The organism is Mucilaginibacter sp. OK268, from assembly GCF_900103125.1.
In the GTDB taxonomy this organism is placed as follows: Bacteria; Bacteroidota; Bacteroidia; order Sphingobacteriales; family Sphingobacteriaceae; genus Mucilaginibacter.
On sequence record NZ_FNJV01000001.1, the window covers coordinates 114,506 to 229,848 of the forward strand.

At 41.8% G+C, this 115,343-nt stretch carries 99 protein-coding genes (2 of these 99 running past the window's edge); 54 read left to right on the plus strand and 45 right to left on the minus strand.

Annotated elements, in window-relative coordinates; translation table 11 throughout:
• Positions 1-599, plus strand: the 3' portion of a protein-coding gene (locus tag BLR84_RS00540) for a DUF6340 family protein (protein ID WP_090462828.1). Its footprint begins 328 nt before the window's first position; the window shows 599 of its 927 coding nt (coding positions 329-927); its start codon lies beyond the left edge, outside the window; the stop codon is at positions 597-599.
• Here BLR84_RS00540 and BLR84_RS00545 read toward each other — a convergent pair.
• Complete coding sequence (locus BLR84_RS00545) at positions 589-1,002, minus strand: GNAT family N-acetyltransferase (protein WP_090462831.1); 414 nt, start codon at positions 1,000-1,002, stop codon at positions 589-591. The genes BLR84_RS00540 and BLR84_RS00545 overlap by 11 nt on opposite strands.
• 45 nt (positions 1,003-1,047) lie before the next feature.
• Positions 1,048-1,983, minus strand: a complete 936-nt coding sequence (locus tag BLR84_RS00550) for a hypothetical protein (protein WP_090462834.1) — start codon at positions 1,981-1,983, stop codon at positions 1,048-1,050.
• 202 nt (positions 1,984-2,185) lie between these two features.
• Between BLR84_RS00550 and pruA the strand changes: the two genes are divergently transcribed.
• A complete protein-coding gene (gene pruA / locus BLR84_RS00555; protein ID WP_090462837.1) occupies positions 2,186-3,823 on the plus strand; it encodes an L-glutamate gamma-semialdehyde dehydrogenase in 1,638 nt (545 codons plus the stop codon).
• A gap of 122 nt (positions 3,824-3,945) precedes the next feature.
• Here pruA and can (BLR84_RS00560) read toward each other — a convergent pair whose 3' ends face one another.
• The 6 genes from can (BLR84_RS00560) to BLR84_RS00585 all read right to left on the minus strand — a co-directional run bounded on the left by can (BLR84_RS00560) (position 3,946) and on the right by BLR84_RS00585 (position 9,149).
• Entirely contained in the window at positions 3,946-4,608 is a 663-nt protein-coding gene (gene can / locus BLR84_RS00560) for a carbonate dehydratase (RefSeq protein ID WP_090462840.1), read from the minus strand.
• 27 nt (positions 4,609-4,635) lie between these two features.
• A complete protein-coding gene (locus BLR84_RS00565) occupies positions 4,636-5,382 on the minus strand; it encodes a YoaK family protein (protein ID WP_090462843.1) in 747 nt (248 codons plus the stop codon).
• Positions 5,383-5,780: 398 nt separating this feature from the next.
• Complete coding sequence (locus BLR84_RS00570) at positions 5,781-6,203, minus strand: energy transducer TonB (RefSeq protein WP_176851898.1); 423 nt, start codon at positions 6,201-6,203, stop codon at positions 5,781-5,783.
• Between the two features lie 169 nt (positions 6,204-6,372).
• The gene (can, locus tag BLR84_RS00575) at positions 6,373-7,062 is read right to left on the minus strand and encodes a carbonate dehydratase (protein WP_090462849.1); all 690 of its coding nucleotides are present in this window, start codon (positions 7,060-7,062) and stop codon (positions 6,373-6,375) included.
• Between the two features lie 7 nt (positions 7,063-7,069).
• A complete protein-coding gene (locus tag BLR84_RS00580) occupies positions 7,070-8,677 on the minus strand; it encodes a SulP family inorganic anion transporter (protein ID WP_090462852.1) in 1,608 nt (535 codons plus the stop codon).
• Positions 8,678-8,816: 139 nt separating this feature from the next.
• Positions 8,817-9,149: a hypothetical protein gene (locus BLR84_RS00585; protein WP_090462855.1), complete on the minus strand. Its 333-nt coding sequence runs from the start codon at positions 9,147-9,149 to the stop codon at positions 8,817-8,819.
• Between the two features lie 248 nt (positions 9,150-9,397).
• On the opposite strand from BLR84_RS00585, the gene BLR84_RS00590 reads away from it, so the two are divergent.
• The 5 genes from BLR84_RS00590 (at position 9,398) to BLR84_RS00610 (ending at position 15,713) form a co-directional block, all read left to right on the plus strand.
• Entirely contained in the window at positions 9,398-10,939 is a 1,542-nt protein-coding gene (locus BLR84_RS00590; protein ID WP_090462859.1) for an acyl-CoA carboxylase subunit beta, read from the plus strand.
• Positions 10,940-11,143: 204 nt separating this feature from the next.
• Positions 11,144-11,881, plus strand: a complete 738-nt coding sequence (locus BLR84_RS00595; RefSeq protein WP_090462862.1) for a hypothetical protein — start codon at positions 11,144-11,146, stop codon at positions 11,879-11,881.
• A 97-nt stretch (positions 11,882-11,978) separates the two neighbouring features.
• Entirely contained in the window at positions 11,979-12,389 is a 411-nt protein-coding gene (locus tag BLR84_RS00600; RefSeq protein ID WP_090462865.1) for a VOC family protein, read from the plus strand.
• Between the two features lie 245 nt (positions 12,390-12,634).
• A complete protein-coding gene (locus tag BLR84_RS00605; RefSeq protein WP_090462867.1) occupies positions 12,635-14,179 on the plus strand; it encodes an MAC/perforin domain-containing protein in 1,545 nt (514 codons plus the stop codon).
• A 76-nt stretch (positions 14,180-14,255) separates the two neighbouring features.
• Entirely contained in the window at positions 14,256-15,713 is a 1,458-nt protein-coding gene (locus BLR84_RS00610) for an MAC/perforin domain-containing protein (protein WP_090462870.1), read from the plus strand.
• Between the two features lie 212 nt (positions 15,714-15,925).
• Here BLR84_RS00610 and rpsJ read toward each other — a convergent pair whose 3' ends face one another.
• The 6 genes from rpsJ to BLR84_RS00640 all read right to left on the minus strand — a co-directional run bounded on the left by rpsJ (position 15,926) and on the right by BLR84_RS00640 (position 24,544).
• Complete coding sequence (gene rpsJ, locus BLR84_RS00615) at positions 15,926-16,231, minus strand: 30S ribosomal protein S10 (protein WP_022830652.1); 306 nt, start codon at positions 16,229-16,231, stop codon at positions 15,926-15,928.
• 134 nt (positions 16,232-16,365) lie between these two features.
• Complete coding sequence (gene fusA, locus BLR84_RS00620) at positions 16,366-18,477, minus strand: elongation factor G (RefSeq protein ID WP_090462873.1); 2,112 nt, start codon at positions 18,475-18,477, stop codon at positions 16,366-16,368.
• A gap of 149 nt (positions 18,478-18,626) precedes the next feature.
• Positions 18,627-19,094: a 30S ribosomal protein S7 gene (rpsG, locus tag BLR84_RS00625; protein ID WP_090462876.1), complete on the minus strand. Its 468-nt coding sequence runs from the start codon at positions 19,092-19,094 to the stop codon at positions 18,627-18,629.
• A 19-nt stretch (positions 19,095-19,113) separates the two neighbouring features.
• Complete coding sequence (gene rpsL, locus BLR84_RS00630; RefSeq protein ID WP_002993550.1) at positions 19,114-19,527, minus strand: 30S ribosomal protein S12; 414 nt, start codon at positions 19,525-19,527, stop codon at positions 19,114-19,116.
• Between the two features lie 474 nt (positions 19,528-20,001).
• Complete coding sequence (locus BLR84_RS00635; RefSeq protein ID WP_090462878.1) at positions 20,002-22,914, minus strand: TonB-dependent receptor; 2,913 nt, start codon at positions 22,912-22,914, stop codon at positions 20,002-20,004.
• Positions 22,915-23,554: 640 nt separating this feature from the next.
• Positions 23,555-24,544, minus strand: a complete 990-nt coding sequence (locus BLR84_RS00640; protein WP_090462881.1) for a TolB-like translocation protein — start codon at positions 24,542-24,544, stop codon at positions 23,555-23,557.
• Positions 24,545-24,773: 229 nt separating this feature from the next.
• On the opposite strand from BLR84_RS00640, the gene BLR84_RS00645 reads away from it, so the two are divergent.
• Positions 24,774-25,973 carry a carboxypeptidase-like regulatory domain-containing protein gene (locus BLR84_RS00645; RefSeq protein ID WP_090462884.1) on the plus strand — a complete coding sequence of 400 codons (1,200 nt, stop codon included), beginning with the start codon at positions 24,774-24,776 and terminating at the stop codon, positions 25,971-25,973.
• Positions 25,974-25,993: 20 nt separating this feature from the next.
• Here the strand turns inward: BLR84_RS00645 and BLR84_RS00650 are convergent, their stop codons facing one another.
• The gene (locus tag BLR84_RS00650; protein ID WP_090462886.1) at positions 25,994-27,271 is read right to left on the minus strand and encodes a hypothetical protein; all 1,278 of its coding nucleotides are present in this window, start codon (positions 27,269-27,271) and stop codon (positions 25,994-25,996) included.
• Positions 27,272-27,357: 86 nt separating this feature from the next.
• On the opposite strand from BLR84_RS00650, the gene BLR84_RS00655 reads away from it, so the two are divergent.
• Entirely contained in the window at positions 27,358-28,563 is a 1,206-nt protein-coding gene (locus BLR84_RS00655; protein WP_143013787.1) for a LamG domain-containing protein, read from the plus strand.
• Positions 28,564-28,637: 74 nt separating this feature from the next.
• Here BLR84_RS00655 and BLR84_RS00660 read toward each other — a convergent pair whose 3' ends face one another.
• The 11 genes from BLR84_RS00660 to sucD all read right to left on the minus strand — a co-directional run bounded on the left by BLR84_RS00660 (position 28,638) and on the right by sucD (position 39,571).
• Complete coding sequence (locus BLR84_RS00660; RefSeq protein ID WP_090462892.1) at positions 28,638-28,826, minus strand: hypothetical protein; 189 nt, start codon at positions 28,824-28,826, stop codon at positions 28,638-28,640.
• 433 nt (positions 28,827-29,259) lie between these two features.
• Positions 29,260-29,400 carry a hypothetical protein gene (locus BLR84_RS29840; protein WP_176851899.1) on the minus strand — a complete coding sequence of 47 codons (141 nt, stop codon included), beginning with the start codon at positions 29,398-29,400 and terminating at the stop codon, positions 29,260-29,262.
• Positions 29,401-29,493: 93 nt separating this feature from the next.
• Complete coding sequence (locus BLR84_RS00670; RefSeq protein ID WP_090462898.1) at positions 29,494-30,453, minus strand: acyltransferase family protein; 960 nt, start codon at positions 30,451-30,453, stop codon at positions 29,494-29,496.
• 175 nt (positions 30,454-30,628) lie between these two features.
• Entirely contained in the window at positions 30,629-30,865 is a 237-nt protein-coding gene (locus BLR84_RS00675; RefSeq protein ID WP_255366828.1) for a cysteine-rich CWC family protein, read from the minus strand.
• Between the two features lie 150 nt (positions 30,866-31,015).
• Entirely contained in the window at positions 31,016-33,388 is a 2,373-nt protein-coding gene (locus BLR84_RS00680; protein WP_090462901.1) for a ribonucleoside-diphosphate reductase subunit alpha, read from the minus strand.
• Positions 33,389-33,594: 206 nt separating this feature from the next.
• On the minus strand, positions 33,595-34,566 hold the full coding sequence (locus BLR84_RS00685) for a ribonucleoside-diphosphate reductase small subunit (RefSeq protein WP_090462904.1): 972 nt from the start codon (positions 34,564-34,566) through the stop codon (positions 33,595-33,597).
• Positions 34,567-35,120: 554 nt separating this feature from the next.
• The gene (locus BLR84_RS00690) at positions 35,121-35,498 is read right to left on the minus strand and encodes a methionine-R-sulfoxide reductase (protein WP_090462907.1); all 378 of its coding nucleotides are present in this window, start codon (positions 35,496-35,498) and stop codon (positions 35,121-35,123) included.
• A 384-nt stretch (positions 35,499-35,882) separates the two neighbouring features.
• Positions 35,883-36,866, minus strand: a complete 984-nt coding sequence (locus tag BLR84_RS00700) for an aldo/keto reductase (RefSeq protein ID WP_090462913.1) — start codon at positions 36,864-36,866, stop codon at positions 35,883-35,885.
• 125 nt (positions 36,867-36,991) lie between these two features.
• The gene (locus tag BLR84_RS00705; protein WP_090462916.1) at positions 36,992-37,390 is read right to left on the minus strand and encodes a (R)-mandelonitrile lyase; all 399 of its coding nucleotides are present in this window, start codon (positions 37,388-37,390) and stop codon (positions 36,992-36,994) included.
• A gap of 119 nt (positions 37,391-37,509) precedes the next feature.
• Entirely contained in the window at positions 37,510-38,391 is an 882-nt protein-coding gene (locus BLR84_RS00710; RefSeq protein WP_090462919.1) for a helix-turn-helix domain-containing protein, read from the minus strand.
• Positions 38,392-38,692: 301 nt separating this feature from the next.
• Positions 38,693-39,571 carry a succinate--CoA ligase subunit alpha gene (gene sucD, locus BLR84_RS00715; RefSeq protein ID WP_090462922.1) on the minus strand — a complete coding sequence of 293 codons (879 nt, stop codon included), beginning with the start codon at positions 39,569-39,571 and terminating at the stop codon, positions 38,693-38,695.
• A gap of 390 nt (positions 39,572-39,961) precedes the next feature.
• On the opposite strand from sucD, the gene BLR84_RS00720 reads away from it, so the two are divergent.
• A complete protein-coding gene (locus tag BLR84_RS00720; protein ID WP_090462925.1) occupies positions 39,962-40,966 on the plus strand; it encodes a hypothetical protein in 1,005 nt (334 codons plus the stop codon).
• A gap of 313 nt (positions 40,967-41,279) precedes the next feature.
• Here the strand turns inward: BLR84_RS00720 and dctA are convergent, their stop codons facing one another.
• Complete coding sequence (gene dctA, locus BLR84_RS00725; protein ID WP_090462928.1) at positions 41,280-42,587, minus strand: C4-dicarboxylate transporter DctA; 1,308 nt, start codon at positions 42,585-42,587, stop codon at positions 41,280-41,282.
• 105 nt (positions 42,588-42,692) lie between these two features.
• On the opposite strand from dctA, the gene BLR84_RS00730 reads away from it, so the two are divergent.
• From BLR84_RS00730 to lspA, 9 genes are all read left to right on the plus strand, one after another.
• On the plus strand, positions 42,693-43,013 hold the full coding sequence (locus tag BLR84_RS00730) for a hypothetical protein (protein WP_143013788.1): 321 nt from the start codon (positions 42,693-42,695) through the stop codon (positions 43,011-43,013).
• A 75-nt stretch (positions 43,014-43,088) separates the two neighbouring features.
• Positions 43,089-43,289, plus strand: coding sequence for a hypothetical protein (locus BLR84_RS29580; protein WP_143013789.1), 201 nt, complete (start codon positions 43,089-43,091; stop codon positions 43,287-43,289).
• Between the two features lie 625 nt (positions 43,290-43,914).
• Positions 43,915-44,679: an ABC transporter ATP-binding protein gene (locus BLR84_RS00740; protein WP_090462937.1), complete on the plus strand. Its 765-nt coding sequence runs from the start codon at positions 43,915-43,917 to the stop codon at positions 44,677-44,679.
• 135 nt (positions 44,680-44,814) lie between these two features.
• Entirely contained in the window at positions 44,815-45,912 is a 1,098-nt protein-coding gene (locus BLR84_RS00745) for an ABC transporter permease (RefSeq protein WP_090462940.1), read from the plus strand.
• Positions 45,913-46,131: 219 nt separating this feature from the next.
• A complete protein-coding gene (locus BLR84_RS00750; protein ID WP_090462943.1) occupies positions 46,132-47,625 on the plus strand; it encodes a nicotinate-nucleotide adenylyltransferase in 1,494 nt (497 codons plus the stop codon).
• A gap of 82 nt (positions 47,626-47,707) precedes the next feature.
• On the plus strand, positions 47,708-48,442 hold the full coding sequence (locus BLR84_RS00755) for a DUF2490 domain-containing protein (protein ID WP_090462946.1): 735 nt from the start codon (positions 47,708-47,710) through the stop codon (positions 48,440-48,442).
• A 204-nt stretch (positions 48,443-48,646) separates the two neighbouring features.
• Positions 48,647-49,942 (plus strand): phosphopyruvate hydratase, encoded by a 1,296-nt coding sequence (gene eno / locus BLR84_RS00760; protein ID WP_090462949.1) that lies wholly within the window; start codon positions 48,647-48,649, stop codon positions 49,940-49,942.
• Positions 49,943-50,000: 58 nt separating this feature from the next.
• Positions 50,001-50,321: a DUF7683 domain-containing protein gene (locus tag BLR84_RS00765; protein ID WP_090462952.1), complete on the plus strand. Its 321-nt coding sequence runs from the start codon at positions 50,001-50,003 to the stop codon at positions 50,319-50,321.
• A 62-nt stretch (positions 50,322-50,383) separates the two neighbouring features.
• Positions 50,384-50,920, plus strand: a complete 537-nt coding sequence (gene lspA, locus BLR84_RS00770; RefSeq protein ID WP_090462955.1) for a signal peptidase II — start codon at positions 50,384-50,386, stop codon at positions 50,918-50,920.
• A gap of 3 nt (positions 50,921-50,923) precedes the next feature.
• Here the strand turns inward: lspA and BLR84_RS00775 are convergent, their stop codons facing one another.
• Complete coding sequence (locus tag BLR84_RS00775) at positions 50,924-52,408, minus strand: PKD domain-containing protein (protein WP_090462958.1); 1,485 nt, start codon at positions 52,406-52,408, stop codon at positions 50,924-50,926.
• A 4-nt stretch (positions 52,409-52,412) separates the two neighbouring features.
• Complete coding sequence (locus tag BLR84_RS00780; RefSeq protein ID WP_090462961.1) at positions 52,413-53,744, minus strand: YncE family protein; 1,332 nt, start codon at positions 53,742-53,744, stop codon at positions 52,413-52,415.
• A gap of 567 nt (positions 53,745-54,311) precedes the next feature.
• Here BLR84_RS00780 and BLR84_RS00790 point away from each other — a divergent pair.
• Both BLR84_RS00790 and BLR84_RS00795 read left to right on the plus strand, forming a co-directional pair.
• The gene (locus tag BLR84_RS00790; protein WP_090462966.1) at positions 54,312-55,676 is read left to right on the plus strand and encodes a DEAD/DEAH box helicase; all 1,365 of its coding nucleotides are present in this window, start codon (positions 54,312-54,314) and stop codon (positions 55,674-55,676) included.
• Between the two features lie 154 nt (positions 55,677-55,830).
• Positions 55,831-56,154 (plus strand): FtsB family cell division protein, encoded by a 324-nt coding sequence (locus BLR84_RS00795; protein WP_369829165.1) that lies wholly within the window; start codon positions 55,831-55,833, stop codon positions 56,152-56,154.
• Between the two features lie 277 nt (positions 56,155-56,431).
• On the opposite strand, the gene BLR84_RS00800 is transcribed toward BLR84_RS00795, so the two are convergent.
• From BLR84_RS00800 to fabG, 3 genes are all read right to left on the minus strand, one after another.
• Complete coding sequence (locus BLR84_RS00800; RefSeq protein ID WP_176851900.1) at positions 56,432-57,598, minus strand: acyltransferase family protein; 1,167 nt, start codon at positions 57,596-57,598, stop codon at positions 56,432-56,434.
• A gap of 298 nt (positions 57,599-57,896) precedes the next feature.
• Positions 57,897-59,978: a vWA domain-containing protein gene (locus BLR84_RS00805; RefSeq protein WP_090462973.1), complete on the minus strand. Its 2,082-nt coding sequence runs from the start codon at positions 59,976-59,978 to the stop codon at positions 57,897-57,899.
• 223 nt (positions 59,979-60,201) lie between these two features.
• The gene (gene fabG, locus BLR84_RS00810; protein WP_090462977.1) at positions 60,202-60,945 is read right to left on the minus strand and encodes a 3-oxoacyl-[acyl-carrier-protein] reductase; all 744 of its coding nucleotides are present in this window, start codon (positions 60,943-60,945) and stop codon (positions 60,202-60,204) included.
• Positions 60,946-61,175: 230 nt separating this feature from the next.
• Here fabG and purH point away from each other — a divergent pair, with 230 nt between their 5' ends.
• The 14 genes from purH to BLR84_RS00865 all read left to right on the plus strand — a co-directional run bounded on the left by purH (position 61,176) and on the right by BLR84_RS00865 (position 74,397).
• The gene (purH, locus tag BLR84_RS00815; protein WP_090462980.1) at positions 61,176-62,702 is read left to right on the plus strand and encodes a bifunctional phosphoribosylaminoimidazolecarboxamide formyltransferase/IMP cyclohydrolase; all 1,527 of its coding nucleotides are present in this window, start codon (positions 61,176-61,178) and stop codon (positions 62,700-62,702) included.
• 213 nt (positions 62,703-62,915) lie between these two features.
• A complete protein-coding gene (locus BLR84_RS00820) occupies positions 62,916-63,938 on the plus strand; it encodes a rod shape-determining protein (RefSeq protein ID WP_076378059.1) in 1,023 nt (340 codons plus the stop codon).
• Between the two features lie 91 nt (positions 63,939-64,029).
• Entirely contained in the window at positions 64,030-64,863 is an 834-nt protein-coding gene (gene mreC / locus BLR84_RS00825) for a rod shape-determining protein MreC (RefSeq protein WP_090462983.1), read from the plus strand.
• The gene (locus BLR84_RS00830) at positions 64,856-65,374 is read left to right on the plus strand and encodes a rod shape-determining protein MreD (RefSeq protein WP_090462986.1); all 519 of its coding nucleotides are present in this window, start codon (positions 64,856-64,858) and stop codon (positions 65,372-65,374) included. Before mreC ends, BLR84_RS00830 begins: the two co-directional genes overlap by 8 nt.
• Positions 65,371-67,389 carry a penicillin-binding protein 2 gene (gene mrdA / locus BLR84_RS00835; RefSeq protein ID WP_090462989.1) on the plus strand — a complete coding sequence of 673 codons (2,019 nt, stop codon included), beginning with the start codon at positions 65,371-65,373 and terminating at the stop codon, positions 67,387-67,389. Before BLR84_RS00830 ends, mrdA begins: the two co-directional genes overlap by 4 nt.
• A gap of 1 nt (position 67,390) precedes the next feature.
• The gene (gene rodA, locus BLR84_RS00840) at positions 67,391-68,662 is read left to right on the plus strand and encodes a rod shape-determining protein RodA (RefSeq protein WP_090462992.1); all 1,272 of its coding nucleotides are present in this window, start codon (positions 67,391-67,393) and stop codon (positions 68,660-68,662) included.
• A gap of 539 nt (positions 68,663-69,201) precedes the next feature.
• On the plus strand, positions 69,202-69,405 hold the full coding sequence (locus BLR84_RS29585) for a hypothetical protein (RefSeq protein WP_143013790.1): 204 nt from the start codon (positions 69,202-69,204) through the stop codon (positions 69,403-69,405).
• 186 nt (positions 69,406-69,591) lie between these two features.
• Complete coding sequence (locus BLR84_RS00845; RefSeq protein ID WP_076378047.1) at positions 69,592-69,789, plus strand: hypothetical protein; 198 nt, start codon at positions 69,592-69,594, stop codon at positions 69,787-69,789.
• A 149-nt stretch (positions 69,790-69,938) separates the two neighbouring features.
• Complete coding sequence (locus BLR84_RS00850) at positions 69,939-70,145, plus strand: hypothetical protein (RefSeq protein WP_090462996.1); 207 nt, start codon at positions 69,939-69,941, stop codon at positions 70,143-70,145.
• Between the two features lie 134 nt (positions 70,146-70,279).
• A complete protein-coding gene (locus BLR84_RS00855) occupies positions 70,280-70,489 on the plus strand; it encodes a hypothetical protein (protein WP_090465648.1) in 210 nt (69 codons plus the stop codon).
• Between the two features lie 114 nt (positions 70,490-70,603).
• Entirely contained in the window at positions 70,604-70,777 is a 174-nt protein-coding gene (locus BLR84_RS29845) for a hypothetical protein (RefSeq protein WP_176851901.1), read from the plus strand.
• Between the two features lie 103 nt (positions 70,778-70,880).
• The gene (locus BLR84_RS29850) at positions 70,881-71,042 is read left to right on the plus strand and encodes a hypothetical protein (protein WP_166095710.1); all 162 of its coding nucleotides are present in this window, start codon (positions 70,881-70,883) and stop codon (positions 71,040-71,042) included.
• Between the two features lie 65 nt (positions 71,043-71,107).
• Entirely contained in the window at positions 71,108-72,274 is a 1,167-nt protein-coding gene (locus BLR84_RS00860) for an HlyD family secretion protein (RefSeq protein ID WP_090463000.1), read from the plus strand.
• Positions 72,275-72,285: 11 nt separating this feature from the next.
• Entirely contained in the window at positions 72,286-74,397 is a 2,112-nt protein-coding gene (locus tag BLR84_RS00865; protein WP_090463003.1) for a peptidase domain-containing ABC transporter, read from the plus strand.
• Positions 74,398-74,576: 179 nt separating this feature from the next.
• Here the strand turns inward: BLR84_RS00865 and BLR84_RS00870 are convergent, their stop codons facing one another.
• On the minus strand, positions 74,577-75,593 hold the full coding sequence (locus tag BLR84_RS00870) for a hypothetical protein (RefSeq protein WP_090463006.1): 1,017 nt from the start codon (positions 75,591-75,593) through the stop codon (positions 74,577-74,579).
• 73 nt (positions 75,594-75,666) lie between these two features.
• Between BLR84_RS00870 and BLR84_RS00875 the strand changes: the two genes are divergently transcribed.
• The 3 genes from BLR84_RS00875 to BLR84_RS00885 all read left to right on the plus strand — a co-directional run bounded on the left by BLR84_RS00875 (position 75,667) and on the right by BLR84_RS00885 (position 77,377).
• Positions 75,667-76,239 carry a thymidine kinase gene (locus BLR84_RS00875; protein ID WP_090463009.1) on the plus strand — a complete coding sequence of 191 codons (573 nt, stop codon included), beginning with the start codon at positions 75,667-75,669 and terminating at the stop codon, positions 76,237-76,239.
• Positions 76,240-76,394: 155 nt separating this feature from the next.
• Positions 76,395-76,772 carry a response regulator gene (locus tag BLR84_RS00880; protein ID WP_090463012.1) on the plus strand — a complete coding sequence of 126 codons (378 nt, stop codon included), beginning with the start codon at positions 76,395-76,397 and terminating at the stop codon, positions 76,770-76,772.
• A gap of 413 nt (positions 76,773-77,185) precedes the next feature.
• Positions 77,186-77,377: a cold-shock protein gene (locus BLR84_RS00885; RefSeq protein WP_076378023.1), complete on the plus strand. Its 192-nt coding sequence runs from the start codon at positions 77,186-77,188 to the stop codon at positions 77,375-77,377.
• Positions 77,378-77,517: 140 nt separating this feature from the next.
• Here BLR84_RS00885 and BLR84_RS00890 read toward each other — a convergent pair whose 3' ends face one another.
• Together BLR84_RS00890 and BLR84_RS00895 are read right to left on the minus strand one after the other, a co-directional pair.
• On the minus strand, positions 77,518-78,378 hold the full coding sequence (locus BLR84_RS00890; protein ID WP_076378021.1) for a sigma-70 family RNA polymerase sigma factor: 861 nt from the start codon (positions 78,376-78,378) through the stop codon (positions 77,518-77,520).
• 314 nt (positions 78,379-78,692) lie between these two features.
• On the minus strand, positions 78,693-81,149 hold the full coding sequence (locus BLR84_RS00895; protein ID WP_090463015.1) for an AsmA family protein: 2,457 nt from the start codon (positions 81,147-81,149) through the stop codon (positions 78,693-78,695).
• Between the two features lie 149 nt (positions 81,150-81,298).
• On the opposite strand from BLR84_RS00895, the gene BLR84_RS00900 reads away from it, so the two are divergent.
• Complete coding sequence (locus BLR84_RS00900) at positions 81,299-82,594, plus strand: pepsin/retropepsin-like aspartic protease family protein (RefSeq protein ID WP_090463018.1); 1,296 nt, start codon at positions 81,299-81,301, stop codon at positions 82,592-82,594.
• Here the strand turns inward: BLR84_RS00900 and BLR84_RS00905 are convergent, their stop codons facing one another.
• The 3 genes from BLR84_RS00905 to BLR84_RS00915 form a co-directional block, all read right to left on the minus strand.
• Entirely contained in the window at positions 82,595-83,188 is a 594-nt protein-coding gene (locus BLR84_RS00905; protein ID WP_090463021.1) for a DUF4202 domain-containing protein, read from the minus strand.
• A 13-nt stretch (positions 83,189-83,201) separates the two neighbouring features.
• Positions 83,202-85,049 (minus strand): chloride channel protein, encoded by a 1,848-nt coding sequence (locus tag BLR84_RS00910; protein ID WP_090463025.1) that lies wholly within the window; start codon positions 85,047-85,049, stop codon positions 83,202-83,204.
• Between the two features lie 493 nt (positions 85,050-85,542).
• Positions 85,543-86,238, minus strand: coding sequence for a Crp/Fnr family transcriptional regulator (locus BLR84_RS00915; RefSeq protein ID WP_090463027.1), 696 nt, complete (start codon positions 86,236-86,238; stop codon positions 85,543-85,545).
• Positions 86,239-86,557: 319 nt separating this feature from the next.
• Between BLR84_RS00915 and BLR84_RS00920 the strand changes: the two genes are divergently transcribed.
• Complete coding sequence (locus BLR84_RS00920; protein WP_090463030.1) at positions 86,558-88,453, plus strand: chloride channel protein; 1,896 nt, start codon at positions 86,558-86,560, stop codon at positions 88,451-88,453.
• Positions 88,454-88,487: 34 nt separating this feature from the next.
• Here the strand turns inward: BLR84_RS00920 and BLR84_RS00925 are convergent, their stop codons facing one another.
• The 3 genes from BLR84_RS00925 to BLR84_RS00935 all read right to left on the minus strand — a co-directional run bounded on the left by BLR84_RS00925 (position 88,488) and on the right by BLR84_RS00935 (position 90,140).
• Positions 88,488-88,847 carry a DUF488 domain-containing protein gene (locus tag BLR84_RS00925; protein WP_218128189.1) on the minus strand — a complete coding sequence of 120 codons (360 nt, stop codon included), beginning with the start codon at positions 88,845-88,847 and terminating at the stop codon, positions 88,488-88,490.
• Positions 88,848-88,987: 140 nt separating this feature from the next.
• Complete coding sequence (locus BLR84_RS00930) at positions 88,988-89,632, minus strand: hypothetical protein (RefSeq protein WP_143013791.1); 645 nt, start codon at positions 89,630-89,632, stop codon at positions 88,988-88,990.
• Positions 89,633-89,636: 4 nt separating this feature from the next.
• Positions 89,637-90,140, minus strand: coding sequence for an RNA polymerase sigma factor (locus BLR84_RS00935; protein WP_090463034.1), 504 nt, complete (start codon positions 90,138-90,140; stop codon positions 89,637-89,639).
• A 482-nt stretch (positions 90,141-90,622) separates the two neighbouring features.
• Between BLR84_RS00935 and BLR84_RS00940 the strand changes: the two genes are divergently transcribed.
• The 4 genes from BLR84_RS00940 to BLR84_RS00955 all read left to right on the plus strand — a co-directional run bounded on the left by BLR84_RS00940 (position 90,623) and on the right by BLR84_RS00955 (position 94,151).
• On the plus strand, positions 90,623-91,687 hold the full coding sequence (locus BLR84_RS00940; RefSeq protein WP_090463036.1) for a hypothetical protein: 1,065 nt from the start codon (positions 90,623-90,625) through the stop codon (positions 91,685-91,687).
• Positions 91,688-91,902: 215 nt separating this feature from the next.
• Positions 91,903-92,478 carry a porin family protein gene (locus BLR84_RS00945; protein WP_176851902.1) on the plus strand — a complete coding sequence of 192 codons (576 nt, stop codon included), beginning with the start codon at positions 91,903-91,905 and terminating at the stop codon, positions 92,476-92,478.
• Between the two features lie 114 nt (positions 92,479-92,592).
• Positions 92,593-93,168 carry an RNA polymerase sigma-70 factor gene (locus tag BLR84_RS00950; protein ID WP_255366829.1) on the plus strand — a complete coding sequence of 192 codons (576 nt, stop codon included), beginning with the start codon at positions 92,593-92,595 and terminating at the stop codon, positions 93,166-93,168.
• A complete protein-coding gene (locus BLR84_RS00955) occupies positions 93,165-94,151 on the plus strand; it encodes a FecR family protein (RefSeq protein WP_090463041.1) in 987 nt (328 codons plus the stop codon). Before BLR84_RS00950 ends, BLR84_RS00955 begins: the two co-directional genes overlap by 4 nt.
• Before the next feature lie 888 nt (positions 94,152-95,039).
• Here BLR84_RS00955 and BLR84_RS00965 read toward each other — a convergent pair.
• The gene (locus tag BLR84_RS00965; protein WP_143013792.1) at positions 95,040-96,878 is read right to left on the minus strand and encodes a peptidase associated/transthyretin-like domain-containing protein; all 1,839 of its coding nucleotides are present in this window, start codon (positions 96,876-96,878) and stop codon (positions 95,040-95,042) included.
• Positions 96,879-97,296: 418 nt separating this feature from the next.
• Between BLR84_RS00965 and BLR84_RS00970 the strand changes: the two genes are divergently transcribed.
• The 10 genes from BLR84_RS00970 (at position 97,297) to BLR84_RS01010 (ending at position 111,934) form a co-directional block, all read left to right on the plus strand.
• Positions 97,297-98,052, plus strand: a complete 756-nt coding sequence (locus BLR84_RS00970) for a glucose 1-dehydrogenase (RefSeq protein WP_090465657.1) — start codon at positions 97,297-97,299, stop codon at positions 98,050-98,052.
• 294 nt (positions 98,053-98,346) lie between these two features.
• Entirely contained in the window at positions 98,347-98,931 is a 585-nt protein-coding gene (locus BLR84_RS00975; RefSeq protein WP_090463048.1) for a TetR/AcrR family transcriptional regulator, read from the plus strand.
• A gap of 183 nt (positions 98,932-99,114) precedes the next feature.
• Positions 99,115-99,273 (plus strand): hypothetical protein, encoded by a 159-nt coding sequence (locus tag BLR84_RS29855; RefSeq protein WP_176851903.1) that lies wholly within the window; start codon positions 99,115-99,117, stop codon positions 99,271-99,273.
• 283 nt (positions 99,274-99,556) lie between these two features.
• Positions 99,557-101,206, plus strand: a complete 1,650-nt coding sequence (locus BLR84_RS00980; RefSeq protein ID WP_090463051.1) for a tetratricopeptide repeat protein — start codon at positions 99,557-99,559, stop codon at positions 101,204-101,206.
• A gap of 329 nt (positions 101,207-101,535) precedes the next feature.
• Complete coding sequence (locus BLR84_RS00985) at positions 101,536-104,304, plus strand: TonB-dependent receptor (protein ID WP_090463054.1); 2,769 nt, start codon at positions 101,536-101,538, stop codon at positions 104,302-104,304.
• A 30-nt stretch (positions 104,305-104,334) separates the two neighbouring features.
• Entirely contained in the window at positions 104,335-105,588 is a 1,254-nt protein-coding gene (locus BLR84_RS00990) for a hypothetical protein (protein ID WP_090465660.1), read from the plus strand.
• 54 nt (positions 105,589-105,642) lie between these two features.
• Positions 105,643-106,755 (plus strand): phytase, encoded by a 1,113-nt coding sequence (locus tag BLR84_RS00995; RefSeq protein ID WP_090463057.1) that lies wholly within the window; start codon positions 105,643-105,645, stop codon positions 106,753-106,755.
• A 204-nt stretch (positions 106,756-106,959) separates the two neighbouring features.
• Positions 106,960-107,814, plus strand: coding sequence for an HD domain-containing protein (locus BLR84_RS01000; RefSeq protein WP_090463061.1), 855 nt, complete (start codon positions 106,960-106,962; stop codon positions 107,812-107,814).
• Between the two features lie 872 nt (positions 107,815-108,686).
• A complete protein-coding gene (locus tag BLR84_RS01005) occupies positions 108,687-109,643 on the plus strand; it encodes a PAS domain-containing protein (RefSeq protein ID WP_143013793.1) in 957 nt (318 codons plus the stop codon).
• 134 nt (positions 109,644-109,777) lie between these two features.
• The gene (locus BLR84_RS01010; protein WP_090463067.1) at positions 109,778-111,934 is read left to right on the plus strand and encodes a GH92 family glycosyl hydrolase; all 2,157 of its coding nucleotides are present in this window, start codon (positions 109,778-109,780) and stop codon (positions 111,932-111,934) included.
• A gap of 164 nt (positions 111,935-112,098) precedes the next feature.
• Here BLR84_RS01010 and BLR84_RS01015 read toward each other — a convergent pair whose 3' ends face one another.
• The 3 genes in view from BLR84_RS01015 to BLR84_RS01025 are tightly spaced (at most 45 nt apart) and all read right to left on the minus strand, a layout consistent with a single transcriptional unit that may run on beyond the window.
• Positions 112,099-113,013, minus strand: a complete 915-nt coding sequence (locus BLR84_RS01015) for a glycerophosphodiester phosphodiesterase family protein (RefSeq protein ID WP_090463070.1) — start codon at positions 113,011-113,013, stop codon at positions 112,099-112,101.
• Positions 113,014-113,015: 2 nt separating this feature from the next.
• On the minus strand, positions 113,016-114,314 hold the full coding sequence (locus BLR84_RS01020; RefSeq protein ID WP_090463073.1) for an MBL fold metallo-hydrolase: 1,299 nt from the start codon (positions 114,312-114,314) through the stop codon (positions 113,016-113,018).
• A gap of 45 nt (positions 114,315-114,359) precedes the next feature.
• On the minus strand, positions 114,360-115,343 hold the 3' portion of the coding sequence (locus BLR84_RS01025; protein WP_090463076.1) for a RagB/SusD family nutrient uptake outer membrane protein. 423 nt of this gene lie beyond the right edge of the window; only the last 984 of its 1,407 coding nucleotides appear in the window; its start codon lies beyond the right edge, outside the window; its stop codon occupies positions 114,360-114,362.

Consider the following 115,343-nt stretch of genomic DNA (forward strand, 5'->3'; position numbering starts at 1 on the left):
CCGCCAGCCATCATGCAGCCTATATACTGGCGCTTGATAATTTTACAGCTGATATCGTCTTGGATCAGATAGATGGCTCTAGTGATGAGCGTACTGCCTATTACAATACCAAGGCTGAGGTTAATTTTACTTTGTACGAAAGCAATGGCCTGTATTTTAAAAAGCTGAAAGGTCTGGCTAACGACCCGCAATCTGAAGGGGCGTACGGAGGCTTTCTGGGCGAACTGCTTTTTGCCCCAGGTATAAAGGGGAATAAATTTGCCGTGAACGGCGCTGCCCACAATGCCGTTTTAGACGCACTGAAAGATTACCTCCCATACGCTGTTACCAATAACAGGCCACTATACAATGAGGGTGATGAACTGCAATCGGCGGTTAAGCAAATACAAGCCGAACGGTTTGATATGGCGTATAAAATACTCAACCCGCTTATTGATAGTACCGATGTTCAGCTGGCCAGCAAGGCGGCTTATAACCTGGCTGTTGTGTATGAGGCGCAGGGCGACATTGAGGCAGCGCTTGAACTCGCACGACAATCCAATCAAAAGCAAGACAATGTGTTTGCCAGTAACCTCATTGCAGCGCTGATCAAAGAGTAAGATCTTTTTCGAGTATCTCGTAGTCAAAGCCATGGCGGCTAAACAGCTGCCAGGTATGTTCAAAACCCGCTTTAAGGTAAAACCCGATGGCCGAAACCCGGGCATTGCACCATAACCTTTTAGCGCCGTTTGTTTTAGCGAATTGGGTAATATGCTCCAGCATTTGCCTGCCGATCCCCATATTTTGCAAACTATCATCCACCGCGAACTTGCGGAACTGGTAATCATCGCCTTTGGCAAACAGAGATACCACCGATACAATGTCGTTATCCTTAAAAGCGGCAAAATGAAGCCCGTTATTATCCTCTTCCATCTCCATCTCATACAGCTTTTGTTCGGGATATAAAATTCTTTGTCGTAGGCGCCATGTTAGTTCAGGGCGTATTTGTTCTATGTGGATCATTAGCGCAAAAGTAAAAAATAACCGGTATCAGGTGCCAATGGCAAATTATTCTTCCATGCTGTTAAGCATCTCCAAAAAGTTTTCGGTTGGATAAAACTCTATTGTATTATCAATAATTTTATAGGGTTGGTTTTCAAATTTACCATCCCTGTACCAAAGTAGTTTATTGCTGATGGAACCCGGGCCTTCCCTGTCCATACCATAAATAGTAGGGATAAGGCTATTAATAGCTGTGGTAACCTCCAGACTGTCTATCATATAAAAAATGGCACACTCTCTATGCGGTATGCCAATGAGTGCACCTTTAGATCCCATTAGTTGGGGATAATGTGGTAATTCAAATAAAATGTTGGGCACAAAATTATGTCCGCCCCCTATAAACCAGATATCGGTATTTCCTAATTTTTCTTTGGAGAGATGAAATTGGTAGTTATTTCGGGAGTTTTCTTTGGCTTTCTCAAACAGCTCCTCGTTTGTTTTATTCCAATGAGCGGCCTGTTCTGGTTTAATGTTTACTACGGTATCGGGCAGATCAAACATCAATAAGGCAAACAGATCATCAACTATATTTTGGCTAATGGTAAATTTCTTTCCGATTGGGGCAAAGTATTCATACGGATAAATTTTGACGCAGATATATTGTTCAACCTTTTCATAATCAGTAACTATTTTTTGAAATTCTTTTTCAAAAGCAAAGGTTTTACTAATAGCATCAAAATAGCTGCTAACTATCTCGTGATAATGGGATAGCTCATCCTGTTTGCATGTTTGAGCCGCATTCATCAGTCCTAAGGTTTTGAAACCAAAATCGTTTGGGCCGGTTTGCAGGGTACCATCACTCCCAAGTTCGTAGGTTATATTCTTTTCGGAAAAATAGCTTTGGATGGATTTGATAAATGCATCATACTCTTCCGGGGTGAAAAACGAAGCCCATTCCGGCACTTCAGGTTTATTGCTTTTTCGTTTAAAAATTGAAAACATCGGGATAAAGTGTTGAGATAAAGTTAGAATATTATAGGCGATTTTTATAAGTACGGGAGTGGTTCTTTCTAAAAAAGGGGTCACTACATACTCAGTTTAATTTTCTCAAACGTTTGTGTTGTATCTATGGCTTTTTGACATTGCCTCAATTCACCCATCACTTCAAAATTCTTATCTTTGCGGCAACATAAATAACCCATCTATGCTTAAAGGATTTTTTAATGTTCCACCACCGCAAAACGAGCCTGTTTTAAACTACGGCCCGCGCAGTTTGGAACGTGTAGCGCTTAAAGCCGCCTTAGAGGAGGCCCGCGCTCAACAACTGGATATACCTATGTACATCGGCGACAAAGAAGTACGTACGGGCACTAAGCTCGAGATCCGTCCGCCGCATGATCATAAACACTTACTGGCCACTTTTTCTGAAGGTGATGCCAGTCACGTTACCGCTGCTATTAACGCTGCCCTGGCAGCCAAAGCCAACTGGGAAAATTTAGCCTGGGAGCAGCGCGCCGCCACATTTTTAAAAGCTGCCGAACTGTTAGCCGGTCCTTACCGTGCCGAAATTAACGCGGCCACTATGCTTGGTCAATCCAAAAATGCATACCAGGCCGAAATTGACTCTGCCTGTGAGCTGATCGATTTTCTGCGTTTTAACGTAGAGTATATGACCGAGATCTATAAACAACAACCCCCGGTATCGGGCAAAGGTGTTTGGAACCGTGTGGAGCAACGTCCGCTGGAAGGTTTTGTGTTTGCCTTAACGCCATTCAACTTTACGGCTATTGCGGGTAATTTACCTGCATCGGCAGCCATGATGGGTAATGTGGTGGTATGGAAACCGGCCTATACTCAGATATATGCTGCCAACGTGATCATGAAGGTGTTTAAAGAAGCAGGCGTACCAGCCGGTGTTATTAACCTTATTTATGTTGATGGCCCGGTTGCAGGCGAGGTGATATTTAACCATCCTGATTTTGCCGGTATCCACTTTACCGGATCAACCAAGGTGTTCCAGAACATTTGGCAAACTATTGGTACCAACATTCATAAATACAAAACCTACCCGCGCATTGTGGGCGAAACCGGTGGTAAGGATTTTGTGCTGGCCCACCCGAGCGCCAATGCCGATGTGGTAAGTACAGCATTGGTTCGCGGTGCTTTTGAGTACCAGGGACAAAAATGTTCTGCCGCTTCCAGAGCTTATATCCCGGCCTCGTTATGGCCTGCGGTAAAAGCTAATATGCAGCGCGATATCACTTCGTTTAAAATAGGCCCGGTTGAGGATTTTGAAAACTTCATTAATGCTGTGATCTCCGAAGTATCATTTGATAAGCTGGCTAAATATATTGATGCGGCTAAAGCTGATAAAGGTGTTGAAGTAATTGCCGGTGGTAACTATGATAAAACCAAAGGCTGGTTTATAGAGCCTACCGTATTAAAAGTAGATGATCCGTACTACGTAACCATGTGCGAGGAGTTATTTGGCCCTGTATTGACCATTTACGTGTACGAGGACGCCAAATTTGATGAGGTGCTTAACATTGTCGACAAAACATCTATCTACGCGCTAACAGGCTCTATTATATCGCAGGACAGGTATGCTATTGAAAAGGCTACCTATCATTTGCGCAACGCTGCAGGTAATTTCTATATCAATGACAAACCTACAGGAGCCGTTGTTGGTCAGCAGCCATTTGGCGGTGCCAGAGGTTCCGGCACTAACGATAAGGCTGGTTCTATGATCAACCTTTTGCGTTGGGTATCGCCACGTACAATCAAAGAAACCTTTGACCCACCAAAGGATTACAGGTATCCGTTTTTGAGTAAAGAAGTATAGACCTCACCCAAACCCTCTCCAAAGGAGAGGGCTTTAATAAAAAAAGCGATGACTCGAATCATCGCTTTTTTTTATTACATATGTTTTTCAAGTCTCCTCCTTTGGAGGAGATTTAGAGGAGGCTATTTAAACCTAAAAACATCCTCCATATTATCGTTGTTGTAGGTACTCACGTTCATGTCGCCGATTTTGCCGGTGCTCAGGCTGTAAACCCAGCCGTGTACGCCCAGTTCCTGACCATTTTTCCAGGCATTCTGCACAATAGTGGTTTTGCAAAGATTGTATACGTTTTCAATCACGTTAAATTCTACCAGGCGATTTCCGCGCTCGGTATCATCGGTAATGGCATCAAGCTCATCAGCATGCAGGCGGTATACGTCTTTAATATGACGTAACCAATTATCAATAAGTCCGAATGCCTTGTTGCTCATGGCGGCAAGCACACCGCCGCAACCGTAATGACCGGTTACAATCACATGCTTTACTTTTAAAACGTTCACGGCATAATCCAGCACGCTCAACATGTTCATATCGGAGTGGATAACCATGTTAGCGATATTGCGGTGTACAAATATTTCGCCGGGCGCGGTATTGGTGATCTGGTTGGCCGGCACGCGGCTATCAGCACAGCCTATCCACAGCACCGGTGGATTTTGGCCGCTGGCCAGTTTGTTAAAAAAATCCGGATCGGAATCTAAGGCGTTTGCAATAAACTGTTTGTTACCTTCCAGCAAACCTTCGTAAGTAATATGGCTGGTGTCGTGAATGCTTGTTTGGGCGCACATAGGTGTAAATGTTAAAAAGTTAATGATCTAAGCCGGCCTGCTTTTATCTGTCCGGAATATCCGGCTTATTTTATGCAAGGCCACCGGCGAAAGATCGTAATATAAAATGGTAAGCAAAATTAGCGGAATGAAATAAAATATCGCAAAATCATACAAATTAAAAAAGAAGCCGCCCATGATGCCGCCGAAAAAATAAAAGCTCAACACGGTAAGCCGTACATAGATCTTGTTCCGGGTGGTTTCGGTTTTAGCGGTGTTGGGATGCAGCCATTCGGATACATCGCCGCCCAGGTCGGTAAACAAACCGGTTAAATGGGTTGATTTGATGAGCCCTCCGGATATGGTGGATACCAGGCTGTTTTGTAAACCCATGCAAAAAATGATCACCCCAATCACTACTTCGCGTTCGGTTTGGGTTTCGCGGTAAAAATTGTGACCGTAAATGGCCACAAATAACAACAGTATAATTTCGATAACGATAGGAATAGAGTGCGCACGGTAGCGGCTCTTATGCTCCAGCGAGTGTACAATAAAGTTGGATATAAAGGCGCCTGCAAAAAACATCAGCAACCAAACAACAAATACCACGATCTCGCTCCAGTTTTGCTCCACAATATGTTTGGCCAGGTTAGCCACATGCCCGGTGATATTGGAAGTGAAAGCCAGAAAGGCAATCATACCAGCCACATTGGTTACACCCGATACAAAAGCGGTTGACGATGCCAGCAATAAATTCTGTTTTAAAGTACGCGTTTCTTTTGATTGCCTCAGCATAAATATCCTTGCTTGTTGCTTCAGGATAAAAATAGGATAAAATTAATGAGGATGTGTATGAAGTTTGAAATTTGATGAGGAGAAAAAATAATAGTGAGATCTAAGTCATCCCGAATTTATTTCGGGATCCCACATGTAGGTAAGTAAAGATGGGTTTAAGCATAATCCTTGAACAGACGGCCATTTTGTTACAAAAGTGGGTTTATATGGTTTACACAATTCATGGTTAATGTTGATTTATTTAATTGATAATCAATTTATTAAGTATATTCTATCGTCGTATAGTGGGTTTACATGTAAACCCACTCGGGGTTACCTGAAATTTACCCGGAGGTTGCATATGGCCAATCTATAACTCAGGGGGCTCTGCGAGAGACCTGAGTGGACAAAAAGGCGAGCTAAGGTTTTGGTAACTTAAATTTAACGGCTACAGGAAAATGCACTCTTACATTTCGACCGTTTTGACTTGCGGGTTCCCATTTGGGAGATAACTTTATTAGGCGTAAAGTCTCTTTAGCCATTTCGGGTGTCGGACTTTTAGCTATAATGATATTGGTAAGGCTACCATCCCGCTCAACAACAAAAGTTACAACTACCGTACCTTCAAGTCCTGCTTTCCTATCTTTTTCAGGATATTTCAGGTTTTTGTCTATAAATTTAAAAAACTCAAGTATTCCGCCTGGAAATTGAGCCATCTTCTCTACGGAAGAATAAATGGTATTAGCAGAAGTATCAACAGGTACTTGTTTAACGTCGCTACTTTGTGCGCTACAAAATAATGCCGGAGTAATAAGAAATATCAATGGTATAAATATTTTCATGCTATAAATATATCTACAAAACTGCATAACCTTATTAAAAAGTGCCAATCATTATTTACCCCAAAAAAGAACCCCGGCCATTTCCATGAACCGGGGCAAACCAAACATAAACCTCTCCCTTAGCAGGTAGCGGGGAGAATTCTTGAAGGCTTAAGGGCAGCAGCCTTAATTAATGCTGAGCAACAGCAAGCGTGCTGTCAAACTCGTACACATAACCCAGGTTATGCGGACTGCTACTAGAGACTTTAAGATCCTTGATGAGGCCTGTACCCAGGTCAATCACCCAGCCATGAACTTCCAGGTCATGACGTTCCTGCCATGCATTTTGTATAATGGTGGTTTTGCACACGTTGTATACCTGTTCGCTTACGTTAAGCTCAACCAGGCGATTGGTGCGTTCCTGCTGATCTTCAATGGCATCCAATTCTTTGGCATGTAAACGGTAAACGTCTTTTATATGGCGTAACCAGTTGTCAATAACACCAAATTGTTTGTTGCTCATGGCTGCGGCTACACCACCACAACCGTAATGGCCTGCTACAATAACATGTTTTACTTTAAGCACGTTAACAGCGTAATCCAATACACTTAGCATATTCATATCGGTATGTACTACCACGTTGGCAATGTTGCGGTGCACAAATACTTCACCGGGCTTGGTGCCAGTTACTTCATTGGCAGGTACGCGACTGTCGGCGCAACCTATCCATAACACTTCCGGACTTTGGCCTTTGGCCAGTTTTTTAAAATAGTCAGAGTCTTCCTGCAGTTTCAGGTCAACCCATTTACTGTTGCCGTGTATTAGCGCATTATAACTTTCGTCGTTAACCAGTTTGAAATTATTATCTATTGGGGTCATGATTTTTTTAGTTAGTGGGGTTATACATTAATTCTTTTAAAGGCGGTACATCGTACTTGTCCTTTATTTCATGTAATTGCACAATAATGCCTTTAGTGTAAGCATTGTGCTTGTAATTGAGGATGATCTCGATAACATCAGGGTCGATATACCTGGAGTTGGAGCCATCGATAATCACATCAGTGCCTTTGGGTAAACTGGTTAAGGTTACCTGTATGGCAGCTTTGTTTAAAAAGGATACTTCCTCGGCAAGCTTTATCCTGATTATTTTCTTATCGCCGTTACGATCGATCTGGTAGAAGTAGGGGTTGCGTAAATTGGTACGCAGGATGTAGAATATACCCACCAGCATGCCTATACCTACACCTATCAGCAGGTCGGTTAATACTACCGCTACAATGGTGACCACAAAGGGTATAAACTGGTTCAGCCCTAAATGCCACATATGCTTAAACAGGCTGATGCGGGTTAGTTTATAACCGGTCATGAGCAGTATTGCTGCCAGGCACGATAGCGGGATCAAGTTGATCAGGAACGGGATACAAAGCAGTGCTATCAATAGCATTACGCCATGTATTACACTGCTCATTTTGGTACGTGCACCTGCATTTACGTTGGCCGATGATCGTACAATTACGGCTGTCATAGGCAAACCGCCTAATAAACCGCTGGTTATGTTACCAATTCCCTGGGCCACCAACTCGCGGTTGGTGGGTGATATACGCTTTATCGGGTCGATCTTATCAACGGCTTCCAGGCTAAGCAAGGTTTCCAGACTGGCTACCACGGCTATGGTAAATGCCGTTATCCAAACCTGTTTGTTACCGATGTCGCTAAAGTTTGGCGATTTGAACAAGCCGAAAAATTCCGCGCTGCTGTTCACAATAGGTATGCGTACAAACTGCTTGTCCAACAAGGCTAACCCTGTATTGGCGAACACCGCGCTCAGGCCAATACCAGCCAATACCACCAGCAAAGGAGCAGGTACTACGGCTAGTTTTTTGAACTTTGGCCAATAGATAAGCAATAGTAAGGAAACTCCCGTGATGATCACCGCTCCGTAATTGATCCTGGACACCGCTCGCAATATACCCGAGAAGGTATTATGTTCATCGGTTTGGCTAAACCCTTCGTCACCTTCGTAATCGGCATCGTAACCTACGGCATGAGGAAATTGCTTCATGATAAGGATGATACCAATAGCGGCAAGCATACCTTCAATTACCGATGAGGGAAAATAGTTGGCTATAGTACCTGCTTTTAATATACCCAACAACATCTGGAAAACACCCGCTAATACCAGGGCCAATAAAAATGTTTCGTATGATCCAAGTCCTGTTATGGCGTTTAACACAATAACGGTTAAACCGGCGGCAGGTCCGGCCACGCTCAGTTGCGACCCACTTAATGTACCTACTACAATACCGCCGATAATACCTGTTAATACACCGGCGAACAAAGGGGCGCCGGATGCCAGCGCTATGCCTAAACATAAGGGCAGCGCTACCAGGAATACAACAATACTAGACGGAAGGTCTTTTTTTAAGTTTTTGGGTAAGAAATATTTTTTCAGGTTAAGATTGCCCACAGCAAAGCCACCTTGCTTATCTTGCATAAGATCGATAATTTGAATGAAATCCTCGTCCTGACATGATCAGGATGATAGCTTCATCACCGTTAATAAATTATTTTGATAAAATTTAAATGAATTGTAAAGCGGTAACATCCGGATAGGGAAGTATCCGGTTAATCATTTAAACGTTGGGTGGGGGTGTGGGGACAACAGGGTGATATGCCTGTTTATACAAATGATCTTCCTGGTTGTGGAGTATCTTGTTTTCCGCAACAAATGTAATATAGGCTACACTGTGCAGATAGTACTCATCAAAAACCTTTTTCTCCTTAAAAGCATCCTTATCCGGATTTTCCTTTTCGGTTTTGGATTCCTGTTCAAGCTGTAGTATAACCGCTCTTACAGTTTTATTATCAAGATATAAAAACGCAGGAGCTAATGATATGGCCATCTTTATCATAAAGACACCCATAAACATTACCACTATCAGCGTTTTAAAATTCCTGATCTTCATTATTACAAATATACAAAAATACAGCTGTTAAAACGTGGGGAATATGGTTTTAGTCTAATCTTACAATTTAATTACTATTTTTAACCTATTGGATCGTGAATCAAGATATTAGAATCAAGAGTCAAGACAACAACAATTACTTTACTTTAATAAAGATAAGGTTACTCGCCCGAAGTGCTTATGGGTAGCCGCTGTTTTGTCTTAATTCTTGACTCTCACTTCTTGATTCTTTTTAATCAACCTGAATTGTGAATAAAAAGCTCGGATTATTAAGGGATAAACGCCAAAAAGCGTTTGAAGGCGGCGGCGCGTTACGTATTGAAAGTCAGCATAAAAAAGGAAAACTAACAGCGCGGGAACGCCTGCATTTTTTAATGGACGAAGGCTCATTCCAGGAGATCGGGATGCTGGTGGCACATCGCTCTACCGACTTCGGAATGGAGAAAGAAAAGTATCCAGGCGATGGTGTAGTAACCGGATATGGTACGATAAACGGGCGATTGGTTTATGTTTTTTCGCAGGATTTTACCGTTTTCGGCGGATCACTGTCTGAAACCCATGCCGAAAAGATCTGTAAGATCATGGATCTGGCCGTCAAAAACGGTGCGCCGGTTGTAGGGCTTAATGATTCGGGTGGCGCACGTATACAGGAAGGTGTTGTATCCCTGGGCGGCTATGCCGATATCTTTTATCGCAATACGCTTGCATCGGGAGTAATTCCACAAATATCGGCCATTATGGGCCCCTGCGCGGGCGGAGCGGTATACTCACCGGCCATAACCGATTTTATTTTAATGGTTGAGAATACCTCTTATATGTTTGTGACCGGGCCCAACGTGGTAAAAACGGTTACGCACGAGGTGGTAACCTCCGAAGAATTGGGCGGCGCTACTACCCACGCCACGAAGTCGGGTGTTACTCATTTTGCCTGCGCCAATGAAATAGCCGCTATTCAAAATATCAAAGCATTGTTAAGTTACATGCCACAGAACTGTGAAGACAAAGCGCCTGCATTACCCTACGAAACACAGAACGAATTGCGGCCGGAACTTAATACCCTGCTCCCCGAAAATAATTCGACACCTTATGATATCAGGGAGATCATTGATCATGTTATAGACGAAGGTTCGTTCCTGGAGGTGCATAAAGACTTTGCCGAAAATATTGTAGTTGGCTTTGCCCGGCTTGCTGGCAGAAGCATAGGTATTGTGGCCAATCAGCCTGCTTTTTTGGCCGGGGTGCTTGATATACATTCTTCTATTAAGGCTGCGCGCTTCGTTCGTTTCTGTGATAGCTTTAATATACCGTTGCTGGTGTTTGAGGATGTTCCCGGATTTTTACCAGGTACGGATCAGGAATGGAACGCTATTATCACCAATGGCGCTAAATTACTGTATGCCTTTTGCGAGGCCACTGTGCCACGCATCACCGTGATCACCCGCAAGGCCTATGGTGGCGCTTACGATGTGATGAACTCCAAACATATTGGTGCCGATATGAATTTTGCATGGCCATCGGCAGAGATCGCTGTGATGGGCGCCAAAGGTGCAGCCGAAATTATTTTTAAGCGGGAGATTAGTACCGCAGAAGATAAAGAAGTTAAATGGCGGGAGATGGAACAACTGTACTCAGATACCTTTGCCAACCCTTACCGGGCCGCTGAACGTGGCTTTATTGACGAAGTGATAGAACCTGCCGAAACTCGCTTTAAGCTGATACAGGCCTTTAAAATGCTCGAAAATAAAGTGGTGAACAATCCCCGGAAAAAACATGGAAATATGCCCTTGTAAGAGGGGAATTTGAGGACAAAGGATGGAAGGACAAAAGATAAAGGATCAGTTAGATGTTAAAAAAGACGTCATTGCGAGGTACGAAGCAATCTCTATGCTGTACAAAGCAAGCACGGACAGCTGACCCCAACAACTCATTGAATCATCAACATTGGAAGGAAGATTGGTTTTTTAAGTATTGATGTTTATAAATAGTTTAATATCATGAGTGGTTATAAGGGAGCCGACAATGTATACTGGTTATTTAGTTCTTCGGCTCAGGCAATTGCGGCTTTCATTGGGTTTCTGGCGGCCGGTTTCTTCTTTGCTTATGATTTGATGGATAAACAGGTTGAAAAGGACGAAACTCTTGAAGTAATTTATGTTGATATAAAAAACCAATACTTTAAAAGATTAAAAGCATTATTTATTCTTACCGGCCTTTCCATCATATTAAGCTTGATTGTGGTTTTTATGAATGGCTATGATTTTGGCACGTACAATATCATCATAGCAGTAATTGTAGGGGTGGTAAATGTAATAACCGTTATATGGGCAATTACTTTTGTTATTTTTATTATTGATCCTGATAAGGTTAAAAAGACTGTCGAAAAATTGATCAAAGAAGACGAAAGTGTTTTTGAACCCACCCAGGGAGTTTCTTTAACCCGGGCGAATTTTTTGGAGAGTTTTAGCGAGTTGGAGAAGCTATTAAGAGATTTAGGGAAGAAATATCGATTAGAGTCATTTGGCCGTTTCCGGGACTTTATGCCGCTTGGGCAAATTATTCGGTCTTTATACGAAAGAGGGGCCATCAACATGGAATCATTACGCGAGCTTAGTGAGATGAACAAAATCCGTAATCTGGTTGCCCATGGTGAAATAAATAATATCGAGCAACGGATAGGGGATACCTTAAATAAGGTAAGGGATGAGATTAAAGCGAAAATACAGGGTAATTAATCTGTTGTCATAATTTACCCTTAATTTGTCGTTTTCGCCCCCGTTTCGATTATGCTAATGCCCGTATGTTTGTATTATAAATCAAAACAAAAACATCATGGCAACTCAAATTTTTGTAAATCTACCTGTTAAAGACCTTAACAAATCAATCGAGTTTTTTACCAGCTTAGGCTATAGCTTTAATCCGCAGTTCACCAATGAACAAGGTGCATCATTAGTTATCAGCGATAATATATTTTTTATGCTGCTAACCGAGCCTTTCTTTAAATCGTTCATTAAAAAAGATATCGCTGATGCTACCAAAGTAGCCGAAACCATCAATTGTATTTCGGTAGATAGCCGCGAAGCGGTTGATGAGATGGTGCGTAAAGCTGTAGCAGGCGGCGCCACAGTACCCAACGAAAAGCAGGATTACGGTTGGATGTATGGTCACGGTTTCCAGGACCTTGACGGCCACCTGTGGGAATTTGCCTATATGGATATGAGCAGTATCCCGGAGCAAATGTAAGATGATAAAAAAGTACGAAAAGCCATTCTTTAAAGGATGGCTTTTTTTATATCCTGTAAATAAAATATATTATTTATATTTTTTATTTTATACTTCTAATAATCAGGTATTTGTAATATTTATTAATGGATTTATTTATTAATTGCATCTTTTTTAAGGTATGTTAAAATTCTATAGAATATTTAATAACTTATTAATAGTATATTTCGAGAATAAATCTTATTCAAAAATATTATTAGTAAATTATGTTAAAAAATCTAAACCTTAAAGTTTTAGCCACAGGGACCGTTATTGTATTAACGTCCATTGTTTCGAGTTGTAAAAAAGATATTACCCGTGCACCCGGAACAGGCGATCCATCTTCAAAACTAAACACACAATCTGCCGGGGATAATAAGTATGACCTGCTGGGTTTTGGTTACGATGTAACCGGCGAATACGCCAGTTCAAATTCATCTACCTACAAAGTGATCGATATTGATAAGTTGGTGCTGGATGCACCGGACAGGTATGTAACAGATGTAAATGTTAGCCAGTATGCGGAGTATAACGCAGGCGGAAACGCTGAGGATTATTCAAGCGCTTTATCTCAAAATTATAGTGCGACTATTGGACTAAAAGTTTTTGGTGCAACTCTTTCAGGATCATTTAAGGAAACCAGCGCTATATCATCAAAATACTCTTATGCAAGCGCTTCACAGATCATCAGGCAGAAACGGTTAAAGTTTAGCGCCCCTCTTGATCTGATCAAGTCCGGTTATCTAACCGCCTTATTTAAATCAGACGTTAATAGCCTTACAGCACAACAGTTAGTGGCCAAATATGGCACGCATGTACTAACTGATATTGTTTTAGGGGCCAAGCTGAATGTTTTTTACAGGTCTGAAACTAGTAGCTCAAATAAAACTCAGGCAGTAACAGCGGGCATGAAAGCCAATGGTTTATTTAAAATATTTAGTCTTTCTGCTGATATTAATTATACAACCTCTGATGTCAATTCAAACTATAATCAAAATTTATACTATAGCACAGTAGGTGGTGATGGTTCAAAAGGATTATTTGGGGAAATTAGCCTGGATAACACGGCACCTAAAATAAATATAGGCAACTGGCAAAGTAGCTGTACCCGCGATAATGCCGCGTTTATTCAAATAGGTAGCAAAGATGGATTAATTGCACTATATGACCTGATAGACGATGCTGCTAAAAAACAAGCTGTTCAGGCTTATATAACCCAATATTTGATTGATCACCAGGTGAAAGTAGTACAAGAGCCTATACATGGCAGCGGATTGCCGGCCGACTGGGTTTCCAGGGCTAAATTCATATCATCAGGTATGCCAGCCGATGCTATACATACAGGCGCCATTCCCATCTTATCATCAGATGGAGCTAATACTTTATACTCTCAAAACCATGCCTATAAATTTGTTTTACAGGGTGATGGTAACCTGGTTTTATATAATTCGGCAGGCACAGGTTTATGGAACAGCAAAACTAATACTACCGCTACCGGATGGACATACAGATTATACTATGCAGCTGATGGAAATATAATACTGAAGAAAGTTTCCAGTACAGGTGCTGAAGCAGATATCTGGGCTTCATATACCGAAGCCCGTGCCGGAACTGCTGGATTAGAAAATGCACGCAGAGCCTACATGTTAGTGCAAAATGATGGTAACGTAGCCTTATACTACAATGGATTAGATGGTGGTCAGTACTCGCTGGAATATTCAACCGCTACAGATGGGGGTAGAATGAGCCCAAGACAAGGAAGTTTTAAATAATAAAAAAATATTCTTTTTAAATTTTATATAGCAACAAAGGCTGGTATAAAAGCCAGCCTTTGTCAAATAAATTATAATGAAAAATCTAAACCTGAAAACTTTCACTACAGGGACTGTTATTATACTAGCGTCCATTGTTTCGAGTTGTAAAAAGGACATTGTTCGCACATCCGGAGTGGATAATACACCTTCAAAATTGAATACACAATCCGCCGGGGATAATAAGTATGATCTGCTTGGTTTTGGTTATGACGTAACTGGCGAGTATGCCAGCTCAAGTTCTGCAACCTATCCGGTGATCGATATTGACAAGCTGGTACAAAACGAACCCGGACGTTTTGTGCCGGACAATAATGTTACCCAATATGGAGAATATGCCGCCGGTGGAAATGCTTCGGATTATTTGCATAGTTTAACAACAAATACTACTGCCACATTAGCCCCGGCAGGAGTCAGTGCTTTTTGGGGGGCAACACTTACCGTAAACTTTGATGAAACAAGTAAAGTTTCATCAAAATACTCGTATGCGAGTGCCTCGATTATCATCAAACAAAAGAGGTTAAAATTTAATGCGCCGATTGATCTGATCAAAAGCACCTACTTAACCTCGGTGTTTAAATCGGATGTTAGCAGCATGTCGGCTCAGCAATTGGTGACCAAATATGGTACTCATGTTTTAACAGATGTCATTTTAGGTGCTAAGCTAAATGTTTTTTATCGCTCACAAACCTCAAGCTCTAACAAGGGCGAATCTGTAAGAGCTGGTTTAGACGTTCACGGACTGTTCCATACATTTGGATTTAAATCAGACGTGACTCATGCAGATTCCTCTGTAAATTCAAACTATGATCAAACCATGTACTACAGCACCGTGGGCGGCGACGGAACTAAAGGCATATTTGGTCAGCTAAGTTTAGATAATACAAGTCCTAAAATAGATATAGCGCCATGGCAAAGCAGTTGTACACGTGACAATGCCGCTTTCATACAAATAGGTAACGCAGCCGGTACTCTTATCCAGCTTTCAGATCTGATTGATGATGCTGCAAAAAAACAAGCAGTAACAAATTATATTACCCAATATTTGGCAAGTCATAATATCATCACACTATTTCATGAAACTGCAGCTCTTTACAGGTGTCTTAATAGCAAGAATTTTGATCGTTTAATGACTACTACTACTGACGAATTAGCTGGGATGTCTGACTGGCATGTCGAATCGAAGCTTGGTTCCATATATACAGATTCATCAATGCCAGGAACAAAACCGTTGTACAGATACTTGTTAGATGGTCATGAACACTTCTTTACCACCAATTTTAATGAATTGGGAAATGGCTCAAGTCATGCTGTCCTTGAAGGTATTAAAGGCTACCTTAACACCACCCAGGTAACAGGAACTATACCTATTTACCGTTATAATTCTACTAAAGGTGGCGCACACTTTTATACCATCAACTTTAATGAATTGGGCAATGCCGGAGGTAACAGTGGGTTTATTTACGAAGGTATAATAGGATATATCAATCAATAATAGTTATTAACAGAATTAAATTTCAATAGAGGAAAGGCCATGCATCGGTTTGCATGGCTTTTTCTTTTTAAGGCTATAATGATAATGTTTGTCTTGGGGCTTTCTTTAGTGATATATAAGTAGGTCAAGAAGATCCAAACAAAAAAACACCATCCGGTTATGGATGGTGTTTTTTTATGTTGTCCCACACCTTTCAGTGGGCCGGTCGTCTATCAAACTTTGATCTCAACTTCAACACCGCTTGGCAATTCAAGCTTCATCAAAGCATCTACAGTTTTTGAATTAGAGCTGTAAATGTCTAATAAGCGCTTGTATGAGCATAATTGAAATTGCTCACGTGCTTTTTTGTTTACGTGTGGTGAACGTAATACGGTGAAAATTTTCTTTTCGGTTGGTAACGGAAGTGGTCCGCTAACTACAGCGCCTGTTGGCTTTACTGTTTTTACGATCTTCTCGGCAGATTTGTCTACCAGGTTGTAATCGTAAGATTTTAATTTGATCCTGATTCTTTGGCTCATGTTAATTAAATTTTAACCACTTATAAGAGCTATTAATTATAAGTGATTGGTTGATTATGTTTATTAGGTTGATTGAGTTAAATAAGTAAGAGTAAAACCACTCACTTAATCCAACCCAATCAACCAAATACTATTTACGCGTTTGCAGCAGCTTTTTTGCCTTTTACTTTGGCAACTACTTCTTCCTGTACGTTACGTGGCGCTTCAGCATAGTGATCAAACTCCATGGTTGAAGTAGCACGGCCTGAAGTGATGGTACGTAATTGAGTTACATAACCAAACATTTCAGAAAGTGGTACAGTAGCTTTAATTACCTGTGCACCTGCACGTGAATCCATACCCAAAAGCTGGCCACGACGACGGTTCATGTCACCGATAACATCACCCATGTTTTCTTCAGGGGTAAGGATCTCGATTTTCATGATCGGCTCAAGCAATACTGGTTTACATTTTGGCAATGCCTCACGGTAAGCCATTTTAGCAGCTAATTCAAATGATAAAGCATCTGAATCGACCGCGTGGAACGAACCATCAATTAACCTTACTTTTAAGCTGGTTAATGGGAAGCCGGCCAATACACCGTTATCCATCGAAGCTTTAAAGCCTTTTTCAACAGATGGGATAAACTCACGAGGGATTGAACCACCGCTAATTTCGTTCACAAACTGTAAACCTTCTTTACCTTCGTCATTTGGAGAAAGGATAACCTGTATATCGGCAAATTTACCACGACCACCGGTTTGTTTCTTGTATGTTTCGCGGTGTTGGATAGTACCTGTGATTGATTCTTTATAGGCTACTTGTGGCGCACCCTGGTTAACCTCTACTTTAAACTCACGTTTTAAGCGGTCCATGATGATATCCAGGTGAAGCTCGCCCATGCCTGAAATTACAGTTTGACCGGTTTCTTCGTCTGATTTTACGTGGAAGGTAGGATCTTCTTCAGATAATTTACCTAAAGCTATACCTAATTTATCTACATCGGCCTGTGTTTTAGGCTCAATAGCTAAACCGATAACCGGCTCAGGGAAATTCATCGACTCCAGAATGATCGGGTGTTTCTCATCACAAAGGGTATCACCTGTTTTAATATCCTTAAAGCCTACTACCGCGGCAATATCACCAGCACCTACGTTAGGGATTGGGTTTTGCTTGTTAGCATGCATCTGGAATATACGGGAGATACGCTCTTTGTTGTCAGAGCGCATATTGTGTACATATGAACCAGCCTCTAAATTACCTGAGTATACGCGGATAAAGCACAAACGACCTACGAAAGGATCGGTTGCAATTTTAAACGCTAATGCTGCGAACGGCTCTTTTTCTGATGGTTTACGTAAAATTTCTACACCTGTATCAGGATGATGACCTATAATACCTTCAACATCCATTGGCGATGGCAATAATTCCATCACGTAATCAAGCATGGTTTGTACACCCTTGTTTTTGAATGATGAACCGCAAACCATAGGAACAATTTTGGCATCTAAAACCGCTTTACGTAAAGCGTCAAGCACTTCGCGTTCAGTGATGGTTTCAGGAGCATCAAAAAATTTCTCCATCAGGCTTTCGTCATACTCAGCTACTGATTCCAATAATTTCTCTCTCCACTCAGTTGCTTCCTCAATCATATCCTCAGGGATAGGCACTTCAGTAAAGGTCATACCTTTATCATGCTCATTCCAAACAATACCTCTCCAGTTAATTAAGTCAACAACACCTGTAAATTTCTCTTCAGCACCAATTGGTAACTGCAAAGGAACAGCGTTGCTGCCTAACATGCTTTTTACCTGTTTTACAACATTTAAAAAGTCGGCACCAGAGCGGTCCATTTTATTAACGAACCCTATACGGGCAACATTATAGTTGTTGGCCAATCTCCAGTTAGTTTCTGATTGTGGCTCAACACCATCAACCGCACTAAAAAGGAATACTAAACCATCTAATACACGCAGGGAGCGGTTTACCTCAACGGTAAAATCCACGTGACCCGGAGTGTCAATAATGTTGATATGATATTTGTGGCCTCTGTAATTCCAATCTACAGTTGTAGCTGCAGATGTGATAGTAATACCGCGTTCCTGCTCTTGCGCCATCCAGTCCATGGTTGCAGCACCTTCGTGCACTTCACCAATTTTGTGGCTTACGCCCGAGTAATAAAGGATACGCTCGGTAGTAGTAGTTTTACCGGCATCAATGTGAGCGGCAATACCTATATTTCTTGTATATCTTAGATCTCTTGACATTTTATTTACTTTGTGATTTCACTGATTTTTTTTAATAATTACACCGATTTGTTTTGATTTTACTTATATAAAGTGCAATCATACAAAACCGGTGTAATCTCAATATATAATCGGTGTAATCCTTTCTATATCGGTGTAATCTTTTATAATTAGAATCTGAAGTGTGAGAACGCTTTGTTAGCCTCAGCCATTTTATGCGTATCTTCTTTTTTCTTCACTGCTGCACCTTCACCTTTAGCTGCTGAGATGATCTCACCGGCTAATTTCTCCATCATGGTTTTTTCACCACGACGACGGGCATAGCTGATCAGCCATTTCATACCTAAAGCTATTTTACGCTCAGGACGAACCTCTGTAGGAACCTGGAAGTTAGCACCACCTACACGGCGGCTTTTTACTTCAACAGCAGGCATTACATTGTTTAAAGCCTTTTTCCAGGTCTCTAAACCGTTTTCGCTGGTTTTTTTCTCAACAATATCAACTGCGTTGTAGAATATAGAGTATGCGGTAGATTTTTTACCATCATACATCATGTTATTTACAAACCTTGTTACCAGGGTATCATTGAACCTTGGATCAGGAAGGATAATTCTCTTTTTTGGTTTTGACTTTCTCATTGCTATCTATCCTCCTTAATTATTTCTTTTTACCTTTTGCAGGGGCAGCAGCAGCTTGTCCTGGTTTAGGGCGTTTAGTACCATATTTAGAACGACGTTGGTTACGACCGGCTACACCTGATGTATCTAATGCACCACGGATGATGTGGTAACGTACACCTGGTAAATCCTTAACACGACCACCGCGGATCAACACGATTGAGTGCTCCTGCAAGTTGTGACCTTCACCTGGGATGTAAGCATTTACTTCTTTTCCGTTGGTTAAGCGCACACGGGCAACTTTACGCATTGCTGAGTTTGGTTTCTTAGGGGTAGTGGTATACACACGGGTGCATACGCCTCTTCGCTGTGGACAGCTGTCCAACGCTGGTGACTTACTCTTGTCAACCAGAGCTACTCTACCTTTTCTAACTAATTGCTGAATAGTAGGCATTTTTCCTTTTTTGTATTTACAGTTTTATCCTTATTTTAAGGACTGCAAAGGTAGCTACTATTTTTTGATTTTCAAGGGCTTGAGTAAAAAAGTTTTTGTAATGGACTGATACCCCAACTTATAAGAGGGTTTTGCTGGAGGATAAAGGGCTAAATTATTTATTACCAGTATGCTGCGGTAAGTGAATAGGGATCATTAAAATATTGCCCTGGCTATTAAAAAGGCTGTTGTTTTCTTTGATCAGTTCATCATAATTAAGAGGTAGGTTTTGTATATATCACACGTGCATTTTACGCTATTGATTGAAGCCCTTAACAACCAATAAATTTTTTGCTGCACTGTAGAAAAGCCCGATACTCAAATGAAATATCGGGCTTTCTTGTTTGTATGCTGCTGCTAAATAAAGTTAGCTAACGGCTTTTTTGCAAAGGATACTTTCAAAATAATATCCTTTTGTCTGATAATGAAATGCTATTAAAAATGAAACGCCAGTTTGGTAAATATTCTCATCCCATTAAAGCCCATTTGTACGGCCTCAAAAGGTCCGCCAGATTCGCTGTCACCAAAAGAGCTGTTCGTGGTTGGGTTAATTGAACCCTGTACAATAGCTTTATCCGGATGTACATTAAACAAGTTGTCTACGCCGGCTGTCCATGATACGGTGCTATTGATTTTATAAGATACATACAGGTCTGTGGTTATTTTAGGTTTGAATTCAAATATTTCGGGTACCACACCGCTTCCGTTATCTAAAGCTACGTATGGAAAAAACTTGTCGGGAGCATTGGCAGGAGCATCGGCTTCGCCAAATCCTAATTCCTTAACGTCGCCAAAATAGGTAAGGTGGGTGCCAAAAGCAAATCTGTTTGCACCATACTCAAGATTTAAAGAAAATTTTGCTTTTGGGGCGCTTGCTTTCAGAAAGTATTGCTCTCTGTCATTGAAGAAAGTAGCGCTATCTGAAGGTGAGTTCTTGAAGGTAAAAGGTATATTGATCTTATTAATGGTTAAGTTTTGAATGTTACCAGCTAATAAAGCGGTGAAATGGTTTTTACCCCAGCGTTTTTTGTAATCAACAACAATATCTATACCCCTGTTGGTTGTATTAACGGCATTGGCAAAAAACTGCGCCAGGCCAACACCCTGACTTGCTAACAAGTTATTTAAAGGAGCGCCGAGTGTTGGATCGCCTTGCGCATACAGGCCTGATATAACTATCCTGTTTTTGATAGCTATTTGGTAGCCATCAACGGTTAAGGTTAGGTTATGTACAGGTTGCCAGGTAAATCCTAAACTGTAATTATGAGATGTTTCCTGGGTTAATTTAGGTATTCCTGCAGTTTTGGCGATGGCCGAATAGTTGGGAACCAATTTTGTATACACCAGGTTGCCGCCAATTATTGACGTGTTGGTATTGCTGAAATTTATTTGTTGAAGGGTTGGGGCACGAAAGCCTGTACTTGCAGAACCACGCAGATTAAAGTTATCGGTAAGTTTATAACGTGTTGCAAACTTAAAGGTACTTACAGATCCAAAGTCTGAGTAATGTTCAAAACGGGCAGCTCCATCTATCAACCACGCTTTGGTTATATCTAAAGTAGCTTCGGCATAAGCAGCTTCGGCGGTTCTATGAGCTGTTGTTGCATCGCTTGGCTGATAGCCTGGGTAGCCCTGTGATCCTGATGCTTTGGTATAGGAAGTATCCTTGCCGGTAGTGGGGCTCACCCCGGGTAATGTAGCGGTACCCTGTAAATACGAATTAACTTCGCCGGGGTAAAGCTGGTATCTTTCGTACCTGAATTCGCCACCAAAAGAGAGCTGTAATCCTTGTGCCACATTACTAAAATGCTTTGTTATATCGGCATTCGCTGTGTTTTGCAAAAAGTTAAAGCCGCCATCATCAAACCGGGTTTGTATAGGTTGGCCCGGAATATAAGGTAATGAAGCATTAAAAGTTTTTTCGCCCCAATAATGGAAATCATTTCTGCCCAAATTATTGCTGATATCCCAATCCCAATCGCCGGGGGTAGTGCCTTTGAAACCAAAAGCAGCCGACGCGTCTTTGATGTAAACATCCTCCTGGGGATTGTAGTACACGTTATTTGGCCCGATTGATCCATCAGGATAACCATGCACTTTCATAATACCTGGTACAAAAATCAGATTGCCGTTTGCATCTGTCGGGAATTTTGTAGGGTTTTGACGAAGCCCATTATTGTAGTTCCAGCTTCTGGTATAGGCGTAAACATTGGAGTGCTTATAATTATACCCACCAAAAGAGTAGAAGGTTGTTTTGGTGCCATTTAATGGTATTTCCAGGTTGTACATTCCACCACCAGATATTACAGATCCATCTCCAAAAGCCCGGCGTGCCCGGCTAATTCCCAATGCCTCCGGGTTTGTTCGCCAGTTAGTATCTTGTACTGCTCTAAAGGTTTTACCCTGGTTTTGGTAATTAGCGCCAATATTAATAAAGCCACCATTTTTTCCTATTGCCAAGCCATAGTTGGCGTTCAGTGTAAATGTTTGGCCATCGAATTTTTTACCTGTATAATAAGCAGATGGATCTACATTGTTTAATGTATTGTATTTCTGGTCATTGTAGCCGCTAAATCCGGCATTGATGTTAAGGTGATTAATATCTTTTTTCAAAACGATATTGATAACACCTGCAATGGCATCAGAGCCATATTGTGCCGAAGCGCCATCACGTAATATTTCTACATGGTCAATGGCTGCTTCGGGTATAGCGTTTAAATCGGTACCGCTATTGCCACGCCCACGGGTACCTACTTCGTTTACAAAGGCCGACAGGTGACGGCGTTTGCCGTTAACCAGCACCAGTGTTTGATCGAATCCTAAGCCACGCAAGCTGGCAAAATCAATGGCATCTGATCCGTCGCCACCACTCTGCTTGTTGTAGTTAAAGGAAGGTACGGCCTGGTTTAACTGGCTCATCAGGTCGGGTTTTGCGGTAGTTTGGCCAACTTGATTAACATTGATCACATCTACCGGTACAGGGGACTCAATTTTTGTACGACCGGCACCGCGGCTACCTACTACTACAACTTCTTTCAAAGCTTCGGCAGAAGGTGTCAACTCGGCATTTAATACTTTGCTTTCGCCTGCATTAAGCTGTATGCTTAATGTTTTCTTTTCAAAACCAATAGCCGAAAAACTAATCTTGTAAATACCGGGTTTTAGGGTAAGGCGATAGTTGCCATCAATGTCGGTTGAGGCGCCTGTGCCCGATGGCGAAGCTGATACGCTGCTGCCCTGTATGGGTTTGCCCGCGCTGGTTACAGTACCTGTTAGGTTTTGTGCGAAAAGAGGAGAGCAAAATAAAATAAATAGTGCCAGCAAAAATAAATGTAGACGTACATTCATGGGTTTTTCGTTAATAGTTAATAATTATGTTAATTAATTGTTTAAAATACAATTATATTTTTATTTATTACTATTATTTTAATAATGTGGCTTTATTTTTGCTTTTTAGTCAAAATTTTAGATATTTTTATTGTTTTATTTGTAAAATATTGGTCGTTATTTTATTTAACTATAATTTTATGAAATTATAATTGAATAATTATTGCTATTATTTAAAATTTTTGACCAGATTTTATAAATTGAATGTTATTTTGAAGGATATTAATTATTAATAATTTAAAAATTAATAATTATATAAATTTCTCTGATTTTTTTGGCATTTATTTATGTGCTAAATAATTTCTGTGTATAAAATACACTAATGAAAATTTTATTGATGATACAAAAGCCCCATCCCTAACTTCTTTAAAGAAGTTAGGGATGGGGCTTTTGTAATGATGGGGATTAAGGTGTTTGTTGAGGCTAAATATTTTGATGCATATAAAAAACTTATTTTTTTCTTGCCTCTGGTTCGGCTTAATTAATAGCCGCGACCGTATAAATGGTATAATCATATTGAACACACTGCTTTTGTAGCCTTTAGCGATGCGTGTTTTTAATGGGAATGGCGTGGTGTATACGAAAATGGCTTAAATGAAGGCTATTGGGGTGGTAAGTGGATAGGGATCATTAAAATATTGCCCTGACTATTAAAAAGACTGTTGTTTTCTTTGATCAGTTCATCATAATTAAGGGCCGGTTTTTTTAGGTCGCGCTTATAAAATCCCTGTATACGATTGGAGCTATAATACAAGGTTTTTCCATCAGCCGAAACATAGGGCGAGGAATTACCATCGCCGTTATTAACAGCCGCGCCTAACTTTTGAGCCTGGCCCCAATTGTTGTTTTGTTTAAAACTGATGTAAATATCGTTACCGCTTAAAAAAACAAGATAGCTTTCATCCGGAGCAATAAAGGGGTCTTGTATCTCACTCACGCCCGGAATAATAAGCTGCTGGGGTTTATCATAATGATTGCCCAGCCATTTGGTATAAAAACTTTGCATGCCGGTGAGCTCTTTACGGCGCGAGCAATAAAAAAGCGTGCCCTTTGCGCTTACCGAAGGGGCGTAGTTGCCAACCCCGCTTAAGTTTATGGTCGAATCGAGCCATTGCGGTGCACTCCAATCATCACCTGTTAAGTGGTCTGCATACCAGATATGTTCTACTCCCTGTGATTTGTCCTGTGGCTTACCTTTGAGCGGACGGTTTGAGATAAAAAAGATCTTTTTCCCATCAGGTGTTACAAAGGGGTCGGTATCCCTGAATTTACCCGAAAATGAAGCGACCTGCGGTTTCATCCATTTCCCGTTCTGCTGTTTCGAAAAGATGATGGTCCAGTAAATGCTCCCCTGGCTGGAGTAAACAGTCTGGCCGTCGGGGGTAAAGGATGTTGACCATTCTGAATAAGGGGTTGATATTATCCCGGGCGCAAAAACCTGGGGCATGATGCCTGTATCTATCAAATTAGTTTGCCCATAACTGGAAGAGTATATAACACATAAGGAAATCAGGAATAAATAACGAGTGACTGCGATTTGGGAAAAAGGGTTGGCAATAGAGCCGTCTTTAACAGGTAAAATTCTTTTCATAAAAGGAATAGCTTGTTATCATAAAGCTTGCTATTAATTTTTTATAAAAGAATCTTTTTCAATACATAGGCAGCTGTTTTTAATAGCTGTGGTTTATTATTCAATAACTTGGAATGTTATGCTAAAACTGTTGCCGGCTGCTACTAAAATAAAAAATAGCGATGATGAGGTATATATAAGGTTGACTTAATTAAAAGAAAATATATAGAGTATTGTAATAACCACTACTATGATATATTTTAGAGTTGATATGTACAAAATCGTGTTATTGTTGTTTTTAATTCCGGTTTCGCTGTCTGCACAGGTTACCATCACAGGTAGGGTAGTAAATACAGCCGATAAAAATCCGGTTGCAGATGCCAGCGTGTTTTTGAACAATTCGGTAATAGGCAACAAAACATTAAATGATGGGTCATTCAGGCTTTTTAATGTAAAAAACGGGAAGTATGATTTGGTTGTTTCCTGCGTAGGTTACAAAACCTATCACCAGGACGTCACGGTTAGCAATAATAATATCGTGATGTCTGAGATAGCACTCGTTACAAATGTCAATGAGTTGAGCGAAGTAAAAATAAAGGTGACGAAACCCGAACCTGCCCACAGGCGCAACCGGTTCCTCCGTATTTTTACAAGTGAATTTTTTGGCCATACTAAAAATGCTTCTGAATGCACCATACTAAACCCTGAGCAGCTTGATTTTGATTATGATGAGAAGAGTGATAAACTCAAGGCAACATCATCTGATTTTTTGATCATTGAGAACAAGGCATTAGGGTATCGTATTAAATATCTGCTGGTGTCTTTTTTAGCCGATCCGAGAAATGGGATTGTTGCTTTTACCGGTTCATCTTTATTTGAAGTGATGACAGGCACGTCAGAACAGGAAATCACGTGGCAAAAAAAACGCGTTGCTGCTTATAAGGGTTCAGAAATGCACTTCTTGCGTGCCTGTATGGCCTATCAGGTGCCAGAAGAGGGATTTACCGTACGTAAAGTGGTTAGGACGCCAACTGTTGGCCGCCCCCCGGATAGTTTGATCAATGTAAAGCTTAAGACTTTTGCCATTACATCTGGGGTAGCATCTATGGCAAACGATTCGATAAAATACTGGTCAAAAATGGCTAAGCAGCCAAGATATGACCAAACTGTAGCCGATAGGGTGTTAAAAATTGATGAATATATCACATTAACCAAGCAAAAAGGTATTTACGGATTTGGATATACTGATTGGCTGATGATCAATTACCAGCATAGGAGTAATGGCTCAAATGAACATACTACTTTTATAACCTTTAACGAGCCATATGCCTATTTTGATAGTAATGGCGTGGTGTTTACACCAGAAAGTTGCTTAATTGAGGGTTATTGGGGTGTTAAGCGGATAGCTGAGCTCCTGCCTGTAGATTATGAATTACCAGCGGATTTGTGACATTAAACTTAAATCGCACATCACCTCCCAAACCTATCATCCAATACTACTTTATCTTGATTACCCAGTTTCACATCCTTTATTTCGCCTGCCCCCTCAAAGGCGATACAGATACCCGCAATTTGGGTAATGGTTTGGGTGATGGGCTTAGTAAATATGAGATTGTTGTTTAAATACACGCTTAACTTCATACCCTTTACCTCGCATTTGAGCTTCTGAAAATTGCTGAAATCGCAACCAAAAGCGCTCAGGTCGTTGTCTTTACCCGATACCCAGTCAGATGAGGTAAATATGCTCAAGTCCGAAATACAACCTTTATCGGCCAGGGGGATAATGATGGCGTCGCGTTTACCTAAAATATACAGGATGGTTTTACGGCAGGATGATTCGTCAGATCGGGATGTATTGCGCAGCGTGGTCTCCAAAGTAAAGTTACCACCCTCCAGGCCGTCAAATTCCCGTACGTTATAAAAGCTGAGCCATTGACCATTAAATACCCGTGATGATAGTTTTAAGGCCAATGTTTTATTATCGAGGCCCATACCACCGAGCAGGTGAATATCCTTATCGGCCAGGTAAACCGGGTTGTTATTCCGTCTGATAATGCCCATCCATCCCTTAGTTTTAATATATACCGCGTTCTCTTTTTTTACCTGGCCGTTGGCTATCAGCTTTGCGGTAAAATAACCAGGGTAGTAATATATAGAGGTATGCTGCCGTCCGCTGGTAGCCAGCCTTTCTACCCGCGATGGATCCCAGGTTTGCTGTAGGGTTACGCTATCTATATTTAAGGCCGATGCGTCATAATCAAACACAACAGAATTGGGCAGACCATCGGTTACCTTTCTGCTCGAGAATTTAACCACACTATTTAAAGTTGCTTTGTCTGCCTTTTTAGGGTTGGCATTCCAGGCTGCCAGCACACCCAATACCACAATTACCAAAGCCGCGGCAAGCGTAGCTATGATATACTTTTTTTGTTTGGCGCCAATTGGGGTAAGGGGCTGGCTATCGCATTTTTGATCGGTTTTTGTAGTCTTTTTATAGGTACGCCAGTCCTCAGATCCGGCAAAGCGGGCCATGGTATTTAAGGTGGCTGTGGTGGGTGAGCTGTTGTATTTAACCCGTCCCCAGATACGTTTAAGGGTGGTGATGCTCAAGAGGGTGCCGGTTTTCTGAAATATAAGCTCAACCAGTTTTTCAAAATCATGGTCGCTCCAGGACGAGCTTTCGCCCCAATCCAGTGATTTTTCTACCGTTTTGCACCAGGTATTGATATAGGGAGCCTCTTCCTGCATGGTTTATGACCGTGAACGTGATTGAATGTAGTTGAATATGGCTTTACGCCAATACAATTTCACCTTTAGCTAAAATACTCATAAAGATGAAAAATAGACTTAACCAACACAAAATTAAACCATTAATTACAAGTATGCTATGCCTGTTCCTTTTCAGTACCGCAGGTATGGCCCAGGTAAAAACAGGTAAGGGCAAAGCCATATCCATTCCCTTTGAAGCAAGCCGTTGGGATACCTCTAAGCAACATGCGGAATTTATCACCTATAAAAATGTAAAAGCCATGAAAATAGTGCGGGGCAAAAACGGTAATAACCAGGTGATATTAAAGGACTTCAATTTTACTAATGGCACAATCGAGTTTGATACGCAGCCCGTGGATGGTAGTAAACCTTCGTTTATGAGCGTATACTTCCGGCAACAAAATCCTACTGAAAGCGAAATTGTTTATTTGCGTACCCGGCCCGATGAAAGCCAGCAACGTAATGATGCTATTCAATATGCACCCATATTGCACGGTATAAATATGTGGGACATATATGGCCAGTTCCAGGCATCCGCGCCTATTCATAACGACGACTGGAACCATTTTAAACTGGTGATATCGGGCCTGCAAATGAAAGTATATCTCAATAACATGGAACGACCAGTGCTGCAAATTCCGCGCCTGGAAGGGGAAAGTCATGCCGGTACCATCGCTTTTGACGGGCCAGCCTACTTTGCCAACCTCACCGTAAAGCCTAATGAAACAGAAGGATTATCGCCAGAAGAAGGCGTTGATCTGACCAATCATGATATCAATTATATCCGCCGCTGGGATGTATCGGCCTCTCAATTCCTGGAAAACGGGAGGGAGCTCATCATTAAAGATCTGCCAACAGATACCACCAAATGGAAACCTATTTTAGCCGAGCGGAGGGGACTGATCAATCTTACCCGCATGTTTGGTGGGGTAGAAAACCGCTATGGCGGCGTGCAGGAAAAAAATCGTTACGTATGGCTTAAAACCACCATACACTCTACCAAAGAGCAGATCGCCAAAATTCAGCTGGGCTTTAGCGACGAAGTATATGTGTTTATAAACCGTGGATTGCTTTATGTAGATAAGAACCAATATCCACAACCCATTCGCAAATATCCCGATGGCCGGTTGGATATTGCCAATTCCGCCTTTGATATCCCGCTTAAAGCCGGCGATAATGAATTGATTATTGGGGTATCCAACTATTTTTATGGCTGGGGTATTGTTGCCCGTATGCAAAACATGGATGGCATTACGGTGTTGCAGCAGTAATTAAAACAAAAAAGAGCGGTGAATCAACACCGCCCTTTTTCATCATTTATCAAAAACTCAACAAAACTTAATTCTTAATAACCACGGTCGTGGGTACTGTCATGATAGTGGTCGCCGCGGTTATAACCATTGTTATAACCGTTGTTATGGTACCGGTCATGATGGTTCCTGCGGTTTCCGTATCCTTCACGTACCATGCAACCCGAGGTTACTGATACTATGGCTGTTAATAATAACATATATGCAAACAATTTCTTTTTCATGATGATAATCATTAATGTGGCCGTCTAACTAACAGGCGTTGTACAGGTTTGACTTGATTAAAATGAAAAGGATTAATAGGTAAGGGTTTATGGTTTGGAAGGAATGGTATTGGTATGACATATTAAGGCTGTTGCAGTATTGGAGTTGCGGCAACGGTTGTTTACTATAGCTATTCAAAGAAGTTTGGCTAAAGCCATAGATATTTTATTTATAATCCGTTGGTTAAAACCAACGGCAATGAAGGAGAGAATTATTATTCTTTTCATTGCCGTCCCATTTATGGGACGGATAATGAAAACATTTGCAGGCTTTAGCCAAAACAACAATCTTTCAGGTAGCTGCCACAGCCAACTACCAACAAAAAAAGAGCGGAACACTCACGTACCGCTCTTTCATCATTTATCAAAACTAACTCACTTAAACTCTACTCAATTAATAACCACGGTCATGGTTATAATAGCCGTTATGATATCTGTGATGATATCCATATCCTCCTTCACGTACCACGCAACCTGATGTTACTGATACAACTGCTGCTAATAAAAACATATATGCAAAAAATCTCTTTTTCATGATGATTGTATTTAAAGTTTTGCCCATCTAATTAAAGATGTATAACTATATGACTGGATAAAAATGAAAAGGATTAATGGAGGATGAAAAGGGCTAACTGACCTTGATTTTTTTGGAGAATTTCAATGCCGGTTTTTCTATCACGATATAAAAGACGTATGCGAAAGCAATGCTGATCAGTATAGCGGTTACGCATAAAAATGCCTGGTTGGATACATAAGTTTTTATAAACCTCAAATAAAAAGGCATCACGATGGTATGGGTTAAATACAGCGAATACGATATGTTACCTAAGAATAAAAATAAAGAGGGTACTTTTTTATTCAGCAAAAGGATAGTTAAACCTGTAACAGCAGGAATGAAACCCGTTAATATCGATACCTTAAAAGCGACGACGATACAAAATGCGATTAAGCAGATCATCGCAGTTTTCAGACTTATCTTTTTAATAAAGTATTGGAATACGATATAACCGACCGCAAAATCATATAAATAGGTAAATATCAGTTCGCGTATGTTTACTTTGAGTAGCATGCATACTAAACTTATCAATAGAAATACCATGATGGATACGATGGGCTTAAGTCGCATCAGCAGCGGGAGGAATAATCCTAACAAGATGTAATATTGAAACTCGATGCATAACGTCCAGAAGATACCGGTGTACCAGTCGTAACCTTTGAATAAAGGGATCAGGTAAAAAATATGTAAAACCAAACGGCTGAGATCAAAGTGTTGGGAATATACCCGTCCAAGCAAAAATAATAGCGCTATGGTTGCCCAATAAGGCGGATCTATCCGGATGCTTCTTTTTAAAAGAAAATTTGGGAATGCCTTTATGGTATAATTCTTTTGACTTAGCGAGTAGGGCAGAACAAAGCCGGAAATAACAAAAAACATAGCGACTCCCAATTGTCCGCTGAAAAACAGTTGCGTCATGAACTGACCATACTGAACCTGGTTTGTTAAATAAAAATGTACAAAACATACTCCCAAAGCCGCTACACCCCTTAACAGTACAATGCTTTCAATTTGGTTTTCCTTTTTGAACATGACCAAATATCATATAATTCTGTATGGTAATGAAATGGGGTGAGTAAGAGATGTAAGGGGGCGGTCATCCTGAACTTGTTTCAGGATCTCAGATTTAGTTCAAAATGGAATCCGATGTATATCTGTCCTGTGGGATCCCGAAATAAATTCGGGATGACGGCGGGAGGTGGGTAACCTACACCAAGCCCATGCTCACCCGGTATTCTTGCTGAATAACGAGCAGGCAGCTGGCGCACAGGCATCCATCATACAGCTCACTTACGTACTGCACCTCGTTGAGGCTAAGCTGCACGGTACTGCACTGGCACTTGCTGAATGAATTGGCTTTACATTCAAAAGGTGCTTCACAGCGTTCGCAACGGATGATCTCGTGTTTGGTCATTTGTTTTTTAGTCCATAGTCGATGGTCCATAGACCATGGTTATGTTCAACGAAAGTAAATAAAGTAGAGATAAATAATAAAATATCAATGTCATTAAATAAAAACGTCCATGAACTTTAGTTCACGGACGTTTGATTATAGTCCTTTATCTTTTGTCTATAAATCCTTTATCCAAAAGAATTATGCAGAACAGGTAACGCAACCTTCTTCCATAGAGCAGCTTGGGCCTTCTGGTACGTTGTCGGCTAATTGTTCAACCACTTCTGGTATTACAGGCTCCATGTTTGAACCGCCTTGGTTTTCAACGGTGAACTTAACAGCTTGTGATGCCGCTTGAGTACGCAGGTAGTACATACCGGTTTTTAAGCCTTTTTTCCATGCGTAGAAGTGCATTGAAGTTAATTTCGAAGCGTTTGGCGAGTTGATGAACAGGTTTAATGATTGCGATTGACAAACATAAGCACCCCTATCGGCAGCCATATCAATGATGTTACGCATCTTGATCTCCCAAACAGTTTTGTATAGTTCTTTAACATCGGCAGGTATTTCGGCAATATCCTGTATAGATCCGTTGGCGCTGATGATCTTATCTTTCATAGCCGGGGTCCATAAGCCAAGGTTAACCAGATCACGCAGTAAGTATTTGTTCACCACAATGAACTCTCCGCTTAATACTCTGCGGGTGTAAATGTTTGAGGTATATGGCTCAAAACACTCGTTGTTACCTAATATTTGTGAAGTAGACGCGGTTGGCATAGGTGCAACTAACAAAGAGTTACGAACACCATGCTTCATCACATCCTTGCGCAGGGTTTTCCAATCCCAACGGGTGCTGGCAGGTGATACATTCCACAGATCAAACTGGAATTTACCTTTTGACAATGGCGAACCCTGGAAAGTTTGATACGGACCTTCGGCAATGGCCAGATCTTTTGAAGCTGTCATAGCTGCATAGTAAATGGTTTCGAAGATCTCTTTATTCAGTTGTTTTGCTTCGTCGCTTTCAAACGGCATGCGCAGCTGTATAAAAGTATCGGCCAAACCTTGCACACCTAAGCCAATAGGGCGGTGACGCAGGTTTGAGTATTCTGCTTCGGCAACAGGGTAGTAGTTACCATCAATAATACGGTTAAGGTTGATGGTTGCCTGGTAAGTTACATCATATAATTTCTGATGATCAAAAGCGCCCTCAATAACGTACCGTGGCAATGCTAATGAAGCCAGGTTACAAACGGCTATCTCATTGGCATCAGTGTATTCCATAATTTCGGTACAAAGGTTTGAGCTTTTGATAGTACCTAAATTTTGCTGGTTTGATTTTGAATTGGCAGCATCTTTATATAACAGGTACGGTGTACCGGTTTCAACCTGGGCATCCAGTACGGCAAACCACAGATCCTGCGCTTTGATCACTTTACGGGCACGGCCTTCTTTTTCGTATTTGGTATACAGTGCAACAAATTCAGCACCAAAGCAATCGGCCAAACCTGGTGCTTCATGCGGGCAGAACAAGCTCCAATCCTCATTGGCTTCTACACGCTCCATGAACAGGTCAGATACCCAAAGGGCGTAGAACAAATCGCGGGCACGCATTTCTTCTTTACCATGGTTTTTACGCAGGTCAAGGAATTCAAATATATCGGCATGCCAAGGCTCTAAATAAATAGCGAAGGCGCCTTTACGTTTGCCACCACCCTGGTCAACATAACGGGCGGTATCATTAAACACACGTAGCATCGGGATGATACCGTTGCTGGTACCGTTGGTGCCGCTGATGTATGAGCCTGTAGCCCTTACATTGTGGATGCTTAAACCGATACCACCGGCGCTTTGCGAAATTTTGGCGGTTTGTTTTAAAGTATCATATATACCATCAATGCTGTCATCTTTCATGGTTAACAGGAAGCATGACGACATTTGTGGTTTTGGTGTACCTGCGTTGAAAAGAGTAGGGGTAGCGTGGGTAAACCAGCGCTCGCTCATTAAGTGATAAGTTTTAATGGCGCTTTCAATATCGGCTTTGTGGATACCAACCGATACACGCATAAACAGGTGCTGCGGACGCTCGGCTATTTTACCGTTGATCTTTAACAGGTATGATTTCTCCAGGGTTTTAAAACCGAAGTAGTCAAAACCAAAGTCGCGGTCGTAAATAATGGTACTGTCCAGCAATTCGGCGTTAGCTTCAATTACTTCCCAAACGTCATCAGCAATAAGAGACGCGTCTTTGCCGGTTTTTGGATCAATATATTCATGCAGTAAACGCATGGTTTCAGAGAACGACTTGATGGTGTTTTTATGCAGGTTGGATACCGCTATACGCGATGCCAGCAAAGCATAATCGGGATGCTTGGTGGTTAACGATGCCGCCGTTTCTGCAGCCAGGTTATCCAGCTCGGAGGTAGTAACCCCGTCAAACAAACCTTCAATTACTTTTTTGGCCACATCAATGGGGTCAACCAGGTTAAACCCATAGCACAGTTTTTCTATACGTGCTGTGATCTTGTCGAATTTTACCGACTCTTTTCTACCGTCTCTTTTTACTACAAGCATGTTTTCGAGTATTTAGAAGCTGGTGTCAGGTAGCAAGCCCTATACCAACTTGTGTATATAGTGTGTTAATTAATTTTAGTATCGAGTAGTTAGTATCAAGTATCAAGACTTTGTACCAACTGTTGTTATTTAGTATCTGGTAATTAGTAGGAGGTGTCAGGATTGCTTTTGTCATGATACTTGATACTAACTACTTGATACTGCCTCTAAAAATCCTCGTCCAATGAAAATGCCTTGCTTTCGGCATTGTTCATTACGCCGCTTTTCTGATAGTCGCCTACGCGTTTTTCAAAGAAATTGGTTTTTCCTTGCAGGGAAATCATTTCCATGAAATCAAACGGATTGGTAGCGCCGTAATGTTTTTCGTAACCCAGTTCGCCCAACCATCTGTCGGCCACAAACTCGATATACTGGCTCATCATTTTGGCGTTCATGCCAATCAGGTTAACCGGCAGGGCATCGGTCACAAATTCTTTTTCTATCTCTACCGCGTCGGTAATGATTTTGATAACCTGCTCGGCAGGTAACCTGTTTTGCAACATTTTGTATAACAGGCAGGCAAATTCACAATGCGAACCTTCATCGCGCGATATCAGTTCGTTGCTGAAGGTTAGTCCCGGCATCAGGCCACGTTTTTTAAGCCAGAATATAGAGCAAAAGCTGCCCGAAAAGAAAATACCTTCTACCGCGGCAAAGGCTACCAGGCGTTCAGCAAAATTGCCGTCGTTTATCCAACGCAGCGCCCATTCGGCTTTTTTACCTACACATGGCACGGTATCAATGGCATGAAACAGGCGGTCTTTTTCGGCCGGGTCTTTTATATAAGTATCAATAAGCAGGGCATAGGTTTCGGAGTGGATGTTCTCCATCATGATCTGGAAACCGTAGAAACAACGGGCTTCGGGCAATTGCACCTCGCTCATAAAGTTTACAGCCAGGTTCTCGTTCACGATGCCATCACTTGCCGCGAAGAAAGCCAGGATGTGTGAAATAAAATGTCGCTCACCATCGTTCAGGTTTTCCCAGTGTTTCATATCGTCCGAAAGGTCGATCTCCTCGGCCGTCCAAAAACTGGCTTCGGCCTTTTTGTACATTTCCCAAATAGCAGGATATTTAATCGGCAGAATTACAAACCTGTCCTTGTTTTCTTTGAGTAATATTTCATCTTCCTGTTTCATATGATACCTTTTTTATTGTTCCTTTTTATTACTTCAAGCAATCAGACACGAAAGCCACCCCAGTTTTTCAATTAGGGAGTTTGGATATTTGCGTTGGGTCTGACCAATCACAGGTTTTATTATGTAACGTACTGGCAGCTAAGTTCTTGTGTTTTGGATGGGGAATACATCCGGCTGTCTTTTGAATACTTTTTGCGAACCTTGTTCAACAAAGTTAATGTTTGAAACCCCAAGTTTTTAATGATAGTTTTACACAAACCCCCGAGTTATTAACACTTTAATGCCCTTATCTGATAAAAGAAAAAATTAATGAACTTGATTACAGTCGGTTAAAAAATGTAGGCTGATTTTGCCCTCAAAATATTTGCTAAAAACGATAATTTAACATTAAGAATTAGTTGACTTAACACCGACAATTATTGCGAATTGTATAACGGCTTTGCTAAGCACCAATTACAACTTTGAAATTGACCGAAAAAATGGGCTGATTTTGCAATTGTGGAAAACGAAATATCCCAACAGGCTAATCACCCGCCGGGATATTCCTAAAAGTTTTAATTATTTTTTATATCGTCGGCCGATACAAATTTCATCGATACCGAATTAACACAATGGCGGATATTTTTTGGTGTAAGGTATTCCCCCTCAAACACATGACCCAAATGGGCTCCGCAATTGGCACATACAATCTCTACACGGCGTCCGTCGGCATCTGGTACCCGTTTTACAGCTCCGGGTATTTCATCGTCAAAACTTGGCCAGCCGCAGTGCGACTCGAATTTTGATGCGGATGTGTATAGCGGCGTATCGCAGCGTTTGCAAACATACAGGCCCTCGGCCTTATTGTCCAGCAAAGCCCCGGTAAACGGTCTTTCGGTTCCTTTATGCAATATCACCCATTCTTCATCGGGTGTTAACTGATTATATTCCATGTTATTTAATTAGTGAATTATTGAGTTAGCGAATTAGTGATTACGATATTTCACCTTTTTTACTTACTTAAAGATACGGAATTTTGCCCGGATGGATGGCTTCTAAGAGGAGTGTTTACACTGATTTGACATGGGGTTTTAGATGTGTAGATGAGGGATGCACTAATATAAAAGTTGTCATCCTGAGCGTAGCGAAGGATCTTCTTCAGTATGCCTGTCGGATAACAGATACTTCAAACGTTCAGCTTGACAAAATAGAAATAAACAAAAATGTCATCTCGAACGAGGTACGAGGAGAGATCTTTTACGCCGGGACTTATCGCTTGCAAAAGACCGCTCACTATCGTTCGAGATGACAGGAGGGAGAGTTTTTATAACAGTCTATCAGCGGTCAACCCGTTGCTGCAAATGCTGCGGATACCGGGCGCCTTCAATGGTAATACTGTCCGCGGCTGCTGCAATTTCGCGTAAGTCATCAGCGGTAAGCGTTATTTTTGTCGCACCAAGGTTTTCTTCCAGGCGATGCAGTTTAGTTGTTCCGGGTATCGGTACTATCCAGGGCTTTTGGGCCAGCAGCCAGGCCAGGGCTATTTGGGCCGGTGTAGCTTCCTTTTGCGTGGCTATCTTGCCCAGCAGATCAACCAATGCCTGGTTGGCTTTACGGGCTTCGGGTGTAAAACGGGGTACAATGTTGCGGAAATCGGTACTGTCAAACGTAGTGTTCTCATTGATAGCGCCGGTCAGAAAACCTTTACCCAACGGACTGAATGGCACAAAGCCAATGCCCAGTTCTTCCAGCGCAGGCAGAATTTCCTGCTCCGGCTCGCGCCACCATAGTGAGTATTCGCTTTGCAAGGCGGCAACCGGCTGCACAGCATGGGCTTTACGGATGTTTTGCACACCAGCTTCTGACATGCCAAAGTGTTTTACTTTACCTTCGGCAATAAGCTCTTTCACCGTACCTGCCACATCTTCCATAGGTACATTGGGGTCAACGCGGTGCTGGTAAAGCAGATCTATACGGTCTGTTTTTAAGCGCTTGAGCGAGGCTTCTGTAACCTGCCTGATATTTTCCGGACGGCTATTAACACCTTCCTGAACGTTTCCATTCTTAAAGCCAAATTTGGTAGCGATCACCACCTCATCCCGGAAAGGGGCCAGGGCTTCGCCCAATAATTCCTCATTTTTAAAAGGGCCATAAGCTTCGGCGCTATCAAAAAAGGTAACACCGCTCTCAAAGGCGGTGCGGATGAGTTTAATAGCATCCTGTATATCAGTAGCCGGGCCATAACCAAAGCTCAGGCCCATGCAGCCCAGTCCCAATGCAGAGACTTCGAGGCCGCTATTTCCTAATTTTCGTTTTTCCATTTTGTTTAGTTTTTAATTACTATGTCCGAACGGGTGTCATGCTGAGCGCCGTCGAAGCATGGTGAATTGGCCTCTGCGCTTTACCCTTCGACGGAGCTCAGGGTGACAGCCCCTTTCAGACACTATTATTGATTATTGTATTGCTCGTCTGTAACGTGCTCCAGCCAGTCAACGGGCGAGCCATTGTGTTTTTCCTGGATAGCGATATGGCTCAGGGCCGTAGTAGTTGTAGCGCCATGCCAATGTTTTTCGCTAGGGGCAAACCACACCACATCTCCCGGGTGAACATTTTCTATCGGCCCACCTTCACGTTGCACCCAGCCGCTGCCGGCGGTAATAATAAGGGTTTGACCAAGCGGATGGGTATGCCATGCCGTACGGGCGCCCGGCTCAAAAGTAACCAGCGCCATAGCCACGCGCGATGGGTCTGGCGGGTTAAAAAGCGGGTCGATACGTACTGTTCCGGTAAAATATTCTGCGGGACCTTTACCCGAAGGCTGCGACCCGATGCGTTTAATTTCCATAAGATGATCTGTTTGATACTTTTACTACACTAATTTATCCATTAGTGTTTTAGGTAGCACAAAGATACCACAGCAAACAGGTAGGCGGTTAATGAATATCAAATAGAAGAGTAAGAAAATCAAACAGCTTTAGCCCTTAACGCTTTGGGGATGGTTCCGGTAATTCTTTTAAAATAGTTGTTAAAATAGGTGGGGTATTCAAACCCTAAAGCATAAGCAATTTCGGCCGTACTCCAGTCGGTATGCTGCAACAGAGCTTTGGCTTCGCTGATGATACGGTCGGCGATATGGGCGGTGGTAGGCTTGCCCGTAATTTCCCTTACCGAGCGATTGAGGTGATTAACGTGTACCGACAGGTTTTGTGCAAAGTCCTGCGCAGTTTTTAACTTCAGCGGCCGGTCGGCGCTTTCAATAGGAAATTGCCTTTCCAATAGTTCCAAAAACAAAGAGGTGGTACGGGACGACGCGTTTTTGTGCTTGATAAAATTATCGGCAGGCTGCATCTTCATCGCCTCGTGGATAAGCAGATTGATGTAATTGCGGATCAGGTCGTTCTTGTACAGATAGTCCGTGCTTTGTTCCTCCAGCATCTTTTTAAAGATGGTATTGGCAAATGCAGCCTGCTCCGTATTTAATGAAAATGCAGGGTTACCGCCAATTTTAAACAAGGGCGATTCCTGCAGACTTTGCGAGCGCTCATTGGCTTTCAGAAACGTTTCTGTAAATAAACAGGCATACCCGGTTTGTTTTTCGGAGTGCAGTTCGGCAGCATAAGGGATGTGCGGATTGGCAAAGAATAAGGAGGAGCCTTCCAGGTTAATGCTCCTGTCGGCATAATGTATAGTACTTTTAGCATTCAGGATACATACCTTATAAAAATCTTTGCGCCGGTAAGCCGGCACACGGCTTGCGCCGGTTTCTATTTCGTATACCTTAAAACCTTTAAGCTTTAAATCAACCGCGTGGGCATCGCAAAGCGCAGCCATTCCTTTATCATCCATAAAGTAAAAATAAGAAAAACAAATAGTAAAATGTAAGTGGACTCACCCGATCTGCGCTTCGCTGGATCACCCTCTCCGGCTTCGCCGGAAAGAGGGGAAAAGAAGGTATAAAAAATAACGTCATTGCGAGCGTAGCGTGGCAATCCCCGATATACAGAGGCGCTCTGTATATCGGGGATTGCCACGTCGTTCCTCCTCGCAATGACGCGTGGGTAATTTCACCCACAAAAAAAATCCCGGCCAAACCTGACCGGGATTTTAAATATGATTTTCCAGTTCCCCCTTCAGGGGGGTAGGGGGCTTAAGCTAATTTAGCCAGTTCCTCTGCCATGGCAGCGCCAATTTCGGCGGGAGATGCCACTACGCGGATACCGCACTCGGCCATGATCTTCATTTTAGCGGCAGCAGTATCATCTGCACCACCAACAATAGCACCGGCGTGACCCATACGGCGTCCCGGAGGCGCTGTTTGGCCGGCGATGAAACCTACTACAGGTTTGGTACCGTTAGCTTTGATCCAGCGGGCAGCTTCAGCTTCCATGCCTCCGCCAATTTCGCCTATCATGATGATACCGTGTGTATCCGGATCGTTCATCAACAATTCAACAGCTTCTTTGGTAGGTGTACCAATGATTGGGTCGCCACCAATACCAATAGCGGTAGTGATACCTAAACCGGCTTTAACCACCTGGTCAACTGCTTCGTAAGTTAAAGTTCCTGATTTAGACACTACGCCCACATGACCTTTTTTGAAAATAAAGCCTGGCATAATACCAATTTTGCTTTCATCGGCGGTGATGATGCCCGGGCAGTTAGGGCCAATAAGGCGTGAATCCTTATCGCTTAAATATTCTTTTACCTCGATCATATCCTTTGTAGGGATACCTTCGGTGATACAAACAATAACTTTAATACCAGCTTCGGCGGCTTCCATAATGGCATCCGCACCAAAAGCCGGAGGTACAAAAATGATAGATACATCGGCGCCTGTAGCAGTAACCGCGTCTTTAACAGTATTAAAAACCGGCCTGTCTAAATGTTGCTGACCGCCTTTACCCGGTGTAACACCCCCAACAAGTTGGGTACCATAAGCAATCATTTGCTCCGCATGGTAAGTACCTTCTTTACCTGTGAAACCCTGTACAATAACTTTAGAATTTTTATTTACGAGAACACTCATTGGCTTTTTTCGTTTAGTACGGCAAAGCTAAAGTTATTGACAATAAAGTCAAATTAAATTTAGCCGCACAAAGCGCTAATGCGGTAACAATTTTATTTGTTAACATAAAGTTGACTTTTGGGTTATCAGAAAGAGCTTGTTTTAAGATTCGTTAACGTCATTGCGAGGCACGAAGCAATCTCTATACTGTACAGAGTAGCTATGCATATTTGACCTACCTATGTAGAGATTATTAATATCATGTTTGTTTTTATAGGTATTAATGAGCTCCCTCCGGTCGGTTGTCTTCGTGCCTCACAGCAATGACGCGCGAAGAAGCAGATCATCTTTGTCAGCTATCTGTTTTGCAACATTTTTAATTAATTTAGCCCCACATTACCCCTTAACACTATGAAGAAAATAAACAAAAACCTAATCACTCTGCTTATAGCATGCTTTTTTTGTACAACCGCCGCGCAGGCACAATTTGGCGGCTTAGGAAAAAAATTACTGGATAAAGGCACCGAAATGGCATCCGGCGGTGGTCTTAACAAGATCCTGAAACAGCCACAGGCCATTACTACCAGTTTTAAAGATGTAAACAAAACGGGTTCGAAACCGCCATCGTTTATGGAGGGGCAAACGCCCGAGCCTTTGTATCTTTTACCCAAAACACCCACAGGCGCTTATAAACTTTGCGCCGGCTTTTACGAAATGACCAACAAAAGCTATTGCCTGCATGCCGGTACACGCGGCCCCAGCAGCGGCGACGGTTATATGCTTGCACCGGTGCTCGGCCCTAAGCGCGATGTGGTGATCCTGATACTGAAACACGCCGAAACGCATCCGGAAGTTAATCAGCACAGCATCCAGATATTGCTATGGGCGATAATTGCCCGCACCAAATTTGCCGATTTTGGTACGGATATTAAATTGACCGCTACCAGGCTGCTATCGCCCAACGAACTGCTGATGCTGGAAGGGGGCGCTCTGGGTGTATTGCCTGCCAGTGTAATGGCCAAAGCCAAGGATCAACTGCCTCCTGCGGCTCAAAGTGTTTTTGAGGCCGAAAACAATATCCGTCAGCTGGCGGCATCGGGCAACGCCTCGTACGAGGAAATGGAGAAATATGCCATGATTGCCGGCCTGGCCCCGCAGCCCGATCCGGAAGTTCCGTCGGGGATCTGGTCATTACATCCCGATGGTTATTATATCCGGTTTATTCCGCACGGCTACTCACAAACTACTGTACAGATCTACGTGCCAAAAGAGTTGATCGATACCAAGCCCGGACTGATATACGACGGCCCTAATGGCATAGCCTGCCCGGCCAACGTTGGTGCGCAGCGCCTAGCCCAAACTAATGAGCCACTAAACCCTGACAGGACGAGGAAACTGAAGGTGATTTGTAATTAGTATTTTTGATACTACGGCAAAATTTTCGTATCTTTAAAAATACCACGGCCCGTTGCTCCTGATTTGGAGTGACGGGCCGTTTTAGTTAAGACCAAAGCAGGCCAAAAATTGACTGATTTTTATATAGTTATTTGAATATCAGATATTTAATACTTTTTAAAGTTTTAAAAACTGCTCAAAATTGTGTTAAAATTTGTTAAAAAGTGTTAAAATGAGGGTTTTTTGGGCAGTTTTTGAGCGATTTTACACCGTTTTTGGGCAGAAAAGTGTTAAAATTTAAGGTTTAAAAAGTTTATTTCGGTCATTATCCGTTTTAACTACCCCCTCGGAAGGTAGTCAAAAACTTTGCCGCTCCTTTTATAAAATCGGTGGTACCATCATCATCGTCGTTATCCTTATGGGGCGGAGGGGTAAATTCTTTCTCGCTCTTGGCGATCACAATAGTGGCTACTCCATTGCCGATCACATTGGTGATGGCCCGCGCTTCGGACATAAACCTGTCTACCCCGAGTAAGATCGCCACCCCCTCAACCGGGATTACTTTGATAGCAGCCAGGGTGCTTGTCAATACTATAAAACCGCTGCCGGTAACGCCTGCCGCGCCTTTGGAGGTAACCATCAGGATGCCGATAATGGTGAGTTCCTGGAATAAGGATAAGGGGATTTTGAAAACCTGCGCCAGGAAAATGACACACATAGAAAGGTATATGGTAGTACCATCCAGGTTAAAGGAGTAACCTGTAGGAATCACCAAGCCCACAACCGATTTGGAACAGCCGAAAGTTTCCATCTTGTTCATCATCCCCGGCAGGGCCGATTCTGAGGAGGAAGTCCCCAGCACAATCAGGATCTCTTCCTTAATATGTTTTAGGTATTTCCACAGGCTGAATTTGAACAGGTAACAAATGAGGTTAAGCACCACAAAAATAAACAGGAACATGGTCAAATAAACTGAACCCATGAGTAAAGCCAAAGGCTTCAGTGTTTTTAAGCCATACTTACTGATGGTAAAAGCCATACCACCAAAAGCGCCGATGGGGGCTACTTTCATCACGATCTTCATCACATTGAAGAATACTTTTGACAGCTTATCAAATAGTTGGATTACGGGCTGTCCGCTTTCGCCCATCAAACTTAAGCCATAGCCAAACAGTACGGCAAAAAACAGGATCTGCAAAATATCGCCCTTTGCAAAAGCTTCAAAAGCGTTGGATGGTATAATATGGGCGAAGAAATCGCCCCAGTGCATTTCGGAAGCGGCCTTTTCATATACCGCTATCTTGCTGGTATCAACAGCTGTATTATTTACAAAACCCGCGCCCGGTTTAAGGAGGTTGGCTACGGTAACGCCGATAACCAGGGCAAAGGTGGTCACTATTTCAAAATATAGTAAAGCCTTGCCGCCTACCCGGCCTACTTTTTTCATATCGCTCATGCCGGCTATACCAAGCACGATGGTGAAAAATATGATCGGGGCTATCAACATCGTGATCAGGCTGATGAACATTTTGCTGATCATCTCGGCCGTTGGACCGAATTGTTTAAAATTCAGGCCTACAATAATGCCCAAAGCAATAGCAATAAGTACCTGGACGGTGAGGTTTGATAAAAAGCGTTTCATTATTCAATGATACGGTTTTAGGTTCAGGATACCAATATGTTGATATGACACTTACCTGATAAATGTGTTTGTAATTTAATCAAAAAACTACCGTTCTTTGAAATAGTGAAAGCAACAGCGCTCTTTTTGGTTATCTGTATGGTCTTTGTTTCTGTTTTTGCAGTAAAGGCTAAGGGTAGCAGCATGTTTGAAAAATGCTGCCATAAAACAACCAAAAGCCAATCCTGTGAACATCAGCAAAAAGACGACTGCGGACAGGGGATGTGTAACACCATGTTATCCTGTAACACCTGCGGCTTTTTGTTTGTGGAACAGGTAACTGTAAAGCCGATTGTTCCGGTTTTGAAAGAACGGTCAGTTACGCCTTACCTTTCGGGGAGTTTGTCTGCTTATTCATCGTCATCCTGGCGCCCTCCAAAAGTTTAATAATATGATCCAGTCTGCCTTTACCTCATCCGTTTAGGTCAAATTTCTATTATTAAACAATTTAAAATTAAAATCATGAAAAAGTTTCTTTTCATTGCCATGGTGATGGTATCATCTTTGGGCACTACATCAATCGCTAACGCTAATACCCCATGCTGCAACAGTAAAATGAACCATTGCACTAAATGTTCAAAAACCTGCGATAAAACCAATTGCATGGACTATTGCAGTAAGGTTTGCAAAACCTCAGGTACTTGCGACAAAACCTGTAAGTAATAACATATGCTAACGCATCAAAAAGCCGGGTTAGCCCGGCTTTTTGATTATCGGCGAAAATCCTCACCAGCAATTTTCTGCCGTTCACCGAAATTTTCCCGCAGCTGGTCAAAAAGCTTTGGCTACTATAGCTCCCACACAGCAATTTTGAAGAAAAAACAATATTGCTATGAAAACTTTATCTACTCCCATTATATCATTAATAGTATATCTACAGGAACATTCGCCCCTGTTTACACAGCTGATGGCTAATTTATTTACCTGAGAAAAAGTACCTGGGGATGCTTGCCAACTAAGCGGCTAAGGCAGGTTCATTCATCGGTAATTTTCCGCCGTTTACCGGAAGTTTGGCCGTCTTTACCTAAAAGCACTACTCAAAAACATATTCTGTTAGCACATTTGAACCATAAAATCATCATATCATGAAAACTCTACTCGCTATACAAATTATTCACCTGGTTATGAAAGCCGCCCAACATGCCGAAGCATTGTGGCACTCCATTGGTCACCTGATAAAGTAATATACCTTAAGCACAACGGAGTACAATAGTCACCCAAGCTGTAAAATTTTCGGGATATAAATAAAACTCATGGTTATTTCATTATAGTAATGCATTTTTACCCTATGACAAAACAACCCATCATCACTGTAAATGACCTGGTAAAAAACTATGGCGATTTTGCAGCCGTAAAAGGCATTAGTTTTGAAGTATATGAGGGCGAAATTTTTGGTTTGCTTGGCCCAAACGGTGCCGGTAAAACCACCACCCTCGAGATCATTGAAACCCTGCGCCAAAAAACATCTGGCCATATCACAGTTGATGGCTTTGATATTGAAACCGATACCGATAGCATCAAAAAACGCATCGGTGTACAATTGCAGGCCGCAGGCTATTATCCCAATTTGAATCTGTCGGAATTGATCACGTTGTTTTCAGGGCTATATGGTATTGATAAAAGCCCCATGGAAATGCTGGAGAAAGTAGCGTTGACTGATAAAGCAAAAGCCAAGTATAAGGATCTGTCGGGCGGGCAAAAACAGCGATTTTCTATCGCTACCACGCTTATCAATAACCCGAGAATCATTTTTTTGGACGAGCCAACAACCGGCCTCGACCCACAGGCCCGTCGTAATTTATGGGACCTGATCCGTGAGATCCGTGACCAGGGTACCACCGTTGTTATTACCACCCACTATATGGATGAAGCCGAAGTATTATGTGATCGTGTGGCTTTTGTTGATGGTGGATACATCATCGGCATTGATACCCCCGATCATTTTATTGATCAACTTGTAGCATCTGGTTTTGAACGCAAAAAACAAGTGAAATTGGCCAACCTGGAAGATGTGTTTATTAACCTTACCGGTAAAGAATGGCGAGAGGGGTAGGAGCCCAGTTTACAGTTGGCGGTTTTGAGTTTGCAGTTAAAAAAATGACTCAGAGACGCCACAGGCAAATGACTTAATGATAATTCCAAATGACCTAATGACGCTATCGGCGAATGACCTAATGACTAAATTGAAATGAACCCAAAACCATACAGCAATACAAAAGCAACACTGGCCATAGCCAAAGCCAGTTTCAGGTCGATACTGCGCAGTCCTTCGGCAGTGGTGTTTACACTAGCATTTCCTCTGATATTTATTATCGTATTTGCCAATATTGGTGGTGGTGGCGTTACGGTTGATGTAGGCGTGGCTAAAACCTGCGATACCATTAGTCCGGTTTACCAGGCATTGAAAAATGTAAAGGTTGTTCATCTGGTAAAGGATCAGTCGACCGAAGAGATGAACATGAACCTTTCAAAAGGGAGTATTGACGCGATCATCAATATACAAAAAAACAATACCAGGCCACCATTTACGGTTAATGTGGAATATACCAAAGCATCGGCCGAAAAAGGGAATATCCTGCGGTCGGTGCTCAGCAATATTTACTACAATATCAACAACAATGCGCAGATCAATACCCCACCGGTAGCCGAGATCAGGGAAACCACCATACAGGGCCGCGAGTATAAATACATAGATTTTATACTACCCGGACAATTAGGTTTCTCCCTATTGAGCAGCGGTGTTTTTGGTACCGCGTTCGTATTCCTGAGCCTGCGTCTGACCCTGGTGATCAAGCGTTTTTTTGCTACACCGGTTAAACGATACAGTATTGTGCTGGGTGAAGCTTTGGCCAGGATGACGTTCTCGTTGTTGGGCTCCCTGTTCATTATCCTGGTTGGCCACTATATGTTTGGTTTTACCTTGGTACATGGTATAACTACGGTGCTCAATATGCTAGTACTCTCGGCCATAGGGCTCATTATTTTTATGGGTTTTGGCTTCACCATATCAGGCATCGCCAAAAACGAAAGTACCGTGCCTCCATTGTCTAATATTATAACCTTGCCGCAATTCTTATTGTCGGGTACATTCTTTTCGGTCTCAGCTTTCCCTAAATGGCTGCAGGGGATCAGTAATGCGCTGCCGCTAACTCACCTGAACAATGCCATGCGTAAGGTTGCCTTTGAGGGCGCCGGTTTAGGCGATGTAACCCACCAACTGTTTATATTATTGATCTGGTTTGTAATTATATACGCCGTTGCCGTTAAAACCTTTAAATGGGAATAGTTTAAATCCCGGAACTTTAAATGATGGTTTCTGTGTTTGAAAAGCGCTCGTTAACATACTGATAACCCTTCCTTAATGTAAAATCCCAAAAGCGAAAAATGCGAGTCGATTTCTTGCTTTGTTCATAAGTTTTCTGCTGTATTCTTTAAAAAATCGTATTTTTGAGCTGTATTTCAGTTCATGATACTGGCAGCAGTAAACTATAAATAATTGTAGCTTATGAATATCGTTCATAATAAGGATATTGGGACAAAACAAAAAGCGCTTGCCATTAACCTCGACCCCGCAATTTATGGTTCATTTGCCGAAATTGGCGCAGGGCAGGAGGTAGCTGCCAATTTTTTCAAGGCCGGTGCTTCATCTGGCACAATCGCCAAAACTATGTCGGCTTATGACATGATTTTTTCTGATGCTATTTACGGAGTTCAGCAAACACGCCGCTATGTAAGTGAGTCTCGTTTAATATCTATGCTCGACCATGAGTATGGCCTGCTGATTGAGCGTTTGGCGGCATTGCGTGGCGATACTACAACCTTTTTTGCTTTTTCAGATACTTTCGCGGCTCTCAATTATCATAAAACAAACGAAGGTCACGGTTGGATGGGGGTTCGCTTCCAAACAGAGCCGAATGGCGAGTTTAATGATGTGGTGATCCACGTAAAACTATTGGATAATGATAATATCCTGCAACAGCAAGCCGCGGGTATATTGGGAGTTAACCTGATCTACGCCTGTTTCTACTATCATGAAATAGCCCCGGTGTTTTTGCTTTCACTGATAGATAACCTGTCAAGAGATCGTATCCAGATTGATATGATCAGCTTTGAAGGGCCCGATTTTACAAAGGTAGATAACCGCTTGATGAGTCTGCACCTGGTTAAGTTTGGATTTTCTGACGCTGCTGTATTTGGCCCTGATGGTAAAAATCTGCAACCTACAGAGGCATTATATAAAAAACACGCTGTAGTGATACGCGGTCGTTTCCGTCCGGTTATCAATGTGCACATCGATATGCTAACTCAGGGTGTTAAGCAATTTCTGCAGGAACCTGATGTAGATAAAAGTAATGTGATCGTTGTTACCGAACTTACCCTGCAATCATTAAAGGAAAGGGATGCCGACCTTAATGCCGAGATCGACGAAAAAGATTTTCTTGACCGGGTAGATATCCTTTGCTCGCTGGGTCAAACGGTATTGATCTCCAACTTTCATGAGTATTATAAGTTGGTAGCTTATTTATCCAAGATCACCAAGTTAAAAATGGGCGTGGTATTAGGCTATCCAAACCTGGAATATATTTTCTCGGAAGAACACTACCAGGATCTGCCAGGGGGTATCCTCGAGTCATTTGCCACCTTGTTTAGTCGTAAAGTAAAGCTATTTATTTACCCTACTTTACGTGATGGAATAATCTGGAATTGCCTGAAATTTTCGCTGCCTCCACATCTGATCGACCTGTTTAGATACCTGATAGCCAATAATAAAATTGAAGATATCAGACACTATAACGAAAATAACCTGAATGTTGAGACTGATAATGTATTACAGCTCATTAAGCAGGGAGCAACCGGCTGGGAAGAATATGTGCCGGCAGAGGTCGCCACGATAATCAAAGAAAGGCATTTGTTCGGGTATCCTGTAACGGCTGATGAAGCCAAACAAGACCTACCCGCGGCAAATGAAGATTCGGGAGCGGTGAAAGATATCGCTTAACATTATCATAACATTAACAATGTTAAAATTAACATTGAGGTAATATTGTGGAAATATCTTTGCGGTATAAAACCTGCATAAGATGTTAAAAGCCCCTATTGTTATAGTCGTAGTTTTTGTGCTGTTAACAGCATGCTCATTTCGTGCCAATGCCCAGGATTCCAAAGTGGGAACATGGGGGATTGCCACAGTAGTACTCCCTGGCGACAGCAGCCATAAATGGGGTGGCTACTCCGAATTGCAGATACGTACCAATGGGCCATTCAGCCAGTTTCAGTATTACGAAGCTAAGGCCGGTGTAAGCTATGACATCAACAAAGATTTTACAGCGTTATTGGGTACGGGCACCTATCATACTTATGACTATGCCGATCTGGGCAGCGGTCCCAATACCAACGAATTCAGGTTATGGGAGCAAATGACGGTTAACCAGTTCTTATACCGCCTTAAATTTGAACACCGTTACCGTATAGAACAGCGCTGGGTTAACGGCGATTACCGTAACCGTTTCCGGTACCGTTTAAACATGTTCATCCCATTGAATAATACCAAAATCGTCGCTAAAACCTGGTTCCTGTCTGTTTTTGACGAGGTGTTCTTTAATAATAAAGCACCCAACTTTGAACGTAACCGCATATCGGCAGCCTTAGGTTATCAGTTTGATAAAAAATGGATAGCACAGGCCGGCTGGATCAATCAGCGTAATTATACGGCTACACAAAGCAGCGGTAAAAATAATATTATGCTCATGCTGATGTACCGTATCAGTCGCAAGGGGGCTGGTCAGCAAGAGCATGTACCTACAACAACCGATTAATTAAGAGCTAGGGAGTTAGAATCAAGAAGTTAGAATCAAGAGTCAAGAAAAGCCTCGTCTAATAATTAATTTTTTTCTCATCTTGACTCTTGATTCTAACTTCTTGATTCTTGCACTTAATATCTTAACTCTTTTTTGCGATTTCCTGAATTTGCTGTTAACTTAGCCCGCGGTTTACAAATTACAAATATCTGACAATAAACTATGAGCTTAATAATTGACGTACACGCCCGCCAGATCTTAGATTCGCGCGGTAACCCCACTGTGGAGGTAGAAGTTTTAACCGAGAACGGCGCTTTAGGTCGTGCTGCTGTACCATCAGGTGCATCAACCGGTGCCCACGAAGCTGTTGAACTTCGCGATAACGATAAATCAAAATACATGGGTAAAGGTGTTTTAAAAGCCGTTGCCAACGTAAATGACATCATCGCGCCTGAATTAAAAGGCATTGATGTTTTTGAACAAAATGCTATCGACGCGATCATGATCGAGATCGACGGTACCGAAAACAAAGGCAAATTGGGCGCCAATGCCATTTTAGGTGTTTCTTTAGCCGTTGCCAAAGCTGCAGCTCAGGAAAGCCGTCAGCCTTTATATCGTTATATCGGCGGTGTAAACGCTAATACTTTACCTATCCCGATGATGAATATCATCAATGGAGGTTCTCACTCTGATGCGCCTATCGCGTTCCAGGAATTTATGATCATGCCGGTTGGCGCTCCATCTTTTTCTGAAGCATTGCGTTGGGGTACCGAAGTATTCCATAACCTGAAAAAGATCCTGCATGACCGTGGCCTTTCTACTGCTGTAGGTGACGAAGGTGGTTTCGCACCAACTTTTGATAGCACCGAAGATGCTGTTGAAACCGTTTTAAAAGCTATTGAAAAAGCAGGTTATAAACCAGGCGAAGACATTTTCCTTGCATTTGACTGCGCCGCATCTGAGTTTTACAAAGATGGTAAATACGATTACACCAAATTTGAAGGCGAAAAAGGTGCCATCCGTACCAGCGCCGAGCAGGTAGAATATTTGGCCGAATTAGCATCTAAATATCCTGTAATCTCCATTGAAGATGGTATGCACGAAGATGATTGGGCTGGCTGGAAATTATTAACCGAAAAATTGGGCGCTAAAGTACAATTGGTTGGTGACGATTTGTTTGTAACCAACACAACCCGTTTACAAAGAGGTATCACCGAAGGTATTGCTAACTCTATCCTGGTAAAAGTAAACCAGATAGGTTCATTAACTGAAACTATCAACGCGGTAAGTTTAGCTCAAACTAATGGCTACACTTCTGTAATGAGCCACCGTTCTGGCGAAACTGAAGATGCAACCATTGCTGATCTTGCTGTAGCTTTAAATTGCGGTCAGATCAAAACCGGTTCAGCTTCACGTTCAGACAGGATCGCTAAATACAACCAGTTGTTACGTATTGAAGAAGAATTAGGCAGCAATGCAAAATTCATCGGTAAGAATTTCAAATTCTACAAAAAATAATTCAACTCATAAAAGAGCCATCTGCCTAAAAACAGGTGGCTCTTTTTAATTGGTATAGATGGGAAAGAACAAACAGCCGGAATGGTTAAAACGGGAAATACAGTACTTTAATAAGGCCGACGAATCCTTAGCCGGCGAAGCTGAGCTTGCACCTATCGAACTGTCTATCCTGCAAAACTATTTTGAGGCTGATGCCGACGATCCCATATTTGACACCTATCAATTAGAGCCTGTCGACGCTACTTTTTTGAAACCATACATCACCCTGGAATTTGATTTTGAAAAGTATGATTACTGGCTGGCAGCCTACACTAATAACTGGGAGCAAACCAAACGCGACAAAGGTTTTATGGGCCAGTACCCGCTGCCGAAGCAATAAGCCCCGAATAATTTAACCATACCAGCCACGTTAATTACCATACACACATATAAATTATATTAATGAAGAAGAAATGGGTTTTGAGGGGCCTGGTAATACTATTGATCCTGATTGCTGATATCGGTTTAGACAGGATTTCCAAAAATTATATACGCCATAATTTTCGTTATTACGAAGAGATATTACCCTTCAAGAATAATCTTCATTACCTTATTACCCGGGTTGAAAATAGCGGAGCCTTTTTAAGCCTGGGCGATTCGCTGGGTAACCCCTGGCGGTTTATGTTGCTTACGCTGATGCCTGCGGCTGTGCTGTTATTTGGCCTCGCTTATATCATTATAAAAACCAACCTGCATAAACTAACCGTGCTGGGTATTATCCTGGTACTGGCAGGTGGTATGGGTAACCTTTATGACCGTTGGGTTTATGGCAGTGTGACCGATTTTATGCTCATTAAATACCCCTGGTTTAAAACCGGAGTTTTCAATGTGGCCGATGTATCCATCATGATAGGGGTGGGCCTATTGCTGGTCCAGTCGTTCATTAGCGATAGGAAAACAAAGAAAATTGTCGACAATCAACAAGTTATATCAAAATAAGAACTATAGAAGCTGCCCGTTTTTATCCACTTTAATAATGGTGGTAATGTAATGGTAATCTACCAAAGCCACCTTGTTTGATAAAAATATAGCTCCCCCGTTTCTGAGTGGGTTAACAGTTACCGGCCAGCTATCGGCACAGCACGCGGTACCACCTGATACGGGCGTACTGCCATCAATACCAACCTTCCATTTATAGTCTCCGTTTTGTGTATAGCTTGTTAGTATCGATCTAAATCCGTTTCCGTATTCGGTTCCTAAAAGCACAATATCCCCATCACTTGTTGAGGTACTATATGCGGCGGTGTAGTTTAGTAACTTTCTGTCAATAAGAATACCCGCCGGCGAAAAAATATACAGCCCCCTTGTATTACCGGCAATAACACTATAATTACCATTAACCATTTTAGAAACCCGCACCTGGCCAAAACCAGAAGTGTTCAGTCCCCAGTCGGTTGTGCTTTTTTGTTGAATATTGCCCTGGGTATTTAATTTAACCAGGCAAACCGAATCGCAATAAGAACACCCTGGCGACTGTCCCTGGTCTTTCCGTTTAACACCGGCCATAAAGTAGCCATCGTTTTGTATAATTATATTGGAAACCGACTCCAAAACAAGATCTTGTCCAAAAAACCTTTCCCATTGCGTACTACCGTTCTCGTCTGTTTTAACAATAAGTGATTTGGGATATTCATTATTGTATTGATCTTTTATGATACGGGTACCTGTCAGTATAAAGCCATTATCGGGTGTTTGCTGCGCGCTGGTGAAGTTATCGGTGCCTATTGTTTTTGACCACAATAAGTTGCCGTCACCGGTCATTTTAATGAGCTCATTGGATGTGCTTTTGCCCGAAGTTGTGCCGGTAAAAATATAATTACCATCGTTACTGCCGATGATGGAATTCAATTGAATGTTACTGGTTAGCGCTTTTAATGATTTTTGTTTTAAATTATCATCAAGCTTCATTAAAAACGTGGTGTAAATATATGGGTATACTTTAGCATCGTAACTTGTTCCGAGTAACAGGTAACTGTTATCGCTGTTTTCCACAATATTTATGGCCGAGGTGTTTATGTTTTGTGCCAATACCAATTCCCGTTGCCCTAAAATAACCGAAAGAATAACACTGCTTGTATCATTGGCTTTATTACTACGACTGGTTGTGAGTATTACTTTATACTTTCCGCATGCAGTATAAGCATGGGGCGGATTTTTTTGATCGGAGCTGCTGCCATCACCAAAGTCCCATTTATAAGTGATGTCTGCACCTGTTTCGGATGAATTCTGAAAGTAGAAGACAGAATCTAAATAATTAGTATTTGATGGTAATTGAAACCTCGGATAGCCGCTTGTGACAGTTACCTTAAATGAGCTTTTAGGGCTTTTAATATCAACGGTTACTTGTTCAACTTTTTTACAGCCTATATATGCTGCTGTTGTTATTAACAATAGAGATATTGTTTTTATTTTGAAATTAGCAGGCATAGTACTATAAATTAAATTTTTCGACAAAGAATACAGGGTTGTTATTATAATAGGAATTATTGCTCATTGTAATGCAGATCAATTGATTACCATCGGTGAAAATTTTAACCGGGAGCAGTTGTGTTGTAAATGTTCGTTGCACAGTAGCCGAAGGATAACTTATTGCTGTAATCTTTTTTTCATTTGCTGTTATACAATAAATGACCGAGCTGGAACTGTTAAAGGCAAAATCGCGGAAGTTGCCATAGGGCGACAGGCTTTTTTCAAATAATAACCCCTTTGTTGTATATACGGATCCTGATGATGATGAAATAATTCTGCTTCCATCCGGAAAAGCTTGTATAATATTGGGGTCAAGTGGATAGTCGCCATGATAAGGATCATCCACCATGCTAAGTGGTACGCCCAAAGGGGATATCGTGTAGTAATTTAAATCATAAGGAGTAAGATTAAATGGTATATCTACCAGTTCAAAGTTTACGTTGTTTCCGGGGAGCAAAACAAGGCGGGTATTATTCCATTCACCTGTGCGCCCGGTAACCATTTTTGTTTTTCTGTCGTAAATTTTAAGCGAGTTATTATAAAATGAACCAAATGACTGATCTGATGAGGAAACAAACAGTTTTTCGTTCGACGCCACTACCGAACCCACTGCATCACCCTCGACATAAATTTTATCCTTTACAGTTAATGTTGTTGCATCCAAAATATAAAGCCATCCATCCGTAGTTGGCATATACAGCTCGTTATTTACTCCCCCGGCAAAGCTTCCCAAAGCGCTATAACCTACTTGTCTTTTCAGGTTTGTGGTTTTTAATACTTTGGCAGTGGCGTAGTTGTAGGATACCACCAGTCCGCTGTCCCTGTTAATTAAATAGGTTACCTTTTGCTGTCTATCGATCAAAGCATCGGACACCCTTAATCTTGGGTAAGTATTGGGTCTTCTGTATGTATAATAAGCTACAGTATAGTCTTTTATCGAATCGGCAACAGCTGTGATTGTATATTGGATGTCGCTTGCAAACGGCATACTTTTATCCAGGTAAGTAAGCGAGTCGGGATTGGTAAAAGTTTTAAGCTGTTCGCCAATGGAGGTAAATTCCCCGTTTTTGAAGACCTCGGCTGCACGGTTTAAGGTATACTGCTTAAAACCCTTACCCGGGAACCGGCTCCATTTTAAGACTAATGTTGAATCATTGATGGTTTTATCAATCTGCAAAGTAAATGTGCCTGACGTATGGCTTACCGGAATGATATTATAAACTGTTTGTTGCTCCTTTTTACAAGAGAACATGAGCAACGAACTTATTGCGATCGTGTAGAGGGCATATTTCATGATAAGGAATAGTTTCGATAAAGATAATCAGGAATCGGAATGCTGGGGAAAATATCTTAAAAAAATCATCCTCTGGTAGCATTTTGTGAATGTTGTAACCCGCAGGCTACCTAAAAACTTTTTAAACCTTAAATTTTAACACTTTTTTAGTCGAAAACAGCATAAAAAGGCCTCGTTATTGCCCATTTTAACTAAATTTTAACGCCATTTTAACACTTTTTAACAAATTTTTGATGTGTTTTGAAAGGTTTAAAAAGTATTAAATAGCTGATATTCAAATAACTAAGTACAAAATAGTCGATTTTTGAGCCCTTTTGTACCTTAACCAAACAGCCCGAATTTCCTTTTTTCAGAAACCCGGGCTGATATGTATACAAATATACGAAAATAACAGGTAGCATTAAAATCAACGACTACAAATAGGGTTGAAATTGGCATAGCTGCACATCTGCAATAAAAAGCGTATCTTTGCAAAAAAGATTACATAATCGCTTACGGTTTTGATCACCGAAACTCTTCAGACCCGCTTATGCTTTGGCGATAGCACATACACATTACAATCATTACATGTCATTCGAAAATTTAAATTTAATTGAGCCCTTATTAAAGGCTTTAAAAACAGAGGGATATACCTCACCAACCCCTATACAGGCGCAAGCCATACCTATTGTATTACAACGACGCGACCTTTTAGGTTGCGCCCAAACCGGTACCGGTAAAACCGCTGCCTTCGCGCTGCCAATTTTGCAATTGTTGCATGAAGACAGAATACAGCATAAGGAACAAAAGACCATTAAGGCGCTTATTCTTACACCAACCCGTGAGCTGGCCATCCAAATTGCCGAAAGCTTTACCGCTTATGGTAAACATACCGGCTTAAAAAACCTGGTTATTTTTGGCGGCGTATCACAAAACCCACAGGTTGACGCTTTAAGGCGCGGTGTGGATATCCTGATAGCCACTCCTGGTCGTTTGCTCGACCTAGTTAATCAGCGTTATGTACACCTGGAGCATGTGAAAATGCTGATCCTGGATGAGGCCGACCGTATGCTGGACATGGGCTTTGTACATGATGTTAAAAAGATCATCACCAAAATACCTGCTAAAAGACAAACCCTGTTCTTTTCGGCTACCATGCCTAAAGAGATTCAGCAATTGGCCGACAGCATCCTGTCTGATCCTGAAAGAATAGAAGTTACCCCGGTATCGTCAACTGCCGATACTATACAGCAGTCGCTTTTTTATGTAGATAAAAACGATAAAAAATCATTGCTGATCCACATCCTGAAGGATAAAAATATAAAAACGGCCCTGGTATTTACCCGTACCAAGCATGGTGCCGATAAGGTGGTGAAAGACCTGGTACGTGCCGGTATTACCGCCGAGGCTATTCACGGTAATAAATCACAAAACGCGCGTCAACGGGCCCTTAGCAATTTCAAAAATCGCACAACACGTGTACTGATAGCTACTGACATTGCTGCCCGTGGTATTGATATTGACGAGTTGACCCACGTGATTAATTACGAGATCCCTAACATCCCCGAAACCTATGTACACCGTATTGGCCGTACCGGTCGCGCGGGAGCAAGTGGTATTGCGCTTTCTTTTTGCGATGAGGATGAAATAGAATTTTTAAAGGATATCCATAAGCTGATAGCTAAAGAGATACCTGTGGAAGAAGCGCATCCTTATCCGCTTAGTCCGGTAGCTATTGCTGCTGGTATGGGCGCCAAAAAAGGAACGGCTAACGCCAATTTACGTAACGGCTCATCAGGTGGTCGTAGCGGTGGTGGTAACAATAAACGTCGTGGTGGCAATGGCGGCGGTGGCAATCGTTCTGGTGGTGGTAACAGCCGCGGTGGTAGTAAACCAGGCGGCGGAAGCGGCATGAGTGGGGCCAGTCGCTCATCAGGCGGAAACAGGCATTAAACCTCTCCCAACCCTCTCCAAAGGAGAGGGCTTTAAAGAAATATACAAAAATAAAACAAAACCTGCCTCCCTCTCCTTTGGAGAGGGTCGGGGTGAGGTTGTTGATAAGTTAATAAGCATATTTGTACCTCTACATTTTTTTAAATAGCTTTAAATGAAATTTATAGAGCCCATATCCATGAAACGCCTCATTAACCTGGTAAAGAATAAGTTTTTTCTGGTTACCATGGCTTTTTTAGTGTGGATGATATTCTTCGACAAAAACGATCTGTTTTCACAGTACGAATATCGCCGCCAGGTAAATAAGCTAAAGGAAGAACGCGACTTTTATAAAAAAGAGACCGACCAGGTAAACAAAGAGCTGGACGAGCTAACCTCGAACCCTCAGAAACTCGAAAAATTTGCGCGCGAAAAATATCTCATGAAAAAAGACAATGAGGATGTTTATGTGATCGTGCACGAGAAAAAGGAAAAGTAAGATTCTTAGAACCAAGAGATAAGAATCAGGATATAAAAAGCGATGGGTTTACTTATCGCTTTTTTTGTGGTTAAGAAAAGATATACCTGTATTCTTCTTGGAAGAATGAGGTTTTGAACCGCGTCATTGCGAGGCACGAAGCAATCTCTATGCTATACAGAGCAAAGGGGATTCATAACCGACCTGCTTATGTAGAGATTGCTTCGTGCCTCGCAATGACGCGTTTTTGTTTCTTCGTTGGAGGAAATGGCGGAGGGGCTCTGCTTTTTCTTTCTAATTATGCAATCTCCACAGCCACATGTTTTTTACTATATCTCCAGCGGTTCAATAGTTTATCCCTAACTCTCAGGGATGGTATTTCGATGGCATATCTTAATATCAGCGCGCAAGCAATGGTGCTGAGCAGGCAGCAAAGCATCATGAGGTTGCTGTTTTTGTCGATGCCGGTTTTTTGGAGCAGGTTTTGGGTAAGGTGGATCACCAGTTTGTGCGAAAGATAGATGCTGTAGGATAAAGTAGCCAATTGCGTGGTAATGGCCGACTGGCGACGATACAGGAAATTGGAAGGACAAACGATTGCCGCTAAAATCAATCCGTATCCTAACGAAACCAAGGGGAACCCCCAGATGGTGGCTGCTAAACTATCTTCGGGCGTGCAAACAAAGTAAGCAGCTACTAAAATTACCAGGCCCAGCAACATCAGGAGATGATTATACCTGTTCACTATTTCTTTTACGCGCGGATAAAAGGTATAGGCACCTGCAATGCTCACGCCAATAAGTAACCCGTCTAAGCGGTTGTAAGTAGGGTAGTAAATGATCCGGTGCCATGTCGCCCCAAAATCATCTTCGGCGATATGGGGCGCTAAAAAATAGTGCCAGCCGGCATATCTGATCATAAAACCGGCGACAAACAATCCCGCGAGGATGTAGATAGCTGTTTTACCTGCCTTAAAATGATTGAGCAGCCAAAAGGTTAAAGGCAGTATTAAATAAAACTGTTCCTCCACACATAACGACCAGGCATGGGTAAAGGTACCGGTGGTTTTCAGATCCAAACCAAAATTGAGGGTAAAGCTGAGGTATTTCCAGAGCGGGGCCATGTGCTCCCGCTCGCGCAGCAAAGGAATAGCGGTATATAATAGCAACACCATCAGGTAAGGCGGAATTATCCGGAAGAAACGTTTGGCGAAAAACTCGCGCATATCAATTGCCTTACCTTTTTTGATGGTATTAAAAAGCTGCCCGGCTATCAAAAATCCGCTAAGAACAAAAAATAGGTCGACGCCAGTCCAGCCAAAGCCACCTACCTTATTTACCCATTCCGGGTGCTCAAAAAGCTGGTAATGAAACAGCAAAACATAGGTAATGGCTAATGCCCGTAAATGATCTAAGCCCAATAATTTATGCTTATCGGATATGTTGGCTGTGGTTGTGTCTGACATGAAATTTGATCGGGGGAATTTATGCCGTAATTTATCGAAATAAATAAGATAACTAATAGGGGATATTATCTTATTTCTAATAAAAAAGTTTGTCATTTCGAACGAGGTACGAGGAGAAATCTTCTTCGACATGCAATTGGGACTTTGTACATAGCAGAAGATTTCTCTTTCGCACCACGCTCATACCCGCCCATGCTCTATCGAAATGACATCGTTTTTGTAAAAGTCATTCTTCCAAACATCGATCACAAACATCATAAACAATCTTATTTCTTGATTCTAATCTCTTGCCTCTCCTTTAAACTTCACCCTCACGTTTCCGTAAAAACCATTCACCGGATAGTAACAGGAGTATCAGTATGAATATCCATTTTACATCGATGACATCGCTGTAGTGTTTGTCTTCGTAAACAACGGTTTTGATGTTGTCATTTTTGCGGATGAGGTCGGCAAGCTGGTTGAGCTGATTGGGATATAGCATTTGGCCGCCGCTTTGTTTGGCTATGGTGTTTAGCAGTTGATGGTTGGAGGCGCTTTGACGGGTTTCCAGGTTAAGCGGCTTTACGGTCAACTGTCCGTTGGCGCTAAAGCGTTGGGTGCCGTTCTGAGTAGTGGCACTGTAGCTGTATTCGCCTATAGGTAATGTGCCTGCATCCAGCTGGTAACTTTGCCCGCTGCGGCTGAATAAGAAACTGTAATTTTTACCCGCCTGGTTCTTCAGTTCGATCCTCACATCGGGTGTGTTGATCAGTTCCAGGGCGTCGTTATATAGTTCGGCATTCAGGATCACATTTTCACCTTCATCGAAAACATTACGGGCGGGGTATACCCTGAATCGCTGACGGTTGGCGTTGGCGGTTAAATATTGTACGGTTTGGCTCAACAGTTCATCGGTAGCATTACGGTTACCATAATTCTGATATTCGGCCAGTTGCCAGCGCCACAGGCCCTCGCCGGTGAGTATGGCGGTACGGTGCCCGGCATCATCGGCAAAAGCCAGTAGTGGATAGGTGGTAGCTACCGCGCCAATTTTTTGTTTTAACAGCACGGCGGTATTGGCAGCTGTGCCATAACTGCCAAAAGGCGCCAAGAGCGGAGGCATTATCGCTATTTTTTTGCGGGATGAATCGGACAGGGTAAAGGCTGAAAAGCCGGTTTCGGGCAGGGCAAGTACTTCTTGTGATTCGGAGCGACCCGCGCTGATCTTGACACTGTTTTGCTCGGCATTAAAGGCCTGCAGATCGGTCTGTGAACCCAGCATATACCAAACCGGGATCTTGCTTTTGGCTATAAAGTTTTTTAGCGGCGCGTATTCTCCCGCCGGGATTTGGTAAAGGATCACCAAGCTGTAATCGGCCAGTTTAATACCGGCAATATCCGCGAGCAGCGCGGTTTTTACCTCGAAGTTTTTATTGGTTTCGATGGCTTGTTTAATAACCGTAATATCCGGGTGCGGACTGCGGTATACCACCAATACCTTTTGCCGGGCATCCAGCATATCTACATAAATGGTTTCGGTATTGTTTTGTGTGGAGAGTTCGTTTTTTATTGGGGCAATGCTGATGTTGTATTTACGCAAGCCTTTTTTATCGGCAGTTAACTTGATGGGGACTGTCTTTTTAAAATCGGCCGAAGTAACGGGAATAGTTTGGGTGAATACCTGCCTGCCGTCTTCGGTAACAGTTAGGTGCATGTTTTCGCCTTTGCTTTGGTAGGCAACACCCAAAACCTCTATTTCAAAATCGTTACCCAAAAAGGCAGTCTTGTTGTAATTAACGTTGCCTATGAGCAGGTCGCGTTTAGCAATGGTATCGCCCAGGGCAATGGTATAAATGCTGGTTTTGATGTTTTTGGCTTCATATTGCGGATCGTTACCCTGGTTGTACAAACCGTCGGTGGCTAAAACCAACGCGCCAATGTTTTGGTTTACAAAGCGGTTATTGAGTTGCTGCAAGGCCCCTGCGATATCGGTTTGCTTACCGCTGAATTTATCAGACAGGCCATTAGCCAGGTCTTTACTAAAATTAAACTCCTGCACATCATATTTATCGCCCAGCTGCTGTTTGAGTTTGGACAGGTCGTTTACAAATTGAGCGGAATTAAAACCGGCGGGTTTAAACGTATTGATGGAGGATGAATTGTCCTGCGCGATGAGTACCAGAGGTTTCTGCGGATCGTATTTAATAGTTTTCACCAGTGGCGAAACCAGCAGCATGGCGATAACAAACACTACCAGCGCACGGAGAACGGATAACCACAACCTGAAATTTTTGCCCAGATTAACGGGTTGCCGGTATAATAGCCAGGCATATAGTATACCCAGTATTAAACAAACCGGCACCCACCATCCGGAAACTGACCCCCAGGTTATTGAAAACATTTTTTATAGGTTGTAATGTATAACGCAATACGTTTTACGCTCAGCTGCAAAATGCGAAATTATTGTGAAATGCGGGGAATAAAAAAAGCGTCATTGCGAGTTACGAAGCAATCTCTAGGCTATACAGCGCAAACTTGAATAGTTGACCTGCTTATGTAGAGATTGCTTCGTAACTCGCAATGACGCATTATGATTTGAGCTTTCTAAAATTCAGAACTTTCAACTACAACATTCCGCCGTCAACCGGGATCACCTGGCCGGTAATGTAGGTAGCCATATCTGATGCCAGGAAAACACAGGCATTGGCCACATCTTCGGGCTGGCCGGCACGTTTCAGCGGGATATCAGCTTCCCAGCCTTCAACCACTTTAGGATCAAGCACGTCGGTCATTTCGGTTTTGATAAAGCCTGGCGCCACAACATTGGTCCGGATGTTACGTGAACCTAACTCCTTAGCTACCGATTTGGAGAACCCAATGATGCCCGCTTTGGAAGCCGCGTAATTGGCCTGACCGGCATTACCCTGTACACCTACAACCGAGCTCATATTGATGAACACACCATTACGGTTTTTCATCATGATCTTGGAGGCGGCTTTGGTCACGTTAAATATCGATTTCAGGTTTACGTTCAGCACCTCGTCCCAATTCTCTTCGGTCATGCGCATCAGCAGGCCATCTTTGGTGATACCGGCGTTGTTAACCACTATATGCAGGGTGCCAAAATCGGCTACAATATCATTGATGAGTTTTTCGGCTTCTTCAAATTTGGAAGCATCGGAGCGGTAACCTTTTACCTGGATACCAAAACTTTGCAGCTCCTGCTCCAGCGCCTGGCCTTTTTCAACCGATGATAAATAGGTGAATGCCACGTTGGCACCGTGCTCGGCAAATTTCTCGGCTATTTTACGCCCTATACCTTTTGACGCGCCGGTAATAAGCGCTGTTTTTCCTTCTAATAATTTCATAAATTGAATATATGATTTCGGGCGGTGAAGTTAGTGGTTTTTTATTTTGGTTCATAGTTAATGGTTCATAGATCATAGAGGATAGTTCACAGAGGGAATTTGAACCAATTGAATGATAATGTCCTTAGCTATGATCTATGAACCATTAACTATGAACTGTTTTTCCTTCAGAAAAAATTAATCAATTAACTAAATATCACTACCTTTGCGGCTCAAAAAATTACGTGTGCATGAGCCAGTCTGTTCAAATAAAAAACGCTTTAATTTCTGTTTACTACAAAGATAATTTAGAGCCCATTATCCTGGAGTTAAACCGCCTTGGTGTCGAGATTTATTCCACCGGTGGTACCGAAACTTTTATCCGTAATCTGGGTGTTAATGTGGTGCCTGTGGAGGACCTTACATCATACCCATCTATTTTAGGCGGACGTGTTAAAACCCTGCATCCCAAAGTGTTTGGTGGTATTCTTGCCCGCAGGAGCTTTGATGGCGACGGACAGCAACTGGCCCAGTACGAGATACCGGAGATTGACCTGGTAATTGTTGATCTTTACCCTTTTGAAGAAACCGTAAGATCAGGTGCAGCCGAAGAAGATGTGATCGAGAAAATCGATATTGGTGGTATTTCACTGATCCGCGCGGCAGCTAAAAACTTTAAAGATGTAGTGATCGTAGCTTCCAAAAATGATTACGGTACGCTGGAGAATATCCTGAAAACACAGGGCGGCGCAACCACACTTGATCAACGCCGTTCATTCGCGCAAAAAGCATTCAATATATCATCACATTACGATACCGCTATTTTTCAATATTTTAACCAGGAAGAGCCGCTGCCGGTATTTAAACAAAGCATACAAAACAGCCAGGTTTTACGTTACGGCGAAAACCCTCATCAGGGCGGCGTATTTTACGGCAACCTGGACGCTATGTTCACCAAACTGCACGGTAAGGAGCTATCCTACAACAACCTGGTTGACGTAGATGCCGCTGTTGCCCTTATCGACGAGTTTACCGAGCCAACCGTAGCTATATTGAAACATACTAATGCTTGCGGTATCGCCTCACGTTCTTTTATTAAAGAAGCCTGGATCGATGCGCTGGCTTGCGACCCGGTTTCGGCTTTTGGTGGTGTCATCATCGCTAATGACGAGATCGACGCAGATACCGCTACTGAGATCAGCAAGATATTTTACGAAGTACTGATAGCCCCGGCTTATACCGATGAGGCTGTACAGATATTACAGAGCAAAAAGAACCGCATTATTTTGGTTCGCCAACCAGTTGCCCTGCCAACCAAACAGTTCAAAACTTTATTGAACGGCGTTATTGAGCAGGATAAGGACGCGGTTATTGAGGGCCCAACCCAAATGACTCCGGTTACCAACAGAAAACCGACCGAGCACGAACTGCATGATCTGTTCTTCGCCAACAAGGTGGTAAAGCACACCAAATCAAATACCATTGTATTTGCTAAAAATGGTCAGTTAATGGCCAGTGGTGTGGGGCAAACATCAAGGGTTGATTCTTTAAGGCAGGCAGTTATTAAAGCGCATAGCTTTGGATTTGATCTGCATGGCGCGGTAATGGCATCTGATGCTTTTTTCCCGTTCCCGGATTGTGCCGAACTGGCTGCCGAAGCAGGTATAACAGCTATATTGCAACCAGGCGGATCAATAAATGACAAGCTTTCTGTTGAAATGTGTAATGAAAAAAACATTTCGATGGTGACTACAGGTGTTCGTCATTTTAAACATTAAAATTTTATTTGACCGGGTTTACTGGGTTTGATGAAGTGTGGAGGATTGGAAATAAGGAGCGATTTTATAACCCCGAAAGCCCGATTAACATAATTTAACATAACCGACCTGTCCAAACAATAAATATGAAATTTATACGCTTTTAATTGCAACTATGTGATTTTATTAAGCGTATTTTTATAAACTTTACAGATTATTTGAAAGAAGCAACAGATGGGTTTATTTAACTTTTTTACACAAGAAATAGCTATCGATTTGGGTACTGCAAATACCCTCATTATACATAACGACAAAGTTGTTGTTGACGAACCTTCTATCGTGGCGTTCGACAGAACAACTAATAAAGTAATTGCCATTGGCAGGCAGGCGATGCAAATGGAAGGTAAAACGCATGATAACATCCGCACGGTACGCCCGCTGAAGGATGGTGTAATTGCCGATTTTAACGCCGCCGAGCACATGATACGCGGTATGATCAAAATGATCAACCAGGGTAAGGGCTGGTTCTTCCCTTCACTGCGTATGGTGATCTGCATCCCATCGGGTATTACCGAGGTGGAGAAGCGCGCCGTGCGTGACTCTGCTGAGATTGCCGGTGCCAAAGAGGTTTACCTGATTCATGAACCTATGGCGGCTGCCGTAGGTATCGGTATCGACGTGGAAGAGCCTATGGGTAACATGATCATTGATATCGGTGGTGGTACTACCGAGATCGCGGTTATCGCCTTGTCAGGTATCGTTTGCGACCAGTCTATCCGCGTAGCGGGTGATAACTTTGACTCAGACATTGTACAATATATCCGCCGTCAGCATAACATCATGATCGGTGATCGTACTGCCGAGAAAATAAAAATTGAAGTTGGTGCCGCATTGCCGGAACTGGCCGATCCACCAAGTGATTTTGCTGTTCAGGGCCGCGATCTGATGACCGGTGTTCCAAAGCAGATTATGGTATCCTATACCGAAATTGCACACTGCCTGGATAAATCGATCTCCAAGATAGAGGAAGCGATATTGAAAGCATTGGAAATTACCCCACCTGAGCTATCAGCCGATATTTATCAAACAGGTATTTATTTAACAGGTGGTGGTGCTTTGCTGCGTGGTTTGGATAAACGTGTAGCAGCAAAAACAAAACTACCGGTTCACGTTGCCGAAGATCCGCTACGTGCCGTAGTTCGCGGAACAGGAACCGCCCTTAAAAACATAGGAAATTTTAAATTTTTAATGCAATAATTTAGACGTGAGATATTAGATTTGAGATGTGAGACATTCGGTGTTTTAATCTCAAATCTCATGTCTCATATCTCAAATCTAATTCAATCCAATGCGTAACCTCTTGATATTTATCACTAAGTATAACGCGTTTTTTTTATTCCTGATTTTTGAGATAAGCTCGCTGCTTATTTATATCAAATACAATTCTTTTCAAAAAGCTACTTTCATTAACTCAACCAATAAGGTTACGGGTTCGCTGTACACTCAGGTTAGCCAGTTTTATGGGTACCTGTCTTTAAAAGAAGTGAATGATAGCCTTGCACGTGAAAATGCCAGTCTTCGTGGACAGCTTAAATCGGCCTACTATGTAGATACGGTTGATAAGCGTAAAGTAGTTGATACCAGCTACAAACAACAATACACCTATATCGTAGCCAGGGTCATCAATAATTCTACTAACAAACGGAGCAACTATATCACCATAAACAGGGGTACTAAAGAAGGTATAGCCAAAGATATGGGGGTTATTTGCAGCTCAGGCGTAGTCGGGATGGTAGTTGATGTATCGGAACATTTGGCTATTGTACAGTCGGTTTTAAACAAAAATACCCGCTTTAGTGCTATGCTTGCCAATAATAAAGAGATCGGCTCATTTATATGGGGCGCTGATCTTGACCCTAAAAAGGGATTGTTAACAGATATTCAGAACGATGCACAACCAAAATTGGGCGAGCAGGTAGTTACTTCCGGTTACTCGCTTTTTCCTACAGGTATCCCATTTGGTAAAATAACAAACCTGCATGCCAAAGGCGGCGGGTTACTGCTTAATGTAGATGTAACCCTTGCCGTTGATTTTAGCAAGTTGGAATATGTATACGTGGTAAATAACAAATTTGCGCAGGAGCAAACGGGACTGGAGGCCGGACAGAAAAAAAATGAGTAGAGCTATTTTAGTTAATGCCATACGGTTTTTGGTGCTGGTTTTTATGCAGGTTTTTTTGCTAAAAAATATTACGTTCTATAACCTGTCGACCCCGTACTTTTATATCTTGTTTATTTTGCTGCTTCCGTTTGAGGTGCCTAATATACTGCTGTTCGTACTATCGTTTTTATTAGGATTAACTATTGATGCTTTTTATGATACGCCTGGTCTTCACGCGGCCGCGTGTGTAGTGCTGGCGCTGGTGCGTATCCTGTTTATCAGTATCACCGTACAAAAAGATGGGTTTGATAATGAACCCGAACCAACCTTGAGTATTATGGGCTTCCGGTGGTTTTTTACCTATGCCCTGGTGCTTACCCTCTTTCATCATTTCTTTCTGCTGAATTTAGAGGTTTTTAGTTTTTCTGAAATCCAATACACACTAAGTCGTGTTGTATTGAGTTCAATATTTACTGTATTTTTAATGCTTATTTCAGGATTACTATTTTTCAGAAGGAAAGAACGTAAATGAACAAGTTTTTTGAGCGTCGCTACGTTATAACAGGTATTTTTCTGGTAATTATGATCACGCTTTTGGGTAGGCTTTACTATATCCAGATAGTTGATGACCGTTATACACTATACGCCAACAGTAATGTAAGGCGTACGCAGATACAGTATCCTTCGCGCGGCCCTATCCTTGACCGTAATGGTAAGATCCTGGTTCAGAATGTACCTATTTACGATATCACCGTTAATCCCAAAGAGGTAAAGCCTTTTGACACACTGAAATTTTGCAAATTAGTAGGGATTGATAAGGAAGGTTTTGACAAACGCCTGCTCAAAGCCATCAAGTACTCGCCCAATAAAGAATCGATATTTGAAAAACAGCTTCCTTTTGAGTTATATGCATCTTTCCAGGAAAAATTGAACGAATTTCCAGGTTTTTACGTACAGCCGCGTACCGTACGGACTTATCCCGACTCGACCGCCGCACAATTTTTAGGTTTTATTGGCGAGGTGCAGGATCGCGATATTAAGCGGTCTAACGGCTATTATCGCCAGGGTGATTATATTGGTGTTACCGGTGTCGAAAAGTCCTATGAGGGGGTTTTACGGGGCCAGCGTGGGGTAAAGATCCAGATGGTTGATTCGCGCGGCATTCCAAAAGGCTCTTTTGCCAATGGTGCTTTTGATACGTTGGCCCGCGCCGGCGACCGGCTTACTTCATCACTCGATATCAACCTGCAAAAGCTGGGCGAAAAACTCATGGAAAACAAGTTGGGCAGTATTGTAGCCATTGAACCGTCAACAGGCGAAATACTTTGTTATGTGAGCAGTCCTACCTATGACCCAAACCTGATGGTTGGCCGTGAACGTGGTAACAATGCCTCCAAATTATATAACGATCCTTACAAGCCATTTTTTATCAGGCCAATACAAGCCTATTATCCGCCGGGGTCATCGTTTAAACCATTGAGTGCTTTGGTTGCTTTGCAGGAGGGTTTGATAACACCGCAAACTACTTATAACTGTCCTGGCTATTATATGGCCGGTAACGTAAGGGTAAAGTGTACACACGTACATGGCGTGGTAAATTTAAGTAACGCTATTGCGGGTTCATGTAATGGATTTTTTGATATGGTTTTTGAAAAACTAATGAATGTCAGGGGCCCCCGGAACACAACTCCATCATTTGTTGACTGGCGTAATAAGGTAAACAAATTTGGCCTGGGCGCAAAGCTTGGTGTTGATATACCAAATGAAGGTCGCGGCAACGTACCTACCGCTTTGCACTACGATAATATCTATCATCCTGGCAGGTGGCGCTCAAGCACCATTATATCGCTGGCTATCGGGCAGGGTGAGTTAGAAGCTACTCCCATGCAATTAGCCAATATTGAATGTACAATTGCCAATCATGGTTTCTTTTACAAACCACATTTAATAAAGGGCATTGGTGATAAGGATGTAATAAAAAGCGAGTACACGCAAAAGAATTATGTGGGTATCGACCCGCAATATTTTGAACCTGTTATTAATGGGATGCAGAACGTGGTTGAAGGTAATAATGGTTATGCAACCGCCCGTCGTTCGCGGATACCAGGTATTATCATGTGCGGTAAAACAGGTACGGCGCAAAATCCGCATGGTAAAAACCACTCGCTTTTTGTAGCCTACGCCCCAAGGGAAAACCCAAAGATAGCTATTGCCGTAGTAGTTGAAAACTCTGGTGATGGCGGTAACTATGCCGCGCCGATTGCCAGCTTTATTGTAGAGAAGTATTTGAAAGGGGTAATTACCCAGCGCGAATCGGGTATTACGGTTAATGAGTTTGCCAACATGAACCTGCTGCCCGACCTGGCCCTTTACCAGCATGATTTGCAAAGGGAGCGGAGAAGGGATAGCATCCGGGCTGTAAAAGCCGACTCCATTAAAAAGTTCAAGGCCGATTCAATGAAAAAGGCGGCTCAGCTTAAATCAGCAAAAAATAATAAACCAGGTAGCTGGGGCAATCTTTTTGCAGGAAGGGGTACAGGTAAGTAGCATGAACAATAGCCACAACCAGCGTAGTTTCTTTTTTAATGTTGATTGGGTAACCGTATTTCTTTACCTGTTACTTTGCACCATTGGCTGGTTTAATATTCATGCTGCTGTATTTGATGAAAAGCATTCGAGTCTTATTGATGCGTCAACCAACTATGGTAAGCAGTTCATCTATATCAACGTATCCATTGTAGTGGCCATTGTTATACTGTTGCTGGAGAGCCGTTTTTTAACCGCGCTTGCACCTGCATTTTATGGTATAACGGTACTGCTGTTGATATTGGTATTGGTTGTAGGCCGAAACGTGGGTGGTAACCAGGCCTGGATAAATATGGGTGGCGGGTTCCGGCTGCAACCATCGGAATTTGCCAAATTTTCAACGTGTTTGCTGCTGGCCCGTTATCTGAGTTCGGTTAATATAAAAGTTACCGAACTGAAATCTTTCCTGATAGCCGCGGCTATTATCGGTTTCCCGATGTTGCTGATCATGCTGCAGCCAGATACCGGATCGACCCTGGTTTTTTGCTCTCTTATTTTTGTGCTTTACCGGGAAGGTTTGTCGCCGTACTTTTTGGTGATTAGTGGTTTGCTTATTGTGCTTTTTGTGGTTTCACTTTTGTATAATCCATTATATGTTATCCTGGTATTGGTGGTATTAACTGCGCTGATCATATTTTTATTCAAGAGGCAGCGCAAACTTATTTTTACCGTGCTGGTAGGGCTGGCCATATCAGTCGCTTTTATTTTTAGTGTTAAGTTTATTTACTCGCACGTTTTAAAGCCTCATCAAACCGAGCGTATCAATATATTGCTGGGCATCACTACCGACTTAAAAGGTAAGGGGTATAACGTAAATCAGTCAAAAATAGCTATTGGCTCGGGCAAGTTGTGGGGTAAGGGTTATTTACATGGTACACAAACTAAATACGCTTTTGTACCAGAGCAAAGTACCGACTTTATTTTTTGTACCGTAGGTGAGGAGTGGGGCTTTGCCGGATCGGTTGTAGTTATAGGGCTTTACCTGTTTTTAATATTACGGGTGATATACCTCGCCGAAAGACAACGATCGCCATTTTCACGTATATACGGTTATGGGGTGGCATCAGTACTGTTTTTTCACGTGGTCATCAATATCGGCATGACCATAGGAGTAGTGCCGGTAATTGGCATACCATTACCATTTATTAGTTATGGCGGGTCTTCTTTGCTTAGCTTTACTATACTGCTTTTCATCCTCGTTAAGCTTGATTCCAACCGGATGGGGATTGTTTAATTTCTTCTAAACATTAAACGCTAATACCCTGATTATGTATCATGTATGATTTAACTTATTAATACATTGTTATATTAATATTAATTTATTTAATACTAGTATGGTGAATATTAGTTACAGAATGGTTAAATATTTGTGTAGTTAATAATTAAATTATTAATCTTTTAATTAAATTATTGAGTTGTTAACAATTGTGTTAATTATAGATTACTTTTCTTGAAAATTCTTCATCAAACCCATATTTTAACAATTTATTTATTAAATAGGCCCCGAAATTGATCCGGAAATTGCTGTATAGTAAAATGAATGAATTGAATATGACCACATAAAAGCCTGTTTTGGGTCTAAAAAGTAGATTTTTATAGTGTTTTAACCTGTTTTTGAGCCTTTTTTTCTTTCCAAAGCGGTGCCGGCAAACCGGGGCCCATTTAAGTATTTATTGTTATATATTATATTTGTTTTAAGCGTTTGGCCAAACGGAGGCGTATCCTGAAAAGCCTATAATAGAGTAAGGGGACAAAACAATAAGTAACACTATTATGAAAAATTTAGAATTAAAAGAACTTGGTGTTCAAGAAATGAACGCTAATGAAATGACTAACGTTAACGGTGGTGGTCCATTAAGCGACATACTGGTTAACACTTTATTTGTGGCTTTGGGTGGTGTAAGCATTTTGGTAAACAACACAGTGAGCTTTGTTGGTTACACTGTAAATTCGCTTTTAAGCTTCATTAAAAGCTAATTAGTTTTATTTAACTATTTCCCAAAAACAATTTCGCGATCCCTGTTCCGATAAGGTGGTTAACACAGCTTATCTCACTGATTGCGATTCTAATTAATTTATGGCATTGCCATTATTGGCCGGCCAGACGGGCGAATCCTGAAAAGCCTTAACAGAGTAAGGGGTTATTGAACAAAAAATACTATTATGAAAAATTTAGAATTAAAAGAACTTGGCGTTCAAGAAATGAATGCTACTGAAATGACTAACGTTAATGGTGGTTTATTAGGTATCAGCATTGACCTGGGCCCACTTTTCGCTCAACTTAACAAAACATTAACTGAAGTTGTGTCATTTGTTACTACTCAAGTTAAGATCGTTGGCGCTATTCTTGGAGCGTTATAATAAAAATCTTTTAAATAGCCGTTGCCCAGGTTGGGTTAACGGCTATTTATTCCTATCGCACGTTACAAATCCTATTCCTCAAATTCACATAAATGGCGGATCCCGAAAAGCCATGAACAGAGTAGGGAAATTTTTTTAAAACTACCCTTATGAAAAATTTAGAGTTAAAAGAACTTGGAGTTCAGGAAATGAATGCTGCTGAAATGACCAATGTAAATGGAGGCAGTGTAATTGGAGGTATCATCAATGCGGTTCAAGCACTTGTAGATGGTCTTCAGGCAAATGTAAACCTGGATGGGATCATTCAGGACTTTAAAACCTTTTTTACTACTCTTAAAGGTTTGCTACACGGATAACCCTTGCTTAAATTGAGCTAAACGGTTATTTGCCCACATTATATTTAAACTAAAGATTATTCCCAAAACTTTATATACATGGCGTACCCTGAAAAGCCTTTAACAGAGTAAGGAAAATGATTAAAAATTCAATTATGAAAAATTTAGAGTTAAAAGAGCTTGGTGTTCAGGAAATGAATACTGCTGAAATGACCAAAGTTAACGGTGGCGGCTTAGGCGACATCTCAATCAGCCTTAACCTTGAGCCTGTTTTGAAATTTTTAGCAGGTGTATTAACTGATACCGGTACACTCCTTACTAAAACGTTGGGCTCTCTGTTCCAGTTACTTCAAGGTGGCTTGTAAGAAAAATATGCAATAGCCGTTATTCCTGATTTTTGAGGATGCCGGCTATTTGTTTAAAAAAAGGGCCTGCTTAACCGACTCAATTGTGTAAAATCAAAATAAACACCCACAATTATGAAAAATTTAAAATTAAAAGAGCTTGGTGTTCAGGAAATGGATACTAACGAAATGATTAATGTTAACGGTGGCGATGGTGGCCTTTTAGATAGTTTGCTTGGCCCTTTGCTTTTAGGACTTGTTCCTATTTTAAATTCGGTTATAGAGGCTTTAAAAGCAATATTAAAGTAGCCTTTATTCCTTCTTTTAGGGATGTCGGCTATTCGTTTTTCAATTTAAAAGGGTCAACTTAATTTGGCCCATTTGCGTAAAAATCAAATAAACACTCACAATTATGAAAAATTTAGAATTAAAAGAACTTGGTGTTCAGGAAATGGATGCTAACGAAATGATCAATGTTAACGGAGGTTATGGCTTAGGTGATTTGCTTGGCGCCGTTTTTACAGCTTTAGGCTCTATTTTAGATGCTGTTGTTAAATTGGTTCAAGGTTTATAAAAACATAGAATAGTCGTTGTCGTGAATGTTCAGGATAACGACTATTTTATTATGTTAACACAAGCATGGCATTATTTAACTATTCTACAGAAACAATTGCTGAAACATCTATCGTTTACCGTTCACAGATCAGCAGGCGAACCCAGCTTATCTATGTGGTTACGGTGATAGCGATATTAGTAACTTTTGCACTGCTTCCATTCATTAAAACCCCTATCAGCATAAAAGGCAACGGGCTTTTACAATCCTCTATCGAAAAAGCAGAATTAACCATTCCGGTTAATGGGCGACTCACAAGACTTAAACTTACCGACAATCAAAAAATTACCCGGGGCGATACCATTTTAGTGATAGACGCCTCAGTTCAGAAACAGCAAGGCGCTCTGGCCGATAATCGTAAAAGACAGATAGGTCAGTTTTTAGGAGATATCAACGAGCTATTGGCCGGTGTGAATAACGAAAGAACACGTACTCCTAATTTACAAACCGGGCAATACAATGCCTCATGGCAACAATTTGCGCAGGAGCTGCAAAATTCGGCCATTGCCAAACAACAGGCGGCAAGCACATTTAACCGCTATAACGAATTGTATAAAAATAAAGTACTCACCGAATCTGAGTACGAGAAGTATAAATTTGAGTATGACCAGGCCAAATCTGCCTATTTAATGATATTGGCTAAATATAAGACACAATGGCAAACCGAAGCCAATGGATTCAGGAATGAACTACGACAGCTAAACGGGCAGGAAGCTGAGCTAAACGAACAAAAAAGACAATATATGCTGAGGGCTCCCATAAGCGGCTCAGTCCAAAATATATCAGGCGTACAAAACGGCGCGTATGTGTTTGCGAATCAAAAGATCGGAGAAATATCGCCCGATGCTAATTTAACTGCCTTTTGTTATATCAAACCCTCAGATATCGGATTGATTAAAAAGGGACAGCAGGTGCGTTTCCAGGTAGATGCCTTTAATTATAATCAATGGGGCCTGGTAACCGGTAAAGTGGTCGATATTTCTGATGATATCATCATTGTAAACCAAAACCAACCTGTATTTAAAGTAAAATGTACCCTTGATAAAAATTATCTCACGTTAAAGAACGGTTATAAAGGGTATTTAAAAAAAGGAATGAATTTTACAGCCCGTTTTAGTGTAACCAAGCGGAGCTTGTATCAATTATTGTATGATAAGGTAGATGATTGGGTAAATCCTAATATAGGCAGTTAATCCAGATAGCAATGAGCATTAAAATAAAACAGCGGGATATAACGGATTGCGGGGCAGCTTGTTTAGCTTCTGTAGCATCACACTATAAGCTTGATCTTGCGGTTGCCCGTATCAGGCAGCTTGCAGGTACTGATAAAAAAGGAACCAATGTATTGGGTATGGTTGAGGCCGCTCAGAAATTAGGATTTGAAGCCAAGGGAGTAAAAGGACCTTTTGAAAGCCTGTTCAAAATACCCAAGCCTGCTATTGCCCACCTGGTGGTAAAAGAAATTTTGCACCACTATGTAGTGATATATAAGGTTACTGATAAATTTATTGAGGTAATGGACCCGATTGATGGGCAGTTGAGCCGTAGAAGCCATGATGAATTTAAAAAAGAATGGTCAGGAACGCTGATACTATTGTTGCCATCTGAAGAATTTGAAACCGGTAACGAAAAGAAATCGGTAAACGGCCGTTTCTGGACGCTGATCAAACCGCACAAAAGCATTTTAATACAGGCCCTGTTTGGCGCTATTATTTATACCATTTTAGGCTTATCAACCTCGGTTTTTGTACAAAAACTGGTTGACTTTGTATTGGTTGACGGCAATCGAAACCTGCTCAATATTATGGGTATTGGTATGGTGATCATTTTGGCATTGCAGCTTTTTATAGGTACAGCCAAAACTATATTTACCCTAAAAACCGGGCAAATGATTGATGCCAAGCTCATATTGGGGTATTACAAACATTTGCTGAGGCTACCACAGCAGTTTTTTGATACCATGCGTGTGGGCGAGATCATTTCACGTATCAATGACGCGGTAAAGATCCGTACGTTTTTAAATGATGTGAGCATTAACTTTTTGGTAAACATATTTATCGTGGTGTTCTCGTTCATCATGATGTTTACCTATTACTGGAAACTGGCACTCATCATGCTTAGTGTTATCCCATTATATCTGCTTATTTATTATGTAACGGATAAACTCAATAAAAAGGCACAGCGTAAACTGATGGAGGATGCCGCGGAGCTGGAATCACAACTGGTAGAAAGCTTAAACTCGGTTGGTACCATTAAACGCTTTGGTCTGGAAGATCATGCAGATGAGAAAACAGAAGTACGTTTTGTTAAACTGCTGAAGGTGGGCATGAAGTCGAACCTGAACGCTGTTTTTTCAGGCACTTCGTCTGAGTTGATATCCCGTTTATTAACCATTGCCTTACTTTGGGTGGGTGCCGGTTATGTGATGGATAATAACATAACCCCGGGTGAACTTTTATCATTTTATACTTTGATAGGTTACTTTACCGGACCGGTATCATCATTGATCGGGATGAACAGAACCGTACAGGATGCTGTAATTGCTGCTGATAGGTTGTTTGAGATCATGGATCTGGAGCGCGAAAGCGATGAAAACCAGATAGAGTTGAGTCCTGATAAAATTGGTGATATTCGTTTTGAAAATGTTTCCTTCCGTTACGGAACAAGGGTGGCTGTTTTTGATGACCTGAACCTAATCATCCCTAAAGGTAAATTTACTGCTATCGTGGGCGAAAGCGGTTCGGGCAAATCAACACTCATGTCGATATTGCAAAATATATATCCTATACAAAGTGGCAATGTACGGATAGGGGAGTATGATCTTAAATACATCAAAAACTCATCTCTTCGACAAATGATATCGGTGGTTCCGCAACAAATCGACTTGTTTGCCGGCAATGTTATTGATAACATAGCCGTTGGCGATAATGAGCCGGACATGAAAAAGATCATCGACATATCGGCTAAATTGGGTATAACCGGCTTTATAGAATCGTTACCTAAAGGCTTCCAAACCTACCTGGGCGAGAACGGAACTTCACTGTCTGGTGGGCAAAGGCAACGCATCGCCATCGCAAGGGCATTATATCGCAATCCCGAGATCCTGATATTGGACGAAGCTACGTCTTCACTTGATTCTGTGTCTGAAAAATATGTGCAAAAGATGATCGAAATGCTAAAAGAGGATCAAAAAACAGTCATCGTTATTACACATCGTTCAAGCACTTTAAATAATGCAGATAATATTATTGTATTGGATAAAGGCGTAGTTGTGGAGCAAGGCAGCCATAAAAAATTAAATTACAGTTTGAGCTAAAAGCCGAAGGCTTAAAGCGAAAAGCTTAATGCTGAAAAGACGCGTCATTGCGAGGTACGAAGCAATCTATATGCTATACAGAGTGACTCTGCTAATCGGGGATTGCTTCGTACCTCGCAATGACGCGTTTTCTATAAAACAACAAAAGCGAGGTATGCCTCGCTTTTGTTGTTTAGCCCTTATCCTCCCGGATATCTGCGCTTTAGTAAAGCATAAAATTTTTCGGCGGTAGCGGGCTTGCTTTCCCAATTGTTTTTTACAACGTAGTTGGTTTTCAAAAAGCGTTCTGCTTCATCAAACGTATTAAAGCGATTCACTATTTCAACAGCTTCGCTGTAGGCCAGACTGTAACCATTAAACAGATCTTTAATATAAAGCAGTTTATCATTCAGGTTGATAGCCGATTTCAGATCGGTAATAGGCAAAACAGTCGCTGGTGACGCGGCAACAGCTCCTTTATCTTTTTCGGCTTTTAATGCCGATATTTTTTGATTAATAGTAAGTACTTTATCGTCGGTCGCCACTTTACCGTCATCGGGATGATCAATAGCCTCAGGACTAGGTTGATCATCCGCGGCTACAGGTGGTAATTGTTCAGTGAGTTCTTCCTGTTCAAAATGATCTTCTTCATCTTCCCATTCAGCAGTATGATCAATCTCCAGTTCTTCTTTTACAGGTTCTGGTTCATGTCGCTCAAGCGAATAGGTGTCGCCTGTATCTTCGGTCTTTAGTTCAATTTGCGGAACAGGCTGCTCCTCCTGTGCAGGTATGATCTCTGGTTCCGGTTCTGTCTTAACCGGGTTATAAGGTGGTTGAACGGGTGGAATAGCGGCTTGGGTTAGCTCCAGCTTGCTTTCGGCAGCAGGCTTTTGTTGTACAACAGGTTCAAAATAGCGTTGCTCATGTATAGGCTCCGTTTTTTTTTCAATGGGCGCCGGTGGGGGTAACGCAATAGGCTTACTTATTTCTATTACCGGTTCCGGCTTTTCGGTAATGAGCGCTGGTGTGGCCGGGTTGGCACGTTCATGCAGCCGGCGTAATATCTCGGCATGATCTTTTAAAAAATGGGCGTTGGCAACAAACAGCTCCAGTTCGAGCTCGTTCAGTTCACTGCTTTCTGCTTCAAGGTAATTATATTGGTCATTAAGCTCTTTTAAAATACCACCTATCTTTTTAAATACATCCAGTTGCTTCATGGCTTCAATCTTAGAAAAATGCTTACCAAAAATAGGATTAAATTCTGATATTTGCCCTCCACTAATAGTCAGAATGGTATTTAACGAGGAAATTTTTAAACGTAAAAGTGAATTAGGCGGCAGTATTGAAGTGATCTGCGGATCGATGTTCTCGGGCAAAACCGAAGAACTGATCAGGAGGCTTAACCGTGCCCGTATCGCGAAGCTGAAAATAGAGATATTTAGCCCAAAAGCTGATACGCGTTTTGTTGAAGATGCTCTGGTATCTCACAATGCCAATTCCATTCCCTCTACGCCGGTTGACAGTGCTTCGGCTATATTATTACTGAGCAGCGATGTTCATGTTGTTGGTGTGGACGAGGCCCAGTTTTTTGATGATGAACTGCCCGAGGTTTGCAATATATTAGCCAACAAAGGTATACGTGTAATAGTTGCAGGTCTGGATATGGATTTTAAGGGCCGCCCGTTTGGCCCGATGCCAGCTATTATGGCCATTGCCGAGTCAGTTACCAAATTGCACGCCGTATGTGTAAGGTGTGGAAACCCGGCGCTTTATTCTTATCGTTTGGTACCAGACGAAGCCAGGATACTCCTGGGTGAACAAGAAAGCTATGAACCCCGCTGCCGTATTTGCTACCATAGCTAACGCAGAAATATTTTTTTTGTATAAAACCCTCTTTTTCAAAACAAAAGGTAGCATGCCATGTGTTAATGCTTTGGTAAAGCATAGTGTGTTTATAATTAATTTTTTTAATTATAATTAAAGCATGGTATTGCATTCATTCTTAAGTTAAGGGTTTTATGGCAAAAAAAATCTTAGTGATCGAAGACGATAAAGACATCAGAGATACCATTGTGTACGTGCTGGAAGAGGAGGGTTATGAAGTGATAGCTTCAGATAATGCCAGGATCCTGAAAAAAGTGCAGGACCTGAAACCTGATCTGATACTGCTTGATAACTGGTTAACCGATTGGATGAGTGATTTAAGCGGGCAACAGTTGAGCAAGGCATTAAAAAATGATCCTGCTACTAACCATATCCCGGTGATCCTTATCTCGGCTGTAAATAATTTAAAGGAAATTGCTAAAGCCGGGGAAGCCGATGGCTACATCAAAAAACCATTTGATCTCACTGAATTGATTGAGGTGGTAAAGAACCACATCCAGATAGACCTATAAAGAATCAAGAATTAAGATAGTAATAATGAACGGCCTTTCAACATGTTTTGAAAGGCCGTTTTTATGGGTTATAACCTCATGCCAAGCCCAACATTAAATGTGTGTCCATCGGCAGGTAAAATTCCGGGACCGGGATACATGTTGATACGGTGGGTAAAATATTTGGCGTTAAACAGATTATTAACGTTTGCATTGAGATGGTAATTTTATTCGTAATTTATCAAAGGGCACAATTGGTGTAATTAACACACTAAGCGCCTGCTTAAAACGCTTAAGGTAAGGATACATGGGGGCGTTATAAAGCAGTTTGGAGTGGTTGTTTTTTAAACCTCAAACCAGTAAAAAAACTTAATTGCCTTATTTATAGTTAATTGTTGATTATTAACCGTATCTTTACTTAATTAAATAAAAATATAATGCAAGGAACAGTAAAATTTTTCAATGAAAGCAAAGGTTTTGGATTTATTACACCAAGTAATGGTGGTGCCGAAGTTTTTGTACATGCCTCAGGCCTTATTGACACTATCCGTGAAAACGACAGTGTTACCTACGATGTAGAACAAGGTAAAAAAGGCTTAAATGCGGTAAATGTAAAAGTAGGTTAAATAACTATTATTATAATCGTACAAGCATCTGCACATTGTGTGGATGCTTTTTTTTGTGCCCTATAATTGGTATCAACAAAAAAAAGCGGATAGTTTTGGCTATCCGCTTTCTTATTCGTGGGCTAATGCCCGGTAATTACTTAGTTCAAATACGATTGTAAAAGATTTGATTTGGAGTTATGACGCAAACGCATCAAAGCTTTATCTTTTAACTGGCGTACCCGTTCGCGGGTAAGATTAAATTTCTCACCTATTTCTTCTAACGAGTGAGGGGCATAGCCACCCAAACCAAAGAATAAAATAATAACCTCACGGTCGCGCTCGGCAAGTATGCTTAATGAACGTTTGATCTCTTGTGAAAGAGAATCCATCATCAGTTCGGTATCAGTCGCGGCATCAGTGCTTTGCAATACGTCAAGCAGGGTGTTTTCTTCACCTTGAATAAACGGAGCATCCATAGATATCTGACGGCCAGCATTACTCAGTGAGTCGGCAATTTTATCAACAGATACTTCCAGGTCTTCAGCCAGTTCCTCAGGTGTTGGCTGCCTTTCAAATTCTTGCTCTAATTTCGAAGCCGCTTTATGAATCTTACTTAATGAACCAATTTGGTTTAAAGGTAAGCGCACAATGCGTGATTGCTCCGCAACAGCCGATAATATAGACTGACGGATCCACCACACAGCGTATGAAATAAATTTAAAGCCCTTGGTTTCGTCAAAACGTTTAGCCGCTTTAATTAAACCTAAGTTTCCTTCGTTTATAAGGTCGCCTAAGGTAAGGCCCTGATTTTGGTACTGTTTTGCCACTGATACTACAAAGCGAAGGTTAGTTTTTGTTAACCTTTCTAATGCAGCCTGGTCGCCCTCACGGATCTTCTGCGCCAGGATCACTTCTTCCTGTGCACTAATTAAATCTACCTTGCCTATTTCATGCAGATACTTTTCAAGCGACTGAGACTCGCGGTTGGTAATGGATTGGGATATTTTAAGTTGTCTCATTTTTTTGAATAGATTTTTTTCAAGCTAATAAACAGTCCGATAAGATTTTGTCTGGTTAAACTTAACCAGCCGATATTAAAAAATAAATTAAATTAAACTTTGCTTCTGTAAATTTTACTATACCCGGGATAGTTACGAGGGTTGGCTAATGCTGTTATTGCAGTACGAAGCGTGGTGTTAGTAACCAATAAATGTTTAATCAAATGTATGATCTCTTAAATGGATGCACAAAGATACTCAATTAAATGCTATTATTGTGTCAAAATTACATGACGCAAGGATGTAATAACGGTTTATTATGTTCTTTTTTTAATTTAGTTGGTTATTTCGGCGTTTGTCTCCTCTTTTTTCGCCCGGTTCTTGTTCCACTTTATCTTAATCTTGCCATCATCACCGTCTGTAGCTAATATATGTAAAACAATGCCACGCATGCGTTTTTTATTTCGTTCAGTTTGATCAACTATAGTCGAATCCTTTTTAGGATTACGGAGTGGTATATCAAGCGCTATGTTAGTACCTCTTGATAAAGAATACACGCCGGCCACATCCATATTTAATACGCTTGAGTTAATTTGCATAGGGCTTATGGTAATTTTATCGCCGTTGATGTCAAATTTGCCTTTCAGGTTTGAAAAAGTGATGTTCTTCAGATCGCGAAACGGGAACGCGAATTTCCCTACACTTGTTATCGGGCTAAAGTTAATCAGTGCCCCTTTTTGCAGGTCAATGGTTGCCGTGCCGTTTATAGAGCGGGGTACGATGTTGCCTTCATTATTGATACTACCAGTGATATGCGCTTGTGCCGATAAAAACCCCCTTAAGTTTTTTGACGAAAAACTCTGCAAGCCAAAATCATTAAACGAATAAAAGAAATTACTCACATTTACATTATCAACCTGGGTATTGAGCAAGAAGTTGTTCACCTTACCATTTTGAACGATATTACCGGCCAGTTTTAATGATCCGCCTGCATGTTTAACGCTTACATTCTGAACTTTTATCGTATTATCAGCCAGTAACAGATCGGCAGTGGCATCGGTAGCTAAAAACTTTTTATAATAAACTTTGGCAACGCGCAGATGCAATTCGGCCCGGCCTTTATCAAAGGCTGTGTTTAGTTTGTTATTTAAATTTACTTTGGTATTTTTTGTTTTAGCAGGTGCCTCACTTTGCCGGGCATTTAAAAAGCCTAAAAATTCTGCTATATGTAGCTGCGGACTTGTTATTTGCCATACGATCAGTATTTTCTCAGGGGCGGTGTAGTACAGATTTAAAAAATTACTCACCTTTCCTTGCATATTTACCACACTATTACCAGTTTGCAAGCGGATATTATTCATATACAAATCGTTCTTATAAAATCTTAGTGCAATACCCGTATTTTTAAAATGAAGGTTACGCGGTAAATAACTTACGTCGGCATTTTTGATGTTAACTACACCATCCAGCAAAGGCTTGTTTAACTCGTAATTTACCAGGTCGGCTTTGTAAACCATGGTAATATCAGCAGTACCTTTTGTAAACTTAAGGCTCTGTTCGCCAATAACAGGGTTAAGCTTTTCCACTTCAAATTTTGATCTGAACACACCCGTAGCAACCGGCGTACTCAGGTTATTGATAAAGGCGGTATCAACGGTAAAGGGCAAGCCTTTATAATCGCCATTAAAATGATACAATTTGATAATAGAATTTTCATCATTTAAGCCTTTACCATTGATATAATTGTTGCTGAACACCCCATTGAAACTACAGTTATTAATACGACCACCAGGGGTTGTTAATGTATTATCCTTTACTTTACAGGTAACAAAGATCAACGGATCACCGGCGCCAAAACTGCCTTTCAGGTCGGCGGTTACAGTAATGGGGGCATCCAGATCAAACATCCGGAGACTTTTGGTGATATTAGCTGCCAGCAGATTTGACGCGCTTTTCCAAAGGATATGGTCGTCGGCAATGTTTAGTGTAAAGTTAACCGGGGCTTTGGCTAAGTTAAACTGACCGCCAATGGTAAAGGTATCATCGCCAATTCCCAATTTGTTAGGCGCCACGGTGATCAACTTGTTTTTGTTATCATAGCTAATATCAAAAGGTCCGTTAAGCAGTTTATCTTTTATAAAGCTTCCTTTTTTAGTGTTGAACGAGAAGCTTTTTACCAGTGTTTTTAATTGCAAATTAGCTTTCCAACCAGTAGTGGGGTAATCCATTTTGCCATCAATATCCTGCACCTCGAACTGAAATAATTTAGATGCCTTGCGGTCGTCCACAACAAAATTAACGTTGTTTAATGCAAAGCGTTTTATCTGGGTTGATGAACTGCTTTTTTCTTTAGTTAGTTTGCTTTCCTGGTGTTTGCTTTTAAAAACAGCCGTATTGCTATAGCCGGTGCTATCCGTAAATAGATCGATATTGGCATTGCTGATCTCTATTTTATTAATATTAACTGTGCCTTTAAGTAAAGCGCTGGCATCTACAGAAACATAAATGTCTTTCGCGCTCAGCAAGGTATGGTGATGATTGGCCCAAAGTTTATCCTTTAGGGTAACATTCTTTAACGCTAACGATACACCCGGGAAGCCCTTAAAAAAAGTAGGATCGAGCCCACCTATGGTAAGGGTACCGTTCAGGTTTTTGTTAAGCTCGGTAGTAATGAGGTTGAGCACTTTTTGCTTATTGTAAACAACATAAATAGTAATAGCTATAAAGGCCACTATAACTAATGCTACAATACCGCTCAATACTTTTAATGTTGTTTTAACCCAATGAGGCATATTTGTTAATTTATCAATAAAGGGTTAAATAACCTAATTGTTTGTTTATAAAGCTACTGGTTGTGAAATGTCTGCTCTTTTTTACAAAGCTTACCAAATAGCTTGTAACAAAATTTAGGCTGAAATATCTTAACAGGATACGCAGCTAAATGAAAATACGACACCTTTTAACCGTTATAGCAATTGTACTTATTTTTGAATTGCCAACCTCTGCCCAGATAAAACAGCTCAATGAATTGGTATACACCAAACAATATACATTATTAGAGCGGGCTTTAGCTACAACACATATATCGACGAATGACAAGATACTTTATAAAGCGTTTTTAACCAACGCGTTTAATCAACCCGAAGCTTCCAATTTGCTCCTTAAAAAAATATTTGCTGGTAAAATAGCGGCAGGTGATAGTAAACTACAGTTTTATTTGCATCGTATTGCTTATGACAACTATGTTAAATTGAATAATTACAAGGCCGCCCACATGGCCTCTGAACAATTGGTTAAATATTACAGCGCTTGGTTTAGCGCAAGCGAACTAACTGATCAGCAGGAGGAAAACAAAATATGGGCCGCACTTGCCACTGCCCCTGCTCAACAGGCGCACAAACAGGCGTCATCAGTCATCCCGATAAAAAAAGATATGGCCGGTTTGTGGAATATCCCGGTGCAACAGCAGGGTAGCAGTTATCTGTTTGTTTTTGATACAGGCGCCAATATATCAACCATAAGTGCCAGCTATGCCCAGAAACTGCATCTGGATGTGGTTAAAAACTCCCAGGTGAGCATCGAGGGCGGTATGAATGGCGTAAGCACCAAAGTGAATCTTGGTATAGCCACGCAGCTCAACATGGGTAATGTGCAGATCAATAATGCCTTATTCCTGATATTCCCGGATAGCGCATTAAGTTTTGCGGGCGGGGCTTACAAAATAAATGGTATTATCGGCTTACCCATTATTAAAGCGCTTGAGGAAATAACGATTGGTAAAGATGCCATGCAAATACCTTTGATAGTAGATAGAAAAACTATCCCGCATAACCTGGCACTCGATCTGCTGCAGCCTGTAATTTATATGGAGTACCAGGGTAAATCACTGCCTTTTACTTTTGATACAGGCGCGCAGGTAACTTTATTTAGCGATAATTTTTATAAACAATTCAAGCCCCATTTGGATAGCATCGCCAAAAAAGATAGTCTGCACATGGGGGGCGCTGGTGGCTCGAGGCGAATGAAAACACTCAAAGTACCGCAGTTAATTTTTACTGTTGATCATAAACAAGTGCTGTTTAATAACACGCAGGTAAACGTTGAAGAAACACAGGTGAGCGACAAATATTATTACGGCAACATGGGGCAGGATATGTTTGCGCAGTTTACCAGCATGACCATCAACTTTGTTAACTCGTCCGTTTCATTTGGTAACCGGAAAAAGCAGGCAAAATAATTATTTACTGTTGATCAGCTTCAAAGCCTCCTGTATGTAATGAAAGCCCTGGTCGGAATAGGGTAGAGTTAATGCAAACTGGTGTCCCTGCGCATCCATTTTTAATAATGATTTTTTAAGGATATTGATCACCTTTTCGGCCTCGTATTTAGGATGAAAATCCTCGTACTGAAATTGCAGAAAAACCAGGCAAAGGGCATTTTCCATAGTTTGTACATCGTGGTCAACCTTGATTTTTTGCTTGAGCAATATCTGCCGCACCCTGGCAATTTGCTCAGGATCATAACCAACATTTTCCATAATAGCAGCCGTTTTTTCGGCGTGGTATTGGGCCAGATCCTTACGCCATTTTAAATAGGCTTCCCGGCCTTCGGGATAGGTATTGCGCGGTATTTCCCAACGACCGATATGCTGACTCCGGGAGGCAAGTAACAATTCTTCGCTGGCATTAGGATCTAGTTTATTCACCCAGTTGTACAGTTCAATGGCCAAAAAATACTCCTGCGGATAGCTTATATTTTCCCAGGTAAAAGTGTTGGGGTCTTTTTGATTATAGGCATCAAATTGCTCAAAGGCGGCATTTAGTTTATTCATGGCTATCAATTATTTAACTGGAGTATTCTTTTAGCAACTGCCGGTAACGGTTCAGTACGCTTGATTTGGATATAAAACCAACAAATTTGTGCTGATCAACTACCGGTAGGTTCCAGCTATTGGTTTCATCAAATTTTTTGACAATTTCCCGCACATCGTCCCCGGCGTCGATAATAGCGGGAGGGGTAACCATTACTTTTTGTACGTTCAGTTCGTCATACAGATCCTTATTGAACATGACCGGTCTGATATCGTCCAGCAGAATGATACCTTCCAGTACGTGATCATCGTTAGTTACGGCGATAAAGTTTTTCTTACCCACACTAATAAGCTCAATCAATTCTGTGAATGACGCGTAGATGCTGATCTCCTGTACGTCATGGTCGATCAGGTCGGGCGTATGCAGCAGCAGGAGCAGGTTTTGATCGTGCTCTCGGGTAAATATCTTGCCCTCCTCGGCTAGTTGTTTTAAGTCGGGCGATATAGCAGAGAAACGTTTGGCGATCAGGAACGACACCACCGAAACGATCATCAGCGGCAGAAAAAGATCATATCCCGAGCTCGATTCCGCTATCAGGAATATAGCTGTCAATGGCGCATACAGTACCCCGCTCATTACCCCCGCCATTCCCACAATAACCATATTGGTTACGGGTACATTCGGGATCCCCATCTGGGTGCATACCACCGCGACAAAATAGCCCAAAGTGCCCCCTGCGAATAACGATGGTGCGAAATTACCGCCGTTGCCGCCGCCATAAATAGTAATAGAGGTGGCAAAGGCCTTGAGCAGGCAAATAAAGCCCAGGAACAGCAAAATAAACCACTCATGAAAAGTGAAATATTTAAAAAAGCTAACCGCCACTACCGACTCTATCTTCCCCGTGGCCAGCACTTTAATGGTCGAATAACCTTCTCCAAAGAGGGGCGGAAACAGTACACAGAGTACCGAAAGCAGTACCCCGGCTATGATGGCTTTTTGCAGTCTGCTCCTTTTTAAATGTTTAAATTGATGCTCCACCCATTGCGATATCACCACAAAGTAGCGGGCATACAAACCGCAGGCTATACCCAGTACAATATAGAACGGTATGTTTTTATAGTTAAAAGCCTGTCTCGATGTAAACTGAAATAAGGCCTCCTCGTTTAAAATGATTCTGGATACCAAACTGCCACAAACGGCTGCCACAACCAGGGGTATAAAATCGGTAAAAACCACACCGGTAAGCAATATTTCAAAGGCGAACATCATACCAGCTATGGGGGCGTTGAAGGCCGAGGCTATACCCGCTGTAGCGCCAGCGGCTAGTAGTAAGGTACGGTCTTTATAGTCCAGCTTGTAGGTTTTGGCAAAGTTGGAACCAATGGCCGAACCCGTTACCGCGATAGGGCTTTCCAGGCCTGCAGAACCACCCAAACCTACGGTAATGGCGCTTTGCACTATCTGGGAGTACATTTTTACCGGTGATACCAGGCTGGAGTTCTGGGCAATTTCATATAGTATGGCCGGAATGCCTTTCCTGTCGTTGCCCCGGTAAATGTATAGTACCACTAGGGTGGTAAGTACAATACCCAGCAGGGGAAATACCACATAAAAAACGATCTGCTGCTCAAACTGAAATTTGGAAGTGATGAGGTAGTGGATATAATGCACCAGCATTTTTAAAACTACCCCCGCCAAACCCGCTGTACAACCCACCAATATACCCGATAGGATCAGGAAATGACTGTGCGAAAGATTGTTGCGAACCCAAAGCAATATGATCTCATAACTCCTGACCTTTTGAACACTGTTGGCCCTGAAATCGCGCTGAAACTTAAAAAAGTTATGAAACCGCCTTAATTTACTGTACTTACTCAATGAAAACCTCCCGGCTGCAATTTAGGTATAAATTTGGAGCGGGTGTTAAGATATTCGAATCTGGAAAATCTGTCCGCCAGGTACGTTGCTCAAAAACTTTTTAAACCTTAAATTTTAACACTTTTTTGGCCGAAATGGGATGAAAATCGCCCGGAAACTGCTCGAAAAACCCCCATTTTAACACTTTTTAACAAATTTTAACACGGTTTTGAGCAGTTTTTAAAACTTTAAAAAGTATTAATCTATTGATTGTCAAATAACTAGATGTAAAATGGTCTGTTTTTGACCTGTTTGAGGGCTTAACAAAACAGCCCGGTTTTCCTTTTCGTGGGAAAACCGGGCTGCTGTATATGTAAATATACGAAAAAATTGTGAAGAATTCCCCGATCTACGCCATGCCGAACTTGTTTCGGCATCCCATGAGCAAGGTGTACAACATGGCGGTTAACCTGTCCTGAGGGATCCTGAAACAAGTTCAGGATGACAGAACCCGCTACTTCTTCCGTCCCAAAGTCATTTCTTTCAAAGTGTCCTCATTGAGGAGTTTGAAGCTTTTGCCGTCAAGCTTGATGAGTTTGTTTTGTATAAACTCCTGCGTTACCTTAAAAAAGGTCTCATACACCACGCTGGCGTAGGAGGAGATATCCTGCCGGGTGAGTTCGATATCTACGTATCCGTTTTCATTTAAGCCAAACTGGTTACGAAGGGATAACAAAGCCTGCGCGATGCGTTCCTTGACCGGCATATGTGCCAGGTTGCGCATCCGCTTTTCCGACTCCTGCAGCTCATTGGCAAAAAACTTCATGAGTTTGTACGTAAGCTGACTGTTTACATTTAATGACGACTCAAAGAAATCCATGTTAACGTAACACACAATCCCTGGTACAACGGCCGTTGCCGATATGGGATAGGTTGATGTATCACCCAAACCTAAATGCCCCAGTATATCCCCCTGTTTGGCAAAGCGAAGGATCAGGTCCTTTTCCTGGTCCCATTGTTTATGAACTTTTACTACGCCTTTATACATAAAGTAGATGCCGGTTACGTCATCGCCCTCCTTAAAAAGCTGCTGCCCTTTTTTTAGGGTGATATTCTGTTTGTGGGCACCAATGGCAGGTAGCCAGTCTTTAAGGCTGTTGCGGCACAAAAAACAGGTATTCAGATCGCAGGTATAGGGGGCTTTTGTCATAAATGTTGCGTATGCAATAATAAATATTTAATTGTTAGCCTCACCACCCGCAGTCGACACAAACACGTCATTGCGAGGAACGAAGCAATCCCCGACTTGCAGAGCCGCTCTGTATAGCATAGAGATTGCTTCGTTCCTCGCAATGACGTGGATTCTGTAATTTGGTATTAATGACTGTTGTTTATTGTTAAAATAATATAAATTATATAAAAATTTAAATTAATGTTTTATTTATATTGTTTATACAATATTACAAACTAAAACCTTAATTTTGTACCCCGAAAAGCTGGTCTTAACAATCCACAGCCGGCATCATAAAATGGAACCATTAAAAAAAGCTGCAAGCAAAGCCGGGATACCCATATCGCCCGCATTAAATTATATCGAGAACTCATCCAATTCCGCAAACGGTATTATCCAAAAAAAACGACTGCTGTTTATTTCGTGCTTATCGGTAGCGGTGGCAGTAGCTATCAGTCTTATCGCCAAAGTGTTGATCTATTTGATTAACCTGGTTACCAATATTTCTTTTTATGGATCGTTCAGTTTAGGTTTTCACTCACCGGCGGGTAACCATCTGGGGCCATGGGTTATTGTTATACCGGCTATTGGCGGTATATTGGTGGGTATTATGGCTTTTTATGGTTCAAAGGCTATTCGGGGGCATGGGATCCCCGAGGCTATGGAGCAAATATTGGTTAACGAAAGTAATATCAACCCGGCTATTACTTTTTTAAAACCCATATCATCGGCTATTGCCATAGGTACCGGCGGACCGTTTGGCGCAGAAGGACCTATTATAGCCACGGGTGGCGCCTTAGGCTCGACCCTGGGTCAACTCTTCCGGATAACTGCCAATGAACGTAAAATTATTTTGGCGGCAGGGGCTACGGCTGGCATGTCGGCTATATTTGGTACGCCCATAGCGGCAGTTTTTTTGGCTATTGAGTTGTTGCTGTTTGAGTTTTCGCCGAAGGCTATACTGCCCGTGGCTTTAGCCTGTATCACCGGTGCGGCGGGCCACCATTTGCTGTTTGAATCGGGTCCTGTATTTCCCATGCCCGATCTGCCAACGCCGTCAAACCCGGCCTTGGCTATTTACAGCTTTATGGGTATCGTCATAGGCTTTTTATCATTGGGTATCACCAAAATAGTATATGTTATTGAAGATAATTTTGAAAAGCTACCTATTCACTGGATCTGGTGGCCGGCCATTGGCGGTCTGGCTGTAGGCATCATTGGTTTCTTTGCGCCGCATACGCTGGGTGTGGGTTATGATAACATCACCGGTTTGCTATCGGGCAAATGGCCGCTGATCATTATCTGCAACCTATTGTTCCTCAAATTTTTATCCTGGGCCATCGCGCTGGGTAGCGGTACATCTGGCGGTACCCTGGCACCTTTACTCACCATGGGCGGTGCGGCCGGTGCGCTTATAGGTACGCTTATTTTATTGATGTTCCCTAACTCGGGCATCAGTATCCCTATGGCCGCGCTGATCGGTATGTCGGCCATGTTCGCGGGAGCTTCAAGGGCCTATTTAACCAGTATCACCTTCGCGTTGGAGGCCACTATGCAATCACACGCGCTGTTGCCTTTGCTGGGCGCATGTACCGCGGCCTACATGGTTTCGTTTTTCCTGATGGAAAACACCATCATGACCGAAAAGATAGCCCGTCGTGGTATTTTTACGCCAGATTCTTTTGAACCCGATCTGCTGCAAAAAATGGTGGTTTCGCAGGTGATCAGTGATGAAGCAACGGTCATCAATCTTAACAATAACATTGCTGATGTACGTGCCTGGGCAAGCACCAATAATATCCACGATAATTACCTCATTGTAGTGAATAACGATGGCGAATTTAACGGTACGTTAAAGCTAACGGACATTTACAGCCGTGATCTTGACCCAACTTCGCCATTACGGGATCTTCTTAAAAAGGAGGCCTGGGTTTCTGTTAAAAGTACCGATACACTGCGATATGCCATGGAAATGATGTCAAAAACTGATGTGGAAGTGTTACCGGTACTATCACCCGGCGATCAGCAGGTTACCGGCATATTATCCTACCGGGATATCATCTCGGCCTTTAAAATAGAAGCCGATAAAACGCAGCAGCCCTATGTGAAAATATCTCTGAAGCGGCAACGGATGAAAATGCTGGTGAAAGGGAGAAAAACCTCACCCAGCCCTCTCCAAAGGAGAGGGCTTTAAGAACTTTTCTTAAAGTCTCCCCCTCGGGGGAGATTTAGAGGGGGTGTATCGTCAACAAAAACTCCCGTAACACCACCGCATGATTTTGCTGTTCGTCATGAACGGAGTAGAGCAGGGTAACCGTGTCGTGCGTTTTTATCAGTTCAACCAATTCGTTAATCGCTTCTTTTGATTGTCGCAGTTCGGCGATGTAGTTGTGCTGAAATTCGGCCCAGTTTTGCGGGTTGGCGTGATATTGTTTGCGTAATTCGGTTGATGGGGCTATATCCTTCATCCAGCGGTCAATTTGTGCCCGCTCTTTGGTTACACCTCGGGGCCACAGGCGGTCGACCAGTATGCGCAGGCCATCTGCTTTGTCGGCTGGGTTGTATATTCGTTTTAAGTTGAGAATCAAGAGACAAGAATCAAGAGTTAAGAAAATATCCAACAATTTAGGAAATATTTGGTCCTAAATAATCATATTCCTTTTTTCTTGATTCTTAACTCTTGATTCTCAACTCTTGATTCTTAACTCTTGATTCTCGACTCTCTCTCTTACTCTTCCGTTTTATATTCCTCTATCTCCTTCAAAAACTCCATAGCTTTGATGATCTTTTTGCCGCCAAAACTTTCAATAAACTTTTTGACCCATTTACGATGGATGTTTTTATAAGTTAAAGTATTGAATAAATAGACAGACAGTATAGTAAATAAAGTAACTACAGTGAGGTTGATAGCCCAGAATGTTGTTCCGCCGTGATCAACCAATTGCTGACTATACCAAAATGTGCACCAAAAAGGGGTTTGCAGTATCATTATCCGGCCTACCATATTCAATGAGCTTTGTATAGCGGCCAGTTTTTCCTGTGTGCGGGTGATGGTATCAGTAATGCTCACACGCTCTAACATAGCCAGATGCCTGATATAAGCGGCCACAGCAAAAATATTGAACAGGGCGATAAGACCGATGGAGATAGCGAAATAGATATTGTTTAAACTGTTGATCACCAGAAAGCCCAGAAAAACGGTGAATAATATACCAACCACCACCCCAAAAACCTGGTTACGGCGAAACGAGTTGATATGGTCCTCGATTTTTTTGGTTTGCATTTCCCTGATGATCTTATAATTGAGCTGCAGGGATCTTTCCAGCTTCTGATCGTAATCGCGCCACATTTGTTTTATCATTGACTCTTCCATGGTATTAAGCGTTAATTTTTGAAAATTTTTGTTTTAATTGTTCTTTAATGCGGTTAGTCTTCGTGCGCACGTTGGCTTCAGACAAACCCAGTATTTCGGCTATTTCTTTGCCGCTCTTTTCCTCCAGGTAAAGCAGCATCAGGGCCCTGTCCAGTTCTTTCAGCTCGTTAATAAACTGTTGCAGGAGGTTGATTTGTGCTTCTGGCGATGACTCTGTTTCTTCGCTAAAATCCATCATACTTTCAGACAGCGGGACGATCACATCGTTCTTCTTTTTTTCTTTCCGATAGGAGCTGATGGCCACATTGAGTGCCACACGGTACATCCAGGTAGATAATTTGCTGCGGTCATCAAAACTGGGAAAGGCCCGCCAAAGCTGGAAAATGATTTCCTGCACCAGATCCTTTTTATCATTCTCATCCTTCTTGAACGAATTAGCGATCTTGTAAATGATCCCCTTGTTCTGCTCAATTACGGTTAAGAATATTTCCTCTTGTTGATTACTCATCGAATATCTACGCTGATTGTGTTTTACCAATTATTCGCACAGGGGAGCGAAATGTTACAGTTTTTGCCATTTTTTTCTAAAGAGGGTGTCATGCTCCGTCGAAGCATGGTGGGCAGGCCTCTGCGCTCGACCCTTCGACGGGCTCAGGGTGACACCCACCCTCATGTCATTGCGAGGAGGAACGACGACGCAATCTCATCGCGTTCAATATGCAAGTGAGGAGATTGCCGCACTGCGCTCGCAATGACATACTCTTTGTAAATAATGGGGTTCATATCTTACGTAATACGTCATTGTATCTTCAAAGCCCATGGATTTTAATTCTCAGGGTAATACCCCTGTATAAATCTATCAGTTTTTTCCTTGTCTTGATTCTTGACTCTTGGTTCTTGTTTCTCGTTCCCGATTTTTTTCTAAACCAGAGTCAGGGTAAAGTTCATGGGGCGTGTCATAGCTCCAAATACACGATAAATATTATAGACATGAACTTTTACTCTTACAATGACAGCCTCTTATTAACTATTTTAAAAATATGGACATTTTTTTTAATAGTATTTGTAGGCACCAATGCCCAGGCCCAGGATCACGACCGTGCCCGCACTAACGTTGGTTTGGTTTATCCGCTCAGCAGCAACTGGACAAATGCAGCCCGTGATACCAATAGTTTTTCGCTAAACCTGATCGCCGGGGTATCAGCTGCCGAGCGTGGGGTTACCATCGCAGGTTTCTCCAATATTATTCACAATGACGCGCGTGGTTTCCAGATAGCCGGGTTTTCAAATCACGTAGGGAAAAATGCCGATGGTACCATGGTAGCCGGTTTTCTAAACACATATGGCGGTGGGCACGGAGTGGCGATTGCCGGTTTTGCCAATATAGCGGCTAACAGCAGCGGTGCCCAGATAGCCGGTTTCCTGAACAAGGGTGGTAATGTTTCAACCCTGCAGCTGGCCGGCTTTATGAATATAGCCCGCGACAATAAAGGCACGCAGATAGCCGGTTTTATGAACGTAGCTAAAAAATCCAAAGGTACCCAAATAGGCTTTATCAACATTGCCGATAGCGCCGGTACACAAATAGGTATCATCAACATCGCCAAAAACGGCGAAAAAAGCCTGGGGGCCACTATCGACGAAAATCAAACTGCACTGTTAACCTTCCGCTCTGGTGGTAAAGTGTTTTACGGTATTGTGGGTATTGGTTACAATTTCAAGAATAAAAAGCAAAAGTATGCCTACGAGGCCGGTTTTGGCGCGCATGTGTTAACCATCCAGTCGTTTAGTCTGAATACAGAACTGGTGAACGGTGGACTGGAAAGCTTTAAGGGCGACGAGTATTGGAAATCAACATTCAGGCTGATGCCATCATTCCGGATAGCGAACAAGGTGGAGATCTTCGCCGGGCCATCTATCAATTATGTGAATACCAACACCGAAGAAGGGCGTAAGATGACCACCAAATATATCAACAGCTGGACACGCCATGACGGCCGCGACCTGCACGGATTTTATGTCGGTTATACCGCAGGTGTACAGGTGGCATTGTAGATGTTACACAAAGAGGGGTGTCACCCTGAGCTCCGTCGAAGGGTAGAGCGCAGAGGCCTGCCCACCATGCTTCGACGGAGCTCAGCATGACACCCTGTTTTTAGTATAAAACAAATTTTTTCAAAACACAGTCAGGGTAAAGTTTACCGGGCGTGTCATACTACCAAATAACAGATAATAATTCAATAAAAATGATCACAAACAAAAACCAAAAAATGAAAGCAGTTAAATTATTTGCAACCGCAGCTATCCTGGTTACTTTAGGGATAGGTTCGGCAAAAGCACAGTCGTCGCCAGATCTTGAATTTGGTATCAAGGCAGGTGTTAACTTTTCTACCTTAAAAACGGGCCTGAGTGCTATTAATGATAAATCGGGGAAAATAGGTTTTAACGCCGGTATATTTGCCAGGGCCGGACAAACCTTGTACTTTCAACCGGAGCTAAACTATGTAACCTTCAGCGATAAATACCGTTTTAATTCAAACTCGTACGAAGCTAAGTTCAGGCAATTGAACGTACCTTTAATGGTAGGCTACAAGATTGTGAATACTGCCGATCTGAATTTCAGGGTATCAGCCGGTCCGGATCTGTATTATAACCTTAAAACACCAATTGCTCCGGAAGGCTTTAAATACAAAAAAGTTAGCGCCGGGGGTGTTCTTGATGCAGGTGTTGATATAGGCAGCTTAACTTTTGACGCCCGCTACAGTTTAGGTTTAAGCAAGGTGAATAAGGAGCTTGGCCAAAAGGCCAATATCTTTAGCCTGGGAGTTGGCTTTAAATTTCAATAACATAATTAGAGTCAGGAGTTAAGAATCAAGAGTCAGGATAAGCCAAAAGCAATTTGCTATTATTGTTTATCTTGACTCTTGATTCTTGACTCTTGGTTCTTGATAAATACCATAATGGATAATAAGGAGATGACAGCCGATCTGGTCAACGAAAATGAGGCCGTTTTTGAGCAGCTGTTCAAAAAACATTTTAGGGAACTCCATGCATATTCTTTCTCGTTATTGAAGGACTGGGATGTGGCGGAAGAGATTGTGCAATCGCTGTTCCTTAAACTCTGGGAAAAAAACGACTGGTCGCATATACAAACATCCATTAAATCGTACCTGTACAAATCGGTATACCATGAGAGTCTGAACTATATCAGGCGACAGAAAGTTCAATTAAAATATCAAACCTCAACAGCGTATGCCATGAAGAACGATACAGATGATGCGGCAGGCAAACTAAAAATGGGCGAACTGGAGCAGCATTTAAACAGAGCCCTGGGTAAACTGCCCGAAAAATGCCGGGCCATATTTCAGCTGAGCCGGTTCCAGGAATTAAAATACCAGGAAATAGCCACCCAGTTAGATATCTCTATAAAAACTGTAGAAACCCACATGGGCAAAGCGCTGCGGATATTAAGAAAAGAAATGAAAGAATTTTTACCACTTATTGCATTAATGTTATTTAATATGTTTAGATCATGAAACAGGATATGAGCGAAGATATACTGATCAAATATATTTTGGGAGAGGCAAGCACCCATGAAGGGCAGGAAATTGAGACCTGGAAGAGCGCTAATCACGCTAATGCCAAAAAATTTGAGGAGGTAAAAATTATCCTGGAAACCGGTAAGCAGCTGGCAGAGGTTAGTCCGCTGAGTGAGGCCGAGGCCTGGGAAAAATTTAAGGAAAAAAGAGCGACCGCCAGACAGGAGCCCGCCAAAGTAGTTTCGATAAACAGGAGTACTGACACTAACTGGCTGCGCATAGCCGCGGCCGCGATATTGGTAATAGGCGGCGGATGGATAGGTTATTACCTGTACCAGCAAAACGCCGCTACCCAGGTGGTGAACATTCAGGCCAATAACCAGGTGAGGGTTGATACCTTGCCCGATGGCTCGGTGGTGCATTTGAACAAAAACTCGGGTATCAGCTATGTGGGTACTTTTAAATCAAAACGTGAGATTACCCTTGCCGGCGAGGCATTTTTTGATGTGAAGCACAATGAGGCAGCCCCCTTTACCGTGCACGTGAATGATGTTACCATAAAAGATATAGGTACGGCCTTTAACGTAAAAAGCAAGCAGCGCAACACCGAGATTATTGTAGAGAGCGGAATTGTACAGGTAAGCCGGAGCAATAACGCGGTAAGATTAAGCCGAAACGAAATGGTAAGCATCAATTCCGATGATAAACAGCTGAAGGTTGAAAAAAGCACCGACGATCTGTATGGCTACTATAGAGAACCCGTATTTAACGCCGTTCATGTACCACTATCGCGTTTGGTTGAGGTATTGAACGAAGCTTACAGCGTGAATATCAGAATTGAGAATACGGCTCTGCGTAATATCCCTATCACTATCCCCATCAAATGGACCGATCCGTTGAGCAACGTATTGGAGGCTATAAAAGGCACAACCCCTGCTATGAATATCATAGAAGTAGGAAATAATGTCATTATCAGATAATAAAAGAGGCTGTATCATCAATCATGACCGGCCTCTTTTTCTTTGATCTATTCAGATATCCGGTGTTATAAATTGGGTTTACATGGTTTACACTTTTTATGGTTTGCATTATTTTAACTAATTGTAAAGCAAAGTGTTATGTATTTTTTTAATCATTTAATGGGTTTACAGTGTAAACCCAACTTTATACTTCGTCGGTTCAAGTGGTCACGCCTGAATAGACTGAAAATATAAAAAAGGGTGTCACCCTGAGCCCCGTCGAAGGGTAGAGCGCAGAGACCTGCCCACTATGCTTCGACGGGTAGCATGACAGCCGACTAAAAAAGCCAAAGCCCTGTGCGATTCCTTCCCTCGGGAAGGAGAGGAAGGAGTTTATGAAATAAGCTAATCATCGCGCGTAGAAACCCCTCCGCCGGTTCAAGCGTCCACGCTTGAACCCATACTTAAGTAAGCGTGGACGCTTACCTAAAATAATATCCAGGCGTGGACACCTGGATTGGCAAGACGCATAGTCGACTCACCCGGTCTACGCTTCGCTGGACCAAAGAGGGTTGAGAAAAAAGAAATGAAAATCCCCTCTATGCGCGAAGCGTAGAGAGGAGTGACGAGCGCAACGACGTCGGTGTATGTTTTTATATTATAAGTGTTCGGAAGGTCGTTGGTTCGGCTAAAGCCAGCAAATGATTCCATTATCCGTCCCATAAATGGGACGGCAATGAATAGAAGACGAAGTGATTTACCTTTCATTGCCGTTGGTTTTAACCAACGGATTTCAGCATGATCAACTACTGGCTTTAGCCCAAAAAACGGTCAATTTGATTGATGCCGTAGCCTCTTTTACCCCTATTCTTTTAACCGTAGAGACGCATCACATGCGTCTCTTTTTTATTACCAAACAAACTGTAAGCCGCCGGTTACACCGATACTTAAAGTAGTGATGTTATTATCTGTGCCGATATGTTTGCTCAGTTCCCATCCGTGTATTTGGGCATCGTCATTTGGGTCGGAGCCGGTGATATCGAAAGTTGGGCCAGCAAATAAACGTAGCAGCTTGTTCAGCTTATAGCCCGGTAATAGTTTAAAGGATTGGGTTTGATAAAATTTCTTTTTGGTATCAGTAATCAATTCGACCACATACTCACCGTTTAAGGAGAATTTGGAATGGTTGATGATATGCGCGCCAAAACCCAGGTCGAGCGCGTATTTGGACCACGCATCGCCAAATTTATAGCCAGCACCTATCAGGCCATACATGACCCTGCCGCCCGAGCGGAAATCAAGATGGGTGAACAGGTTTTCATCCGTACTGATGGCCAGGCTTTTTTCGCCGTTTTTGATAAAGTTGATGATGCCGATGGGATAGTCGCTGCTATCGGCTACGTTAAATAAAAACCCAAGCTGAAAGCCCTTTACCTTTTTTGCTACGTTGAAAAGACTTGCCATTTGTGAGCCCGTTTGCCCGGTCGACCAGTTGAAAAGCCCGGCAAACTGCACACCACTTGCTTGCTTACCGGTATTGAACAAGCCCGCTACCTGTACACCACCGGTAAAATTCTTTACGTTATTAAACAGCCCTGCCATTTGAAAGCCCTTTGCCTCCTGATCCAGGTTGGCTATACCGGCCACCTGCGCGCCTTTAAAATTATTGGTTCTGTTGCCTATACCGGCCACCTGCATGCCGCTTGAGTTGTTGAGCACATTGTTGTAAATCCCGGCTATTTCAAAACCGCTTAAGCTGCCGCCTACCACGTTAAATATCCCGGCCATCTGAAAACCGTTCACATCTTTGCGATTGATATTAAATATACCGGCTGCTTCAACCCCGTTAATACCGGCAGTATAGCCGCCCAGGAGATTATAGGAAACTTTGTCGATGATCTGGCTGTTATACATGCCATGTGTACTTAGGCCAGGTACCAGCGAAACCTGGTAAGGGCTTGTGGCAAAAAAGTTGCCCAGGTTCATGCCTTGCACCAGTTGTTTTGAGCTGATAAAGAACCGCGCAAAACGACTATGCTCCACACCGTTTCCCGAACCTTCGTCGGGGTAATATTTATAATTTTGGTTATTATGTTTAGAATCTACGTTAACTACCGGCAATATATAAAGGGCGGTGTCGCGGTATTCCTCCTTGCTTACACTTAAGGAGAGCGGGCCACCCGGGTTTTTAAGCCGGAGTTCAAAATAGCCTCTGTCGTTAGTTAAGGTTGCTACCAGTTGATTCTTTTCATAAACGCTGGCCTGTGGTATCCCTTTTTGCCCCGAAACATCATTTATATAACCTTTAACTATCGCCAGCTCCTTATCAACTTCGGCGGTGATATATAGTTTACCGGGCGCATGCCTTAACACAATGTATCCGGGTACTTCTTTAAACTCGTAGCTATCGCCCAGTAATTTATCCAGCAGGCTAAAAAGTGTTCCGCGGTAGCCCGCAACAGATACCATGCTATCGGCCGGGATGGTTTTGTTGTTGTAGGCAAAATAAAAATTGCCTTTACTGGCAATTTTATCCAGAACGCTGCCCATACGCTGCTGCTTGATCTCACCTATCGAGATCTCTTTCATCAGGTTGTTTTGCGCATAAAGTTGGGTGCAAAAAAGCGCGGGTATAAAAAGCGCCAGGCCGCGGGTGATTAGTTTTTGGTTAATGGTCATTAATTTATAGATGCTTTGTGTGTTATCATACACCTGTTTCATGAGCCGGGGTAGGGCAACATAAAGCATGGCGCATAGTATAACACGTTCAAGGGTTTTTACCCTTACACTGTTTTTAAATTATTTTAGAAGCTATTTAAAATTTAATTGTTCTTAAATGTAGAGACGCATAATTGCGTCTCCCGCTTACAAAGGCGGTTAAATGTTTTGAAAAGCGGCTTGTCCTGAGGGAGACGCAATTATGCGTCTCTACATAATTTTTTTAAAATCAAATTTAAAAAGCTTCTTAGGTTAGATCGCAATTCTGCTAAATAGTGACAGAATTTTTTTCAAGGTATTTGAATACGGCAAAACTAACCATTTTATTCCCTAAATGTCAGGCCATTGTAAGCAATATAGAAATATTGATTTTTATTTTGAAATGATCGTTTCAAAATACTTATCTTTGATTCAACATTTCAAAACAAGAATCTTAAACATTAAAAAAATGAATAATCTAACAAACAAAGTTGCCGTAGTTACAGGTGGTAACAGCGGTATTGGATATGCAGCCGCAAAAGAACTGATAGCACAAGGTGTAACTGTAGTTATTACCGGTCGTAACCGGGCATCTGTTGAAAAAGCAGCAGAAGAATTGGGCGCTACAGGTATAGTATCTGACCAAAGCAAAATTGACCAGATAGATAATTTAGCACAGGCCGTTAAAGATCAGTTTGGTAAAGTTGATATCCTGTTCCTGAACGCAGGTATTGCCGCTTTTAGTCCGGTTGAAACCGCTACGGAAGAACATTACGATAGCATCATGAACCTGAATGTAAAAGGCGTTTATTTTACTGTTCAAAAATTTATCCCTTTACTCAATGATGGTGCTTCCGTTATATTCAATACTTCTGTAAATGCCGTTTTAGGTGTGGCCGATAGTAGTGTTTATGCTGCCAGCAAAGCCGCTGTATTGTCATTTAACAAAGTATTGGCCCGTGAATTGGCATCACGTAAAATCAGGGTAAACGCTATTTCTCCCGGCCCGGTTGCAACCCCGTTGTATGATAAATTAGGCTTAGAGCAGGAGCAGGTTGATGGGTTCGGCGCGGCTTTAAGTCAAAAAATATTACTTAACCGCTTTGCACAACCAGAAGAAATTGCCAATGTGGTACGGTTCCTGGCTTCAGACGATGCTTCATTTATTACCGGTACCGAAATTACTGTTGATGGCGGCTTAACAGTGAACGCGATTATGTACTAAAAAAATTTGCACGCAATTGAAACGATTGTTTCAAATAGGTTAAATTTATTAACTTTGCCTTATTGCCTGGTATTGCTAATCTGAGTAATAGGCCACGAATAGACATAACAAACAAATAATATGCAAGAGGGGGCTGTCACCCTGAGCTCCGTCGAAGGGGCGAGCGTAGAGGCCTGCCCACCATGCTTCGACGGAGCTCAGCATGACACCCTTTTTTTAGAAATGTCTACTTATAGGCTATTACCCTGATCCCCGGATAAACAGCATCGGCATAGGTATTTAAAATTGTTGATCATGGCACGTAAGAAAGATTTTGATGAGGATGAACTGCTTGGGAAAGCGGCAGAACTTTTTTGGAGAAAGGGGTATAATGGCACATCGGCGCAGGATTTGGTCGACTGTTTGAACATTAACCGGTCGAGTTTGTACAATACCTATACTGATAAAAGAACGCTGTTTAAAAAATCCTTGTCGCTATATCAAACCCAGCAAACCGGGGCCATGTTGAGTATGCTGGCCAAAGCCACAAACCCCGAAGCTACCGTTAAACAAATTTTTGACGGTTTGATCAAAGAGAGTGTGGAAGACCGGCTTTTAAAAGGCTGTTTCATGGTAAATACTGCTGTTGAACTGGCTGGGCAGGATAAAGAAATAGGCGATATGGTAAATAACAATAACCTGAGCGTGGAAGATGCCTTAACCAAACTGATAGAGAGCGGACAGCAACAAGGCCAGTTTTCGACTCAAAAAACAGCCCGTACACTGGCCCGGTTTGTTTTTGCCAATATCACCGGGATAAAGGTAGCCGCCAGGACAGGTGCCGATGAGCAAACGCTCCGGGATATTGCCGATGTGGCTATTTCATCGTTAAAAAAATAAAAGAGCCTCGCGAAGATTAATTAATATATGATTAACCCCCTGATAGTATTACCTGCTTAGCTTTGCCGCTGAATTAAAAAGAAACTGTAATTTTATTTATAGTAATAGTAGAGCGCTGGATGGCAGCATGCTGAAGGTTCGAATCCTTCCTCTACGTCTGATCCCAATTTTATTTAACCAGCTATGAATTACCCTGTAATCGCATTGATCATTTTATTGGCGCTGGGAGTTATTGGTTTACTGGCCTGGAAAAATCAAAAGGATAAGAAAAAGATAGAGAAGGAAATGAACCGTTCCGAGATCAGGCCCGAAAAACATAACGAGAATAAACCCAACGCCTGAGCGGCATCCGGATCCTCCGGAATTAATGCTCTCTTAGAAGCTGTCTAAAAACAAAGATTATTCATTGCCGTTGACTTTAGTCAACGGCAATGATTTTACATCATAAATAATCTAAACCAATTTCAACAGCTTCTTGGCAATAATTGTTATTTCAATGTTTCCTTAATGTAATCTGCCTATTTGTTAACATTAAGGTTACATTAAAATGTTTTCTTTGTTTGCTATGCTTGATAGCGAGTTAATGCCCTGTTTAATACTATGATCACCCATTCAATTTTAATGTATGGTTAGCATTTATGCCCGGCCCTCGCAACTCATATGGGTACTGCTTTGGGCCTTTTTATGTTTAAGCATAACCGCCGGTGCCCAAACCGAAAAAAACGCGCAATTTCAGCAACTACAATCATTGGGGCAACCGCATCCAGATTCAGCACTTATTGAGCTAAAAAAGGCGCATGCTAAAGCCGTTCAGGATAATGATAACCTGGCAGCTGGCAGGATTTTGCAGCAAATGGGGCAAATTTGTTTTAACCAGGGCCATTATGCACAGGCCCTTGATTTTTATTTACATGCCGATAAGGTATTCGCGCAGGAAAATAACAAGGATCTGTTGGCCGGGAATATGGGTAAAATGGGCATCCTGTATTATTATAATAAACAATCGGATAAGGCATTTCAGCTGTATAACAAGGCCCTGGCTCTTTACCGGTCTACCGGTAATAAAAAGGGGCAGGCCGAAATATTTGGTGCTATAGGGCATCTGTATGAAAAACATCACCGGTACGATAGTTCTTTTTATTATCAGCATTTAGCCTTGCGTACCTATAACCAGATAGGGGATAACTATGGACAGGCAAAAATATATGAAAACCTGGGCAGTATCCACGAAGACCTGGCCAATTACGATTCATCTTACTCCTGTTTTAAGGAATCGCTGAAAATATACCAGCAACATCATGATGAAGTTGCCAGTATTGAAGTGATCAATAACATAGGTGATATTTTGCGTAAAACGGGCAAGTATGCGCAGGGAATTGAACAATCGCGCCTGGCTTATGCCTTGTCGGTAAAAAACGATAACCTGTATCAGCTTGCTGCTGCTTGCCGCGATCTGGGTAAGGGTTATCAATTGCTTCATCAAATGGATAGCGCCTATCATTACCTGGAACTGAGCCGGAAGTATTCGCTTGAAGTATATTCCAGGGAGAGCCTCAAGCAAACTTCCTTTTTGCAAGTATTGTATGATATGGACAAAAAGAGCGATGAAATTACAAGGCTCAATAATATCCGTAAAATCAACCAGATAGTTACCATAGCAATAATTACCATTGTACTGTTGCTGATTGTTCTGGGATTGGTAACGTTTAGCCGCCAGCGGTTAAAGATCAGGGATCAGCGTGCTTTGGCCGAACAGAACAAATCGATATTTGAGGCTCAGCATGAATTGATGCAGCTTGAATTGAAAAACAAACAATTGGAAGAAGAAAGCCTGAAACAGCAATTAGAGCTTAAAAGCCAGGAGCTATCTACCCATACTTTAAACCTGATCAAAAATAACCAGTTGCTGGAAAATATGCGGAATACATTGCAGGACATGGTGAAGGAAGATAAGCGCGATCAGAAGAAACAAATGCAGCAGATCATCCAGCAAATAAACCAGAGTTTTAACCACGAGCAGCAATGGAAAGAATTTACCCTTGCCTTTGAACAGGTACACCAGCGGTTTTTTGATAAACTGAAACTGCACAGCAATGATCTTACATCAACAGATATGAGGCTGATCGCATTGCTTAAGGTAAATATGGATTCCAAAGATATTGCAGGCTTATTGGGTATCTCCAATGATAGCCTGCGTGTTGCCCGTTATCGTCTGCGTAAAAAACTCAACCTGGAGCAGGGTGATAACCTTTCCACCTTTATACAAGCGCTTTAGTTGTTTTGGGTGCGGGGTTCGTGGAGCGAGAGCGAGAATCCAGATCGAGTTTGTAAACAAGTAACCTTATCCTGATCTCGCTCCCGCACCCCGATCCTTGCACCTCTTAACATTGGCTTAATGTAACGGTAAACTAATGATAATGGAGGTTTTGTTATTTAGTATATAATTGATAATGAGTTGTTTGTAATTTTTTGTTGCCCTTCCGTATACGTTGCTTGTAACGGTGTTTCCTTTTTGTAACGGCAAATATTAATAAGCATATAGATGGTTTAAACACCTTTGTCCCGTCAAAAAAATCAAACACAATTGTATCAATCGTTTACAAAATGAATAAATATTTACAAACCTTATTATTCCTGCTGTTATGCGTTACCGCAGCTAACGCTACAAAACTAAAGGGCCATGTTTACGACCGTAAAACCGGCGAACCTATGGTAGGGGCTACCGTTAGTTTGGATAAAACCAGTAAAGCAACCACCACCGGCCTGGATGGTTCATTCGAATTAAAAGAGGTACCAAAAGGGATATTTAATCTCCGGATTTCCTATGTTATGTATCAAACGGTGATACAGGAAGTGGATATCGAAAAAGGAGATAATTTACAGCTGAAAATTTACCTGGAAGAGGCTGGTAAGGCCTTGCAGGAGGTAACCATATCTGCCAAAAAGAATGCCGCCTCTGAAAATACCGCCAGGAGGTTGGAACAACAGTCGACCCAGGTGATGAATGTAGTATCGGGCAAGGCTATTGAAATTTCACCCGATTTAACGGTAGCTAATGTGATTGCCCGTGTATCCGGTGTATCGGTTGAACGGAATAGCAACGGCGACGGGCAGTACGCCATTTTAAGGGGTATGGACAAACGCTATAACTATACCCTGGTTAACGGTGTGAAGATCCCGAGCCCTGATAATAAATACCGTTACGTTCCGCTTGATATTTTCCCATCTGATCTGCTTGACCGCCTGGAGGTGTACAAAACCCTGACCCCCAATATGGAGGGCGACGCGGTTGGTGGTGCCGTTAATATGGTGATGAAAGATGCTCCGGACCGCCTTACGGTGAACGCCAATATAGCCGGAGGTTATAGCCAGTTGTTTTTTGATCGTAAATTTATGAGTTATGATTACTCCGGTATCAACTACAAATCGCCTTCGGAAATAAATGGCAAATCTTACCAGGCCACCCAAAATGATTTTTCAAAAGGTACTTTAAGCTATGCTTTAAAACATCCGGCCCCGAATGTGGTGGGAAGTTTAACCTTAGGACAGCGCTTTTTCGATAATAAATTAGGTGTGCTTGTTGCCGGTAGCTATCAAAATACTTACCGGGGTAGCAATAGTGTATTCTATAGTTCAAAAGTTGTTCCTACAGCCGAATACGCTGCCGTTACGAGCAAGAGCGACAGGGAGTATTCGGAACAACAAAAACGTTATGGCCTATTTTCTAAAGTTGATTATGTGATCGATAACCGTAATAAATTGAGCTTGTTCAACACTTATGTTAATTTGACCAACATCCAGGTTAGGGATGAAGTTTCAACCAATTTCTCGACTGACTATGACCCTGATAAAGGTAATGCGCAGTTGGGTTATTCAACCCGTAGCCGTTTAACCAAGCAGCAAATTTACAATGGTATGCTAAGGGGCGATCATAAGCTGTTTGATGATAAATTAAAAGTACAGTGGTCGGCGGTTTACTCATCGGCCGAAAACGAGGTGCCTGGTAATACCACCATCAGCCTGAATGGTGTACGCGAAAATTTTGTAGACAGGCGCACATTGCTTACCAACGGTACACCGCTTACCCATCGCTGGGAGCGTAATACCGATGAGGATAAGGCTGGTTATCTCGACTTGACCTATACCGCGCCGGTTGCAGGTGTAAACGTTGACTTTTCTGCCGGTGGTTTATATCGCGATAAAGAACGCAGCAGTTTCTATAATAACTATGCGCTTACGCCGGTTAACCCCGGAGCCGTATATGGTACCGATTTTCAGAATTATACTGATCTGTCTTTCACAGTAACCAACCCGGGTGGTGCAGTAAATAACCCTTTAACTTACGATGCTTCTGAAAAAATAGGAGCGGGATATGGAATGTTCAAATTCACCACTAAGGCAGTACAGGTTGTGGGTGGTGCACGTGTAGAACATACCGATCAGGGTTACCGCATGCTTTTCCCGGCTGGCGAAACCCGTCCCTCGGGCAACCAAATATATACGGATGTATTGCCAAGCTTAACCATCAAGTACTTTTTAACAGACAAGCAACAGTTACATGCTTCTTATTTCAGATCGATTAACCGCCCTGGATTTTATGAGATAGTACCGAGCAAGGTAGTTAATGAGGAATACCAGGAACGTGGCAACCCCGATTTGAAACGGGCCATTGCCGATAACTACGATTTAAGATATGAGCTTTTCCCTGACGCGGGTACGCAATTGCTGGCAGGCGCGTTTTTCAAAAACATCAAAAATCCTATCGAGTATATTTTCCAGGCTGATGCCACACGTGGCCAGGATACCTATTACACACCGGGTAATTTTGGTACAGCACGTAACTATGGTTTGGAGCTCGATTTCATTAAGTTCTTCAACAAGTTTGGTGTAAAGGCCAATTATACTTACACCCATTCCCGTATCACTACACCAAAGGATACTTATATAACCGATGCTAATGGCGATACCCGTAAAATATCGGTGAACCAGTCACGCCCGCTGTATGGTCAATCGGAACATATCGCTAATATCTCCCTGCTGTATAAGGATACCAAAAAAGGCTGGGACGTACAGGTTTCAGGTGCCTACACAGGTCCACGTATCAACACGGTATCGCAGTTCCTGAATAACGACTTATGGCAACAAGGCTTTATCCAGATGGATGCCTCGGCCGAAAAACGCTTCAAAAATGGGTTGAGTGTATTTGTAAAAGGCGGTAACCTGCTCAACACACCAAGCAAACTGTTCATCAAAGGAACTAATCCTACCAATGCAGCACTGAAGGATGACAACATTGAATCGAACGGACATACTTTGATCCGCAGCGACTATTACAAACAGACATACCTGATTGGTGTGCGCTATAAACTTTAAAAAATGTCAATTATTTTAATCAAAAATAAGATGAACTTAAAACCAATATTTACAGCATTACTGTTATCAGCGATAGCCATTAGCGGCTGCAGAAAAGCCAATCTGGATGTAGATACCAGCTCCGGCAACGGATCGGCCAGTGGCGAAGTATCAGGCGTTTGGGCCAAAGGCAGCACCCAGATCATCAAGGGTGATATTGTTATCCCCGCAGGTAAATCGCTCACCATTGAAGAAGGCGTCACTGTGTTAATGGATACCGTTGCCAAGCCAGAATTCATTGTAAAAGGTAACCTGTACTCGATGGGTACGGCCGAGAACCCGGTTAGAATTACCGTAGCTGAACAATATCGTACCGACGCTAAAAAATTCGGAAAAATGTGGGGCGGTATACTCGCGGCCCCAACTTGTGCGGAATTGGTGCTTGATCATACCATTTTGGAGTACGGCGGTAATACTACGTCGGATGCCTCAACTTCAGTAAAACAAGGTTTATATAAAGCCGTTGCCGGCGAAAACTTACCAGCCTTATGGTTCTCAAATGTGAATGGTAAGCTTATCGTGGTCAACTCCATCGTCCGTAACTTTCAGGAAGATTGTACCTATATTGAAGGCGGAAAGATCATTTTTGCCAACAACATTTTCTATACAACTGGTGTAACCGGTGGCGAGGCGATGAACTTTAAATCGGGTTGTTTGGCCGATGTGGGCTTTAACCTTGTGTATAGCGCCAATACTAACGCCCTTAAATTATCAAACTCCGGCGACCGTAATCCGCAGGCATATATTATAGCCTATAACAATACCATGATCAATACTGGCTGGCGCAGGCCATCTGCCAAGGGCGGTTCTATCTGGCTGGAAAACAATGTGCACGCCGATATTTACAATAACCTGTTTGCCAATACCCGTTTTGGTATCAAAAGGGATACAAAATCAACTGAAGATAAACGTACGGTGATCAGCAATAACCTTTATTATGGTTATGATCAAACCACGGTAAATCAGTTCCAGCCATCAAAAGATATTGTTGCAGGGGTAAACGATATCATTAGCACCAAAGCCGGTGATAACGACCCTAAGTTTGTGAACTACCCGGAATCAACCCCGGTACTGAACGCGGTATTTAATACCGCCTGGGATTTTCATTTGCAAAGCGGCTCACCAGCCTTAAATCATGGTAAAACCGACTTTACCCGTCACCATGCTGCAGGTATTACGGTAAATGGGGTAACCTATGTTTCGCCAGATCCGGCAACTTACATCGGCGCTTTTGGAACAAAATAAATAAACAAGAAAATCTACGGCCCTGCTTATGCAGGGCATTTTTAAATATGATTAATGAATAAATTAAACACTCTTTTATTGGCATCACTGGGCATCATGCTGTTTAACACAGCCTGTGGTCAGAGCCAGGTACGTGATCACAAAGGAAATATGATGCCTGCAATTTCATCGCAGGCTATTAAACCTGTTATTATTACTGAACCTGTATTGTTTGATACTGACGATCCGGCAATATGGGTGAATCCTGCAGATCCGGCTCAAAGCTTGATCATCGGTACGGATAAAAACAGCGAAGGGGCATTGTATATATTTGATCTGCAAGGGAAAATTGTGAAAGATAAAGTTGTACGCGGCTTAAAACGACCAAACAATGTGGATCTGGCTTATGGTTTAAAGCTGGGAGGCAAGCCTACCGATATTGCTATTACTACCGAACGTATGACCCATAAGTTGCGGATATTTTCCCTGCCGGATATGAAACCAGTGGATAACGGCGGTATTGATGTATTTGTAGGCGAAACCGGTTTTGAATACCGCGACCTGATGGGCATATCTATTTATACCGCAAAAACAGGTAAGATGTATGCCGTTGTTGGTCGCAAAAATGGCCCGAAAGATGGTGGTTATCTGTGGCAATATTTATTGGAAGACGATGGCACCGGAAATGTTAAAGCAACTTTGGTGCGCAAGTTTGGTAAATACAGTGGTAAAAAAGAGATCGAAGCAATAGCGGTAGATAATGAGCTGGGTTATATTTACTATTCAGACGAACAGGTAGGCGTGCGTCAGTATTATGCCGATCCGGAGAAGGGTGATAAAGAGCTGGCCATATTTGGTACATCAGGTTTTGAGGCCGATCATGAAGGCATCTCTATTTATAAACTAACAGATAAAACAGGCTATATCCTGGTGTCTGATCAGGGAGCAAATCGTTTCCAGATCTTTAGTCGGGAAGGAACTAAAGCTAAGCCCTTTGAACATAAGTTGGTAAAAATTGCCAATGTTGCTGCCCAGCAAAGCGATGGTTCTGATGTTGTGGCCACACCGCTTAATGCTACTTTTAAACACGGCATTTTTGTGGTAATGTGTAATGATAAAACTTTCCACTACTATCGCTGGGAAGATATTGCGGGCAAAGAGTTGAAAGTGAAAGCAACGGGCAAGTAACTGATCTCAAGGCTAATTACCAATAATAAAAGGTCGTCCTGAAAAGCTTCAGGGCGGCCTTTTTGTTTTATAAATACCACGGATAAGCGTTTAAATCTGCAATAAATTACTAAAAATATTAGTATTTTATTAAAATTTAATATAGGTTTGTATCACGGAATTGCAGCCAGTATTTAGCTTTTCTGATGATCAAAAAAGCATGATATGAAAATTGAAGATAAGATATACGGTAGTTTTGAGGTAGGACCGGTGCTGGAAGAATTGATCTTGTCGGCACCGGTGCAGCGGTTGAAAAACATTCACCAGGGTGGAGCGATATTTCTGGTAAACCCGGCTTTAAACCAAACCCGCTATGCACATTCTGTTGGTGTACTTTACCTGGTAAAATATTTTGGCGGAGGTATCGAAGAGCAAATAGCTGCCTTACTGCATGATGTTTCGCATACCGCTTTTTCGCATGTGGCTGATTATGTGTTTGAAAATATCAATGAAGATTATCATGAAACCATATTCGACGAGGTGATCAACCGCTCAGAAATTCCTCTCATCCTTAAAAAATACGGGTTTAACAGTACTAGCTTATTTAAGCAGGCTCATACTATTCTGGAGCAACCACTTCCTGCCCTTTGTGCCGACCGGGTAGATTATACCCTGAGAGATTTATATCAGGCTGATTTTATAGGACTAACCGAGATCAGGAATTTTATCAAAGAGCTCACCATTCAGGATGGTTGTATGGTGGTGAGGTCTGAAACGGCAGGTGATTGGATCAAAAATCAGTTTCGGCGTTTAAATGAAGCTTACTTTAAAAAGCCGGAGCATGTATACGCCAACCTGAAACTGGCCGAACTTATTAAAGACGCCCTGGCCCAGGGGATGCTTCAAAAAAACGATCTTTTACGGGATGATTTCCAGGTATTACGTAAATTAAATACCAACATAATCATGAGCCAGCGATTAAATGATATTGAAAACCTGGTACATTTTAAACAATTTACAAATAAAGGAGCAACAGAACGATTTAAGCAAAGGTCACTGCATCCTTTGGTCATGGTTTAAAAAACGTTTGCAATAAGAAATAAATACAACCTAAACTTTATACAAAAAACAAGCCCGGAGATTTCTTTGGGCTTGTTCCAAACTTGTTTGGTTATCCTTAGTAGCTTTCAGAAGATGTTTATGCTTATCGCAAAAGATTTATACCGATGTTTTAAAAAGGTCAAAAAAAAGAACCCTTCCTGAAAAGGGTCCTTATACTAACCACTTAATCAACTATACCCAGGTCTCACTCCGGATAACAGCCAAATTTTTAATTACCAGTCTTTAGGGGGCTGGTATTTTTGCGTAATAACAGTGTTATAACCTATTTAACACATAAGTGAATGTAAATCAAAAAGATGTGATCTTGTATTTTTAATGTTACACAAACGTTTGCGTAAATTAATGACTAATGAAAAAATAGTTGAAGTCGGTATCAGTAAAATTTAGTCATAGCTGTTAGGAATTGAAACTATTAGTCAGTAAACTCATTAAAACAGAGTTATTTGCGTGTGGATTTTTAATAAAGGGTAATTATACGGAAGGAACCATCACACAAACGTTTGTGTGATGGTTTCATATTAAGATACTTTATTAAGTTTTTTGATAAGTATTCTTCACTGCGGGTGTATTTACACAAACAAAATTAGCGACTCGATAATTAACTATATTTTTTTTTAAATGCTGTATTTGTATATTTTATTGTGTTTTAAACAGTTAAATAGTTTTGTTTCCTTTTAGGCAAATAGAAGTTAATTTTTAATTTATTATTAATTGTATATTTAACAGTATACAACCTTAAACTTTATATGAATACTTTACACCATTCTCGCGAGATGTTATATGATCAGTTTAGTGTAGGTAACTGGCTCCAAAACCTACTCTTTTATTCCATGATCACTACGCTGATAATTATTAATCTTTATTTCATTAAGAAGAAGAGTGTTTCTAACAAAAAAGCAGCTTTACCGTCGCGTTTGAGTGCCAATGAACTTCTTCAAATATTATCTTCGTCAGTCAATGAAACTGCCATTGCGGTCTATTCAACCGAAGATATTATCCTTGAATTTGCTAATGATGAAATGATGCGTATTTGGGGTAAAAATCACAATGTGACCGGTAAACCTATGGAGGAAGAACTTACTGGGTTAAAAGCTCCGTCTTTTTTGAGTGTTCTTAAATCCGTTTGGGCAACAGGTGAGAATTTGAAAAATAGGGATACACCTTATATGCTTGAGATAAACGGGGAACAGCAAACAGGGTATTTTGATGTTGAGTACAGGACGATAAAGGATCAAACAGGTAAAACGCTTTATCTCATTCATACGGTTACTAATGTCACACAAAATTATCTGAAACATGAAGCCCTAAAGCAAAACGTCGATACCCTAAAAGCGGATCTGATCGCTTTAAAACAAGAGTTGATGTATACAGGTGAAGAGTTAGAGCTTTCCTATGTCAATACGGACAGATCCAACAATATGTTATTAGAAGCGCTGGACTGCTTTAGCACAAAAATAGAACTTGCCAGTACTGGATATTGGTCGGTAAACCTACAAACACAGGAGTTTTCACTTTCTGAAAATGGGAAGGTCATATATGGAGTCCCAAAGGGAGCAAAATTAACGCTGGCAGATGGGTTAAGAATGATCGATAAGGAGAATCAAAGTGAAGTTATTGATGCCATTGAAGAGACCATAAAAAATGGCACACGCTACGTAAAAAATTACAAGATCAATCCATTGGATGGCAGCGAACCAAAATGGGTGAAGAGTTCTGGTAAGGCCCATTATAATGAAGAAGGAATCGCATTGGCTTTGTCGGGGAGTTTCCTGTTGACCCAAAGTTAACTGATAAGAAAGAGGAAGCTGCTGCAAAACTAAAGATCGGGGGAAAATTCAATAAATGTATATAGATCGCCTATTCAAAAAATCAGAATAGTTACATTTTTTGATCAACAGATATAATCAACTATTTTTAAAGAATGAGAAACTCAGCTAAAAGCATTTTAAATATAGTATTGATTGTTTTGCTTGCAGTAACAGTGGGTAAAAGTCAAACAACCACGGCTTATACAAAGTATGTAAACACCTTTATTGGTTCAGAGGGAGTTACTGACCCAAAGATATTGGGTTATGACTTGCCGAAAGGCTGGAGGGCGTGGTCGGGACTTACCTTTCCTGGTTGTTCTTTACCTAATGCCATGGTGCAATTAAGTCCGATGACAAAATTTCAGCCTGCCGGTGCCGGATATGAATATGAGGATTCGGTTATTGTGGGTTTCACACATACCAATAAAGGCCATTGGAATTTTGGTAATATCCCTATCCTGCCTCTTTCGAATCCGGGCGCTCAATTTGGTTCAAGATTTACGCATAAAAAAGAAAACGCTTCACCTGGTTTTTACCAGGTATACCTGGATGATTACCATGTTAACGTAAGTTTGACATCTACGTTAAGATGTGGCTATCATCAATACGAATATAAAAACAATGCAGACAGGCAAATACTTTTTGACTTGTCAAAAGCGCTTAGCCGCGTATCAACCTGGAAGATTGAACGGGCTGGGGACTTTGCTTTACAGGGCTTCCAGGGTGGTGAAAACGTTTATTTTTATGCTGTACTGAATACCAAAATTGAAAAATTAGAAAAGAAAGATGAAGGACAGCATACAGGCTTTGCTATAGTTCATTTAGCTAATGGTAGTACAGGACCCATTGAACTTAAAATAGGGTTGTCATTTGTGAGTGTAGAAAACGCGAAACAAAACCTGGAAAAAGAAATAGGCAGTAAAACATTTGACGTAATTCGCAAAGAGGCAAACCAAAAGTGGGAAACCCTATTGTCATCTATCCAGGTAAAAGGTGGAACCTATAAACAAAAGCAAATGTTTTATTCGTGCCTGTACAGATCATTTCTATGGCCGGCATTGCGCAGTGATGTAAATGGAGAGTTTACAGATATCAAGAAAAATGTGGTAAAAACTGGTATCACTTATTATACAGAACCCTCGTTGTGGGATACCTATCGTAATAAGGATGTACTTTTAGGTCTTATCAGTCCTGGTGTTACGCTGAACGTTATTAAATCAATGAAAGATAAGGGCGATAAAACAGGCTTTATACCCACTTTTTTTCATGGGGATCACGCTGCATCATCTATTGCGGGGGCTTATCTGAGGGGTATCGACAACTTCGATATTAAAAGCACCTATCAGTTGCTGTTAAAAAATGCCAATGAAGAAGGAGGGACACGCCCATTTATAGCTGAATACATCGAAAAAGGATATATAGCTGACCCCGATGTTGAGAACCCCAATGTAGAAACCAAAGGCAAAGCAGGAGTATCAAAAACCTTAGAATATTCCTATGATGATTATTCTGTTGCCCAGATCGCTAAAAAATTAGGAGATACAGCCAATTACAGAATCTTGATGGCAAGATCCAAAAACTATAAAAATGTATTTGATCCGTCTACAAAATTTATGAGAGGCAGGTTAGAAAATGGGGAATGGGTAAAAAACTTTAACCCTCAATATCCTTACTATGAATATATGTACAGGGAGGCAAATGCCTGGCAAGTATCTTTTTTTGCACCCCATGATATGCCCGGATTGATTAAACTATACGGTGGATCAAAGAATTTTGAAGCAAAGCTTGATTCGTTTTTTACCGTGCCATGGAACCCTAAGTACATTGCCAGAAATGTAGAAACTATGGTGGGGCAATATTGTCAGGGTAACCAGCCAGATCATGAGGCGCCTTTTGCCTACTATTTTGTTGGCAAACCATGGAAATCGCAGAAGATCATTGATCATATATTAAATAATTTATATGGCATAGGTAGCAGAGGGTTAGAGCTTAGCGGAATGGATGATGCGGGTGAAATGTCGTCCTGGTATGTATTCAGTGCATTGGGCCTTTATCCATTTTCAGCTACCGACCCAGAGTATCTGGTAACAGTTCCGCTTTTTGACGAAATAAAATGGAAAACAAACACAGGTAAAATGTTAACCATAATAAAATCCGGAAAGGGGCGAACTTTAACATCCATAAAAGTAAACGGAAAGGAAAATAAAGGCTATTTCGTAAAAAATAGTTTGTTTACTACTGGTGGCAGCATTGAGATTATTACAAAATAATTAAATCATATAGCCATTTCAGAACTTAATATACTGATCAACAACGCATCGGTACGCATCCGCAACAAACCTTGGGTTATTAATGACCTTTTCCAAACTAATTATTTTCTGCAACAAAGGGTATCCCTTTAAGGATACCCTTGGGAAATAAAGTGATGATTGGTTTAAATATGTAGCGATCTTTTGCGCAAGTAAGCTAAAAGTTCTTTAGGTCTGTCGGTTTGTATTATGGTTGCACCATGTGCTATCAGCCAGTCCCAGCTGTCTTTGGTGTTTTCTTTGTCTACAGCTGTATCATCGTCATGTCCGGCATTAAGGCTTGCCCATAAGGAGTTGATCCATATTTTTGATCCATGGTGATTAATAAAATGGTTATCAGATAAAACAGATGAGGTGTCCGTTTTAAAGTTAAGCTCAAATGCCACCGGTTTCATACGCTGCTGGTAATCTTTAATAATTTTTTTGGCACCGGCTTTATCCAGATCAACTACCGCCATAAAAGTGATGCTATCTAAAATTTCAGGGTATTTACTTTTTACATCATCATAAACGGCATCTGTTTTAAATATAGCCTGCTTTAATGTGCCGGTATTTTTTAATATACGGTATGCCTCATTGTAATACGGATAACTTTTATCCAGATTAATCAACACTTTATCTTTTACCAATAACATTACTTCCTGCAATGTTGGTATTGTAAAGTCGGTAACCCTGCCTAATCCATTCTTTAAATGAAATTGCTTTAATTCAGCTAAGGTATAGTCGCCGGGTTTACCTTTCCCGTCCGTTGTTCTATCAATGGTAGGATCGTGCATGATTACAATAACACCATCTTTGGTTTTGTTCAAATCAAGTTCAATAATATCCACACCCATAGCCATCGCATATTTAAATGCTTGTAGGGAATTTTCCGGCGCATTGCGCCAATCACCGCGGTGTGCAGTAACCATTACTTGTTTATCTGACGGATTGTGCAGCTGATTAACCAGGCTGTCTATTTTAGTTGTTTTTTGCGCGCTTACCGTTTGAGTAAACTGCGTTAAAAGTAAGGCGATAGTAAGATATTGATAGCTTCTCATTGTTAATTTTTAATAGTTTTATTTACGATGTATGGTCCAAATATTTTAAGTACTTTGATGGTAGCGCTCCGGTCGTTAAGCAGATACACCCAGTAGGTTTTACCGCCGTTCATTACACGGATCAGTATGTGCCCTTCCAGACTTTTGAACGATTGGGCTATCCAAAAACCCAGATAGGCTTTAGTTTCAGGTTGCATATAAGTATTGAATACCTGGATACTATCACCTGAGGAGTTTTTATCTGTTAGCCGGAAAGCCAGTTCCTGCCCAGGCTGATCAGAGCACCAGCTTTGTTCAACAACGGTTCTGGGCGACAGCATTTTTAAAAAAGCATTATTGGTAGCATCCCTGTTCCCGTGATGGTCCAGGGTCATAGCTTCAATTTTACCTATAACTTTTGCCATAGGGGTTTCCACATCCTTTCTTCCCGGATATCGGTCACCCTCATAACCAGTGTTATCCCCTCCTGTATAATAAGTAAACGGGCCGTATGTTATTTTGATAGCGTTACTTAATGGATTTTCGTTGAACTTTCCATTTTCGAGCAATTGTTCTTTAGTAAAACAGCTATGCACTTTTTCACCTTTACCAAACCAAATCATATTATTGGATTTGATATTACGGACAGCGAAATTTGGGTATAGTTGCTGGTTAAACTTTAATTTGATCTGCTGATCACTCCCTGCAACTAATCTGGCAGCTTTCATTCCATTTTTTGTTTGCTGGTACGTTACAAAAGCCAGGTAGTTTGTAAAAGTTAAATTGTTTTGATAATACTTTTTCAGATCAAGAGGATAGTTATAATCCGGATATCCGCGGTCAAGCATATTTTTAATGGGTACCTGATCACCTACATCTGTCAAGCCGGATAACCGGTAGGCTCCATTGGATGATAAAGGGCTACCGTTTTCGATATTGCCATAATGATCACTATGGAAATGGGTGATCAAAGCATAATCAATAGTGGGTTCACGTTCCCGGGGCATTACCTGCTTAATATAGGCCGCAATCCACTGACCGGGCCTTAGAGAGGCATTCGGTAGGGCAGGTGAGATCTTTAACGGAAAATTGGCTTTTTCCGATTCGGCCGCATTCATATCCCCGGCATCTATAAGCATGGTAGTACCGTCAGGAAATACCATGAAGCTGGCGTTACCCCTTCCGGTATTAATAAAATGGATATCTAGCATGCCATTCGTCCATGGTTGCAGCCGTTTTATATCGGATTTATCTTGCCCATACGCTGTTAGTACGCCTAAAGTAAAGAAGAGTAACAATTGTAATTTTATGGTTTTGTTCATGTTAAATCAAAACGGGTTACCCATTCAGGATAACCCACTTAAAAATTAATACCCTGGATTTTGTTTAATGGCAGGATCAGTATTTACCTGCGATTGCGGAACCGGCGCCAGCAAATTATGCTGATCAATCGTGATCAATATGTTGTTATCTTTAAACCACTGATTCATTACCGTAACGGCAGTTCCGGTGCGCAGCAGATCAAACCAGCGGTGACCTTCACCAACTAGTTCCAATCTTCTTTCCAGCGCGATAGCATCACGCAGGTCTGCCTGACTTGCCGCGGCGGTATTGGTTAACCCAGCCCTGTTTCTGATCGTATTTAAATAACCGGCGGCCGGTGCTGCATTGCCCAATTCATTTTCAATCTCGGCCAGCATCAGAATCACATCTGCATAACGTAAAACCACAAAATCGCTTGGTCCGTCAGTTATTACATTGCCCGGAGGGGCACTCAGTTTGCTATTGAAGGGGGCTCCGGTTGATGCTAACGTAACATATACGTTTTTTCGCTGGTCATTGGCGGTGTACAAATTATAGAGGCTTAATGTGGGCAGGTTGTGGCCTTTGGCCCCGCTCACGGTAGCCGAGGGACTAAATTGCTGAAACATGATACTGCCTTCGGAGTTTCCGTTAACACCCGATGCAAACTGCACCGCAAAAATAATTTCCTTGTTGTTTTCATTACCCACCGCAAAAACATCCTGAACCTTCCCCAACAACGTATGTTTACCTGAAGTTACTACAGTTAACAACTGGGTTTTTGCATTAGGATAATCCTTAAGTGTGAGATAAACTTTTCCCAATAACGCTTCCGCAGCGGTTTTGATCACCCTTCCCGGTTGTGCCGGTGCATCGGGTAAAAATCCAATAGCTGCTGTCAGATCGGCTTTGATCTGGTCATAAACCTTAGCAGACGGCTGCCGCCCCAGGCCGAATAGTTTATTAGGATCTGTAGTTTCACTTGTTACAAGGGGTACATCGCCATAAAGCCTTACCAGGTTAAAGTAAAGTAAGGAACGGATAAACAA

Bases quoted from the DNA above. Each gene is read 5' to 3' on its own strand.
- BLR84_RS00900 (WP_090463018.1), top strand. From the start codon at position 81,299: ATGAAAATACGACACCTTTTAACCGTTATAGCAATTGTACTTATTTTT.
- BLR84_RS00935 (WP_090463034.1), bottom strand. From the start codon at position 90,140: ATGAGTAATCAACAAGAGGAAATATTCTTAACCGTAATTGAGCAGAAC.
- BLR84_RS29580 (WP_143013789.1), top strand. From the start codon at position 43,089: ATGAAAAAGTTTCTTTTCATTGCCATGGTGATGGTATCATCTTTGGGC.
- BLR84_RS00585 (WP_090462855.1), bottom strand. From the start codon at position 9,149: ATGAAGATCAGGAATTTTAAAACGCTGATAGTGGTAATGTTTATGGGT.
- BLR84_RS01020 (WP_090463073.1), bottom strand. From the start codon at position 114,314: ATGAACAAAACCATAAAATTACAATTGTTACTCTTCTTTACTTTAGGC.
- BLR84_RS00765 (WP_090462952.1), top strand. From the start codon at position 50,001: ATGGGAAAGAACAAACAGCCGGAATGGTTAAAACGGGAAATACAGTAC.
- pruA (WP_090462837.1), top strand. From the start codon at position 2,186: ATGCTTAAAGGATTTTTTAATGTTCCACCACCGCAAAACGAGCCTGTT.
- BLR84_RS00945 (WP_176851902.1), top strand. From the start codon at position 91,903: ATGAAAGCAGTTAAATTATTTGCAACCGCAGCTATCCTGGTTACTTTA.
- BLR84_RS00640 (WP_090462881.1), bottom strand. From the start codon at position 24,544: ATGAAAAGAATTTTACCTGTTAAAGACGGCTCTATTGCCAACCCTTTT.
- BLR84_RS00685 (WP_090462904.1), bottom strand. From the start codon at position 34,566: ATGAAACAGGAAGATGAAATATTACTCAAAGAAAACAAGGACAGGTTT.
- BLR84_RS00755 (WP_090462946.1), top strand. From the start codon at position 47,708: ATGTTAAAAGCCCCTATTGTTATAGTCGTAGTTTTTGTGCTGTTAACA.
- BLR84_RS00995 (WP_090463057.1), top strand. From the start codon at position 105,643: ATGAATAAATTAAACACTCTTTTATTGGCATCACTGGGCATCATGCTG.
- BLR84_RS00740 (WP_090462937.1), top strand. From the start codon at position 43,915: ATGACAAAACAACCCATCATCACTGTAAATGACCTGGTAAAAAACTAT.
- rpsG (WP_090462876.1), bottom strand. From the start codon at position 19,094: ATGAGAAAGTCAAAACCAAAAAAGAGAATTATCCTTCCTGATCCAAGG.
- BLR84_RS00580 (WP_090462852.1), bottom strand. From the start codon at position 8,677: ATGCAAGATAAGCAAGGTGGCTTTGCTGTGGGCAATCTTAACCTGAAA.
- BLR84_RS00845 (WP_076378047.1), top strand. From the start codon at position 69,592: ATGAAAAATTTAGAATTAAAAGAACTTGGCGTTCAAGAAATGAATGCT.
- BLR84_RS00600 (WP_090462865.1), top strand. From the start codon at position 11,979: ATGGCAACTCAAATTTTTGTAAATCTACCTGTTAAAGACCTTAACAAA.
- BLR84_RS29845 (WP_176851901.1), top strand. From the start codon at position 70,604: ATGAAAAATTTAAAATTAAAAGAGCTTGGTGTTCAGGAAATGGATACT.
- BLR84_RS00670 (WP_090462898.1), bottom strand. From the start codon at position 30,453: ATGTTCAAAAAGGAAAACCAAATTGAAAGCATTGTACTGTTAAGGGGT.
- BLR84_RS00795 (WP_369829165.1), top strand. From the start codon at position 55,831: ATGAAATTTATAGAGCCCATATCCATGAAACGCCTCATTAACCTGGTA.
- BLR84_RS29585 (WP_143013790.1), top strand. From the start codon at position 69,202: ATGAAAAATTTAGAATTAAAAGAACTTGGTGTTCAAGAAATGAACGCT.
- BLR84_RS00550 (WP_090462834.1), bottom strand. From the start codon at position 1,983: ATGTTTTCAATTTTTAAACGAAAAAGCAATAAACCTGAAGTGCCGGAA.
- BLR84_RS00920 (WP_090463030.1), top strand. From the start codon at position 86,558: ATGGAACCATTAAAAAAAGCTGCAAGCAAAGCCGGGATACCCATATCG.
- BLR84_RS00635 (WP_090462878.1), bottom strand. From the start codon at position 22,914: ATGAATGTACGTCTACATTTATTTTTGCTGGCACTATTTATTTTATTT.
- lspA (WP_090462955.1), top strand. From the start codon at position 50,384: ATGAAGAAGAAATGGGTTTTGAGGGGCCTGGTAATACTATTGATCCTG.
- BLR84_RS01015 (WP_090463070.1), bottom strand. From the start codon at position 113,013: ATGAGAAGCTATCAATATCTTACTATCGCCTTACTTTTAACGCAGTTT.
- BLR84_RS00870 (WP_090463006.1), bottom strand. From the start codon at position 75,593: ATGAAGCAACTGGATGTATTTAAAAAGATAGGTGGTATTTTAAAAGAG.
- fabG (WP_090462977.1), bottom strand. From the start codon at position 60,945: ATGAAATTATTAGAAGGAAAAACAGCGCTTATTACCGGCGCGTCAAAA.
- BLR84_RS00790 (WP_090462966.1), top strand. From the start codon at position 54,312: ATGTCATTCGAAAATTTAAATTTAATTGAGCCCTTATTAAAGGCTTTA.
- rodA (WP_090462992.1), top strand. From the start codon at position 67,391: ATGAACAATAGCCACAACCAGCGTAGTTTCTTTTTTAATGTTGATTGG.
- BLR84_RS00990 (WP_090465660.1), top strand. From the start codon at position 104,335: ATGAACTTAAAACCAATATTTACAGCATTACTGTTATCAGCGATAGCC.
- BLR84_RS00830 (WP_090462986.1), top strand. From the start codon at position 64,856: ATGAGTAGAGCTATTTTAGTTAATGCCATACGGTTTTTGGTGCTGGTT.
- BLR84_RS00645 (WP_090462884.1), top strand. From the start codon at position 24,774: ATGATATATTTTAGAGTTGATATGTACAAAATCGTGTTATTGTTGTTT.
- BLR84_RS00800 (WP_176851900.1), bottom strand. From the start codon at position 57,598: ATGTCAGACACAACCACAGCCAACATATCCGATAAGCATAAATTATTG.
- BLR84_RS00850 (WP_090462996.1), top strand. From the start codon at position 69,939: ATGAAAAATTTAGAGTTAAAAGAACTTGGAGTTCAGGAAATGAATGCT.
- BLR84_RS00905 (WP_090463021.1), bottom strand. From the start codon at position 83,188: ATGAATAAACTAAATGCCGCCTTTGAGCAATTTGATGCCTATAATCAA.
- BLR84_RS00710 (WP_090462919.1), bottom strand. From the start codon at position 38,391: ATGGATGATAAAGGAATGGCTGCGCTTTGCGATGCCCACGCGGTTGAT.
- BLR84_RS00855 (WP_090465648.1), top strand. From the start codon at position 70,280: ATGAAAAATTTAGAGTTAAAAGAGCTTGGTGTTCAGGAAATGAATACT.
- BLR84_RS00955 (WP_090463041.1), top strand. From the start codon at position 93,165: ATGAAACAGGATATGAGCGAAGATATACTGATCAAATATATTTTGGGA.
- BLR84_RS29855 (WP_176851903.1), top strand. From the start codon at position 99,115: ATGAATTACCCTGTAATCGCATTGATCATTTTATTGGCGCTGGGAGTT.
- BLR84_RS00805 (WP_090462973.1), bottom strand. From the start codon at position 59,978: ATGTTTTCAATAACCTGGGGGTCAGTTTCCGGATGGTGGGTGCCGGTT.
- BLR84_RS29850 (WP_166095710.1), top strand. From the start codon at position 70,881: ATGAAAAATTTAGAATTAAAAGAACTTGGTGTTCAGGAAATGGATGCT.
- BLR84_RS00915 (WP_090463027.1), bottom strand. From the start codon at position 86,238: ATGACAAAAGCCCCCTATACCTGCGATCTGAATACCTGTTTTTTGTGC.
- BLR84_RS00950 (WP_255366829.1), top strand. From the start codon at position 92,593: ATGGATAATAAGGAGATGACAGCCGATCTGGTCAACGAAAATGAGGCC.
- BLR84_RS00605 (WP_090462867.1), top strand. From the start codon at position 12,635: ATGTTAAAAAATCTAAACCTTAAAGTTTTAGCCACAGGGACCGTTATT.
- BLR84_RS29840 (WP_176851899.1), bottom strand. From the start codon at position 29,400: ATGAAAAAGAGATTTTTTGCATATATGTTTTTATTAGCAGCAGTTGTA.
- BLR84_RS00985 (WP_090463054.1), top strand. From the start codon at position 101,536: ATGAATAAATATTTACAAACCTTATTATTCCTGCTGTTATGCGTTACC.
- BLR84_RS00890 (WP_076378021.1), bottom strand. From the start codon at position 78,378: ATGAGACAACTTAAAATATCCCAATCCATTACCAACCGCGAGTCTCAG.
- BLR84_RS00930 (WP_143013791.1), bottom strand. From the start codon at position 89,632: ATGGAAGAGTCAATGATAAAACAAATGTGGCGCGATTACGATCAGAAG.
- BLR84_RS00780 (WP_090462961.1), bottom strand. From the start codon at position 53,744: ATGAAATATGCCCTCTACACGATCGCAATAAGTTCGTTGCTCATGTTC.
- can (WP_090462849.1), bottom strand. From the start codon at position 7,062: ATGACCCCAATAGATAATAATTTCAAACTGGTTAACGACGAAAGTTAT.
- BLR84_RS00690 (WP_090462907.1), bottom strand. From the start codon at position 35,498: ATGGAATATAATCAGTTAACACCCGATGAAGAATGGGTGATATTGCAT.
- BLR84_RS00820 (WP_076378059.1), top strand. From the start codon at position 62,916: ATGGGTTTATTTAACTTTTTTACACAAGAAATAGCTATCGATTTGGGT.
- fusA (WP_090462873.1), bottom strand. From the start codon at position 18,477: ATGTCAAGAGATCTAAGATATACAAGAAATATAGGTATTGCCGCTCAC.
- BLR84_RS00895 (WP_090463015.1), bottom strand. From the start codon at position 81,149: ATGCCTCATTGGGTTAAAACAACATTAAAAGTATTGAGCGGTATTGTA.
- BLR84_RS01010 (WP_090463067.1), top strand. From the start codon at position 109,778: ATGAGAAACTCAGCTAAAAGCATTTTAAATATAGTATTGATTGTTTTG.
- BLR84_RS00595 (WP_090462862.1), top strand. From the start codon at position 11,144: ATGAGTGGTTATAAGGGAGCCGACAATGTATACTGGTTATTTAGTTCT.
- BLR84_RS00655 (WP_143013787.1), top strand. From the start codon at position 27,358: ATGAAAAATAGACTTAACCAACACAAAATTAAACCATTAATTACAAGT.
- BLR84_RS00880 (WP_090463012.1), top strand. From the start codon at position 76,395: ATGGCAAAAAAAATCTTAGTGATCGAAGACGATAAAGACATCAGAGAT.
- BLR84_RS00965 (WP_143013792.1), bottom strand. From the start codon at position 96,878: ATGCTTTATGTTGCCCTACCCCGGCTCATGAAACAGGTGTATGATAAC.
- BLR84_RS00570 (WP_176851898.1), bottom strand. From the start codon at position 6,203: ATGAAAATATTTATACCATTGATATTTCTTATTACTCCGGCATTATTT.
- rpsJ (WP_022830652.1), bottom strand. From the start codon at position 16,231: ATGAGCCAAAGAATCAGGATCAAATTAAAATCTTACGATTACAACCTG.
- BLR84_RS00680 (WP_090462901.1), bottom strand. From the start codon at position 33,388: ATGCTTGTAGTAAAAAGAGACGGTAGAAAAGAGTCGGTAAAATTCGAC.
- BLR84_RS00970 (WP_090465657.1), top strand. From the start codon at position 97,297: ATGAATAATCTAACAAACAAAGTTGCCGTAGTTACAGGTGGTAACAGC.
- BLR84_RS00660 (WP_090462892.1), bottom strand. From the start codon at position 28,826: ATGAAAAAGAAATTGTTTGCATATATGTTATTATTAACAGCCATAGTA.
- BLR84_RS00610 (WP_090462870.1), top strand. From the start codon at position 14,256: ATGAAAAATCTAAACCTGAAAACTTTCACTACAGGGACTGTTATTATA.
- BLR84_RS00720 (WP_090462925.1), top strand. From the start codon at position 39,962: ATGAAGAAAATAAACAAAAACCTAATCACTCTGCTTATAGCATGCTTT.
- purH (WP_090462980.1), top strand. From the start codon at position 61,176: ATGAGCCAGTCTGTTCAAATAAAAAACGCTTTAATTTCTGTTTACTAC.
- dctA (WP_090462928.1), bottom strand. From the start codon at position 42,587: ATGAAACGCTTTTTATCAAACCTCACCGTCCAGGTACTTATTGCTATT.
- BLR84_RS00675 (WP_255366828.1), bottom strand. From the start codon at position 30,865: ATGGACCATCGACTATGGACTAAAAAACAAATGACCAAACACGAGATC.
- BLR84_RS00705 (WP_090462916.1), bottom strand. From the start codon at position 37,390: ATGGAAATTAAACGCATCGGGTCGCAGCCTTCGGGTAAAGGTCCCGCA.
- BLR84_RS00545 (WP_090462831.1), bottom strand. From the start codon at position 1,002: ATGATCCACATAGAACAAATACGCCCTGAACTAACATGGCGCCTACGA.
- BLR84_RS00750 (WP_090462943.1), top strand. From the start codon at position 46,132: ATGAATATCGTTCATAATAAGGATATTGGGACAAAACAAAAAGCGCTT.
- BLR84_RS01005 (WP_143013793.1), top strand. From the start codon at position 108,687: ATGATCACTACGCTGATAATTATTAATCTTTATTTCATTAAGAAGAAG.
- BLR84_RS00745 (WP_090462940.1), top strand. From the start codon at position 44,815: ATGAACCCAAAACCATACAGCAATACAAAAGCAACACTGGCCATAGCC.
- BLR84_RS00875 (WP_090463009.1), top strand. From the start codon at position 75,667: ATGGTATTTAACGAGGAAATTTTTAAACGTAAAAGTGAATTAGGCGGC.
- BLR84_RS00975 (WP_090463048.1), top strand. From the start codon at position 98,347: ATGGCACGTAAGAAAGATTTTGATGAGGATGAACTGCTTGGGAAAGCG.
- sucD (WP_090462922.1), bottom strand. From the start codon at position 39,571: ATGAGTGTTCTCGTAAATAAAAATTCTAAAGTTATTGTACAGGGTTTC.
- BLR84_RS00980 (WP_090463051.1), top strand. From the start codon at position 99,557: ATGGTTAGCATTTATGCCCGGCCCTCGCAACTCATATGGGTACTGCTT.
- BLR84_RS00700 (WP_090462913.1), bottom strand. From the start codon at position 36,866: ATGGAAAAACGAAAATTAGGAAATAGCGGCCTCGAAGTCTCTGCATTG.
- eno (WP_090462949.1), top strand. From the start codon at position 48,647: ATGAGCTTAATAATTGACGTACACGCCCGCCAGATCTTAGATTCGCGC.
- BLR84_RS00650 (WP_090462886.1), bottom strand. From the start codon at position 27,271: ATGCAGGAAGAGGCTCCCTATATCAATACCTGGTGCAAAACGGTAGAA.
- BLR84_RS01000 (WP_090463061.1), top strand. From the start codon at position 106,960: ATGAAAATTGAAGATAAGATATACGGTAGTTTTGAGGTAGGACCGGTG.
- BLR84_RS00865 (WP_090463003.1), top strand. From the start codon at position 72,286: ATGAGCATTAAAATAAAACAGCGGGATATAACGGATTGCGGGGCAGCT.
- mreC (WP_090462983.1), top strand. From the start codon at position 64,030: ATGCGTAACCTCTTGATATTTATCACTAAGTATAACGCGTTTTTTTTA.
- BLR84_RS00860 (WP_090463000.1), top strand. From the start codon at position 71,108: ATGGCATTATTTAACTATTCTACAGAAACAATTGCTGAAACATCTATC.
- rpsL (WP_002993550.1), bottom strand. From the start codon at position 19,527: ATGCCTACTATTCAGCAATTAGTTAGAAAAGGTAGAGTAGCTCTGGTT.
- mrdA (WP_090462989.1), top strand. From the start codon at position 65,371: ATGAACAAGTTTTTTGAGCGTCGCTACGTTATAACAGGTATTTTTCTG.
- BLR84_RS00775 (WP_090462958.1), bottom strand. From the start codon at position 52,408: ATGCCTGCTAATTTCAAAATAAAAACAATATCTCTATTGTTAATAACA.
- BLR84_RS00940 (WP_090463036.1), top strand. From the start codon at position 90,623: ATGAACTTTTACTCTTACAATGACAGCCTCTTATTAACTATTTTAAAA.
- BLR84_RS00565 (WP_090462843.1), bottom strand. From the start codon at position 5,382: ATGCTGAGGCAATCAAAAGAAACGCGTACTTTAAAACAGAATTTATTG.
- can (WP_090462840.1), bottom strand. From the start codon at position 4,608: ATGTGCGCCCAAACAAGCATTCACGACACCAGCCATATTACTTACGAA.